A 109,494-nucleotide genomic window follows, 5' to 3' on the forward strand; every position below is an offset into this window, starting at 1 on the left:
CCACCTGACGTAAAATTAATCCAGGGATCATCACCCTGCACATATCTAAACGTATGGTTACGTCAGGACATGTTAAGGTAACGACTATCTACTGCAACTCCGAGCCCTGAAGCCCCGGGTGCAGGCGCCGTCGCCCACATGTCCCTTCATCTAAAACCGACAATGTCAAAGATCCGGCCCCTCTCGAGACCCGCCGAACAGTAAAGCCGGACAACAATTGTTCCCCGCTTTCTTGCGATGGGGGAAGCTAGCTGTCCGTCTCTCGTGGCGACCGCTCCGAAACCGTGTGGTCCGCTGCGGTGAGAGGCCCTCTAAGACCCACCCACGATTCGGTCAACAACCTAATTTCAAAAAAACGACATTTTTCCAAAAACACACGGCTTTCCGCCGTTTCTGGAAAGCCCATTCCTCGATCCGCCCCGCCAGATGCGATTTGGGCCGGAGCGAAAAGGATTCGGCCCGGCCCAAACGATACTGATTCCGCTCGCGTTTCCGGTCAGAGGCCCGGAACCAGATGCCAGGCCTTGGCGATGCTGAAGGCGCTCGTGGCGATCAGGACGAGGGCGACCGCAAAGAGCAGCACCCGCGGCGGCACCCGCTTGGCCAGCAAGGCTCCGAATGGGGCTGCTATAACGCCGCCCACGATCATCCCGATCGTCACCGCACTGAAGGCACTGAAGCCCAGCGCGCCGATGAACGAGATGGAGATCGAGAGCGACAGCAGGAACTCCGCCGTATTGACCGTGCCGATCACCTTGGCCGGGTCTCCGCCCTGCACCAGCAGGTTGGAGGTCACGACCGGCCCCCAGCCACCGCCACCCGCCGCATCGAGGAAGCCGCCCGCCAGCGCCAGCGGCCGGGTCATGCGGGGATCCTCGAAGCGAGGCTTCGACATGCGGATCGCCTTGACCAGCAGGTAGAAGCCGATGCCCGTCAGATAGAGCATGATATAGGGCCGCGCGAGCGAGCCATCGATGTTGGAGAGCACATAAGCGCCTACCACGCCCCCCGCCACGCCGAAGGGGACGAGCCGCTTGAACAGCCCCCAGTCGACGTTGCGATGAACGATATGGCTCGCCCCCGAGGCCCCGGTCGTGAAGATCTCCACGAGATGGGTACTGGCCGAAGCCGCTGCCGGGGCGACGCCCAGGACGCTGACAAGCATCGTCTGGGAGATCACGCCGAAGGCCATGCCCAGGGCGCCGTCGATGACTTGCGCGGCAAATCCGACGGCGATGAAGGGCACCACGTCCCACACGCCTATTCCGAGATCGAACATGAGGTTGTCCTCCCTGTTCCAGGTATTGCGGAGATCAGAAGCCGTACCGGACGGTCAGGCCCCAGGTACGCGGGTCGCCGGGAAGCCCTGCGATCAGGCCGGTGTTGCCGGGACCGACGAAGAGCTGGTCGAAGTAGTTCTGATCGAAAGCGTTGCGGACCCAGCCATAGATGTCAAACCCGTTGTCCGTCCGGAAGCCGAGACGGAAGTTCGACAGGCTGTAGCCGTCGATCCAGGTATAGGCCGAGGGCGAGGGGTTCGACGAGAAGTTCGAGCGATAGCTGCCGTCATAGCCGAAGTAGACCCCGCCCTCCTGGCCGAGCAGGGTCGCCGGCTGATTGACTTCCGCGCCGAAAGAGAACGACCACTTCGAGACGCCGGGCAGGCGCTGACCGGAGATGTTGCAGTTCGCCGCGCTGAGCGCTCCGGGAACCCCGGCGGCTCCGGGAGTCTGCGTGCCGGTGACGGTGGTGCCGCCCGAAAGCTCCGGCGGGCAGGGCGCGTCGACGAAGCGGCGGTAGGTCGCATCGGTATAGGCGCCGTTGACATAGGCGTTGAAGCGTTCGCTGGGCCGGATCGAGAAGTCCGCCTCCACGCCCTGCGACCGCACCGCGCCGGCATTGGCGAGGTAACCGCGCAGCACGCCGAACTGGCCGTTGTTCACATTGGCCTGGTAGTTCTTGATGTCGGTGCGGAAGATCGAGAGGTTGAGCGTGGCCTTGCGGTCCCAGAACTGCGACTTGATGCCCAGCTCGTAATGGTTGACGTCTTCCGGCTTGACCGTGGCGGCGGCCAGGATCGGGTTGTTCTGGGTGTCGGTGGGCACGCCGTTCTGGTTGATGCCGCCCGATTTGAAGGACTTGGCGTAAGTCCCATAGACCAGCACGTCCGGCGCGACCTTGTAGCTCGCGGTGAAATCGTAGCTGAAGTTCCAGTCGCTGAACTCGGGCGAGATTTCCTGCGGCGTGAAGATCGCCAGCTGCGCGGTCTTGATAGCGTTCGTCGGGCCGGTGGTGAGCACCGGGTTGCCGGCACCGTCGAACACGCGGCGCTGGTAGTAGCCTTCCTTCTTGTCGTAGTTCAGGCGCACGCCCGGCTGGACCGTCAGTTCGGGCGTGATGTGCCAGCTCAGCTGGCCGAATAGCGCCGCGCTGGTGTTCTTCAGGTACTGCGTATTATAGGCGACGAGGCCGTTGAGCACCGCAGGATTGTTCGACAGGGCATTCGACGGCGCGATGTTCCAGCGGCTGGAAGCGGTGCCGTGCGCCTCGGTGCCCTGGGTGTCGATCCGCTGGTAAAAGCCGAAAGCGCCGACCACGAAATCGATCTTGTCGCTGCTGTAGTTGTAGCGCAGCTCCTGCGTATACTGGTCCTGCTGCGAGGGGTTCTGCGACAGGGCGACGATCGGCAGGCCGGTGAAGTCACGGTCGTTCGACGGATCCCAGTCCCAGAAGCGCCAGGCGGAAATCGAGGTCAGCGTGCCCTGGCCCAGATCCCACTTCACGCGCAGCGAGGCGCCGCCGATCTTGTTCTTGGCGCGCAAGTCGGTGTCGAGGTCGGTCAGGCGGTCGAAGGCGTTGCGGCTCGGCGGGGCATAGCCCAGCGCGGCGGACAGCGCTTCGAACTGGCGGTTGAGCGCGCGCTGGGTCAGGCCGGTGCGAACATAGACCGAGCCGCAGCAATTGGCATCCTGCGCGCTGAAGTCGCCCGCGAGCGTGACTTCCAGATCGTCCGTCGGTTTCCAGAGCAGCTGGCCGCGCAGGCCCAGGTTGTCCTGCCCCTGGATGTGCTCGCCGGTGACGACGTTGTAGATCGTCCCCTTGCGGCTGGTCGACGAGATTGCGAGGCGCGCGGCCAGCTTGTCGGTCAGCGGACCGGATACGGCGGCCTTGGCCTGCTTGAAGTTGTAGTTGCCGATCGAGACCTCGGCCTTGCCCTCAAAGTCGAAAGTGGGCTGGTTGGTCGTGATGTTGATCGCACCGGCGGTGGTGTTCTTGCCGTAGAGCGTGCCCTGCGGGCCGCGCAGGACCTCGATCTGGGCGACATCCAGGAAGTCGAACGTGGCCGAGGCGACGCGCGAGTTGTAGACGTCGTCGACGTAGATGCCGACGCCCTGCTCGATACCGTCGTTGGTCAGGCCGAACGGCACGCCGAGGCCGCGGATGTTGACCGCAGTGTTGCGCGGATTCGACGAATAGAACTGCAAGGTCGGTGTCAGCTGCTGCAGGCGCCCGACGTTGAACGAGCCGGTGGAATCGATGTGCTCCCCGCCCACCACCGAAATCGCCAGCGGCACATCCTGGCTCGATTCCTGACGGCGGCGCGCGGTCACGAAGATTTCGCCGCCCCGATCGTGGGCACCAGTGCCGACCGAGGTCGGCGGCACTTCATCGTCGCCGCTGGCAGCGGCAGCGGTTCCGGCAGCACTCGCAGCAGCGGTGGGCGCAGCGACGTCCTCCCTGGCCCCATTTTCCCTGGCCAAGGCCGGAGTCCCGGCCAGCATCAGCGTAAACGACAGGCAGGCGAGCGGAAGCGGGGCCGGCAGCGGCCCGCGAAAGGTCTTTCTCATGTGATCCCCCTTGATGGTATGTCGAAGGGCCTCACATCCGGTGGTCCGGTCTGCGCGGCAGAGTGCGGTTCGTCGGTGGCGCGCCTTACGAGGCGAAGCGCCGCCGTTCGGTGATGTCGAGCTGAACCAGCTTCCCATCGTGGACTGTCAGCTGGATGACGCCGTAGCGCATCTGGTCCAGAGCATCGGCGACCACCTGAAGCGGTGCCGCCTTGGGATTGCTTGCGGACTCCTTGGCGAGGTGCAGTCCCGATCGCTGGTTGTCCGATGACGGTTGAGACATTGCGAATCTTCCTCCGAGCGCGCGGCTTTTTCGCCGCCATCCGCACTCGTATTCTCAACTTAAAAAGTTGACAATATCCCTAGCCGAAAGTTTCTCGTTTCCGCGCCAAAGCAAAATCTTTTTACGCCGAAGCGATATCGCGCTGCCCCGTTTGATCCGGGCGGCAAATTCGAGGGATTGCCGGTCGTCCTGCGCAAAAAGACATGAAAATTGTCTATTTTTATGAGAAGCTTGGCAGGCAAGAACGATTGCCAGCGGTTGTCGGACCGCGCTCAATCCTCGCTGTCGGCCTGTGCCGGAACGAGTTCGATCCGATCCGACAGGCGTACTCCATCGAGCAGCTCCGCCGTGCGATCGCGCACTTCGAGCATCAGCGCCCGGGTGCGGCAATTCTCTTCCTCAAGGCAGTTCTTGCACTTTTCGTGCGCGAAACGGCTGGCGCAGGGCACCAGCGCGAGCGATCCGCGCATCAGGCGGATCAGGTCGCCATACGTGATGTCGATCGGGGAGACCGCCAGCCGATAGCCGCCGTCCTTGCCGCGCTGCGAATCGACGATGCCGAAGCGGCTCAGTTCCGACAGGATCGTGGTCAGGAACTTGGCGGGAATGTTCTGTGCTTCCGCGATCTGCGCGAGCTGGATCGGACCTTGCCCATAGTTGTCGGCAAGATGCTGCATGGCGCGGATGGCGTAGCGGGTTTTCTGCGAAAGCACGCCTGCCGTCATGCCGCAGCACGCGCGCCCATGGCAAGGCCGCCGGGCGGGGATTTCGCAGATTGTCAGTCTCTTCGGTTGACAACTTGAAACGGGGCCGGGCGGCGGAAATTGTCCTCCTTTCCTTCGCGGCTTGACGCGGGAGGCCCTTGGCCGCCGCTTTTCGCAGTGCAAAAGCCGGATCGCCTCCCCACATGGCCAGCCTACGCCGCAAGGAACCCGCGAAAATCGCGATTTTTGCATCCGGACAGCGGCCTGCCGGGGTCCTCCGATCAAGTACTTATTCGCAAATGCACAAGACCCATTCCACGCCCCGCGCCAGATTTTCCGTCAAGCGGCCACATGCACGAACGAGCCGCGCAACCGGGAATCGGTCTGACTTTGTTCGGGGAACTACCATGATCAGCAAGTCACGAATCGCCTACGCGCTCGCTTCGAGCGTCTCGCTTCTCGCGTTCGCATCGGGCACGGCGCATGCGGAAGGCGCCGATACCGCCGCTACGGCGACCGCAGCCGCTCCCGCGGAAGGCCTTACCGATATCGTCGTCACTGCCGAGCGCCGCGAAGTCAGCCTCCAGCAGGCGCCGCTCTCGGTCAGCGCGATCACTTCCGAGACGCTGAAGGCCGCGAACATCAACGACATCACCGGCCTCAATGGCACGGTTCCCGGCCTGGTCGTCGCCAAGAGCGGCGGCGGCGAGCGCATCATCACCATTCGCGGCGTCGGTTCGGAAACCCCGGAAAACACCAATACCCAGCCGGGCGTCTCCTATCACATCGACGGCGTCTACATCTTCAACTCGATCGCCGCGAGCGCGGCCTTCATCGACGTGGCGCAAGTGGAAGTGCTGCGCGGCCCACAAGGCACGCTGTTCGGCCAGGGATCGACCGGCGGCACGATCAACGTCGTCTCGATCGAGCCGAGCACCGAGAGCGTCAGCGGCAACGTGAACGCCGGGTATGGCAACTACAACTACATGGAAGGCTCGGGCGCGCTGAACGTGCCGCTTTCCGATACCCTGGCGGTGCGCGGCGCCTTCCAGTTCACCAAGCACGACGGCTATGCCCATGCCACCGAAGTGCCCGGCTTCCGCAAGTACGACCTCGACGATCAGGACGAGACCGGCTGGCGCCTCGGCGCCAAGTGGCAGCCCGCCTCGAACTTCTCGATCGTGCTGAACACCGTGCAGTTCACCAGCGAGACCAACGGCCCGGCCCAGAAGAACATCCTCGATCCGAACCCCGACCCGCGCGAACTGACCCAGGACTATCCCGGCCGCTCGGTGGTGAAGACCCAGCTCTACACCGGCGTCGCCAAGTGGGAGACGCCGTTTGCCACGATCAAGTCGATCACCGGCTACCAGAAGCTCCACTCCGAACAGGCCTGGGACGCGGACGGGCTCGATACCGCGCGGTTCCATGCCCAGACCTACAATCCGATCAGCTTCACCGGCACCGCCTACGACCACGTTCCGCTGTGGGAATCGGATACCAAGAGCTGGAGCCAGGAAATCAACCTGACCTCCAATGGTACCGGCCCGTTCAGCTGGGTGCTCGGCGGCGTCTACCTGCACTCGTCGAACAGCCAGTACGTCAACGAATACCGCAGCGACGACGACAACTTCCTCCAGCAAGCCCTGCCCACCGGCACCGCGTGGAACGATCCGCTGGTCGCCAACCTGACATATGCGGAACTGTCGACGATCAAGCGCGACCTTTACGCCTTCTTCGCGCAGGGCACCTACAGCCTGACCAGCCAGCTCAAGCTGACGGCCGGTGTGCGCTACAACCACGACAAGTCTACCGGGATGTTCGATTCGATGTCGGGCGGGGCATCCGGCCAGACCTCAGGGGCCTACCTCCAGCCCGCGTCGACCGGCAGCCGCAAGGGCGACGCCTGGACCGGCAAGGTCGCGCTCGATTACCAGATCACGCCGAGCAACATGGTCTATGCCAGCTGGACGCGCGGCTTCAAGCCGGGCGGCATCAACTCCGCGGCCTCGACCGGGAACAGCTATGCGATCCTGCCGACCTACAGGCAGGAAACCGTCGATTCCTTCGAAATCGGCTCCAAGAACCGCTTCCTGGGCGATACGCTCCAGCTCAACGGCTCGGCCTTCCTCTACAATTACAGGAACATGCAGTTCCTGGAGGAAGACCCGATCCTCTACGGCGAGGGCATCAGCAATGCCCCCAAGGCGCGGGTCTACGGCCTCGAACTCGAAGGCTCCTACATCCCGACGGACGGCCTGCGCTTCGATGCCTCGATGTCCTATCTCGAAGGCGAATTCACCTCGCACTACCTCGCGCTCGATCCCACCAATGCGGTCAATGCCCAGAATGCGGCGGGCTATCCCGACTACCTGTTCTGGAGCAACTTCTACCCCGCCCTGCTCGCTCGCGACGCCGCGCGCGCGGACATCAAGGGCAACCGCGTGCCCAAGCTGCCGCGCTGGCAGGGTAACATTGCCGCGACCTGGAACGGCAAGGTCGGCCCCGGCGAACTGACCGCCCGCGCCCAGCTGATCTATCGCGGCAAGTACCAGTACCGCCTGTTCAACGAAGGCGACGTGGACCTCACCCCCTCGTATACGCAGGTCAACGCCATGCTGAAGTACGAGCCGGAAGGCACCAATACCAACATCACGCTGCGGGCGATCAACCTGTTCGACAGGAACGGTATCAACTCGCGCTTTTCGGACCCTTACGGCAGCGCCCAGGTGATGGACACCTACATCCCGCCGCGTCAGGTGATCCTTTCGGTGGGATACAAGTTCTAAACAAAGAGCCCTTCGGTCGCGCAAAAGGGATCCAGTCGAGGGGCGCCGGTCACAGGATCGGCTCCCCTTTCCCTTCCCCGAGGATTTTCGAAAGCGGAATCAATCCCGCGAAACCCCAAGCGCGATAGGGACAGGAATGCTCGGACTGTCCGCCTCCCGGTCCGGGCGGCTATCGTCGCGCCGTCGCGGGGCCGGACCGGCCGTGCTCCACCGCGATGGAGGCCGCCATGTCCGCCAGACTGAGCCTGTTCTACGGCCTGCTCGGCAAAGTGCAGCCCTATTTTCGCGGCGCCCGCATGGGGCGCTTCGAAGCCGCGCTTGGCCCGGCCGCAGGCGCGCGGGTGCTCGACCTCGGCGGCACGACCGAGATCTGGCAGCTCGTCCCGACACCGCTGGACATCACCATCGTCAACCTCCCCGGCGTGCCGCGCCATGAGGATATCGCCAGCCATCACCGTTTCACCTTTCTCGACGGCGACGCCACCCGGCTTACCCAGTTCGCCGACAATGCTTTCGACCTGGTATTCTCCAACAGCGTGATCGAGCACGTCGGCGGCCCCGAAAAGGAGCGCCTCTTCGCCGGAGAGGTGCGCCGACTTGCCCCCGCCTACTGGATACAGACCCCCTCGATCTGGTTCCCGCTGGAGGCGCATACCGGCCTGCCCTTCTGGTGGTTCGCCCCCGCCCGCCTGCGCGCCGCGCTGCACCGGCGCTGGGAACGCATGTTGCCCGCCTGGAACGAGATGGTCGCGGGCACGACCGTGCTGGGCCGCAAGCGGCTGCGTTCCTACTTTCCCGATGCCGAGCACGGCATCGAATGGGTCGCGGGCTTCCCCAAGTCCTATTTCGCCTACCGCACCGCCTGACCGGCCTTCTTGTTTCGCGGCAGCGATCAACTATCTAGGCGCGGGTCATCAAGAGTGTGCAGCCGCAGCATGAGAGCCTGCACGGCGTGTCAGTCCGGCGATTCCATCCCGGACGGAACCCGCAGGAGTCGCAATGCCGCGCAGTGTCCTCGTCCTATTCGCCGCCTCGCTGGGCTTCTTTTTCGTGACGGCGACGACGTTCACCTCGCTGGGCTACGTGCTCTATACCATGGTGGCGCAGCTCGGCTGGTCGAAGGCCGCGGCCGGACTCAGCTTTTCGCTGCTTGGCCTTGCCTGCGGCCTCGCCAGTCCGCTGCCGCCGTTGCTGATGAAGTCGATCGGCACGCGGCTGACGATGTTCGCGGGCTGCCTCGTGCTCGCCGCCGGGTTCTTCATCGCCTCCCAGATCGAGCACCTGACCCTGTTCTTCGTGGCGACGACCCTGATGGGCGTGGGCTTCTCGCTGATCGCCCCCTCGCCCGCCGTCTACCTGCTGGCGACGTGGTTCCCGCGCACTTCGGCGCGAATGATCGGCTTCTACTTCATGGCGGGCGCGGCAGGCGGCATTGCCGGGCCGCTTATCGTCGGCGCCATCGTCGGCATGACCGGCGACTGGCGCCTGCACTGGCTGGTCATGGCGGTCAGCGCCGTCGTGCTCGGCCTGATCTGCCTCGTCTGCATCCGCGACGCCGTGAAGGTGGAAAGCGTGGAACAGGTGAAGGGAGCGGGCCATGAACAGGATGCCCCCGCCGAAAAGAGCCTCTGGACCGTGCGCCAGGCGCTGATGACGCCGAGCTTCCTGATCCTCGCCCTCGTCATGACCGTGGTGCAGACCGCCGTGACCTCCGCGCACTCGATCCTCGTCGCCCATATCGCCAATCTCGGCGAAGGCGCGGCGCCCGGCGCCATCGCCATGAGCCTGCTGGCCTTCGCCGGTACTGGCGCCAAGGGCCTGACCGGCACCCTGTGCGAACGCATCGACCCGCGCCGCATCCTCATTGCCGGTCTGGCCTTGCAAGCCATCGCAATGGCCCTGCTCTGGTCGGCCTCGATGGTGCTGGTCGCCACGGCCGCCGCGACGCTGTTCGGCCTCGGCTGGGGCATGGCCTGGCTTTCCGCCCATATCCTGCTGCTGCGCTACTTCGGTGCGGGCATCGCCGGCGACATGACCGCAATGGCGACCACCGCCACGACTTTCGCGGTGCTCGGCCCGATCCTGGCGGGACGGATCGCCGACGTGACCGGCGGCTATTCGCTCGCCATCCTGATCTTCGCGCTGCTGCTGGCCGCCTCCACGATCGTGGCCGTGCTATTCCTGCGCGCACCCGCCGCGCGCCCGGTCAGGGAAGCGGACGTCATCGAAGAGAGCGAACTCGTCCCCGCCGAATGAAGCGCCTTTTCGGCAAAGGGCCATCTGCCAAAAGTCACTGCGCCCTGTGCAAAGCTCTCTCTTTCCGGCCCCGCTAGTCTGAGATCTTGCGGGAGAACGCACGGACGTTCTCCCCGGTCTCACCGATACGGGGATCAGGCAGGAATGACTCTACTCAACGACCAGTTCTTCGACAGCCTGGGCAGTTCCATCCTGGACACGCTCGAAGCCGACACGCTGCCCCCGGCCTGCTACACCGACGAGGACTTCCACCACTTCGAGAAGGCCGCGCTGTTCGAGCACGAATGGCTCTGCGTCGGCCGCGCCGAGTGGCTGGAGAATCCCGGCGACTTCTTCACCGTAACCCGCGCGGACGAGCCGATCATCGTCACCAAGACCCGCGACGGCACGGTCAAGGCGCTCTCGGCGGTCTGCCAGCACCGCGCCATGCTGGTGGCGGAAGGCCACGGCAATGCCCGCGCCTTCGTCTGCCCGTACCATCACTGGACCTACGACCTCGACGGCACCCTCGTCGGCGCCCCGGCGATGAACCGCACCTGCAATTTCGACAAGAAGGCCGCCAGCCTGCCCGAAATCCGCCACGAGATCTGGCACGGCTTCGTCTTCATCAACCTCGATCCAAAGGCCGAGCCGCTGACTCCGCGCCTCGCCGGGCTGGAGGAGGTGGTCGCCAACTACGACTTCGCAAACTTGCGCGGCCCCCGTCCCGAGGAAGCCACCGTGTTTCCGTGGAACTGGAAGGTCATGCTGGAGAACAACAACGACGGCTATCACGCCAGCCGTCTCCACGCCGGGCCGCTGCACGACTTCATCCCGAGCGGTCTCGCCACGTTCCCCGAAGTGCCGGAAGATTCGGCGGGCTACTACCGGCTCAACGGCACGCTTCACAAGAACGCCGCCTTCAACGCCACGCAGAAGTCGGTCTTCCCGGTGTTCCCCAAGCTCACCGAGGAGGAGCAGAACCGGCTCCTGTTCGTGAACCTGCCGCCCAGTCTCTCGCTGGTCGTGCTCAACGATACCGTGCTCTATCTTATCATGGACCCGCGCTCGGCCCAGTCGCACGCCCTGACCATCGGCACGCTGATGGTGCCCGAGGCAATGGACGACCCGCTGTTCGAGCTGAAGATGAAGATGAACGACACGGCGGTCGAGGAGATCGTCAGCCAGGACTTCCATGTCGACGAACTGGTCCAGCAGGGCCTGCGCTCGAAGTTCGCGCCGCGCGGGCGCTATTCCTGGCAGGAGGGTGCGCAACGCCTGCTCAACGTCTGGCTAGTCGAACGCTATCGCCGCGAATGGGACCGCCGCCGCGGGCCTTCCGCGCCCGTCACTCGCCTGCGCGCCTGATTCACGAGAGTTTTACCGTCACCCATTCCCGACGGTCTGCGGCGTCCGGTCTCGTACCGGGCGCCGCCTTTTCTTTGGCGCGCGAGGAATCAACGATTCGTGCGCGGCATGGCGAGCACGTCCCCATGGTCCGGCTAGGCCTTGGCGCAACCAGACTGGAGCCAAGACCTTATGACCAACACCCTCATCTTCGTCGATTTCGCCACCGACGATCCGGCCAGGGCCGGAGAATTCTACGCCGAAGTCTTCGGCTGGGAGAACGACGCGCGCCCCCACGGCATCTACCACCGCATGGTTCCCGGCGGCTTCTTCCAGCACAAGGACGGCAGCGACAGCCAGATCGGCAATCTCCACCTCGGCGTGTTCGATGCGAACAATGCCCGCCCGCACCCGAACCCCGAAGGCGTGGAGCCGCGCACCCTCGCCACCGAGGGCCGCAAGGCCCGCATCTGGGTGCTGATCGGCGACGACGACAACGAGGACCGCATCCTCGCCGCCGCCGAGAAGCTGGGCGGCAAGGTGCTCTGGCGCAATCACTACTGGAAAGAGTTCAACGGCTACAACCACGCCTTCGCGGACCCCTGGGGCAACGAGATCATCCTCTGGGGCAAGGCGGGCGAAAACCCCGAGATTCCGGCCGACTACACCCGCGAATAGGCCCAGCTCCCCGGCGGCGCGACAAGTTCTTGTGCGCGCCGCTGCAAGACCGCCCCGCCCCCTTTTCCATAGCCTGAACCCATCCAACCCGCACCCGGAGCCAGACCCGCAATGAGCCGCCTTCCCATCGTTTTTTTCGGCCATGGCAGCCCGATGGTGGCGCTGGAAAAGAGCCCCGTCACCCGGACCTGGAACCAGATCGCCGAGGGTATCGGCAAGCCGCGCGCGATCCTGTGCATCTCGGCCCACTGGCAGACGCGCGGCACCGCCGTCACCGCGATGGCGCAGCCGCGCACGATCCACGACTTCGGCGCCTTCCCGCAGGCCCTGTTCGACGTGCAATACCCGGCCCCCGGCGATCCCGAACTGGCCGCGCGCGTGCGCGAACTGCTGGAACCGATGCCGGTGACGATGGATGCCAACTGGGGTCTCGACCACGGCACCTGGTCGGTGCTGGTCCACGCCTATCCCGAAGCGGACGTGCCGGTGATCCAGCTCGGCATGGACCTCGGCAAGAGCGCCGCCGAGCACTGGCTGGTCGGCCGCATGCTGCGCCCGCTACGCGACGAGGGCGTGCTCATCATGGGCACCGGCAATATCGTCCACAACCTGCCCGCCATGGACTGGGCCAACCCCGCCGCCGATCCCTATCCCTGGGCCGAGCAGTTCAACGCGGCCATGTGCAAGGCGATCGCCTCCGACGATCCCCAGACCGTGATCGATTACGAGGCGCTGGGCGAGGCCGCCCGGCTCTCGGTGCCGAGTTCCGACCATTTCCTGCCGCTGCTCTACGTTCTGGGCGCCCGCCACGAGGACGAAGCGGCGACGTTCGAGCCCGATTTCATCCAGCACAAGTCGCTCAGCATGACGAGCGTGCGGATCGGCGCCGCGTAAATCCGCGCGCCCTGACCTCTTTCCTTCCCAACAGGAGTTCCGATGGCACTGATCAGCCTTAAGCCCGAACCAGCCAGAGAGGCCGCACTCCAGCCGACCGCCCTGCACCACCTTCGGGCCACGCCGGAAACGGTGCACTGGGGCTATTTCTCGCCCGAGATCAAACCGGCGCTCCATGTGAAGAGCGGCGACCTGATCCAGGCGCAGGCCGTGACCCATCACGCGGGCGACGATCCGGAGCTGATGTTCGACGACGACATCCGCCGCATCTTCACCGAGATCGACCCCGCCACCCGTGCGCCCGGCTGCCACATCATGACCGGCCCGATCTTCGTCGAGGGCGCGGAACCCGGCGACATGCTGGAAGTGCGCTATCTCTCGATGCGCCCGCGCTTCAACTACGGCTCGAACCTCGCGGCCAACTGGGGCCATCTTTACGAGGAATTCGGCGAGACCGAGCGCGTCACGATCTACAAGATCGATCCCAACGCCAACACCGCCAGCGCCCTATACGCCTATGACGTGGACGAGAAATACGTCGTTCCCGGCCGCATCACCCACTGCCCGGAATGCGACCGCTCCACCGCGCTGCCCGGAATCACCATCCCGGCCCGTCCGCACCTCGGCACCGCGGGCGTCGCGCCTGCCGTCAACGAGGCGGTGAGCACGATTCCGCCGGGCCTCCACGGCGGCAATATCGACAACTGGCGCATCGGCGCGGGCGCGACGATGTACTACCCGGTGCAGGTCAAGGGCGGCCTGTTCTCGATCGGCGATCCCCACATCAGCCAGGGCGACGGCGAGATCAGCGGCACCGCGATCGAATCCTCGCTCGACGTGCTGTTCCAGATCGTCCTGCGCAAGGACTTCTCGTTCCCCTCGCCGCTGCTGGAGACGCCGGATTGCTGGATCGTCCACGGCTTCGGCGAGAATCTCGACAAGGCGATGAAGTCCGCCTCGATCGACATGCTCCACCTCCTCACCGAGCATCAGGGCCTGTCCCGCAACGACGGCTATTCGCTGATGAGCGTCGCCGCCGACTTCGGCGTGACCCAGGTGGTGGACGGCACCCAGGGCATCCATTGCCGCATCGAACGCCGCATCTTCCCCGAAAAGGGCAGCGTCCGCGATCCCGCATAAACCCGAACGCACCGGACGCGGGAGCCCTCACCCTGCGTCCGGTGCGTGCCCGAGAAGTCAAGAACCGGAGCCCGACAATGGGTTATGAACTGATCGACGTCCGCCCCCTGACCAAGCGAATCGGCGCGGAAATTTTCGGCATCGACTTGCGCCAGCCGCTGGGCAACCAGGCCTTCGCGGAGATTCACGACGCCCTGATGAAGCACCAGGTCGTGTTCTTCCGCGATCAGGACATCGATCACGAGGCCCACAAGGCGCTGGGCCGCGCCTTCGGGCAGCTTGCGATCCATTCCGGTGTCGCCGGACTTCCCGACCATCCCGAAGTCGTCGCGATTCACGCGGACGAGAACTCGAAGTTCGTCGCGGGCGAGAACTGGCATTCGGACCTTTCCGCCGATGCCGAACCGCCGATGGGCTCGATCCTGCACGTCCACACCCTGCCCGAGGACGGCGGCGATACGCTGTTCGCCAGCATGTATGCGGCCTACGACGCACTGTCTCCGGCGATGAAGGCCTTCCTCGATCCGCTGACCGCCGTTCACGACGCCAATCCCGTCTACAAGGCGATCTTCCCGGATTCGACCAGGACCTACCCCTGCAACTCGCACCCGGTGATCCGCACCCACCCGGTAACGGGGCGCAAGCTGCTCTTCGTGAACTCGTCCTACACCACGAAGATCAACGCGCTTTCCGGCCCCGAGAGCAAGGCCGTGCTCGATTTCCTGTTCGACCATGTGAAGGACGCGAACTTCCACGTCCGCTTCCGCTGGCAGAAGAATTCGGTGGCTTTCTGGGACAACCGCTGCACCCAGCACTTCGCGGTCTGGGACTACTTCCCCGAAGTCCGCTCGGGCTTCCGCGTGACCGTGGCGGGCGACCGGCCGTTCTGACCGGACATAACAAATAACCGGCGGAAACTGGTCCTTGCACCGATTTACCGTATAGTGCCGGGATGAGCGACCAACCTTCCGCCGCCCATCCTTCCCACCCGGGCCAAAACCCGACCCAAAGCCCGGCCAGGCCCGCCACGTTCCCCTGCTTCGCGCTCGCGCCATGGACGATCGTGGTGCCGTTCCTTGCCCTGGCGGCGATAGCGCTCGGCAAGCCCGGTTCGATCCCGATGGCGGTGCTGATCGCGGTGGTGCTGGGCGCGGCGATCATGGCGGCGGTCTATCACGCCGAAGTCATCGCCCACCGGGTCGGCGAACCGTTCGGAACCCTGATCCTGGCCTTCGCGGTGACGGTGATCGAAACCTCGCTGATCGTCTCGATCATGCTGAGCGAGGGCGTCGGCGCACAGGCGCTGGCGCGGGATACGGTGTTCGCGGCAGTGATGATCACCATCAACGGCATCGTCGGCGTCTGCCTGCTGCTGGGCGGCGGGCGGCATCACGAGCAAGGCTACACCCAGTCCGGCGTCAACCACGGGCTGGCGATCCTGGCGACGCTGTCGATCCTCACGCTCGTCCTCCCGAATTTCACCACCAGCCAGACGGGACCGTTCTACAACGACAAGCAGCTGATCTTCGTCGCCGTGGACGCGCTCGTGCTCTACGCGACATTCGTCGTCGCCCAGACCATCCGCCACCGCGACCATTTCCTCTATCCCGAGGAAAACGACGGCAGCCACGAGACGGTCCCGGCGGCCAAGGCCATTGCTGCGGGCGTCATGCTGCTGGTGGCGCTGGTGGCCGTGGTCATGCTCGCCAAGGCGCTTTCGCCCTCGATCGAGGCGGGTGTGGCCGCGATCGGCGCGCCGCCCGCCACGGTCGGCATCATCATCGCCGCGCTGGTGCTGGCGCCGGAAAGCCTCGCGGCCCTCGGCGCTGCCCGCGCCAATCGGGTGCAGACCAGCCTCAACCTCGCGATCGGTTCGGCCCTGGCGACGATCGGCCTGACGATCCCGGCAGTTGCGATCGCCTCGCTGTGGATGGGGCTGGATCTCGAACTCGGCCTTTCGCTCAAGTCGATCGTGCTGCTCGGCCTCACCCTGCTGGTGGCGACCATGACCCTGAGCACCGGACGGACCACGCTCGTTCAGGGCATGGTCCACCTGGTGATCTTCTCGACCTACCTGTTCACGACGCTGGTGCCGTGACGGCGGCTTTCAACATCCAGCTCGTGCAAACAGCCCACGTCATCCTGAACTTGTTTCAGGATCTATCGCTCAGCCAAGACCATCGGCCTGATCGGCGAAATGGATCCTGAGCCGAAGGCCAGCGAAGCTAAACAAGTTCAGGATGACGCTGTGTAATGGGTAAGCGGACTAACGTCCCCGCCCCCTCAATTCCGGTAGAGCGCGTCCAGCCGCTCGCCATAGCGCTCTTTCAGCTTGTGGCGGCGAATCTTGAGACTGGGAGTCATCTCCTCGTTCTCGATCCCGAAAGGCTCGTCGGCGAACGTGTACTGACGGACCTTCTCGATCACCGAGAGATCGGCGTTCACCCGGTCGATCGCGCTGCGAATCTCGGCGCGGAAGGCGGGGAGACCCTGAAGCGCCTTGAAGTCGAACTTCTCGCCGTTGGCCTTGGCCCATTCCAGCGCCCAGTCGGCATCGGGGACGATCAGGCCGACGATGTAGGGGCGGCGGTCGCCGAGCACCATGGCCTGTGCGATCTCCGGCTGGAGCGTCAGCATCGATTCGACCTTTTGCGGAGAGACGTTGTCGCCCTTGTCGTTGACGATCATGTCCTTCTTGCGGTCGGTGATCCTGATCCGTCCACGATCGTCGATATGACCGACGTCGCCGGTATGGAGCCAGCCGTCCTTGAGCACTGCCTCGGTGGCGGCGGCGTTCTGCCAATAGGCCTCCATCACCAGTTCGCCGCGCACGAGAATTTCCCCGTCCTCGGCGATCCGCACCTCGACCCCGCGCAGCGGCGGGCCGACGGTATCGTGCCTGATTCCGGCGGCGGGGCGGTTGCAGCTGATGACCGGCCCGGCCTCGGTCTGGCCGTAGCCTTGCAGGAGCGTCAGCCCCATCGCGTCGAAGAACGCGCCGATCTCGGGATTGAGCGGCGCTCCACCCGAGACCAGTGCCTTGATCCGGCCACCGAACTTGGCGCGCACCTTGGGGCGCAGGGTCCGCTCGATCACCATGTCGAGCGGATAGTCCAGCAGACGGCGGCGCCCGGCCTGTTCGCGCCCGGCGATGCCCAGAGCCAGTTCCATCAGCCGCGCCGGGATCGCGCCCTGCTTCTCGATCTGCTTCATGATGCGCGTGCGCAGCACTTCGAACAGACGCGGGACGACGACCATGATCGTCGGGCGCACTTCCTCGATATTGGAGGCGAGCTTGTCGAGGCCCTCGGAATAGTAGATCTGCCCGCCCATCGCGATCGGCAGGAACTGGCCGCCGGTATGCTCGTAGGCATGGCTGAGCGGCAGGAACGAAAGGAAAATCTCGCCCTCGTCGCAGCCGAAGTCGTCGAAGATGATCTGCGCGCAGCCGGCGACATTGGTCAGGATCATGCCGTGGTGCTGGCGCACCCCGCGCGGGGCGCCGCCGGTGCCGCTGGTATAGATGATGCAGGCGAGATCGCGGCGCGTGAACGTCGCCACCCGCGCGTCCACTTCCGCCCGCGCCGCCTTGGCATCGCCTTCGAGCAGCGCGGCCCAGTCATGCACTTCATAGGCCCCGCCCTGCATCGGCGGCAGCATCTCCATGCCGATGACATGGCGGCAGAGGTCGGTCTGGACGATCGCCGGGAGCAGCGCCTTGCCCAGTTTCGCGGTGGAGACGATCGCCGCCCGCGCGCCCGAATTCTCAAGGATGTGGATGTGGTCGCGCGTCGTATTGGTCGTGTAGGCAGGCACGGTGACGCAGCCCGCCGCCATGATCGCGAGATCGGCGAGGCACCATTCCGGCCGGTTTTCCGACACCACCATGACCCGATCGCCCGGCTGCAGCCCCATGCGCCGCAGCGACGCCGCGATCAGGCCGACCCGACGCGCCGCCTCCGCCCAACTCGTGGAATGCCACTTGCCGTCCCGCTTGGCCCAGAGCATCGGCGAATCGCCGAGCCTGTCTGCCTGCGTGAGAAACAGCGATACCAGGTTGGTGCACTTGTCGAAGTCGCCAAGATCCATGCCGGGCTCGTCCTCTCTTGCCATGCGGAATTGTCCGTTCTGATCAACGTCTAGGCGTGTGCGGAGGTTGCGACAAGCAAAGCCGCATCCCCGCGTGCCACTATAATGCCGGGATTTGACGCTATTCGGACCCTACCGCCTCGGCGATCGAGGCGAAGCCGTCGCGCTTCATCAGGGCTTCCAGGCCCTTGCAGAGCGCCCTGGCCATGCCGGGGCCTTCGTAGACCATGGCGCTATAGACCTGCACCAGGCTGGCGCCTGCACGGATGCGCGCCCAGGCGTCCTCGGCCGTGGCGATGCCGCCGACGCCGATCAGCGGCACCGCCCCGCCGGTCGCCTTGCGGAAGTCGCGCAGGCGCTGCTGGGCGAGATCGCGCAAGGGCGCGCCGGACAGGCCGCCGGTCTCTCCGCGATGGGCCGAGCGCAGGGCCGGACGGGAAATCGTGGTGTTCGACACGATCAGCGCACCGAGGCGCTTCTCGATGGCGATCCGGGCGATGGCGTCGATATCGGCTGGTTCGAGATCCGGCGCGACCTTGAGGAACACCGGCGGGCCATCCGTGCCGCAGACATCGGCGCGGGCTTCCAGCACCGCATCGAGCAGGCCGGTCAGCGCCGATTCGTCCTGAAGCGCGCGCAGGCCCGGCGTGTTCGGGCTGGAGATGTTCACCGCCAGATACGTCGCGAGCGGGGCCATCAGGCGGGCCATCGTCGCATAATCGGCGATGCGGTCGTCCGCGTCCTTGTTGGCGCCGATGTTGATTCCGACGACGCCCGGACGATCCTTGCGCGCCGTCAGCCCCGCCAGCGCGACTTCGGCGCCCTTGTTGTTGAAGCCCATGCGGTTGATCACCGCGCGGTCCTCGACCAGCCGGAACAGACGCGGCTTGGGGTTGCCCGCCTGCGGCAGCGGCGTGATCGAGCCGACCTCGGCGAAACCGAAGCCAAGGCCCAGCAGGGCGTCGGGCACCTCGCCGTCCTTGTCGAACCCGGCGGCCATGCCCACGGGGTTGGGGAAGGCGATTCCCGCCACTTGCGTCGCAAGCGAAGCCGGGAATGCGGGCGCACGGCTGGGTCCGGCCAGTTTCAGCGCCTTGAGCGCGAGGCCATGCGCCGATTCGGCGTCGAGACGGAACAGGGCGGGTCTGATCAGGGAATAGAGCACGGACCCGCGCATAAACACCTCGGGGCTGTTGCTCAAATGCTTCTTATCGGGCGCGGCGCGCGCAAAATCGCTTTTTCGGCGTCACCGCCGAGGCACGCGTGTCGCAATTATACAATAAATCGGCGGAGGGGCGGCATACACGGGACTTGCGACCCGAAGGGCTCGTAGCGGGATGCGCACGAGTTCTTTATTACCTAACGGCGGTTCCCGATCTGATCGGGGGCCGCCTTCTTTTATCGGGAATCGCCTGAACGGCTCCGGAAGCGCTTGTTTTGCGACAGGTCTCTCGGTTTTGTCGCAAGAACCCCTGCGAAACGCCATTGAAACCGGAGGGGTCCTGCACTAGGTGGCACAAATCGGAAAGATTTGATCCACTTTAACCGCAAGAGACGCGAAAGCCGCTGATATGCGCCTGTCCAGCATGGCCGACTACGCTGTTGTCATCATGTCCGCCGCGACTCGGCACTCGGGCACCTGTGCGCATCACCCCCAGGATTCGCGGCTCAGCCGCATCTCGGCAGCGCAGCTTGCGGAAGATACCGGCCTGCCCGCGCCGACGGTGCAGAAACTGGTGAGCAAGCTGACCGCCGCGGGATTGCTGCAATCGACCCGCGGCGTGGGCGGAGGGCTGAAACTGGCCCGTGCGCCCGAGACGATTTCGATTGCGGATATCGTCGAGGCAGTGGAAGGGCCGATCGCGCTCACCGCCTGCCTCGAACAGGGCAAGCACGAATGTACGCTGGAAGGCGGATGCAGCGTGCGCCCGCACTGGCCGCAGGTAAATGCGGCCCTGCGCGGCGCATTGGCGCAAGTGGTCCTGACCCAGCTCGTCGAGGAAGTATGAATGACTGAGGAAACCTCCCCCGAGGGCACCATCGAGGTGCGCGAAGTCCATGGGGACGATCTGCGCCCAACGGAAGCGGGCGAAGTGGAAGTGCGCGATCAGGCCGCGCGCGACGCCGCCGCGCGCGTCGCGGACTACGAGCACGGCTGGGTTGCCGACATCGAGCAGGAATACGGCCCCAAGGGCCTTTCCGAGGACACCATCCGCTTCATCTCGGCCAAGAAGGACGAGCCGGAATGGATGCTCGAATGGCGCCTCAAGGCCTATGCCAAGTGGCTGGAGATGACTCCGCCGGACTGGGCCAAGCTCAACGTGCCGCCGATCGACTACCAGGAAGCCTACTACTGGGCCGCGCCCAAGAAGAAGCCTTCGCTCTCGAGCCTCGACGAGGTCGATCCCGAGATTCTCAAGGTCTACGAGAAGCTGGGCATTCCGCTGGAGGAGCAGAAAGTGCTCGCCGGCGTCGAAGGCGCGCGCAAGGTCGCCGTGGACGCGGTGTTCGACTCGGTCTCGGTCGCCACCACCTTCCGCAAGGAGCTGGAGCAGGCGGGCGTGATCTTCCGCTCGATCTCCGAAGCGATCCGCGAATATCCCGAGCTGGTGAAGAAGTGGCTCGGCAAGGTCGTGCCGGTGCAGGACAACTACTTCGCGGCGCTGAACTGCGCGGTCTTTTCGGACGGCACTTTCGTCTACATACCAGAGGGCGTGCGCTGCCCGATGGAGCTGAGCACCTATTTCCGCATCAACGCGGAAAACACCGGCCAGTTCGAACGCACCCTGATCGTCGCCGACAAGGGCGCCTACGTCTCCTACCTCGAAGGCTGCACCGCGCCGATGCGCGACGAGAACCAGCTCCACGCCGCCGTGGTGGAACTGGTCGCGCTGGAAGATGCCGAGATCAAGTACTCGACCGTGCAGAACTGGTATCCCGGCAATGCCGAGGGCAAGGGCGGCATCTACAACTTCGTGACCAAGCGCGGCCTCTGCCAGGGTGCCCGCTCGAAGATCTCGTGGACGCAGGTGGAAACCGGCTCCGCCATCACCTGGAAGTATCCCAGTTGCGTCCTCAACGGCGAGGATTCGGTGGGCGAGTTCTACTCGGTGGCCGTCACCAACAATTACCAGCAGGCCGATACCGGCACCAAGATGATCCACAACGGCAAGGGCAGCCGCTCGACGATCATCTCCAAGGGCATCTCGGCGGGCAAGTCGAACAACACTTATCGCGGCCTCGTCCGCGTGGCCGCCAATGCCGAGGGCGTGCGCAACTTCACCCAGTGCGATTCGCTACTGCTGGGCAAGGAATGCGGCGCCCACACCGTGCCCTATATCGAAGTGCGCAACCCCAGCGCCCAGATCGAGCACGAGGCGACCACCAGCAAGATCAGCGACGACCAGCTGTTCTATGCGATGCAGCGCGGCCTCGATACCGAGCAGGCCGTGGCGCTGATCGTCAACGGCTTCGCCAAGGAAGTGCTCCAGCAGCTGCCGATGGAGTTTGCCGTCGAAGCGCAGAAGCTGCTGGGCATCAGCCTTGAAGGAAGCGTGGGCTGACGATGGCCCGCTTCCACACACGCAAGACATTCAAAGGAATCCCCGCATGACCGCCGCCCGCAAGACCCTCGGCATCAGCAAGGACGCCGCGCCGAAGGCCGACGCCAAGGCCAGCTTCAACGTGACCGGCGCGCGCCTCGAAACGCTCAAGGAGCGGGCCAAGGAAATGCGCCGCAACCCCAGCGAGGCGCAGAAGGCGCTCTGGGCGGAACTGTCCGGCTCGAAGCTGGGCGGCGTGAAGTTCATCCGCCAGTCGGTGGTCGGCTCGACGATCGTCGATTTCGCCTGCCCCTCGCGCTGGATCGTCGTCCAGCTCAGCCCGGAAGATTCCAACCCGGACGTCAACGAGTTGCAGGACCGCAAACTCATCGAAGTGGGCATCCGCGTGCTGCGCTTCTCCGAAGACGAAGTGCTGGACCGCATCGACGGCGTCGTGCGCGAGATCACCACCGAACTCAACGTGCCTTTCGACAAGCGCTCCGCGCGCCGGAAGGCCGGTGCCACTGCTGCCCCTCGCTTTGATGAGGGCGCCGAAGGATGACCATGCTCAAGATCGATAATCTTCAGGCCAATGTTGCCGACAAGCCCATTCTCAAGGGTCTCTCGCTGACGATCAATCCCGGCGAGATTCACGCGATCATGGGGCCGAACGGCGCGGGCAAGTCGACGCTCGGCTACACACTCGGCGGCCGTCCGGGTTATGAAGTGACCGGCGGTTCAGTCGATTTCCTCGGTCAGGACTTGCTCGACCTCGAACCGCACGAGCGCGCCGCCGCCGGCCTGTTCCTGGGCTTCCAGTACCCGGTCGAGATCCCCGGCGTCTCCTTCGTCCAGTTCCTGCGCGAAGCGGCCAATGCCCAGCGCAAGGGCCGGGGCGAGGAACCGCTTTCGGGCGGCGAATTCCTGAAGCTCGCCCGCGAAAAGGCGGGCCTGCTGCGCATGGACATGGACATGCTGAAGCGCCCGGTGAACGTCGGCTTCTCCGGCGGTGAGAAGAAGCGCGCCGAGATGGTGCAGATGGGCATCCTCGATCCCAAGCTGGCGATCCTCGACGAGACCGATTCCGGCCTCGACATCGACGCACTGCGCATCTGCGGCGAGGGCATCAATGCGATCATGCGCGCGCCCGACAAGGCGGTGCTGCTGATCACCCACTACCAGCGCCTGCTGGACTATGTGAAGCCGGACTTCGTGCATGTTCTGGCCGCTGGCCGCATCGTCAAGACCGGCGGCCCGGACCTCGCGCTGCGGCTTGAGGAAGAGGGTTACGAAGCCGTGGTGCAGGAAACCGCCGCATGAGCGAAGTCGCTGCTCTCCCAACGCGGAAGCACGAAGACTTCCGCTATTCCGACATCGACGCGCTGGCCAGTGTCTGGCCGATCGCGCGCGAGGAAATCGTCGTGGCCGACGGCGCCGACGAATCGCTCCAGATCGTCGAGGACGGCGCTGCCGCAGTGGCCCGCCACCTCGTGATCACGCTGGGCAACGCTGCCAAGTTCGACCTTCGCGTCCTGTCGGCAGGCCCGGTCTATGGCCGTATCGCCGTCGATGTGCGGCTGGCCGAAGGCGCGGACTTCACGCTGGGCGCGGCGCAGCTCGCCACCGGCAGCGAGACGCTGGAAGTGGTCACCGAAGTCACCCACGCCGGGCTGAACGCCACGTCCAGCCAGATCGTGCGCACCGCGCTGGCGGGCCATTCGGTCGGCACCTATCTCGGCCGCATCGCGGTGGAGCGTGGGGCCGACGGCACCGATGCCGAACAGTCGGTCCGCGCCATGCTGCTGGACCGCACGGCCACCGCCAATGCCCGGCCGGAGCTGGAAATCTACGCCGACGACGTCAAGGCGGCGCATGGCTGCGCGGTCGGCGAACTCGACGCCAACGGGTTGTTCTACCTGATGAGCCGTGGTCTCACTCCGCCCGAAGCCAAGCGCCTTATGCTCCAGGCCTTCATCGCCGAAGCCTTCACTGGCGCCCCCGGTGAAGCGGAACTGAGCGAGGCCGCGATCACCCGGCTGGAGGCGATCCTGTGAGCACCGATACGCTCGTCCTCAAGGACCAGTTCCCCGGACTTGCGGGCAACTGGCACTACCTCGATACCGGCGCGACCGCGCAGAAGCCGCAGGCAGTGATCGACGCCACCGTGAATGCACTGGGCCGTGACTATGCGACCGTGCATCGCGGCGTCTATGCCCGCTCGGCCGAGATGACGCTGGCGTTCGAGGCGGCGCGCCGCAAGGTCGCCGCCTTCCTCGGCGGCCATGAGGACGAGATCGTCTTCACCCGCGGCGCGACCGAGGCGATCAACCTCGTCGCCCAGACCTGGGGCGTCGAAAACCTCAAGGCGGGCGACCGCATCATGCTTTCGGTGCTGGAGCATCACTCCAACATCGTGCCGTGGCAGCTGCTGCGCGACCGAACCGGCGTGGAGATCGACGTCTGCCCGCTCACCGAGGACGGCCGGATCGACCTCGAAGCCGCCGAGCGCATCCTCACGCCCGCACACAAGCTGGTGGCCTTTGCACATGTTTCCAACGTGCTCGGCTCGGTGCTTCACGTGGAACATGCCGCGAAGCTGGCTCATGCGGTCGGCGCGAAGCTGCTGATCGACGGCTGCCAGGCGGCGCCGCGCATCGCCCTCGATGTGGCGGCGATGCAATGCGATTTCTACGTCTTTTCCGCACACAAGCTCTACGGCCCCACCGGGATCGGCGCGCTCTGGGCGAAGAAGGCGCTGCTCGATGCCATGCCCCCGTGGCAGGGCGGCGGGTCGATGATCGATCGCGTCACCTTCGAGAAGACCACCTATGCCCCGGCGCCGCAGCGTTTCGAGGCGGGCACGCCGATGATCGTCGAGGCCCTCGGCCTTGCCGCCGCCATCGACTGGCTGACCGCGCAGGGCCTCGACCGGGCCGAGCGCCACGAACGCGATCTGGCCGCGAAACTGCGTGCCGAATTGGGCAAGCGCAACGACGTGACCCTGTTCGGCCCCGCCGACTCGGTCGGCATCGTTTCTTTCGCGATGGACGGGGTGCATCCGCACGACCTCGGCACCATATTGGACGAAGAAGGCGTCGCGATCCGTGCCGGCCACCACTGCGCGCAGCCGCTGATGGACCACCTCGGCGTTCCCGCCACGGCCCGCGCCAGCTTCGGCATCTATAGCGACGACAGCGATATCGAGGCGCTCATGAAGGGTATCGAGCGCACCCGGAGAATTTTTGGATGAACGACGAGAAGCCTAATTTCACGGTCGAAGAAGTCGATTCGGTAACGCCCGCGCCGCGCGCGCGCGTCGAGGACGTGCCTGTTCCCCCTGTCGAACGGAAGCGCGACTATCTCGACGGCTTCCTTGCCGAAAAGCCGCAGGGCATCGACCCCGGCCAACCCGGCGGCGCGATCTACGACGGCGTGATCGACGCGCTGAAGGAAATCTTCGATCCCGAGATTCCGGTCAACATCTACGACCTCGGCCTGATCTACGGCGTCGAAGTTTCGCCCGAGGCCTCGGTCGCGGTGACAATGACGCTGACCACGCCGCATTGCCCGGTCGCGGAATCGATGCCGGGCGAAGTCGAGATGCGCGTGGCCGCCGTGCCGGGCGTGCGCGACGCCGAGGTCAATCTTGTCTGGGATCCGCCGTGGGACATGGCCAAGATGTCCGACGAGGCGAAGCTCGAGCTGGGCATGCTCTGATGGCGACGCTTGCCCCTACCGTGACCGTGCGCCTGGCGGACTATGCCGACGCGGCCGATGCCGCGCGCGTGGTCGCGCTGCTGGACAGCTATGCGCGCGATCCTATGGGTGGGGGCGAGCCGCTGTCCGAAGACGTGCGCGAGCGGCTGGTGCCCGGCCTTGCCGCGCACCCCGGCGCTTTCTCGCTGCTGGCCTTCGCCGGCGACGAAGCGCTGGGTCTGGCGAACTGCATCACCGGATTCTCCACGTTCGCCGCGCGTCCGCTGGTCAACATCCACGACATGGCCGTGCTGCCCGAAGCGCGCGGCAAGGGCGTGGGCCGGGCGCTGATGCTGGCGGTAGAGGCAGAGGCCCGCACACGCGGCGCCTGCAAGATCACTCTCGAAGTGCTGAGCGGCAACGACACGGCCAAGGGCCTCTACGCCGCGCTCGGCTACGGCGATTACGCGCTGGACCCGCAGGCGGGCACCGCGCTGTTCTGGGAAAAGAAGCTATGACCACCGCAACTGAAACGAAGCCCGCACGCCAGCGTCCTGCGGCGGTCATCCTCACCGCCAATGCCGAAGCGCGCATCGCCAAGCTGATGGGCGAAGCGCCCGAAGGCACCATCGGCGTGCGCCTTTCCACGCCGCGCCGGGGCTGCTCGGGGCTGGCCTATTCGGTGGACTACGTCAGCGAGGAAAAGCCCTTCGACGAGAAGATCGAGACTCCCGGCGGCCTGTTCTACATCGACGGCGCCTCAGTGCTCTACCTGATCGGCAGCACCATGGACTGGGTGGAAGACGACTTCACCGCCGGATTCGTCTTCGCCAACCCGAATGCCAAGGGCTCCTGCGGCTGCGGCGAGAGCTTTACCGTCTAAGACACCTACTTGCGCAGCGCCGCGATGCAGGCTGCGCGGTCGACATCCTGCCCGTCCGACACCCGCCGCGCGTCGATATAGGATGCGCGCGGTTCCTTTGAGGATGTCGACGGGTAAAGGTAGATGTCCAGCAGGCAGGCCTTGCCGGTGAACTGCAGCTTGCGCGCATCGCCTTCCCAGACATTGAGGCGCGGCTCCCCGAACATCCGCACGAGCTGGCTCTCGTTCGATCCGATCACGCCATCCGCGCCCGGAATCGCCTGAAAACTGGGATCGCGCGCCGTATGCGTGGGCTGGCGGACATTGGGAATCTGCGTCCCGCGCTTGGGCGGATGCGGCGTACTCGCCACCCCGCCGCCGGACGTGCTGGCGCACCCCGCAAGCAGCAGGGCAAGTCCGGCAACGGCCAGGACCCCCTTGAGACGGACGGGCTGAATCATCGGAATGGCGGCTGCCGCCGGACGGTCTTGAGTCATGATCGCGCCCCGCATCGCCCGACCTTCGCATGCTGTCAACTCTCGCCGCGCTTGCGAAGCGGCGGCCCGCGCGCTACGCGCGGTACAACTTCCAGACAATCCAAGGACTCCTTTTCGCATGGCTGAACCCACCGTGCCGCCCACCTTTGACGTGATTGCCATCGGCAATGCCATCATCGACGTGATCGCCAACTGCAACGAAGCGCTGATCGAGGACCTCGGCCTCTCGCGCGGCGGCATGATGCTGATCGACGCCGACCAGGCCAAGAGCCTCTACGAAGCCATGGGACCGGCCCGCGAGATCTCGGGCGGTTCCGCTGCCAACACCCTCGCGGGTCTGGCCGCGCTGGGCGCCAAGTGCGCCTTCATCGGCCAGGTCGCCGACGACCAGCTGGGCGAAGTCTTCACCCACGACATCCGTGCGGGCGGCATCGCCTTCGACGTGGCAGCCCGCCCCGGCATCCCCACCGCGCGCTGCCTGATCTTCGTGACGCCGGACGGCCAGCGCACGATGAACACCTTCCTCGGCGCCTCCCAGCACCTGCCCGCCGAAGCGCTGGATGAAAGCGCCATCGCCGATGCCGCCGTGCTCTACCTCGAAGGCTACCTCTGGGACCCCGAGGAACCGCGCGCGGCGATGCGCAAGGCCATCGAAGCCGCCCGCGCCGCCGGTCGCAAGATCGCCTTCACCCCTTCCGAATGCTTCGTGATCGACCGTCACCGCGCCGACTTCCTCGACCTGATCGAGACCGGCAAGATCGACGTGCTGTTCTGCAACGAGCACGAGATGGCCGCCCTCGTCGGCCATGACGATTTCGAAAAGGGCGTTGCCCAGCTCGCACCGAAGATTCCGGTGCTGGTCGTCACGCGCGGTGCCGAGGGCGCGGTCGCGATCTCGGGCGGCCAGCGCGCCGAAGTCGGCGCCGAGCCGATCGAGCGTGTCGTCGACACCACCGGCGCGGGCGACCTCTTCGCCGCCGGCTTCCTGTTCGGCCATGTGCGCGGCAAGAGCCTCGAAGAGTGCCTCCAGTACGGCGCGATCTGCGCCTGCGAGATCATCTCGCACTACGGCGCCCGCCCCGAGGCCGACCTCAAGGCGCTGATCTCCGAACGCGTCGGCTGATCCAACCGATCGCCGCAAGACAGAAAGGGCTCCGTTCGCAGGAACGGAGCCCTTTTTGCATTCCTGTCGTGCGGCTCAGTAAGTATCCGGCGGTGGCGGTGCCTGAGCGGGTATCGGCTGCGACAGATTCTGGGGCTGAGCGCCCGGTTGGGCCGACTGGAAGCGCGCCAGACATTCGGCCTTGCGCTGCTCGCGGGCATTCGAATAGCTCTGCGCCGTCTGGCCGGGCAAAGCGCAGTCGCGCTCCGGTCGGACCGGGACCTTGGCGCGGCAGCCGTCCTCGGTGGCGAAGAGGTTGTCGGCGCAGTCGGCCAACGCCGCCACGTCCGCATCGTGCTGCGCGCGGCAGCTCGCGGTCCAGCGCTGCTTGTAGGAAAGCTCCGCGAAGTTCAGGCAGTCCTGATATTCCTGCTGTGCGGCTTCCTGTCGGCGCGACTGCTCGGCCTGCTGGCGCTGCTGCGCCTTGGCCTGAGCATCTTCCTGCTTCTGCCGGGCTTCCTGCACCGCCAGTTCGCGGGCTTCCTGCCGCGATGCCTGACCGGGCAGGAAAATGCCGTAGTAGAAGCCCACCCCGGCACCGGCGAAGACCGCCGCCACCGCCAGCGCAACTTTCAGGATCGAGTCCGCCTTACTGGCCATGTGCTTTCTCGTGGTGGGCTTTCTCACGCGCCACTTCGCGCCAGCCGATGTCGCGGCGGCAGAAGCCGGTGGGGAAATCGAGCGCATCCACGGCGGCATAGGCTTTCGCCTGCGCCTCGCTGACCGAAGCCCCGCGCGCCGTCACGTTGAGCACGCGCCCGCCGCTGGCGACCAGCACGCCGTCGTTCAGCACGGTTCCCGCATGGAAGACCTTGGCGCCCTCCGCTTCGGCTGCCGCGATGCCGCCGATCGCGCTGCCCTTCTCTGGGGTGCCGGGGTAGCCGTTGGCCGCCATGACCACGGTCAGCGCGGTATCGCGGCTGAAACGCGGCGCAGCGATCGCCGCCAGCCGGTTGTCGGCACAGGCATGGAGCAGCTCCACCAGATCCGATTCGAGTCGCAGCATCATCACCTGGCACTCGGGATCGCCGAAGCGGCAGTTGTATTCGATCAGCTTGGGGCCTTCGCTGGTCAGCATTACGCCCAGGAACAGCACGCCGGAATAAGGTGTGCCCTCGTTTTCAAGCTGGCGCACGGTGGGGGCGATGATGCGTTCGAGCACTTCGGCTTCCAGCATGGGCGTCAGCACCGGGGCGGGGCTATAGGCGCCCATGCCGCCGGTATTGGGGCCGGTATCGCCGTCGCCCACCCGCTTGTGGTCCTGCGCCGAGGCGAAGGGGACGATGGTGGAACCGTCGGTCAGCGCGAAGAAGCTGGCTTCCTCGCCTTCCATGAATTCCTCGATCACGGCCTCGGCACCGGCTTCGCCGAAGCGGCCCGAGAATATCTCGCGCACGGCTTCCTCGGCCTCGGCCATGGTCATGGCCACGGTCACGCCCTTGCCTGCCGCAAGGCCGTCCGCCTTGATGACGACCGGCGCGCCGAACTTCGCCAGCGCGGCCATGGCAGCGGCCTCGCTGGAGACGCGGTCGTAACCGGCGGTGGGGATGCCCGCGCGCTCGCAGAGGTCCTTGGTGAAGCCCTTCGAGCCTTCGAGCTGGGCCGCCGCCTGGCTCGGGCCGAACACCGAAAAGCCCTCGGCCCGCAGGGAATCGGAAAGGCCGTCCACCAGCGGCGCTTCCGGGCCGATCACCACGAGGCCGACGACATTGGCCTCGCAGAAGGCGATGACCGCACCGTGGTCGGTGACATCGAGGTCGATGCAGCTTGCCACTTCGGCAACGCCCGGATTACCGGGGGCAGCCCAGAGCGCGTCACAAAGCGGGGATTGCGCCAGCTTCCAGGCCAGCGCATGTTCGCGGCCGCCGGAGCCCAGAAGAAGGATGTTCATTTGCCCTTGCCTTTCGATGACGACGAATTCGATGACGGTCGTTCGGGTGGGCTGGTAGCGAAGCAAGCGGCCGGGGACAACGCTGCGCCGCTCTCGATCAGCGAGATTTCGAATCTTCTGAAGCGCACCGTCGAGGACCGCTTCGGCTTCGTGCGCCTGCGCGGCGAGCTTTCGGGCGTGAAGCGGGCGGCATCCGGCCACCTCTACTGCGCGCTCAAGGACGACAAGGCGGTGATCGACGGCGTCATGTGGCGCGGCGGCGCGCAGCGACTCGCCTTCCGCCCCGAAGACGGCGTGGAAGTGATCGCCACCGGCAAGCTCACCACCTATCCCGGCCGCTCGAAGTACCAGATCGTCATCGAGACGATGGAGATCGCGGGCGAAGGCGCGCTGCTGGCACTGCTCGAAAAGCTGCGCGCGCGCCTCGCCGCAGAGGGCCTCTTCGCCCCCGAGCGCAAGCGCGAGCTGCCGTTCCTGCCGCAAGTGATCGGCGTCGTCACATCGCCCACCGGCGCGGTGATCCGCGACATTCTTCACCGGCTGGACGACCGCTTCCCCAGCCATGTCCTCGTCTGGCCGGTGCTGGTACAGGGCGAAGGCGCTGCCAGCCAGGTGGCCAATGCCGTGCGCGGTTTCTCCGCGATCCAGCCCGGCGGCCCGGTGCCGCGCCCCGATCTGGTGATCGTGGCGCGCGGCGGCGGCTCGATCGAGGACTTGTGGTCGTTCAACGAGGAAATCGTGGTGCGCGCCGTGGCCGAATCGTCGATCCCGGTGATCTCGGCAGTGGGCCACGAGACCGATACCACCCTCTGCGACTATGCCGCCGACCGCCGTGCCCCCACGCCGACCGCCGCCGCCGAAATGGCCGTGCCGGTGCGGCTGGACCTCGCCGCCACGCTCGACGAACTGGCCTATCGCAAGCGCCGCTGCGCACTCCGCCCGGTCACGCTGGGCCGCGAGCGTCTGGAAGCGCGCGTCCAGCGTCTGCCCAAGCCGGAGGCCATCCTTGCCGCCAAGGCCCAGAAGCTCGATGATCTTTCCGAGCGCCTGCGCCGCGGCCTGCGCGACGAAGCCGCCGCCAAGCGCGAGCAGCTTGGCCGCACCGCCTCGCGCCTCTCGCTGCCGCTGCTGCGCCACCGCATGGAGCGCAGCGAGGAACGACTGGCCCGCACCGGCCTGATCCCGCGCCTGCTGACCCGCCGCTGGGCCATGGCGCGCGACGGGCTTGCCCCGGTCTCCCGCGTCCTGCCGCAACTCGATCCCAAGCGCCCGCTGGAACGCGGCTATGTCCTTGCCAAGGGACCGGACGGCCGCCCGCTCACGAGCCGCGAGGCGGCGGCACGGGAAGCGCTGTTGACGCTGGAATTCCGCGACGGCGAACTGACGGTGGCGGTGGGGTCGGAGGCTCCTGCCCCGGTGGCCAAGGCACCCGAACCCGCCCCCGAAGCGAGCGCCGCGAAGCGTCCGGCACGACCGAAGCCGGACGAGACGAGGCAAGGCGATTTGTTTTGACCGCCGCGCTCTGCTAGGATTTCGCCCATGCTTATGTCTTCTGCCGACCGCCCCGCCAAGCTCACTTACGGACCCAACGGATTCCGGGTGTTGAGCGGCGGACATTTCGTGCTCTGCGCCGTCACCGGCGAGAAGATTCCGCTGGAGGAACTCCGCTACTGGAGCGCCGAATTCCAGGAGCCTTACGCCTCGGCCGAAATCGCGACCAAGCGCCTCACCGGGAAGGCATGAACGCCCGCAAGGTTCTGCCGTCGGCGCTGGTTCTGGGCGGCGCCGTCGTCGCCTCGGTTCTGGCTCTCGCCGGGCTGGGCGCGCAATCGACCGCGCCCGTCGCTGCGACTGCCGGAAACCTGACCTATAGCGGCGAACTGACCCAGGGCGGCTGGATGCGCGGCAAGGCGCCTTCCGGCACGAACGCACTGGCGCTGAACGGCCAGCCGGTGGCGATCGCGCCGGACGGTTCGTGGTTCGCCGCCTTCGACCGCGATTCGGGCACAATCGCCACGCTTACCGCGACAGTGAATGGCCGCAGGATCTCCCAGCCCGTGTCGGTCTCGCCGCGCGCATGGCAGATCGAGAACATCAACATTCCGCGCAAGCCGGGCGGCCCGACAGACGCCTTTCTGGCGATCCGCAAACCCGAACTCGACCGCATCAACACGGCCCGCGCCCTGAAGACGGACGCGCAGGGCTGGCGCCAACACTTCATCTGGCCCGCCAAAGGACGCATTTCCGGCCGCTTCGGCTCTCAGCGCGTCTATCGCGGCGAACCGGGGGCCTATCATTCCGGCCTCGACATCGCCACCGGCACCAGCGGCACGCCTTTCGTGGCCCCTGCCGACGGCGTGGTGATCCTCGCTGCCGAGAAACCCTTCACGCTCGAAGGCAACCTGCTGATGCTGGATCACGGCATGGGGCTGAACAGCGCCTTCCTGCACTGCTCCGAGATTCTGGTGAAGCAGGGCGATCATGTCCGGCAAGGGCAGGTCATCGGCAAGATCGGCATGTCCGGCCGCGCCACGGGGCCGCACCTCCACTGGTCGATCAAGTGGAACGAGGCCCGGCTCGACCCGATTCTCTTTACCGGACCGATGAACTGAACGACCAATCGGGGCGATTCCGGGCAGTTACGCAGAAACCGGGTTGCGGCCCTCGCGGGAGTGCTTATCCCGCCCCTGTGCGCCGCGCCATTGCCCTTCTCGTCCTGCTGGCCCTGCTGCCCCTCACCTGGGGGCACGCGCGGCAACAGCCGAAGTTCAAGCGTTTCGAGCTTTCCTTCAGCCCGCTCCCCCTGCCGCCCGCCGCCCGCGCGAAGCCGCGTCTCGGCGCGTTCCGGCTGGAGGAAGTCTGGCAGGCGCATAGCCGCACCCATTCCTTCGGCTCCTACTCCGCGCTCCTGCTCCGCTCTGGCGGAACGATGCTCGCTCTGAGCGATTCGGGCGGCTTCCTGGAGTTCAAGGCGCCCGGCCAGTCGCAGGAGGATAGCCGCATGGGCGACCTGCCGCTGTCGAAGGACGCCGACAAGGCCGCCCGCGACGTCGAATCGGCGACGCAGGACGACAAGGGCATGATCTGGCTAGGGCTGGAAGGGCGTAACGCCATCTACCGGATGAATCCGGACTACCGGATAGAGCGCAAGGCAAGTCCGGTCGTGATGAGCGATTGGGGCGTGAATTCCGGCCCCGAGGCCCTCACCCGCCTGTACGACGGGCGATTCGTGACTTTGCGCGAAGGCTATCTGGGCTGGAGCGACCACTTGCACCAGGCCGCCCTGTTCAGCGGAGACCCCACCGAACATCCCGATGGCCAGGGCTTCACGCTGGATGCGCCGAAAGGCTTCAGCCCGACCGACATGGCGCAATTGCCCGACGGCCGCCTGCTGATCCTGATGCGGCGGCTGATCTGGCCGATGCCCCAGCGCTTCGCGGGCCGCATCGCGATCGGCGACCCGAAAACGATTCGTCCGGGCGGGACCTGGAAGATCACCGAAGTGGCGCGGCTGTCTTCGGACCTGCCTATCGACAATTTCGAGGGAATCGCCATCGCGCCGCGCACCGACGGGCGGGTGACGGTCTGGCTGATCTCGGACGACAACTACTCGCCGCTCCAGCGCACGATCTTGTGGAAGCTGAGCGTCGATCCGGCAGAGCTGCCTTAAGACGGTAGTTTGCTGAAACGAGGCAGCAATTACCTCCGACGTCATCCTGAACTTGTTTCAGGATCCATTGTGCCGAACAGACTGCCGTCGATGTCCAGAGATAGATCCTGAAACAAGTTCAGGCTGACGTCGGTTTTCAACGATCCCTTCGCGAAAACGCGATTACCACAACATTTTCGCAAAACCCGGACATACGAAAAGGCGCGCAAGTCAGCTTGCACGCCCTTCGCGAGACCATGTTTTCACGCTTCCCGCAGGAAGCGTGAAGGATCAGGCAGCTGCGGCCTGGGTCTTCTTCAGCTCGCGCTTCACCTTGACGGCGCGGGCGCTGAGCTTGGCATCCGCAGTCTTCAGCAGCCAGTTGTCGAGGCCACCGTTGTGCTCGACCGAGCGCAGGCCGTGGGTCGAGACGCGGAACTTGAAGCTGCGCTCAAGACCGTCCGACAGCAGCGTGACGTTCTGAAGGTTGGGAAGGAAGACGCGCTTGGTCTTGTTGTTGGCGTGGCTGACGTTGCAGCCGACCTGGCGGCCCTTGCCGGTCAGTTCGCAGATGCGGGACATGTCTCTAACTCTCGCTCGAAAAAATTCTGTGGCCGTAGAAACGGGAAGGCGCGCCCTTAGCGATTCCCGGGGGGAAGGTCAAGTTGCGCACAGCTTTTTGAAGGTCTAGCGCTTGGCCATGACCCGCTGGCCTCTCCCCGAATACATGGAACTCGCGCTCGCGCAAGCCCGCGAAGCCGCCGATTCCGGCGAAGTGCCGATCGGCGCGATCGTCGTGAAGGACGGAAAGGTGATCGCCGCCGGCCGCAACGGCCCGCGCGAGCGCCACGACCCCACGAGCCACGCCGAGATCGAGGCGATTCGCGCCGCCGCACGGATCCTCGGCAACGAGCGGCTGGAAGGATGCGAGCTATGGGTGACGCTGGAACCTTGCGCGATGTGCGCGGGCGCCATCGTCCACGCGCGAATCGCCCGGCTCTACTACGGCGCTTCCGATCCGAAAGGCGGCGCGGTCGAACACGGCGCACGCGTGTTCGAACACGACCAGTGCCTGCACAAGCCCGAGGTCTATTCGGGAATCGGCGAATCGGAAGCCGCTGAGATGCTGCGCGGCTTCTTCCGAGCGAAGCGGTGATCGACGATTAGCTGAAGATGCTCTCGTCGTCCGCTGCCACATCGCCCTTGCGGGCGAACCATGCCTTGGCGTCCGGGCGGAACAGGAACACAACCGCGACGATCTGAAGCCCAGTGATGACCACCACGGCGGCCGTGCCCAACAGCCCGCGCCCGGCCAGCGTCGGCAGAGTGGGAATCGTCATGAGCACGCCCGCGACGGTCAGCACCGTCAGGACCCACTTCGCCACGTTGCTGGCATTGCGGGAGATGAAGAACCACAGGAGCAGGATGAGCGCGAAGCTGAACACCTGGACGCCCACGATGAAGCCCAGCCCCAGACCGGAACTCGCGATCCTCGGATCGGACAACGTATCCTGCATCGAAAGGGCGGAATTTATCACCGCCAGCACCAGAGAGCCGAGATAGAAGCGGTCGAACTGAACGATGGAATTCGGACGCACGGCGATGTCCCCCTATTGTCCTGTCCGCCCGGACAGGGTCGATGGAACATGACGGAGTGCCGCAGAGTTCGCAACTTCTTCTAAAGCGGCGAGAAATCCAGCCCGATATCGGCTGCGGGCGCACTCTGGGTAAGGCGGCCGACGGAAACGTAAGTCACGCCCGAGGCGGCGATGGCGCCGATGGTGGAGAGGTTCACCCCGCCCGAGGCCTCGGTGGGCACTCGGCCTGCCACGATCGCCACGGCCTCGCGCAGCCTGTCCGGTCCCATGTTGTCGAGCAGCAGGTGATGTGCCCCGGCGGCGATGGCCGGTTCGATCTGGTCGAGGTGGTCGACTTCGCAGATGATCTGCGCCACGCCTGCCGCCCTCGCGCGGGCCACCGCCGGGCCGACGCCGCCCGCGACGAGGACATGGTTGTCCTTGATCATCGCCGCGTCCCACAGGCCCATGCGGTGGTTGCGAGCGCCGCCCATGCGGGTCGCATACTTTTCGAGGTGGCGCAGGCCGGGAATGGTCTTGCGGGTGTCCAGCAGCGTCGCGTGGCCATTCATGGCGTCCACGTATTCGCGGGTCATCGTCGCGATGCCGGAGAGGTGCTGGACGGTGTTGAGCGCGCTGCGCTCGCCGGTCAGCATCGCGCGGGCATTGCCGGTGAGGCGCATGAGCTTGGTGCCCGGTTGGGCGCTGGCGCCTTCCTCGACGAGGATTTCGATCTCCATCGCCGGGTTGAGCTTGCGGAAGAAGGCTGCGGCGATGGGAAGTCCGGCAACGGTGATCGCATCGCGCGAATCCATCACGCCGGAGAACCGCGCGTCGGCCTCGATCACGCTTTCGGAGGTCACGTCATGGCCGCCGCCCGGAAGGCCCACGCCGAGGTCTTCGGCCAGTGTTGCATCGACGAAGGCGGCGAGGTCGAAACCGGGGATCGCGAATGTGCTCATGGCCCGCGTCTTTCGCGCGATCTGCGGGCAAAGTCGAGGGCCTGTATGGCAGCTGGGGGCTTCGACAAGCTCAGCCTGAGCGGGGGAGGGGGTACAGCCGAACGGAAAAAATCTAGGTGAGCGGGAAAGGGCGTTACGCCCTGCCCCGCTCACCCTGAGCCTGTCGAAGGGATCAGTGGACGAAGCGGGCGATCACGTCGCGGTAGGAGCGGCTGACCTTCACTTGCGCGCCCGAATCTAGCACCAGGAAGCACTCGCCGTTGGTATGCGGCTTGACCTGGCGGACCTGGTTGAGATTGACGATGGTCGAGCGGTGAACGCGCTGGAACACACGCGGATCGAGGCGGCGTTCGAGGTCCTTCATGGTCTCGCGCAGGATCAGCGAGTTGTCGGCGGTGCGGATGCACATGTAGTCGCCTGCCGCCTCGATATGCTCGATCGAATCGACGTCGATCCGGAAGATCTGGCCGCGATCCTTGATGTTGATGAGCTTCTCGTAGCGATCCGCATTGGGATCGCTTTCCTCGGGGATGTGCTCGATCGCGTCGGGGGCCACTTCGGCCAGCACCGTCTTGAGCTTCTCCGCCTCGTCCGACGAACGCTTCTCGGCCAGGCGCTGGCGCACGCGGGCGAGGGTGTCGTCGAGCTTGGTCTCGTCCACCGGCTTCATCAGGTAGTTAACCGCGTTCGCTTCGAAGGCGCGGACGGCGTGTTCCTGATAGGCGGTGACGAAGACGAACAGCGGCGGCTCGATCTCCATCACGCCCTTGACCACCGAGAAGCCGTCGAAACCGGGCATCTGGATGTCGAGGAAGACGAGATCGGGCTTTTCCGTCTTGATCTTGCGGATGGCCTCGCGGCCGTTCGAGCAGGTATCGATGATCTCGACATCCGGATACTTCTCCAAGCGAAGCTGAAGGCCCTGGATGGCGAGTTTCTCGTCGTCGACGAGGATGGTGCGAATGGTCATCAGTTACGTTCTCCGGCCCGGCTAACGCTTGTGGGCCAAATATGTTTCATCGCGCGGCGAAAACAGGCTGCCGCGGCTGCTCGATCATGTCTTCCGGGGTGGGTTGGCGTTCTGCGGGGAGTTCGATGAGCACGGCGAATCCGCCTTCGATCGGCTCAATCGTCTCGAACCGGTGATGCTCGCCGTAGGCCTGGGAAAGACGGTCGCGGATATTCGTCAGGCCGACGCCAGTGGAGACCGGCTCCCCTCCATCGTAAGTCATGCCCGACAACCTGTTGTCGGTCGTCGGACTTTGCAAGCCCGGCCCGGTGTCCGAGACGGTGATGCGAAGCATCGGCCCGACGAGTTGCGTGACGATCGTGATCTCCGCCCCGGATTCCTGCGGAGTCACGGCATATTTGATTGAATTTTCGACAAGGGGCTGGAGCAACAGCGAAGGCAGCAGGCAGGTCTCGGTTTCCGGGTCGATATTGAAGGTGGTGCGCAGGCGTTCCTCGAATCGCATCAGTTCGATGTCGAGGTAGAGCTTCAGCGTCTCCACCTCGGTCGCCACCGTCACCCGGGCCGAGGGCTTGTTGATGAGAGTATAGCGCAAGAACGACGACAGGCGGCTGAGCATCGCATTGGCCGGCTCGGTCTGCTTGAGCAGCACCAGCGTCGAGATGGAGTTCAGCGTGTTGAACAGGAAGTGCGGGTTGAGCTGGTAGCGCAGCATCGCCAGCTGGGCCTGGGTCGCCTGATTCTCCAGCCGGATCATCTGGTCGTTCTGCTCTTCCACCTGAAGGTAGAAGTTGATCGCGTAATAGAGCGCCGACCAGGCCCCCAGCAGGGTCGCATCGAGGTAGAAGATGCCGAGGAACAGCTGGGTGAAGCTGGAATCGCTGTCCGTGCGGTAGAGCGAGACCACCCAGGCGTCGATGAAGGCATGAAGCCCCACCGCGAAAGGCAGGATCAGCGCCGTCACGCCCCAGGTTATCAGCGCCCGCTTGGTAATCAGCGAACGGTAGACGACCGAGAGCACCAGCGAGATCGAGAAGCCGGTGACGGTGGCGATCAGCACCAGCACCAGCGAGGACAAGGGCTGGGCATTGGCGATCGTCGACATGGTGCGAAGCAACATCGCACCGCTCCAACCGACGAACTGAAGGCGCCAGAAGGCCTTGTCCTTGTTGGCAAAGAACGGAATGGGCTGGATCGGCAGAACGCTCATGAGCGCTTCCTAGCCGAATTATTACCGAAGCGGAAACTCTCGAAAACGGCGCGCCTCCGTTGCCATCAGCTCTTTTTGTCGCCGCCCCTCGCTTCGGCGACCGCCTGCGACAGCTGATCGACGCCGACCGCGCCGGAAATCAGCCGTTCGCCCGCCACCCAGCTCGGCGTACCGCCGAATCCGAGCCTTCCGGCGATTTCCAGATTGCGCGAAAGCTCCTGCTCCACGGCGGGACCGGCGGCGACCTTGCGGGCGCGCTCCATGTCGAGACCGGCCTTCTGCGCGGCGGCCTCGATGCTCTGACCGTCGACCTGGCCCATGGCGAACATCGCGTCGTGGAACTGCGGGAACTTGCCCTGCTCGGCAGCGGCCAGCGCCATCTTGGCGGCGGCGGGGCTTTCCGGGCCGATGATCGGCAATTCGCGCACGACGATGCGCAGGTCCGGGTTGCTCTTCAGCAGCTGCGCCACGTCCGGCAGGCTGCGGCGGCAATAGCCGCAGGCATAGTCGCTGAATTCGACCAGCGTGACCTTGCCGTTCGGATTGCCCAGCACGGCGCCGGGGAACGGCGTCTCCACGTTCTGGCGCACGCCGGAAAGCTGCTGGCTGGCCTGCTTGCGCTGGAGGTTGTCCATTGCCTGAGGCAGGATTTCGGGATGTTCGAGGATGTAGTCGTGCACGACCTTCTCGACCGCCACGCGGCCGCCGAACCAGCCGCCGACACCGACCAGAGCGACGCATCCGGCGATCACTGCGAACTTCGTGCCATTACCCATCGTCGTCGAAAATCCCGTAGTGTGTGAATCCCGCCCTTAGCCGAGCAGGGGACCGGCGGCCATAGCCGCTGGCGCTCAACGCTTCTTGCGTTCCAGCGCGGCGCGCGCCTGCATTTCGATATCCTGCGCCCGCAGCCAGTCGGGCGAATTGCTCGGCAGCCCCGCTTCGGCGGCCTGCGCGCTGCGCAGCGCGGCGTCCATCTGGCCGGTGAGCGACTGCTGCTCTGCGCTGGCGAGCCGCGCGCGGGGCATATCGCCATTGGCGGCGTAGATCGTGCCGAGCTGATACCAGGCGAAAGGATTCTCCCGGTCGCGGGCGACCGCGTTCTTCAGCACCGTCTGCGCCTCGGCGAAATGGGCCGGGTCCTCGGTGGCGATCAGGGCGTGGCCGAACAGCGTGGCGATCAGCGGCTGATAGCCGGTCAGTTCGGTCGCCTTGCGCAGCGGCACCAGCGCTTCCGCGGCCTGCCCCGCCTCCAGCAGGATCTGGCCCTTGAGTTCGAGGAAATAGGGGTCATTGGCATCGACCGCGAGCAAGGCATCGGTCTCGGCCCGCGCCCGGTCGAGCTGCGACTGACGGTGGTAGGCATAGGCGCGGGCATAATGCGCGGGCACCGAGTTGTCGGTCTCGGGATAGACCCGGAACACGTCACGCGGCTCGGCCAGATAGCCGAACAGCTTGGCCTTGATCCGCACGAAGCGCTGCTGGATCTTCGGATCGTCCGGCCGGGTCCAGGCCGGGTCCTTCTCGTAGACGTCCTGAAGCGTCTGGATCCGGTCGCCGGTGAGCGGGTGGGTGGAATAGAACTCGTCCCCGCTCTGCGGACGGTAGCCGTAACGGAATTCGAGGTTCTGGAGCTTCTTGAAGAACTCCACCGAACCGCGACCGCTGATTCCCGCCGTGGAAAGGTACTGGGCACCGGCGGCGTCGGCCGAGGCTTCCTGCGAGCGATTATAGGCCAGATACTTGCCCATAGCGGCCTGTTGCCCGGCCATGATGACGCCCAGCGCCGCCTCTCCCCCGCCCGCAGCGGCGGCAGCGGCCCCCAGCAGCAGCGAGAGGATCGAGATGTTGGTGGCGGGCTGCGCGCCCTGATTCAGCACGGCATGGCCGCCGGTGACGTGACCCAGTTCGTGGGCGATCACGCCCTGCACTTCGGCAGCGGTGTCCGCCTGATTGATGAGGCCGCTGTTGACGTAGACCGCCTGCCCGCCCGCCACGAAGGCGTTGACCGAGGAATCGTTGATAAGGACGATATCGACGTGATTGGGATTGAGTCCCGCCGCCGTGATCAGCGGCTTGGCCATGTCCTTGAGCAGGGCCTCGGTCTCGGCATCGCGCAGGATCGACTGCGCGCTGGCCGGTGCGGCGGACCAGCCGAGCAGCGCCAGGATGCTCAGGAAGAGTGCGACAATTCGCGCGAAAGGCATGCTCTTTCTTGGGGCCTCCGGGCCTGAACCGGCGCTGAAGGCACCCGGTTTGCAGAATGCTCTCAGCTTAACGGCGGAGAACACCCAGGCAAGGGTGCTCGCTCAGCTTCAAGCCAGCAGGCGCCGCGCCGCACGGTCGAGCAGGACTTCGTCGTCCGCCACTTCGCCCAGCAGCACCAGTTCGCCCGCTTCGTTCCGCCGCGCGACCAGCACGGTGAACTCACCCGAGCGGCCAAGCTCGTCCGGCGAGCGGGGCCGAAGTGCCCGCAGGGCCTCTGCGGTTGCGGGCAGGCCGTCCGCCGGGCCGTCCGCCCATTCGGTGAGCGGCGCGGATTCGCGCGGCAGGAGAGGACGGTCGAGAGGGGCGGAATCGTCCAGCGAAGGAAGGCGCGCCGTACCGGACGAAGCCCCCTGTTCCTTCCAGTTGATGACCCCGTAGATGCAGTCGATCGCCACCTGATCGCGCGAGAAGGGCAGCAGGATGCCGCGATAGAGAATCGTCGCGCCGTGCCGGTTCACGAATTCCGCCTCGAACCCGACCGGAGCCTGATTCGCCAGGATTTGCATATAGTGGTCGGTAATGCGCGACAGCAGCGAGCGGCTGGGCACGTCGTCCAGCCGCTGGATCGTTCCCGCCGCGCCGCATTCCTCGGCCAGCGCCGCGCCGAGCCAGACGATCGCCGGGTTTTCTACGCCTTCCGAGAAGTCGAGCAGCACGCCGTGCGGTCCGAAATCGGGCAGGCTGGCCGGATCGAGATCGGCGGCATCGGGGAAGGCCCGATCGCCCAGCAGGCTCGCCCAGAAATTGTAGGCGCGCACCTGCATGCGGCGCTCCGCCCCCGTTGTGGGGTTTGCGCCATCCGCCGGGGACTGCAAGCCCGCGTCGTGCCTGTCGGTAATTTCGCCGCCCGCCCTGTCCATCGCTATCCCCGCTGATCGCCATCCCCGCTAATCGTCGCCCGCTTGTGACGGCGCAGGGTGAAATAATATTTAAGCCCCGCCACTTCCGGTTACAGCAGATAGCGCATCTTGATCGTCATGCGGGTATTCTCGGCGCCAACGTCGAAGGCGGCCTTGTCGAAGCGCGGCGGCCCCATCCGCACCGGCGCATCGCGGGAGAAGCCGAAGCCCTCGCGGGGAATCATCAGCGCGGTGTCGAGCTTGCCGTTGCCGTTCTCGTCGTGAATCAGCGAGATCGCGTAGCGTCCCTCGGGAACTAGCCCGAAATCGAGCCGTATCTCGCCGCTGACCGGAACCGTCAGCTTGCGGGCCTTGGGGTCCTTGTCGCAGTTCGGAAAGGTCCGGGCATCGGTGGTCAGGCACGCGAGGATCTGCCCCTTCTGCGAACGCAGACCGGTGATGGCGGCGGTCACGTCCGACTGCACGCCCGTCGCGCCGAGTGTCAGCGGCGCGGCAAGCAGCAGGGTCAGGGCGCCGAAACGCCCCGGTCGGTGCCGCACAGATGATCCCAGAACCGGAAGTAGAGTCCATAGTTGCATCGATAGAGCTCATGATGGCGGTGATGGTGGCTGGCGGTGATCAGCCAATGCCCCAGACGCGAGTGGACGAGGCGGGTGGGAAACATCTCCCAGCCCATGTGATTGGCGATCCCCATGACCGTCATGATGGTCAGGACCAGCCCCAGCATGCCGACATGGATCGGCACGAGGAACACCAGCGCCGGCACGACGACGGCCCCGGTCACGGCTTCGAGCGGGTGGAAGCTCATCGCCGCCCAGGCCGTGGGCGGGCGGCTGGCGTGGTGGACCGCATGCATCAGGCGGAACACGCGGGGGCGGTGCATCCAGCGGTGGGTCCAGTAGAACCAGGTGTCATGCAGGAAGAGGTAAAGGAACAGCGAGACCGGCATCCACCATAGCGGCCAAGCCGTGGGATTGCTGTAGATCAGAGTCCAGCCATGCGCCTGCCAGCCCCAGGCAACGACGCCCGCCGGAATGCCGTAGATCGCCGAGGAAGCCAGCGACCAGCCGATCTCGCCGCGAATCTGGCGGTCCATGCCGGTGTACAGCCCCGGCCTCGCCCGCGCGGTGATCCACGCGAAGAGTCCCGAGGTGCCGAGATAGCGCAGGCCGACGATCGCCGTCATCGTGACGGCGGAAACGCAGAGCGCCCACAGACCGGGACCGGAAATCGAGGACATCTCGGGGGTTATGCTCCGGTATGGGCCTTGTGGCCAGAGGGTCTCAATCCAGCGCGACCCGGATCGGCGGCAGCACATCCAGCCCCGCCGCGCCGGCCTCGTCGACCAGCCCCTCGGGATCGGGATGAATCAGGATTTCGGTATCGGGAAACTCCACCGCCAGCCGGTGCTCCAGTTCGTCCATCACCCGGTGGGCCTCGCGCACGGTCATCTCGGGATCGACCCAGACGTGGAACTGCACGAAGTCGCGGTTGCCCGAGGTGCGCGTGCGCATGTCGTGGACGCCGGTAATATCAGGATGGCGTGCCAGCACCTGGAGGAAGCGGTCCTTCTTTTCCTCCGGCCACTCGTGATCCATCAACTGGTCGAGCACGTCCTGCGAGGCATTCCAGGCGCCCCAGCCCAGCCAGGCGGCGATGCCGAGGCCGAACAGCGGGTCCGCGCCCTTCAGCCCGCCATATTGATCCAGCACCAGCGCCCCGATCACCGCCACGTTGAGCAGGAGATCGGACTGGTAGTGAACGCTGTCGGTCTGGATGGCGATGCTGCCCGTCTTGCGGATCACATGGCGCTGCCAGGCGACCAGCGCCAGAGTCAGCGCGATCGCCACGCCCGAGACGGCAATGCCGCTCTCCGCGCTCTCCACCCGGCTTTCGGCGAGGAATTCCTCCACCGCGCGGCTGGCGATGGCCAGCGCCGAGATCGAGATCAGCACGATCTGGAACATCGCCGCGATCGCCTCGGCCTTGCCGTGTCCGAAGCGGTGCTTGTCGTCCGCAGGCTGGGCGGCGATCCAGACGCCGAGCAGGGTGGCAATGCTGGCGACGAGATCGAGCGTGGTGTCGGCAAGGCTGCCGAGCATCGCCGTCGATCCGGTGGACCAGGCCGCCCAGCCCTTGAGGCCGAGCAGCAACACCGCCACGCCGATACTGGCGAAAGCGGCGCTACGGGTGAGTTTGGCGTGTTCGTGCAAGTGCGGCCTCAGGGATAGAGCAGCGAGCTGACCCAGCCGCCGGCCGCGTCTTCGTTTCGCACGAAGCGGCGGCGTTCGTGGAGGCGGTAGGGCCGATCCTGCCAGAACTCGATGGCGGCGGGCACCACGCGGTAGCCGGTCCAGTGGGCGGGACGCTCGATCTCGCCCTCGCCGAAGCGGCTCCGGGCATCTTCGTAACGCGACAGGAACGTCTCGCGGCTGTCGAGCGGGGCGGACTGGTCGGAAGCCACCGCGCCCAGCTGCGAATCGCGGGCGCGCGAATGGAAATAGGCGTCGGCTTCCTCGGCCGTCACCGGCGTCAACTCGCCCTCGATGCGAATCTGGCGGCGCAGGCTCTTCCAGTGGAACAGCAGGGCGACGTGGGGATTGGCGGCGATCTCCTGGCCCTTGCGACTGTGGCCATTGGTGTAGAACACGAAGCCTTCCGGCCCAAAGTCCTTGAGCAGGACCATGCGCACCGAGGGCAGCCCGTCCGGCGTCGCGGTGGCGAGCGCCATGGCATTCGAATCGTTGGGTTCGGTCTCGCGCGCCTCGTCGTACCAGGCCTTGAACAGGGCGAAGGGATCGCCGTGGGGGATGACTTCGCGGGCCTGTTCAGCTTCCATCTGCGCTTCCTGACGAACTTTGCATGAGATTCATAGGGTCATGCCCTTATGCTGCGCACCGGAAATTCCGATGACTTGCGGGCACATGGCCGGTGCATAGACGCGCTGTCCGAAGGAGAAAAGCACCGCTTGCCGTAAGGCGCGTCCGCACCTAGCTAGGGAGCCATGGCAGCAGACCCCTATTCCACCCTTGGCGTATCGCGCACGGCCAGCGAGAAGGACATCAAGTCCGCCTATCGCAAGCTGGCGAAGGAACTTCATCCCGATACCAACAAGGACAATCCCAAGGCCGCGGAGCGCTTCTCCGAAGTGACCGGTGCCTACGACCTGCTTTCCGACAAGGACAAGCGGGCGAAGTTCGATCGCGGCGAGATCGATGCCGAAGGCAATCCCATGGGCTTCGGCGGATTCGGCGGCAGCGGCGGCGGCTTCGGCGGTGCCGGGTTCGGCAGCGGCCCCGGCGGCCAGCGCGGCTTCTCGGGCGGGTTCGGCGGCAACGACGGCATCGATCTGGAAGACCTGTTCGGCGGCATCTTCGGTGGCGGCGGCCAGCGCGGCGGCGGCGGCTTCGGCGGCATGGGTGGCGGAATGGGGGGCGGCGGAACCCGCACCCGCGCAGCACCCCGCGGCGGCAACGTGAACTATCGCCTCTCGGTCCCACTGCCCGACGCGGCGGAACTGAAGCCCCAGCGCATCACCCTGTCCGACGGCAAGACCATCGACCTCAAGCTGCCGAACGGGCTGGAGGACGGCACCCAGATGCGTCTCGCCGGCAAGGGCGAGGCTGGCCCCGGCGGCGCGGGTGATGCCATCGTCACCATCCAGATCCAGCCCCACGCCTTCTTCCGTCAGGACGGCGACGACTTGCGCGTGGACCTGCCGATCACTCTCGACGAGGCGCTGGGCGGCGGCAAGGTCAAGGCGCCCACGGCGGCGGGCGCGGTGATGCTCTCGGTTCCCGCCGGGGCCAGCTCGGGCAAGGTCCTGCGCCTCAAGGGGCGCGGCATGACCCGCAAGGACGGCACGCGCGGCGATCTGCTGATCAGCCTCCAGATCGTGCTGCCCGAGGGCGATGCCGACCTCGCCAAGCGGCTGGACGGCTGGAAGGATTCGCGCGACGTGCGCGCCAAGCTGGGAATCTGACGGGAGGGGCGCGAATGGTTTTCCGTTTCGCCCTCCCTGAATTCCTGCGAAATTTGAACATCCTGCCCGCAACGCCTATCTCGGCCCGGTGAAAGCCGCTCCGCCGCCAGAAACACCCGCCGCGATAACGCCCGAGGACCGGCGCCGCGCGGCCTTGCGCTGGCAGGAGATGCAGGACCGCTTCCCCCGGCCCGATCCCTCCAGCCGCGCCTATCTCGTGGTCAAGCGCGTCCTCGCCGGGACCTGGGAAGACGGCTTCATCCACGCCGGCAACTTCGCCTACATGACGATCGTCGCCCTGTTCCCCTTCTTCATCGCGCTCGCGGCGATCTATTCGGCGCTGGGCGAGCAGGGGCAGCTGGAAAGCGCGATCGACGCGGTGCTCAATTCGCTGCCGCCGCGCGTCGAGGAAGCGCTCGCCCCGGTCGCCCGCGATGCCGTGGCGGCGCGGCACGGCTGGCTGCTGTGGATCGGCGGCGTGCTCGGCCTGTGGACCGCGACCAGCCTGATCGAGACCATCCGCGACATCCTCCACCGCGCCTACGGCACGACCAAGAGCCTGAAATTCTGGCGAAACCGGCTGGCATCAAGCGGGCTGATCTTCGGATCGGTGTTGCTGCTGTTGCTTTCACTGTCGTCGCAAGTGCTTATTTCGCTGATCGAGGACGTGCTGCTGACGCTGTTTCCGGCGCTCAAGGCGTTCAATTACCAGATCGGCATATCCCGCGCGGTCACCGCGGCAACCCTGTTCGCCTCGCTCTACGCGCTGTTTTTTCTTTTGACGCCAAGCCGTTATCAGGCAAGACTCTATCCCAAATGGCCCGGACCGCTGTTCGTTGCTACCTGGTGGCTGGGCGCCGCCTGGCTGCTGCCGAAAGTGTTGCGCAATTTCATCGCTTACGATTTGACGTACGGAAGTCTCGCCGGAGTGATGATCGCGCTTTTCTTTTTCTGGCTTGTCGGACTAGGGATGGTCGCGGGCGCGGAACTCAACGCCGCCCTTACCGTCAGTCCCGAGGAGCAGGAGATGCTTGCCGGGGGCTCAGACGGGAAAAGCAGCACCGCTGCACAGAACAACGAAGTACAGGAAGAACAAGAATGACCGGTCTGATGCAGGGTAAACGCGGCCTGATCATGGGCCTTGCCAATGACAAGTCCCTGGCCTGGGGCATCGCGAAGAAGCTGCACGAACAGGGCGCCGAGCTGGCCTTCTCCTATCAGGGCGATGCGCTGGCCAAGCGCGTGAAGCCGCTGGCGGAAAGCCTCGGCAGCGATTTCCTCATCGATTGCGACGTTTCGGACATGGCGGCGCTCGATGCCGCGTTCGAGACGCTGAAGGCGCGCTGGGAGACGATCGACTTCGTCGTCCACGCCATCGGCTTCTCGGACAAGAACGAACTGCGCGGCAAGTATGTCGACACCAGCCTCGACAACTTCCTGATGACGATGAACATTTCGGCCTACAGCCTCGTCGCCGTCACCAAGCGCGCGGAACCGATGATGCGCGAAGGCGGCTCGATCCTGACGCTGACCTATTACGGTGCCGAAAAGGTCGTGCCGCACTACAACGTCATGGGCGTGGCCAAGGCAGCGCTGGAAACCTCGGTGAAGTACCTCGCCAACGATCTCGGCCCGCAGAACATCCGCGTGAACGCGATCTCGGCAGGCCCGGTGAAGACCCTGGCCGCCAGCGGCATCGGCGATTTCCGCTACATCCTCAAGTGGAACGAGCTGAATTCGCCGCTGCGCCGCAACACCACGATCGAGGATGTGGGCGGTTCGGCCCTCTACTTCCTGTCGGATCTGTCCGCGGGCGTGACCGGCGAAGTCCACCATGTCGATTCGGGGTATCACCTCGTCGGCATGAAGCAGGAAGACGCGCCGGATATCGCCCTGAGCTAAGGGCGGCTTTCCGAATACAAAAAGGGGCCGGGAGGAAACTCCCGGCCCCTTTTTCGTGTGCCGTAAAGGCGTCCGCCCTCACCCCATCAAACGCGGCACCGAGACCGAGAGCACGTCGAAGTGCGCATCGGGATGCTCGGTCTGCCCGTCGCGCGGAGCCTGACGGACCTGCACCACGCCGTTCTTGCCGAAGCCGTCCACCACCGGGCGCCCGGCATCGCGGCTCAGCCAGAGGCGCAAAAGGTGCCGCTTGCGCTGCGGCTCCGGCCAGTCCCAGAACGTGGTGCGGGCATGGAGCGCGGCATAGTTCGATAGCCACTGGATGTCGCCGGGGCGGAAATCCATTTCGATGGCCATGCCCTCTTCGTAAGTGATCGTGTCGAAGAGTTCGAGCACCTCGATCTGCTCCGGAGACAGCCGGGGCACGCCCTCGTATTCCTGCGCGGTGAGGATGTAGAGCGAGCCCGCGTACATCGAGAACACCCCGTCCACGAGGCTGACGATCGGCGAGGTATAGGTGTCCGCAGGCGCATTGTGGTCCTGTCGGCGCCAGTCCCAGTGGAACGGCTCCAGCAGCAGCGGCGCCAGATCAGGGCGGCGGCGCAGGATCTCGTTGTAGATTTCCGCACCCGAGACGAGGCAGGACAGGCCGCCCTCCTTGGCCGGACGCAGGCACATGAGCGCGACGATATCCGAACTGTCCGAATGGTAGACCAGCTTGTCGCGCACCTTGGAGGAGAGCGCTGTGGGATCGTCCATGGTCTTGTCGCTGGTGGCGTAGACGTGGTCGATCAGGTCGCCCATCTCGTTCTGGCGGATCGGATCGCCCATGTGCAGGCCGAGAATGTAGTAGATCGCGCTGGACAGCGGGTCCGAATAGAGCTGCGTGCGCAGGCCGCGCACCAGCACGAAACCGCGCCCGTAATCGACATCCTCGCCCCATGACTTCACCGCCTCGGCGCAGGCGATCAGCGGATATTCCTCGGCGGTGACGGTGCGCAAGTCCGGATTCTCGGCCAGGAAGCGGGCGCCGAGCGTTTCCAGTTCGGAGACCTGTTCGTCGGACAGCATGTAGATCCACTCGTCGGTGGCGGCGAGCCGGTCTCCCCGCCAAGCGGCGGCGGTGGTGACGGGCGGGACGGCCTCCAGCGGCGCGGGAGCGGAACTGGCCATGCTTCGTGAGTCCTTCTTCTGGGTCTGTAGCTATGCGCCGGACCCTAGGCCGATTGCCGGAGGCTGACTTGGCGAGCGATGCCCGAAACCTTTTCCCCATGCGCATCCTGAACGGGAACGGAGTTCGATTGCACCGGACAAGAATAGAACATAAAAGGAACATATGTTCGATTCGAGTCGCTTCAAACGGGCTGCAAGCCTCGTGCAGACCTCCCCGGAGGGCTGGCCGGACGCACCTTTGCAGCAGGACGGCGTGCATGAATTCTACGCAGCGCAAGGACAGGACGGCAGCGCCGCACTGGCCCCACCGCTCGCCCTCGCCCTGCTTTGCGGGGTGCAGGCACGCCAGCCGGGGGAGACCCTGCTCTGGCTGAGACTCGCCAAGGGCAAGCAGGCCCGGCAGCGCCCTTATGCCCCCGGTCTGGCCGAACTCGGCATCGATCCCGCCACGATCGTACTGATGCGCCTGCCCGACCTCCAGAGCCTGCTGCGCGCAGGCGTGGACTGCGTGCGCCACGGCGGCGCGGCCACGGTGATCCTGGAAGTGGACGGCCGCGCCCCGGCCTTCGACCTGACCGCGTCGCGCCGCCTCGCGCTGGCGGCGGAGCGGAGCGGCACCATGGTCCTGATCGTGCGCAGCGGCGCCGATCCCGCCCCCAGCGCCGCCCATAGCCGCTGGCAGGTGGCCAGCGCCCCCTCGATACCCCTGCCCGCCGATGCACCGGGAGGGCCGGTCTTCGACGTGACCCTGCTGCGCCAGCGCGGCGGGCGGGAAGGACTCAACCTGCAACTGGAATGGGATCGTGAACAAGGCAGCTTCCGTGCGCCGCTATCTCGCGGTCGTCCTGCCCTTCCTGCCGTCCGAACGGGCGATGCGGGAAGGCGCAGCGCCGCCTGACGCAGCCTTTGCCCTCATCGCGAAGCAACGCGGGGCGCAGCGCATCATGGCACTGTCGCCCGCCGCGCTGAAACGCGGCCTCTCGGCAGGCATGATGCTGGCCGACGCCCGCGCGCAGGAACCCGATCTCGCCGCGCTGGAGCATCGCCCCGAAGCGGACCGCGCCCTGCTGCTGCGGCTGGTGGAGGCCTGCGAGCGCTATACCCCGATGGTCGCCCCGCAAGGCGAAGACGCGCTGGTGCTGGACCTTACCGGCTGCTTCGACAGCCTCGCCATGGATGAGAGCGCCCTTCGCAGCGATCTCGTGGCCCGCCTGTCCCGGCTGGGCTTCCACCCGCTGGCCGCCTGTGCCGCAACCCCGGATGCCGCCCTCGCCCTCGCTCGTTTCGGCAAGCGATCCCTGCATGAACTGCCGGTGGCCGCACTCGACCTGGGAGAGGACGCCCATCTTGCCCTGAAGCGTGCCGGGCTGCGCACCATAGGCCAGCTGGCCGACCGCCCCCGCGCGCCCCTTGCGGCCCGCTTCGGCAAAGTGATGTCGGTCGCCCTCGCCCACCTGCTGGAAGAGCAGGACCGGCGCATCACCCCGCACCGCACCCTCCCCCCGATCTGGGTGGAGCAGCGCTTCGCCGAACCCATGGCCACGGTGAAACCCCTGCTAGGGGTGATCGCGTGGCTGGCCGGACAGGCGCGGGACCTGCTGGTCGCGCGCGGACGCGGCGGGCGGCGCTACGAAGTCTCGCTGTTCCGCACCGACGGCCATGTCGCCCGGCTCGCCATCGACAGCGGTCTGCCGCTGCGCGACCCCGCCGATGTCGTCCGGCTCTTCCGCGAGCGCATCGAATCGCTCGCCGACCCGCTCGATCCAGGCTTCGGCTACGACCTCCTTCGCCTGTCCGTCCCCTTGCACGAGGATATGTCCGAGGGGCAGGAGCGGCTGGACGAGGACAAGTCCGGCAGGCCCGATCTCGCCCCCCTGCTCGACCGCCTGCAAGTGCGCTTCGGCGCCGAATGCCTCCACCGCTTCGCCCCGCGCGACGAGCACCTGCCCGAATATGCCGACCGCCTCGTGCCTGCCGCCTCGGCCCCACAGCCCTGGCCCCAGCCGGAAACGGGGGAACCGCCCCTGCGCCCGCTGTTCCTGTTCGACCCGCCCCAGCCGGTCACCGTCCTTGCCGAAGTGCCCGACGGCCCGCCGCGCCGATTCGGCTGGCAAGGCAGGCAGCATCGCGTCGTGCGACAGGAAGGGCCTGAGCGCATCGCCTATCCTTGGTGGAAGACGGTAGAGGCCAGCGGCCCGACGCGCGACTACTACCGGATCGAGGACGAGGACGGCTGCCGGTTCTGGCTATTCCGCCACGGCCTCTACGGCAGCGAGAAGGCCGATCCGCGCTGGTATCTCCACGGCGTCTTCGCATGAGCGCCGAAGCGCCAGCCTATGTCGAGTTCGCGACGACGACCGCCTATTCGTTCCTGCGCGGGGCGAGCACGCCGGGCGAGATGGCGATCACGGCCATGACTCTCGGCCATCCCGGCATCGGCATTGCCGACCGCAATACCGTGTCCGGCGTCGCCCGCGCCCTCGCCGCGCTGCGCAAGCTCGCGGAAAAGGCGGAAGCCGATGGCGAGACCCTGCCCGATTTCCGCCTCATGGTCGGCGCGCGGCTGGTCTTCGCCGACGATACGCCCGAGATTCTCGCCTACCCGACCAACCGCTACGGCTGGGGCCGACTCACCCGCCTGCTCACCACCGGCAATTTGCGCACCACCAAGGGCAACTGCGTGCTGCACCTCGAAGACCTGCTGGAATTCCTGGAGGACATGCAACTGATCGTCGCCACACCGGCGTCCGACGATCTCCTGCGCCGACTCTCGAAGGCCGCCCACGGCAAAGTCTGGCTAGGCGCGACAATGCTGCGTCAGGGCCGCGATGCCCGCCGCCTCGCGGCCTCACGCGAACAGGCCGCCATGACCGGCGTGCCGCTGATCGCCATCAACGACGCCCGGTACGACAAGCCCGAGAACCGCCCCCTCCACGACGTCATGACCGCGATCCGCGAGAAGACCACGGTGCAGGCCGCCGGTCGCCGCCTCGCCGCCAATGCCGAGCGGCACCTGAAGCCCGCCGCCGAAATGGCCCGCCTCTTCGCCGCCGCCCCCGAAGCCATCGCCGCCACCCGGGATTTCATGGACGGCATCGCCTTCAAGCTCGACGACCTGAGCTATACCTACCCCCACGAGCCGGTGCCCTACGGCTATACCCCGCAAGGCTGGCTCACCGAACTCGTCTGGAGCCGGGCCAGCGACCTCTACCCGCAAGGCATTCCCGACAAGCTGACCGGATTGCTCGCCGGGGAACTGGAGATCATCGGCAAGCAGGACTACGCCGCCTACTTCCTGACCGTCCACGATATCGTCCAGTGGGCGCAAGGGCAGGGCATCCTCTGCCAGGGCCGGGGGTCTGCGGCCAATTCCGCGGTCTGCTTCGTGCTCGGCGTCACCGCCGTCGATCCCGTGAAGCACAGCCTGCTGTTCTCCCGCTTCATCTCCACCGAGCGCAAGGAACCGCCGGACATCGACGTCGACTTCGAGCACGAGCGGCGCGAGGAGGTGATGCAGTACATCTACAAGCGCTACGGCCGCGACCGCGCCGGGATCGCCGCCACGGTCATCCACTACCGCTCGCGCAGCGCCGCCCGCGACACCGGCAAGGCGCTGGGCCTCAGCGAGGACGTGACCGCCCGCCTCGCCAGCACCGTCTGGGGCAGCCATGCCGCGAAATACGACCGCAACCGCTGCCTCGAAGCCGGACTCGATCCCGACAACCCGACGATCGCGCGGGTGAATCGCTTCACCGAGGCGATTCTGGAGTTCCCCCGCCACCTCTCGCAGCACGTCGGCGGCTTCGTGCTGACGCAGGACAGGTTGGACGAGACCGTGCCGGTCCACAACGCAGCCATGGAGAAACGCACCTTCATCGAGTGGGACAAGGACGACATCGACACCCTCCGCCTGATGAAGGTCGATATTCTGGCGCTCGGCATGCTGACCTGCATCGGCAAGGCCTTCGCCATGATCGAGACTCACATCGGCAGGCAGTATCAGCTAAGTTCGGTACCGTGTGACGAGGAGGATCCCGAAGACAACCCTCCGCATGTCAAAGGAGTCTACGAAATGCTCCAGCACGGCGACAGCATCGGCATCTTTCAGGTCGAGAGCCGCGCCCAGATGAACATGTTGCCCCGTTTGAAGCCCAAGGAATTCTACGACCTTGTCATCCAGGTTGCCATCGTCCGGCCCGGGCCGATTCAGGGCGACATGGTGCATCCCTATCTTCGCCGCAGGCAGGGGATCGAGAAGGTGGAATTTCCTGCTCCCGCCCCGCCCCATGACCCCAGGGAACTCCACGAGGTGCTCGGCAAGACCAAGGGCGTCCCGCTGTTTCAGGAGCAGGCGATGAGGCTGGCGATCACCGCCGCAAACTTCTCCGATGCCGAAGCCAACCAGCTCCGCCGCGCCATGGCGACCTTCCGCAATGTCGGCACCATCGACTCCCTGCGCGGCAAGATGGTGGGCGGCATGGTCGCGCGCGGATATGCGAAGGACTTCGCCGAGCGCTGCTTCAAGCAGATCGAGGGCTTCGGCAGCTACGGCTTCCCGGAAAGCCACGCCCTCGCTTTCGCGCGGCTGGTCTGGGTCTCGGCCTATATCAAGCACCACTACCCCGCCGTCTTCGCCGCCGCCCTGCTCAATTCGCAGCCCATGGGCTTCTACGCCCCGGCCCAGATCGTCCGCTGCGCACAGGAGCACGGCGTGGAAGTCCGCCCCGTCGATGCGAATCACAGCGAATGGGACTGCACTCTGGAGCGAAACGCGAAAGGCGAACTCGCGCTGCGCCTCGGCCTGCGCCAGATTCACGGCTTCCGCGAGGACTGGGCCGAGGCGATCAAGGACCATCGCCCCTATACCAACCTCGAAGACCTCGCCCGCCGCGCCGATCTGCCGCAGCGCGCCCTCAACCTGCTGGCTGATGCCGACGCCTTGCGCTCGATCGGCCTAGACCGCCGCGAAGGCCTCTGGGAAGCGCGGCGTACGCCCAGCGGCGAACTCCCCCTCTTCGCCGCCGCCCGCGCCCGCGAACTGGGCGAGGAGCCGCCCGCCGCCCTGCCCGCCATGCCGCTATCGGAACAGGTCGCGGCCGACTACCAGACCACCCGCCTCTCCCTGAAGGCGCACCCGATGGACTTCCTGCGCCCGCTCTTCGCGGCGGAAGGTGTGCTCAGCTGCGCCGAACTGGCAAAGGCGAAACCGGGAAAACGGGTGAAAGTCGCCGGCGTAGTATTGGTCCGCCAGCGACCGGGCGAAGGCAAGGCGATCTTCGTCACGCTGGAAGACGAAGGCGGCATCACCAACGTGGTGATCTGGGAAAGACTGTTCGAGACCTACCGCCGCCCGGTAATGGCCGCGCGGCTGATGGTTGTGGAGGGCCTCGTCCAGCGCAGCCCCGAAGGCGTCGTACACCTGATGGCCCAGCGCATCCACGACCGTACTCCGGAACTCGGCCGCCTCTCCGAAGACCACGAGACCCAACCGCAACTCTCCAGCACGGACGAAGTCGTGCGCCCGCAGCATCCCCGAAACGTGCGGATACTCCCCCGCTCGCGCGACTTCCATTGAGGTAAAATATAAGAAATTCAGTGATTTCTTAAAGGCATGGACCTATCCCTGCGCGCTTCTCTTATCGACGGGGGTTATCGATGTCCGACACCAACTCACAAAACGCGGCGATGGCAGGTCTGCTCTACCAGGCGAACGCAAAGTCCACCGGGGTGACTTATCTGCTGTGGTTCTTCCTCGGCTCGCTGGGCGCCCATCGCTTCTATGCCGGAAAAACCGCAGGCGGCATCGTCCAACTCGTGCTGTTCGTACTTGGCTGGGCGACGATCTGGATTTTCGGTTTCGGCCTGCTGTTCCTGATTCCGCTCGGCATCTGGGTGCTGGTGGATGCTTTCCTGATCCCCGGCTGGCTGCGCCAGTTCAACACCAATCTGGTGCACCGCGTTCTCGCCTGAACGCCGATCCACGGGCGGCGCGCAACCGCCGCCCAAACGGGCTGCCATCGGCCGAAACCGATCTGCTCTGAAAACTTAGGAAAATGGTGCACCCGACAGGATTCGAACCTGTGGCCTCTGCCTTCGGAGGGCAGCGCTCTATCCAGCTGAGCTACGGGTGCAGTGCTGGGGCGACTAGCAGAGCATGAGCGGCGTTGCCAGTGCCAAATCCATCCATCGCATCATAGGCTTGGGAAAACCTTCGCCAGGATATCATCGAGGCGAACGCCTCCACGCTATCGGCGGCTTGAAAGTTCACTCTATGTTCCTATTATGCCGCCATGGCCGAAGCTGATTCCCCCCTCTCATCGCCGCTCGCTTCCTTCGTCGCCGCCGACGTCGCGCGGGGAATCGGGCGGCTGTTTGCCCGCAACGATATCTGGTGCCTGCCGGAAATGCCGCTGCGCTGCGGACGCCGGGCGGACCTCATGGGCATTGATGCCAAGGGCCACGTCATCATCGTCGAGATCAAGGTTTCGCGGGCAGACTTGCTGGGCGACGGCAAGTGGCCGGACTATCTCGACTATTGCGACCGCTTCTACTGGGGCCTGCCGCCCTCGCTGGACCGCGCGCCGCTGGAAACCGAGCCGTTCCTGCCCGAACAGTGCGGCGTGATCGTTGCAGACGGCTACGATGCGGAGATTTTGCGCCCTGCCCCGCTGCGTCAACTCGCCGCCGCGCGCCGCAAGGTCGAGACCGAGCGTCTCGCCCGCGCGTCGCTCCGGCGGCTTGTCACTCTGGGCGATCCGCAGACCCAGCAATGGGGCAGCGAAGGCTGATGGACGATCCGGAGCCGAAACTCCGGATCGCGTGAAACGTCAGGCGACTTCCTTCTCGATCCACTCCGGATAGAACGACGGCTCGCGCTCCGACCATCCCGCGGCGGTCGCGGCCGCTTCGCTGATCGAGTGAAGCAGGGTCTTGCGGCGCTCGGGCCGAATCTGGGGAAGCGCCGCCGCGCCGCAGAAAGCACCCGGCAACCAGGGCCTTACCCAGCCGCCCAGCAGGCGCTCGTAAAGGAAGCGGAAGGCCGGGAACGATTCGATGCGGTCCTGCGCCAGATCGAAAGCCGCCATATGGACGAGCTTGCCCATGAACGCGGTGATGTCGTCGAAGCCAAACTCGTCAGGCCGCATGTCCCGCAGTACCGCAAGGTCTTCGTAGCTCTCGTACTGCTTTCGGATCGAGGTGGCCTCGGCAGCATCGCGTGCCCAGAGGCCGAGCGCATCCTGCCGGCCCAGCCCCACGTCGAGGCTGCGACGGATGTAGCGCTGCTCGCAGGGCGTGAAGCTGGCGAACTCCCGCAGTTCGCTGATGGTGATGGTGGCCTTTCCCGTGTGAGTCATGGTCCTGATCCTCGTGACACGGAAGGACTATCCTCCCTGTCACTAAAACCAATTTCTGCCACATGGGTTGCTACAGCCTTAACTGCGCAAAGGTTTGTCCCCCCTAATTCCGACAAGATTCATGCAGGATTTCAATTCGGGACAGTTTGAAAGATACCGATTCCCGCACTTTTGCGAGGAAATCGGCCCTCCCCCGGCAAGGAGGAGGCCGATCCGGAAAAATCGCGGTCTGCAAAAATTCAGATGAGACCGGCTAGCGGGCTGGACGGATCGGCGTAGCGGCGCTGCGCCATACGTCCGGCGAGGTAGGCGTCGCGACCGGCTTCGACCGCTAGCTTCATCGCGCGGGCCATGCGGATCGGATCGCGCGCTTCGGCAATGGCGGTGTTCATCAGCACGCCGTCGCAGCCCAGTTCCATCGCCACGGCGGCTTCGGAGGCCGTGCCCACGCCCGCGTCGACCAGCACCGGGACCTTGGCCCCTTCCACGATCAGACGGACGGTAACCTTGTTCTGGATGCCGAGGCCCGAACCGATCGGCGCGCCGAGCGGCATGACCGCCACGGCACCGGCTTCCTCAAGCTGCTTTGCGGCGATCGGATCGTCGACGCAGTAGACCATCGGCAGGAAGCCCTCGTTCGCGAGGATTTCCGTGGCCTTCAACGTCTCGCGCATGTCCGGGTAGAGCGTGCGCGCCTCGCCCAGCACTTCCAGCTTCACGAGATCCCAGCCGCCCGCTTCGCGCGCCAGTCGCAGGGTGCGAATGGCGTCGTCGGCGCTGAAGCAACCGGCGGTGTTGGGCAGGTAGGTGATCTTCTTAGGGTCGATGTAGTCGGTCAGCATCGGCGCCTTGGGGTCCGAGACATTGACCCGGCGCACCGCGACGGTGACGATCTCCGCACCCGAAGCTGCGACCGCCGCCGCGTTCTGCTCGAAATCCTTGTACTTGCCGGTGCCCACGATCAGGCGCGAGCGGAAGGTTCGGCCAGCGACAGTCCAAGAATCCGGGGCCCAAGTATCAGCAGCGGTATCGGTCAAGGTTCGCATCCTTTCGGGGAACGGGTATTTCAGGAAGGTCGGCGCGAGCGAACTCAGCCGCCGCCTACGAAGTGGACGATCTCCAGCACATCGCCATCGGACAGCAGCACGTCCCCCAGCGTCGAGCGCGGGGCGATCTTGCCGTTATGCTCGACGGCGACCTTCTTGGGATCGAGACCGATGCCGGCAACGAGATCGGCAATCGACGAGCCGGGTGCAATGCGGCGCGGTTCGCCGTTCACGGTGAGGGAGAGTTTAGCAGCCATGGGCCGCAGATAGCGCGGAGAATCGATTTGGAAAGTGCCCAGGGGTGCAATCCCGGCACTTTCCCTGAAACGGCCTTCAATGCGCGCGGTGCAGGTTCCGGATGTGCGCGAAGGCGACAAGCGCGACACCGACGATCGTCAGCATCGATTCCGCCAGGCCATGACCGACCGCGATAGCCATGGCCATCAGCGCAAGGCCGACTCCGCCGATCACCAGCGGCGCGACGCGGCCATGACGCATGACTCCGAAGCCGAGCGAGATCACGCCCACCACGAGGGCCAGCGCCAGACCGACACGGTGGACTTCCGGCGAAAGCAGAACTTCACCGCCAAGCCCCAGGAATCCCACGAAAAAGACACCGAGAACGCAATGGATCGCACAAAGACCGCTGAGCAGGATACCTGCCCGGTCCAGCCGGTTTCGAATCGCGATGATGGCGGTACGCATGGATGTCCATGTATGTGACGTTGTAACATTCATCAAGCCCCGACTGCGTGACGAAACATTCGATCGACGTGCCCCTTGCGCATTTCGTCGCAAGATCGCAGGGATTTGCGCCATGAGAGTTTCTGACGGTCGTCCCATCCTCGGCACAGCCGACGATATCGCCCCCATGGTTCGCTGGCTGCTGTTCGTGGCCGCACTGGTCGTCCTCATCGTCGCGGTCGGGGGGATTACCCGGCTGACCGAGTCCGGGCTGTCGATCACCCAGTGGAAGCCGTTGACCGGCGCGATCCCGCCGCTGACCGATGCGCAGTGGCAGACCGAATTCGCCCGCTACAAGCAAATTCCCCAGTACATCGACGTCAACGGCCCGGCGGGCATGACCCTGGCGCAGTACAAGTTCATCTACTTCTGGGAATGGGTCCACCGTCTGCTCGCCCGCCTGATCGGCCTGGCCTTCGCACTCCCGCTGGCGTGGTTCTGGTACAAGCGCACGATCCCGCTGGGCTACAAGCCGCGCCTGATCGCGCTGCTGGCGCTGGGCGGGCTTCAGGGCGTGGTCGGCTGGTGGATGGTCTCCTCGGGCCTCACGCCGGAAGCCGCCGACCGGGTGAATCACTTCCGCCTCGCCGCGCACCTGCTGGTGGCGCTGACGACGCTGGGCGGCCTCGTCTGGACCGCACTCGACCTGCGCGAACTGCGGCGCGGGCAGGCTCCGGCCCGCGTGACCCGGTTCAGCGCCGTGGTCATGGCCATGCTGTTCTTCCAGCTCTTCATGGGCGCGATGGTCGCGGGCCTGCGCGCGGGCTATGTCGCGGGCATGGGCTGGTTCAGCATGGACGCCTGGCCGCTGATGCAGGGCACGTTCTTCCCCGAAGGCGTGGAATGGGCAGGCGGCGCGCTTCATGCGCTCGTCAACGATCCCTTCCTCACGCACTTCGTCCATCGCTGGTGGGCCTGGGCCGTGGTCGCGGTGCTGGTGGTCATGGGCCGCCGCCTCAAGGCCCGCCACGCCCGCCTTGCCTCGATCGCGGTGCATTCGGCCTTCGGGACCCAGGTGCTGCTCGGCATCTTCACCGTCTGGTCGGGCGTGGCGCTCTGGCTGGCCGTGGCGCACCAGCTCTGCGGCGCGCTGCTGGTCGCCGCGACGGTCTGGGGGGCGCATTGCCTCGGCCGACGCGATCAGGTCGGTCTGGGCATGTGAGCAGGTTTGAGGTATTATTTTACCTCTATGGAAACCCGCAGCCTGCTTGACTTGCAGGCCCTTTTCGACGATTTGGCCGCCTTCCCGCGGTGCCGGAGATTCGTGAAAGCGAACGATTCGGCCACCGCGACCTGAACATTAGGGATAGACCAGCCATGAAGGCGCTTACGAAGGTCACCCGGTCGATCAAGCCGGCCGAGGTGGAAAAGAAGTGGCATCTGATCGATGCCGAGGGTCTGGTGGTTGGCCGTCTCGCGGTCGTCATCGCCGACCTCCTGCGCGGCAAGCACAAGCCGAGCTTCACCCCGCACGTCGATTGCGGCGACCACGTCGTCGTGATCAACGCCGAGAAGGTGAAGTTCACCGGCAAGAAGCTTGGCGACAAGACCTACTACAAGCACACCGGCTACGCCGGCGGCATCAAGGAAGTGACTGCGGACAAGGTCCTCGGCGGTCGTTTCCCCGAGCGCGTGCTTGAAAAGGCTGTTGAGCGCATGATCCCCCGTGGTCCGCTCGGCCGTGACCAGATGCGCGCCCTGCACCTCTATGCAGGCACCGAGCACCCGCACGGTGGCACCCAGCCCGAAGCACTCGACGTCGCTTCCATGAACCGCAAGAACAAGGTTGGCGCGTAATGTCCGATACCGAAACCGTACAGAGCCTGTCCGACCTTAAGGACCTGGGCGAAGTCGCCGCCGTTGAAACCGCGGAAGAGACCTTCACGCCCGTCGTTTCGAACGCGCCCCTGCGCGAGCAGCAGCTCGACGCCTATGGCCGCGCTTACGCCACCGGCCGCCGCAAGGACGCCGTGGCCCGCGTTTGGGTGAAGCCCGGCACCGGCAAGTTCATCATCAACGGCCGTGACCAGGAAGTGTACTTCGCACGTCCGACCCTGCGCCTCGTCATCAACCAGCCCTTCCAGGTTGCTGGCCGCGACGGCGCCTACGACGTGATCGCCACCGTCAAGGGCGGCGGTCTCTCGGGCCAGGCCGGTGCCGTGAAGCACGGTATCGCCCAGGCGCTCTCGAAGTACGAGCCTGCCCTGCGCGCGTCCGTCAAGGCCGCCGGCTTCCTTACCCGCGACCCGCGCGTCGTCGAGCGTAAGAAGTATGGCCGTGCCAAGGCACGTCGCAGCTTCCAGTTCTCGAAGCGTTAATCCGCTTACCGAGAGCTTCGGCTTACAAAGAGGGTCGCGGGAAACCGCGGCCCTTTTTTGTTGCGCCGTTTCCACGCAGACGAGCCTTTGGAAAGGGCAGAACGGCGACAGGTAGCTTGCCATAACAAGGTATCTGTCCATGCCCTGTATCAATCTTAGCAAGGTATCTTGCGTTACACAGTAGCTGTCTATATACACTCCTCATCCGCAGGAGATGATTCGATGTCCGAAATCGAAGTACAGCTGAAGAAGGGGGTGCTCGGTCTCTGCGTGCTCGCCCTGCTGTCGCGGGGGGACAGTTACGCTTACGAGATCGCCAGCCGCATGGCTGCGGCGGTCGATATGGGCGAAGGGACGATCTACCCGCTCATGCGCCGCATGCAGTCCGACGGCCTCGTCGCGACTTACCTGGAGGAATCGCCCTCCGGCCCGCCGCGCAAATACTACCGCATCACCGAAACCGGCCGCAGCCGCCTTGCCGAACAGGTCGAGGAATGGCGCGGGTTCACCGCCGCCGTCGACGGTCTGCTCGACGGTGCCGCTGCCGCTGCCGCACCTTCAAACGCCGCACCCAAGACAGAGGAGCCGAGCCATGACGCGTAACGAGTTCATCCGTCGCCTGAAGGCCGGCCTGAAGGGCATGCCGCAGGACGTCGTCGCCGAGATCGTCGCCGACTACGAAGAGCACTTCGAAGCAGGTAGCGCCGAAGGCCGCAGCGAACAGGAAGTGGCCGCCGCCCTTGGCGATCCCGGCCGCCTTGCCCGCGAACTGCGCTTCGAGGCAGGCTTCCGCAACTGGGAAAGCGGCCGCTCGCCGTCTTCCGCCTGGAGTGCGATTCTCGCCTTCATGGGGCTGGCCACCATCGACATCCTGATCCTGCTGCCGATCGTGCTGCCGGTTCTGGGCGTGATGTTCGGCCTCTACGTCGCCACCCTGATCGCCTTCCTAGCAGGCGGCTTCATCCTGATCGCCGGGCCGTTCAGCGGCTTTCCGGGCGGGGTGCTGGTCGCCATCCTCGGCGGGCTGGGCACGATGAGCGCCGCCGTGGCGATCGCCGCGCTGCTGACTCTGGTCAGCATCTGGATCATCAACGCCATCATGTGGTTCGGTCGCCTGCACTACCGCGTGCTCGAACCCGCCATGCACTCGCAAGACTGAAAAGCACGAGAGAAAGGAACCAAGTGATGTTCAGGAAGCTGCTCATCGTATTCGCCAGCGGCGTGATCCTGACGATCGTCGCCTTCAGCGCAGCCTGGGTCATCGGCGGAGACAAGTTCCGTCGCGACGTGAACGAAGGCGACATCAACTGGACTATCGGCGGCGACGACGATGCCGCCGACAGCCCGCAGATCACCCGCAACTTCGCGATCCAGCCCGGCGCCCGCCTGGCCATGGACATCCCGGTGCAGCTCGTCTTCACCAAGGGCGACAAGGCCGAGATGGTCGTCAGCGGCCCGCAGAAGCTGGTCGATCGCCTGACCTGGGAAGACGGCCGCCTGGCCGTCAAGGGTAGCTGGCACAGCCGCAAGGGCCTGAAGGTCCGGATCACCGCGCCCGAGATCGAAGGCCTGGACTTCGACGCTCCCGGCGACGTCACGCTGACCGGTCTCGACCAGGACAGCCTGACGGTGAACGGCAACGGCGCGCTCAGCCTGGCCGCCACCGGCAAGGTCCGCAAGCTGGCGGTCACCACCGACGGAGCCGGAAGCCTCGATTTCGGCAAGGTCGAGGTTCAGGACGCCACCGTCGAAGTAAACGGCGCCGGAGACCTGACGCTGGGCGCGAGCGGCAACGTCAGCGTGCAGATCAACGGCATCGGCAATGTCACGCTGGTCCGCAAGCCGGCGAACCTCAAGACCGAGATCAACGGCATCGGCAACGTCAGCCACGACTACAAGTAAGCCGAAGGAAACCGAGGCACCGCCGCGATCCTTTCGCAGGCGGTCAATATGACAAGGGCCGCACCGTTTCGACGGTGCGGCCCTTTTTTCGTCTTTCCGAAAGGACTTCGGTCAATGCACCGGCGGATCGACCGGCGGCACCGCGCCAACCGGCGCCACCGGCTCGTCCGGTTCGCGCGGGGGCAGGGCGTTCTCGGGGACCTGATCGATCTGCATGGCCGCAGTCGGCACATGTTCGAGATTGCGGGCGACCACCCGGATCTCGTCGCCGTCGATGGTGATCTCGTTGAAGCTGGGCGGCGTCGAGCGGATCCGCTTCGACAGCGTACCCGCGCCGATCATCCGCAGCGGCCCGGCCGACGTCTGGGCGGTAAGATCGAAAGCGTCGTGAATGTGCCCCGACAGCACGGCCATGACCTTGCGGCCGGCCAGCACTTCCATCGTGCGCGTGCCGTTGATCGTCAGCAGCTTGCCGTCCTTGGCGCGCCGCTCGATCAGCGGATGGTGCGCCGCGACCAGCACGCGGGTCCCGGCGGGCAGGGCATCGATGGCGGCGAGCGTCTCGGCCAGCGCCTTTTCCGTCACCCAGCCGTTCGACCAGGGAAAGCGCTGCCATTGCGCGCGGGTCGTGGTCTTGAGCGGCACAATGGCGACGCCCGGCAAGTGGAGTTCGGCCTCGACCAGATTCTCGATCGCGTGGAAGCGCTTGTACGGCGCGAAGAACCGTTCGTAGAGGTTGAAATAGGGAATGTCGTGGTTGCCGACTTCGACCGTCACGGGGATGTCCAGCCCCTTGATCCAGCGCGCCGCCGCATCGAATTCGGGATGGCGCGCGCGCATGGTCAGGTCGCCGGTGATCGCCACGGCATGGGGATTCTCCCGCTCGATGCAGGATTTCGCCCAGTCCAGCGCGCGCTGGTCTTCCAGCCCGAAATGGATGTCGCTCAAGTGAAACAGGCGGATCGGCCCGCCCGCAGGGAAGGAATTTTCAGGAACCATCACGCGTCGTTACCAGATCGACTTCGCAAGTCGCGAGGTAAAACACCTCTTCGGCCGCTCCGTCGAACGGTTCGCCGTCGATCAGCAGACCCATCGGTTCGCCGGACGGGCAGACCAGCCTGATCTGGCGATGATTTCCCAGCGAATCGTGCGGCCCGTCGCGAAAATCGCGGTTGAGCAGGGCGATCCCCTGTCCCGCATAGTCGGCCAGCGATTCCGCGTAATAGCCGTTGGCTTCCAGCCCGTCCTCGCCCGGAGTCACGGTGATCGCCGCATACCCCTCGTCGCGGCCGCAGTCGGCTTCGGCGCAGACGACCTTGGGGCCGTTAGCCGACCAGGAAATCGCCTGGGCCGCCGTATTGACGAATTCGACCACGTTCAGCGCCCGCATCGCCTCGCGCACTTCGTTCCAGACCGTGCCGGGGCCGGCAAGAATGCCGGTCAGGCCGACGCCGTGGCGACTGGAGATAACCGTCGGCCGGATCGTTTCCAGCGGTCCCGCGCCGAGCCGGGCGATGATGTCCGCGGCCGGGACATCGCCGTGCAGCCGCTTGGGCAGCATGTTCATCGTGCCGCCCGGCAATACCAGCACCGATCCGCTCCAGCCCGCCGCCTCGGCTACGACCGAGTGCGTGGTGCCGTCGCCGCCGAACGTCACCAGCATGTCCACTTGCGCGGCATCGAGAACGGCGGGGGTAGGGGCCTCCTCGTCCGGAAACCGCAGAGTCCGCGCGACCGGAAAACCGGCCTCGGCCAGCGCCTGCTCGACGGCGGCGACGGAAGCGTCGTCGTTGCTGCCGCTGGCTGCATTGCACACGAGCCAGACTTGCGGGCTCGGAACGGGGGATGTTTCCGTTTGCGTCATCCCGCCAGAAACCGGCCCCGCCCGATCCGGTTCCCGATCACAGCCTTCCGCTCGCGATCAACCAGGCGGAAAGGCCGTTGAGCGCGGAGTAGAGAACGTAGACCCAGGCCCAGCCCGCCGATCCTCCGGCGACCGCGACCATCGCTCCCAGCAGCATCGCGAATTCCACGACCAGACTGAAGCGACCGCCCAGCGGCTTGAAGAACCAGGGGATCTGCGAAAGCATCCGATGGCCGCTCTCCAACACCGCCTTGTGCGCGGCGAAGTTGAAGATCCCAAGGAAGAAGACGATCGCAAGTCCCATAAGTCCGGACAAATGGTACTGCGAAACCGGAACCTGCGCCAGCTTTCGTATTGGCTACGAATTGTCCCGTTCTGATTCGTGACATTTTCTTTTCAGGTCATGAAACGCCGGGACGTCGTTCGTCGACGCGGAACGTCGTTCATCGCCCCGCGCCGGTTTTCGTCGAACTTGGACGGGTCATGGTCGAGCCTCGCGTGAAGGTGCCGCGATTCGGGGGCAAACAGAATTCACCGAGCCGGACGCGACATACTATCGACCAACGGCTCACCCTGAAGAGGAAGAGACGATGTTCAAGACCAACATGTTCGCCGCTGTCGCCGCTGCCGGATTTGCTTTCGGCGCCATTGCCGCCGCAACCACCCCCGCCCCCGCTTTCGCCAAGGAAATCCAGGTGCACTATTCGGACCTGAACCTCGCGACGCCGGAAGGTCAGAAGAAGCTGGACCGCCGCATCCAGACCGCCGCCCGCGAAGTCTGCGCGTATGACCGCACCACCACCGGTTCGCGTCTCCGCAGCACCGAATCCGCCGAATGCTACGCCAAGGCGCGCGAAAACGTGCGCAGCCAGGTGGCCGGTGCCGTCGACAAGGCAAGCGGCGAACGTCTGGCGATCAGCCAGTAAGGCCGCGCCGGGAACGCTCTTAACGAGGTCCCATAAAAATAACCCGGATACGAGACTGGCGGGCCTTAACGGCCCGCCATTTTCTTTACCGTCGGCAGATAGGTCCGGCCGATCCGCAGGGCATCGCCGCTGGCGGTCTCGACCGACCAGACGCCCAATCCCTCGTGCCGCAACCCCGTCACATGATCGCGGCGCAGGATGCAGCTGCGATGGATGCGGATGAAGCGCTCGGGATCGAGGCGCTCTTCCAGGCTGGTGATGGTCTGGAGCAGCAGGTAGCTCTGCCCGCGCACGTGCAGGCGCACATAGTCGCGCTCGGCATCGATGCGCTCGACATCGGCAGCGGGCACGCGCACCAGTTCGGAGCGGTGCGGCACCCAGAATTCTTCCAGCCACTCGCTGGTCGGCGCCGTGCGCTGGTCGCCGCGCCGGGACATGACCCGGCCCACGGCGCGCTCCAGCCGGTCCGGCGCGACGGGCTTGAGCACATAGTCGATAGCGTCGAGATCGAAGGCCTCCACCGCGAATTCGTCATGCGCGGTCACGAAGATCACCGCCGGGGCATCGGGCTTGCCCGAGAGGCGCCGGGCGACGGTGAGGCCGTCGGTTTCCGGCATCGTCAGGTCGAGCAGGACGAGGTCGGGGGTGAGGGCATCGATCAGACGCAGCGCGGCCTGGCCGTCGCTGGCGGTGCCGATCACGGAAACGCCGTCGATCCGCGAGCAGATCACCTGCATGCGCTCGACCGCCAGCGGCTCGTCGTCGACGATCAGCGCGCGCAGCGGCGCGGCCCCGCTCAATTCAGGGGTTATTTCAGGCAAGTCCGGACTCCAGGGGCATTCTCAGGACCGTGGCGAAGCCGCCTTCGGGGCGCTTGCCGAATTCGATGGTGGCCGCCGCGCCATAGCGGGCCCGCAGCCGGTCCCGCACATTGCTGAGGCCGATCCCGAAACCACCGGAGTTCGCCGGACAGCCCGGTCCATCGTCGGTCACGCTCACTTCCAGCATGTCGCCGTCACGACGCGCATGCAAGGCGATCGTCACCGGCTTCTGGGTAGCCGCGACGGCATACTTCACCGAGTTCTCGACGAGCGGTTGCAGGATCATGCCGGGCACCATTGCACCAAGAACGGAATCGTCAACATCAATCGTCGTCAGCAAGCGATTTGGAAAGCGCACGGCTTCTATCGCGAAATAGAGTTTCTGGAGTTCGATCTCATCGACCAGCGCAAGATCGTTGGTGGGATCTCCGGAAAGTGTTCGGCGATAGAAGGTCGAGAGGTTCTGGATCATCTTCTCCGCATCGTCCTGCCTGCCGATCATGACCAGCGCGGAAAGCGAATTGAGCGTGTTGAACAGGAAGTGCGGATTGACCTGGTAGCGCAGCGAGCGCAGCTCCGCCGCCGCCGCCGCCCGGCGATATTCACCCTCGCGCCATTCCGCCGCACGGGCTTCCTCGGCCTTCACCAGCGCGAAATAGAGCGCCGCCCAGGCGAGGACCAGAAAGTAGCGGCCGAAGGCGGTATCGGCCATGTTCGCCCAGTCGCCGTAACTCTTGCCGAACAGCTTCTCGGTGCTGATCGTGATCGCCGAACTAGTCTCTTCGGTCGAAGTCGTGGTGGTGGTCGACGATTCGGTCGCCCCGTCGGAAGGCGCCGCCTCGGTGGAATCCGCACGCCGTGTCACCGATGGCGGCAGGTCCACGAGGATATTGCCGGATTCGTCGCGGCTGATCCGCACTTTCCCGGCTTTTACCGCTGCCGCCTCTTCCTCGCTGCCATAGGCCTTGGTCGTTTCCATGTCGGCAAAGATCGCGCCGTTGATGAGCGTCAGCGCCACCGACAACGGCAAGGCGCCGACCAGCACGACCACGAAACGCGCGCTGGCCGACCGCCGATCCAGCAACTGCAGCAGCGGCCAGACCGCCGCCATCAGCAGCATCGAGAGAATGCAGATCGTCAGCCGCCGGGACACGATCGCCCAGCTCATGTCGTAGTCCAGCACGACACCGCGCAGCGTGGCGACGATGAAATAGCAGGTCCAGAGTGCAGCCAGGGAAATCAGGACGAGCCGCGCGGGCACGCGCGGCCGATGGGCACCAATCGTCGTCGGGGTCGTCATCCTCAGGGGATAGCGCGAAAAAACCCCGCAGCGCCAGTTCCCTGATCGGGCCGGAACCGACATTCGTCGAACCGGCCCGCAGGAGAGCGCCGATCCGGCGGAAATGCCCGCCGGATCGGCTCTTTCTTACGCCGGAAGCAGATGCTCCCTGGCGATCTTTTCCTTCCACACCAGCGGGGCGAGCTGGTGGACGTTCTTGCCTTCGGAATCGACGGCCACGGTCACCGGCATGTCCTTTACGGTGAATTCGTAGATCGCCTCCATGCCGAGGTCCGCAAAGCCGACGACCTTGGCTTCCTTGATCGCGCGGGCGACGAGGTAGGCCGCGCCGCCAACGGCCATCAGGTAGGCCGACTTGTGCTTCGCAATGGACTCGGTGGCGGCAGGACCGCGCTCCGACTTGCCGATGCTGGCGAGCAGGCCGAGGTCGAGCATGGTGTCCGAGAACTTGTCCATGCGCGTCGCGGTGGTCGGACCGGCGGGGCCGACGACTTCCTCGCGCACCGGATCGACCGGGCCGACGTAGTAGATCACGCGGCCCTTGAAATCGACCGGCAGTTCCTCGCCCTTGGCGAGCATGTCGGAAATGCGCTTGTGCGCGGCATCGCGGCCGGTGAGCATCTTGCCGTTCAGCAGCAGGCGGTCGCCCTGCTTCCAGCTCTGGACGATCTTGGGGGTGAGGGTGTCGAGGTCGACGCGGATGGCGCCGGCATCGGGGGCCCACTCCACCTTCGGCCACTCGTCGAGGTTCGGCGTTTCCAGGAAGCTCGGGCCGGAACCGTCGAGCGTGAAGTGCGCGTGGCGGGTGGCGGCACAGTTCGGGATCATCGCGACCGGCTTGCCGGCGGCGTGGCACGGCCAGTCCATGATCTTGACGTCGAGGATGGTGGCCAGGCCGCCAAGGCCCTGCGCGCCGATGCCGAGGGCATTGACCTTGTCGAAGATCTCGATGCGCAGCGCCTCGATATCGTTCTGGGGGCCGCGCTGCTTGAGCTGGGCCATGTCGATCGGCTCCATCAGGCTCTGCTTGGCGAGCTTGACGCAGTGCTCGGCGGTGCCGCCGATGCCGATGCCGAGCATGCCCGGCGGGCACCAGCCCGCCCCCATCTGCGGCAGCATCTCGATCACCCAGTCGACGATGGAATCGCTGGGATTCATCATCTTGAACTTCGACTTGTTCTCCGAGCCGCCGCCCTTGGCCGCGACGTCCACCGAAACCTTCGAGCCAGGGACCATGCTGACCGAAAGTACCGAAGGCGTGTTGTCCTTGGTGTTGCGACGGGTGAAGGCGGGGTCCGCCAGCACCGAGGCGCGCAGCTTGTTCTCGGCATTGTTGTAGGCGCGGCGCACGCCCTCATCGACCACTTCCTGCAGCGACTTCTCGGATTCGAGGCGGCAGTTCTGGCCCCATTCGATGAAGACGTTAACGATGCCGGTGTCCTGGCAGATCGGGCGATGCCCTTCCGCGCACATGCGGCTGTTGGTCAGGATCTGGGCGATGGCATCCTTGGCGGCGGGGCCTTGCTCCGCCTCGTAAGCATCGCCGAGAGCACGGATATAGTCCATCGGGTGGAAGTAGCTGATATACTGGAGGGCGTCGGCGACACTCTCGATGAGGTCGTCTTCGCGGATCGTGACCATCTGCGTCATGGAATTGTGCTCCCGTTTTTTTCGGATCGCCTAGTTTGTGGCGCTCCTTAGACGCGCTTTGGCATTTCCGCAAAAGCGCATTTTCCGCGGCGATTCTTGTGTTCCGCGCGGCAGCGGTTGCAAGTTCCGGAACGCTATCGTCAAAGCGTAACGATTGATCGACCAAGGACTTTCAAACCGCTTGGCCTCAAACGCCGCTTCGCCTAGAAGGCCGGGCATAAAGTCCGTATTTTGCGGGGGTACAGGCGTCTCGCCGTCCTTTCCCGCGCCAGCATGAGGAATAGGCCGCAATGACCCTGACCGAGGATCGGTCCGCCACCGAAGCCCGTACCGCGATGATCGTCAGCCAGCTGCGCACCAGCGGCGTCAACGAGCATTGGGTGCTCAATGCCATGGCAGCCGTCGCCCGCGAGGATTTCGTTCCCGCCGCGATGCGCGATGCCGCCTATATCGACCGTGCGATCCCGCTCGAAAACGGCCGCTTCCTGGCCGCACCGCTGTTCCACGGCAAGCTGCTGGCCGAAGCCGCCCCGACCCGGGACGACAAGGTCCTGCTCGTGGGCGAGGCAAACGGCTACCTCGCCGCGCTGCTGCGCCCGCTCGCCGGTTCGCTGACGGTGGTCGATCCCGCCGAACTGGCAGGTCTGGCCGGTGAGGGCGGCTATTCGCTCGTCGTGATCGACGGCGCCGTCGAGGAACTGCCCGCCGCCGTTTCGGCCCAGCTGGCCGATGGCGGCCGCGTGATAACCGGTGTCGTCGTGCGCGGCGTCACCCGTCTGGCTTCGGGCCTGAAGGCCGCGGGCACGGTTTCGCTGCTACCGCTGATCGAAATGGGAATTCCGGCTCTGCCCGAATTCGCCGCTCCCAAAAACTGGAGCTTCTGAGCATGGCCCGGTTCGCATTGCGTGCCGGGCTGCTCGCGGGGGGATGTCTGACACTGGCACTGGCCGGCGCTTCGGCGCGGGCCGATACCCTGCGCGATGCGCTCATAGCCGCCTACCAGACCAACCCCACCCTTGAATCGGCGCGCGCCCAGCAGCGCGCGACCGACGAGGGCGTACCGATCGCACGGGCAGCGGGCCTGCCCAGCGTCAGCACGACGGAAACCTTCGTCAGGAACGTGAAGCAGAGCGAGAACTCGCTGACTGCACCGTCGAAGATATTCACCGCGGATGGGCAGCTGGGCGTGCCGATCTATTCGGGCGGCGCGGTGAAGAACCGCGTCAAGGCCGCGAAGATCCGCGTCGAGGCCGGACAGGCAGACTTGCGCGCAACGGAAGCCTCGATCTTCTCGCAAGTCGTCGCCGCCTACATGGACGTGATCCGTACCGAGGCGATCGTCGGCCTCAACCGCAAGAACGTCAGCGTGCTGGAGACCAACCTCCAGGCCACCAGCGACCGTTTCCAGATCGGCGATCTCACCCGCACCGACGTCGCCCAGTCGCAATCGCGTCTGGCCGTCGCCCAGAGCGACTTGCGCACTGCCGAAGCGAACCTCGCCTCCGCGCGGGAGACCTATATCCGCTTCGTCGGTCGGGCACCCGAAACGCTGGACGCCCCGCCGCCGCTGCCGAACCTGCCCGCCACGGCCGACGAAGCCGCCGCGATCGCGCTCGATTCCAACCCCGACCTGATCGGCGCACGAGAGCGCACCAAGGCGGCGGACAAGGACATCGACGTGGCCGGGGCAGGGCGCCTGCCCACCCTGCGCCTCTTCGGACAGGGCACCTACAACAACTACTTCAACACGCTGGCGCGCGGTGCCGTGAACGCGAACATTTCGCAGAGCGATTCATCCGCGCAGGCGGGTGCTCAGCTGTCGATCCCGATCTTCCAGGGCGGCCTTCCCGCCGCCCAGCGCCGCCAGGCCCAGGCTACCGCCTCGGCCACGCTGGAGCAGGAAATCGCCACCGAACGCGATGTGATCGCCCAGGTGCGGTCGGCCTATACCTCGTGGAATGCCTCGAACGACCTGATCCGCTCCTCGCAAGTGGCGGTGGATGCCGCCGCGCTCAGCCTTGAAGGCGTCCGGGCCGAGAACTCGGTGGGCAACCGCACGATTCTCGACATTCTCAATGCCGAGCAGGAATTGCTCAACGCCCAGGTCACGCTGGTTACGGCACGGCGCAATGCCTATGTCGCGGGCTTCACCCTGCTGGCGGCGATGGGCAAGGCCGAGGCGCGCGATCTCAATCTGGACGGCGGCACCCTTTACGATCCGCAGCTCAATTACGACCGCGTGAAGGGCAAGTTCATGGATTGGGGCAACGATCCCGCGCCCGTGGCCAAGTCCACCCGCACCGTTGACACGCCGGTGCAGGACGGGAACATTCCGCAGCAGTGATCGACTGCTCCGATTCGGAGCGGGTTTTTCGTTATGTCCGGCCCGGTATAGCATCGGTGCCGGACAGCGAGCAGGGGCAAAGTGGCATGCGTCAGAGCGGTGAACCTTCGGTCGAGGAGATTCTCCAGTCGATCAAGCAGGTGATCGCACGCGACAACCGCGTCGACTCCCGCAGCCCACGCCGTTCGGCCGACGCGATCTTCGACGAGGACGACGATGTGCTCGACCTCGCGGAAACGACCCAGCTCGCGCCCGAGGATACGGCCAGCGAAGAACCCGCGCTGCTGCAAGACGTGACCCGCAACTCGATGCGGGAATCGCTGGCTGCGCTGGCGATGCTGTCCGAACCCGGCGTGCCGCCGCAGATCGTCCGCTCGGGCGAGACCTCCCTCGAAGGCCTGACCCGCGAACTCCTGCGCCCGGCACTGGCCGAATGGCTGGACAAGAACCTGCCGCCGATGGTCGAACGTCTCGTCGCTGCCGAAATCGCGCGGATCGTCGGCAAGAAGGGCTGAAAGCCATTGGGGCTGGTGCCGCAAATTTCGCCTTCAGCGAATTTTCAAACGAAACTGGACCTCGGCGCTGCGGGTTCCTAACTCAGGCGCATGGCAAGACCCGACCCTGCACTGCTCGATCCCGCGCGCTATCCGTTTTCCTGTGCGATCGAACCGCGCTTCAGCGACCTCGATCTCAATCGCCACATCAACAATGTCGCCATGGCGGGCATGCTTGAGGATGGGCGCGTGCGGTTCTACCGCGCCGCTGCCGGGGAAAAGGAGTTCCAGGGGCTGGCGACGATGGTGGCGAGCATCTCGATCGAATACCTCGGCGAAACCCGTTATCCCGAAACCCTGACCCTCCACGGTGCCATCGAGCAGCTCGGCCGGACCAGCCAGCAGGTGGTGCAGATCGTGACTCAGGGCGGCAAGCCCGTGGTCTTTGCCCGCACCGTCATCGTCATGGTCGGACCCGAAGGTCCCGCGCCCTTGCCCGAAGACTATCGCGCCCGCGCCGCCGAATGGTCGCTGCGCGCATGACCGCTTCCCACCACGAGATCGAGAAGGCCGAGGAAGCCCTCGCCAAGGCGGGCGGAGATGCGATCCAGCGCCATATCTTCATCTGCGCGGAGCCGCAGAAGGGCGAATGCTGCTCGCCGGAAAAGGGCGCCGCCGCGTGGAAATACCTGAAGAAGCGCCTCAAGCAGCTCGGCCTCGACGGAAACGGCGGGGTCGCCCGCACCAAGGCCGATTGTCTGCGAATCTGCTTCGCGGGTCCGGTCGCGGTCGTCTGGCCGGACGGAGTCTGGTATCACTCCTGCACCGACGAGGTGCTGGAACGGATCATCCAGGAGCACCTGATCGGCGGCGAGCCGGTCGAGGAATTCCGGCTGCGTCCTGCGGGAAATTGAAGACTCAGAACTCGTGATCGTCGTCGAGCGGATCGACAACCGACTCGTCGTGCCCGGTGCCGCTGGAGAGGAACACCAGCCCCATCAAAGCCGAAGCCAGCAGCATCGTGAAGCCGATACCCAACGCCGCGGCAATGTAGAAGTGCACCGAGACCATCCCGTTCGACCGATAGAGCAGGATCACCGAAGCGATCACCAGCGCCACCGTCACCGTCATCATGTAGCGCATGATCCGGCGATAGCGCGCCCAGGCATGGGCAGCCTTTTCGGGATCTTCCAGGGGCGAACGGGGTATCATCGCGCCCATTTGCGCCTTCGCGCGGGCGCCCGCAAGGGACTCGTGCAGTAGCCCCGCAGCTATGATAGTCTCCCTTGAACAAGCTCCGGAAGAGAGCGAGCGAGGAGCGGGTCGGAGACCCGATAAGGGAGATTGCAAAGATGACGATCGAACGGATCATCGCCGGCCGGGAGGCCGTGATCACCTGCCAGGCAGACTGCACCGTCAGCGAAGCCGCATCGCTTCTGGCCGAACGCCGGATCGGCGCGCTGCCGATCTTCGAGGGCGACAACCTCGTCGGGATATTCTCGGAACGCGACCTGATCTACCGCCTGCGCGAATTCGGCCCCAGCGTGCTGGGGATGCAGGTCAGCGAAGTCATGACCGCACCGCCCCTGACCGTGGACCCTTCGGCCACGGCGCTCGCCGCGCTGGCGCTGATGACGCGGCGCCGCGTCCGTCACCTGCCGGTCATCGTGGACGGCCGCATGGTCGCCTTCGTCTCGATCGGCGACATCGTGAAATATCGGCTGGAAAAGGTGGAATCGGAAGCCGCAGCGATGCGCGACTATATCCAGATGGCGTAATCGCACTGCCATCGCCCGATCCCCTGCCGCCCACCTTGCCGCAGGGGACGGGGAGGCCTACATCGCGGGCATGGACCAGCAAACCGTCACACTCAGCCCCTCGGCTGCCTCGCGCGTGGCCGCGATTGCCGAAAAGCAAGGAAAGCCGGCGATTCTTCGCCTCTCGGTCGAAGGCGGCGGCTGTTCGGGCTTCCAGTACAAGTTCGGCCTCGCCGAAGCCCCGGAAGCCGACGACACCGTGACGGAGACCGACGGCGTGCGTCTGGTGGTGGACTCGGTCAGCCTCGACCTCGTGAGCGGCTGCGTGGTGGACTACGTGGAATCGCTCGGCGGCGCCGCCTTCCGGGTCGAGAACCCGCAGGCTGCAGCCGGATGCGGATGCGGATCGAGCTTCTCCATATGAAGAAGATCGCCACGTTCAATATCAACGGCATCAAGGCCCGCCTGCCCCGTCTGCTCGAATGGCTGGAGGAGACCCGCCCCGCGGTCGCCTGCCTTCAGGAGATCAAGACCCAGGACGAAGGCTTCCCGATCGCCGAGTTCGAGAAGATCGGCTACAAGGGCATCTGGCACGGCCAGAAAGGCTTCAACGGCGTGGCCATCCTTGCGGACGGCGAGATGCCGGTCGAAGTCCAGCGCGGCCTTGAAGGCGAGCCGGAAGACGAACATTCGCGCTATCTGGAAGCGGACGTCTTCGGCATGCGCGTGGTCTGCATCTACCTGCCCAACGGCAACCCGCTGCCCGGTCCCAAGTTCGACTACAAGTTGCGCTGGATGGAACGCCTGCGCCGCCGCATGGACGCGATCAGGGCCGAGGAAGTCCCAGCGATCGTTACCGGCGACTTCAACGTGATTCCCACGGACCGGGACGTCTGGTCCCCGCCCGCCATGGCCGCCGATGCGCTGATGCAGCCGGAATCGCGCGATGCCTACTTCCGCCTGTTGGGCGATGGCTGGACCGACGCGATCGCCACCCACAACCCGCGCGGCGGCGTCTGGACGTTCTGGGACTATCAGGCCGGTGCCTGGCAGCGCGACCACGGCTTCCGCATCGACCACGCATTGCTCTCGCCGGAACTCGCCGACCGCCTCGTTTCCTGCGGCGTCGACAAGTCCTATCGCGGGCGCGAGAAGTCCAGCGACCATACGCCGGTCTGGGTGCAGTTGCGGGATTGATCCGCACCGATACGAAAAAGGGGAGCGAAACAGTGTGTTTCGCTCCCCTTTTTCGTATCTGCCGCCGAGACCGCAATCTCAGCGATAGAAGATATGGTTGTCCACCTGGGCAAGGCGGGTCAGGCGCCAGTTAGGTGCCACGCGCGCGGCGTGGAAGAAGAGGGCGCCTTTCACCGAGCTCTTCCAGCTCTTCTCGACGGCGATTTTGGCGATCGCCACGGCCTCGCGCCAGCCGCTCGACTGTTCGCGGACCTTCGGCATCTTCTTGCCCTGGATGAACGAGAACTGCGAAGGCTGGTAGACCACGCCGCAATAGCTCGCCGGGAAGCGGCCGGATTCGGCGCGATTGATGATCACACGGCCGACGGCCAGCTGACCTTCTAGCGTCTCACCGCGCGATTCGAAGTAGATCGCACTGGCAAGGCAGCGCATTTCGCTGCTGAGGCGGCCGGGAACGGCCTGCTGCGCAACGAGCTGCGCAAGCGTGTCGGCGTCGACCTGGCTGTCCTGGGTACCCTCATCGTCGGTGGTGCCGGTGTCGGCACCCGTGTCAGCCGCTGCGTCCGTCGCATCTGCCCCGTCTTCCGAGGGGAGGGACTGGACGACCGGCTGCGATACGAAGATCGGGTCGAGGGTCGATTTGGCCTGGACCAGAACCGGTGCCAAAGCCGCGGCGCCCGAACCCTGTGCGCCGAATAGGGTGGTCAAAACCGTAGCGGCCAGCGCCACCGCGCTAGCCCACTGAAACTTGGTTCGCATCAAATCTTGATCAAAGGCGGTGAACCAGTCCGACGCAGGCGGGAACGGAAAGCCCTTTTGAGGCGTTCACCTTCCAAACGATCCTGCCGACGATTCCCCGTCTGCGTGCTAGCCGGGTTGGCCGAAGTGCTACCCGAGCCGCTTCCGCGTCTGTGCAGTGGCCATTAACTTGCATCGTCTGCAAGTCAACCTTCTTGTTAACCAACCCCGATGAAGCGTTCGGGCTTCGCGATGTCCAGTTCGACGATCCACAAGTCCGGGTCCTGCTGCCCGCGTCTCTCGAGATAGTCGAAAAAGGCGAGTCGCTCTGCCGGATCTCCGCCGGTTTCCTGGCGTTTCGTGCAAGTCCAGGCGCGGGTGCCGTCAAGCTGCGGCATGCGCTCATAGAGGCGCGGATTGTCTCCATTCTCGATCAGAACGAGCATGATCGTCCCGGCGTCGCGTTCACCTTTGCTGAGAACCGCGCCGAAACCGCCTTCCGCCTGTACCGCGCGGAGGAGTCCGGAAACTTCGAGATGGGCGGGAAGGCGAGCGTCCAAGATCAGGAACCGGCGTAGCCCGGCAGGCCGGAGAGGGCGATGCGCGAGCGCATGAAGGTTCCGGTGCCGCGCCCGACTTCCTCGCCATCCTCATCCACCAGCCGCGCTTCCGCCACCAGCACGCGGCGACGGCCGCTGACCCAGCGTCCTTCCGCCACGATCGTGCCGCCCTTGATCGGCTTGCTCAGCAGCAGGTTGAACGAGGTGGTAAGCAGGAACCGGTCGGTGACGAGGGTGTTCGCGGCGTAGAAGGCCGCGTCGTCCAGCATCTTGAAATAGATCGTACCATGCGCGGCGCCGGCGGCATGGAAACAGTCCGGCTCGACGTCGAAAGTGATGCGCGACAGGCCCTCGCCGGGAATCTCCAGACGGGAGCGGAACATCTGGTTGATCGGGGCCGAGGCATAGAGACCTTCCAGCGCCCGCCAGTGCAGTCCGGCGCCGGACACGTCCGGAGCGCCGGATTCCGATGATTCAGGCGGCATCGCGATCGATGACATTGCTGAGCAGGCTGTAGAGCGCTTCCGGGCCGGGCGCCTCGATCAGCGCCCCGTGCATTCGCTCGTCGCGCATCATGCGCGAGATCGCCGCCAGCGCGTGAAGGTGCGTGGCGCCCGCGTTCTCGGGCGAGAGCAGGCCGAACACGAGATCGATCGGCACGCCGTCGGCGGAATCGAAATCGACCGGGGTATCCAGCCGCATGACCACCGCCACCGGCCGTCCCAGGCTCGCCATGCGGGCGTGGGGAATCGCGATGCGGCGACCGAAACCGGTGCTGCCCATTTCTTCGCGTTCGACGATGCGCGACAGAACCTGCTCGCGATCGAGGTGGTAAACCTCGGCGAAAAGGTCGGCGAGTCGGCCGAGAATCACATGCTTGCTGTCTGCGCTGGTAGTCACGACGGCGTCAGGCAACAGGGTAAAAAGACTGCTCATCTGCGTTTCTGGTTCTGGCCCAAACGGAATGCCCGGGGTTTAAACGTCCATAACCCCCGGAAAACCGGGGGTTATGTTTTCTTCTTCTAGAAGAAGTTCAGGCACCCGATCGGCGCCCAGGTCTTGCGTCAGTGCGGTTCGACCCAGCCAATCGAACCGTCGCCGCGGCGGTAAACCATATTATGACGTCCCGTTCCAGCGTTTTTGAACAGCAGCGCCGTGGTGTTGCGCAGGTCCAGCATCATCACCGCATCCGAAACCGTGGCCTCGGGAACGTCCACGCGGGTTTCCGCGATCACCACCGGCGCATCGACTTCGAACTCTTCCTCGTGCTCGGTTTCCGGCTCTTCGAAGATCGTATAGGCGGCTTCCTCCACGGCGACGGCATGGGCGGTCTGTTCGTGGCGATCCTTGATCCGGCGCTTGTAGCGGCGAAGCTGCTTGTCGATCTTCTCGGCGGCCTGGTCGCAGGCGATATGCGCGTCCTGTGCCATGCCGGTGCCCTTGAGCACGAGGTTCTGCATCACGTGCACCACGATATCGCAGCGGAACGCCGCTGCCGGGGCGCGGCCGAAGGTGACCTGGGACGACAGCGCACGGCTGAAGTACTTGTCTACGATCGCCTTCAACCGCTCGTTGGCGTGGGTCTGGAGGGCTTCACCGGTGTCGACCTGATGGCCGGAAACGCGGATGTCCATGGGCGATTACTCCTCTGCTGTGATTCAGGCGCCCCAGAGCGGGGCATCGACCGACTTGAGAAACTCCGCATGAATGAGGAGTTCCTCCTCGGTTGCCGCGTGGGGACGCGGCTGACGGAAAGGACGATCCTTGCGAATGAGGATCTTCGATTCCGCGGTGATCTCGGCGGTTTCGGCGAGAAGTTCGAGACCGATCTGGCGACCGCCCCGAAGCTCCACGTAGACCTGCGCGAGCAGCTCGGCGTCTAGCAAGGCGCCGTGCTTGGTACGATGACTTCGATCAATTCCGTAGCGCGAGCAGAGCGCATCGAGCGTCAGCTTGGCGCCGGGGTGGCGCACTTTGGCCAGCTCCATCGTATCGACCATGCGGCCGAGATCGACGTGCGGATGGCCGCAGCGCTCCAGCTCGAAATTGATGAAGTTGAAGTCGAACTTGGCATTGTGAGCGATCATCGGCGCGTCGCCGATGAAGTCCAGGAAGTCCTGCGCGCTCTGGGCGAACAGCGGCTTGTCGGCCAGGAAGGCGTCGGACAGGCCATGCACCGCTTCCGCTTCGGCGGGCATCGTGCGCTCGGGATTGAAATAGGCGTGGTAGGCTTCGCCGGTCAGCACCCGGTTGACCATTTCGATGCAGCCGATCTCCACCATCCGGTCCCCGTTCCTGGGGTCGAAACCTGTGGTTTCGGTATCGAAGATGATCTCTCTCATCCCTCTCCATATCTGCCTGCCAGACCCACTTCGCAAGGGCCTGACCGCGATTATTCTGACTCGGCCAACGCAGCCACGATACGATTCACCTGCGCGCGGGTTTCCGCCAGCGACGTACCGGTATCGATGACGAAATCGGCCCGCGCGCGCTTTTCCGCGTCGGGCACCTGCAAGCCCAGAATCTGCTCGAATTTCTCGGGCGTCATGCCCGGCCGGGCCAGCACGCGGGCGCGCTGCGCCTCGGCGGAAGCGGAAACCACCGCCACTCCGTCCAGTCCCCGGTCGCCGGTCTTCTCGTAGAGCAGGGGGATGTCGAAGACGACCAGCGCGGCGCCAATATGCTCGGCGAGGAACCGGGTCCGCGACTCGGCCACGGCGGGATGTACGATTCCCTCCAGTCGCGCCAGCGCCGCCCGGTCTCCGAAAACCGCCTCGCCCAATTTCGCGCGGATGACTCCCTCAGGCCCGGTGGTGCCGGGGAAGGCCGCCTCGATTTCGGCAACCAGCGCGCCGCCCGGTCCCTGAAGTTCGTGAACCACCGCATCGGCATCGAAGACCGGCACGCCCAGTTCCCGAAACATCCCGGCCACCGTCGATTTGCCCATGCCGATCGAGCCGGTGAGACCGAGGATGCGAGTCATGCCAGCAGGCGCTCGCGCAGTTCCGCGTCGAAATCGCGCGGCGGCTTCACGCCGAAGAAGTGCGCGAAAGCGACATCGGCCTGGCCGATCAGCATCGACAGCCCGTCCACCGTCTCGAATCCGGCGCGGCGCGCCTCCTGGAGGAACGGCGTGTCGAGCGGGCTGGTGACGATATCGTAGACCACGCTGCGCGGCGGCGCATGGGTGAAGTCGAAGGCGAGGGGCGGCTGCCCGGTCATGCCGAGCGGACTCGCATTGACGATCACGTCGAGGCACTGCTCGCGGTCGTCGAAGGCGAAGTCGGTCGGCTCGGCGAAATGGGCGAGGTCGATGGCGTGATGGTCGTCCTGCGTGGTCACGTCATCCAGCATCGCCTGCGCCTTGGCGGGATTGCGCCCGGCCAGGACGACGACGAAGCCCCGCTCCGCCAGCGCCGCGACGATCGCCCGCGAAGCCCCGCCGGTGCCGAGCACGCGGGCCATGCGGAACAAGTGAGTCTGTTCGAGCAACGGCTGCAGGGGTTCGAGAAAGCCCGGCGCATCGGTGTTGTAGCCGGTCAGCGTGCCGTCCGCCGCGCGCACCACGGTGTTGACGGCGCCGATCTTCGCGGCGAGCGGATCGAGGCGATCGAGCAGAGGGACGATGGCCTGCTTGTGCGGCATCGTGACGTTGCAGCCGCGCCAGTCCGGATCGGCGCGGCGCTCGGCCAGATAGTCGGCGAGTCCCTCGACCGGCACCCGGTGGCGGTCGTAGCGGCCGGGGAGGCCCAGCTTCTCCAGCCAGAATCCATGAATCACCGGGGACTTGGACTGTTCGATCGGATCGCCGATCACTTCGGCATAAGGCAGACTCATGACGCGATCGCTCCCAGACGGCGCAGTGCCGCCTGCACTTTGAGCAGCGGCATGCCGAGAATGGTGAAATAGTCGCCCTCGATCTTCTCGAAAAGCTGCACGCCGCGCGCCTCGATGCGAAACACGCCGACGCAGCCTGCCACTTCCGGCCATTCCGCATTCAGATATTCGGCGATGAAGGCGTCCGAAAGCGCGGTGACATGGAGCGCCGCCACGGCATCCTCGGCCCAGAGCACTTCGCCGTCCCGCACGAGGGCGGCGGCGCTGTGGAGGTGCATCACCTTCCCGGAGAAGAAGCGCAGATGCTCGGCGGCAGCCTCGCGGCTCGCGGGCTTGTCGAAGCGGCGGCCACCGCATTCGACGAGGGAATCGCTGCCCAGCACGAGTTCGCCGGATTCCTCGGCGGAAACCGCCAGCGCCTTGGCCCGCGCCAGCTCCAGCGCGATTTCGGCGGGCGGCCTGCCGGAGAGTCCCGCCTCGATGGCGCGTTCATCGACATGGGCAGGGCGGGCGCGAAACGGAATCGCGGCGGCTTCAAGCATGGCGCGCCGCGAGGCGCTTTGCGAGGCGAGGACGATCATGGTGCTTTTTTCCGGAAGAGTCAGATCGGCTTCGGACCGACCGGACCCTGAGTCCCCTCGGCCTTGCGCTCATTGTAGAGATTGATGATCGCCGCTGCGGTTTCCTCGATGGAGCGGCGCGTCACGTCGATCACCGGCCAGGAATTGTCCGCGAACATGCGGCGGGCGTACTTCAGCTCATCCTCGACCCGGTCGCTCTTCACATAGTCGGTGTCGGGCGACTGACTCAGCGACAGCAGGCGGTTGCGGCGGATCTGGATCAGGCGCTCCGGCGCCGTGGTCAGGCCGACGACCAGCGGGCGTTTCAGCCCGAACAGCAGGGTCGGCGGCGGACTCTCGACCACGATCGGGATATTCGCGACCTTGTAACCGCGATTGGCGAGATAGATCGAGGTCGGCGTCTTGCTGGTGCGCGAGACTCCCGCCAGCACGATATCCGCTTCCTCCCAGTCCTCCCAGGCGATCCCGTCATCGTGGGCGATGGTGAACTGAATCGCATCGACGCGGGCGAAATAGGCATCGTCCAGGCGATGCTGGCGGCCGGGACGGCCCTTGGCTTCCTGGCCGAGCAAGGCCTCCAGCGCATCGGTGACACCGTCGAGCACCGCGATCGCCGGCAGGCCGAGCTGCTGGCAGCGCTCTTCCAGACGGCCACGGGTTTCCTCGTTCACGAGGGTGAAGAAGACGAGTCCGGGATTGGCGGCGATCTCGCCCATGATCCGGTCAAGGTGCTGCTGGGAGCGGACCATCGGCCAGAAATGCCGCAAAACGTCGGAGTCATCGAACTGGGCGAGGGCCGCCTTGGCGATCATTTCCAGCGTTTCGCCGGTGGAATCCGAGAGCAGGTGAAGGTGAAAACGCGCCATTCGAGGCTTTTCCGAGAGTCTTTCGCGTGAAGAACCCCCGAGACAACCCGGCGGCCTGTGGATATGTGGCGGCATAAACCACGGGATAGTGCTGGTGACAACTCGCTTCCCGGTTTTGCTCCACATTGAACCGATTTCATCGCGAGAGTCGTAAACATGATTCAAATCCGCCCCACACCCTGTGGGTAACAGGGATAAAGAGTCTTTGACTCAGACTCCTCGGAGAGTCGCTGCGCGAATTTGAACCTGTTCGTCGTGGATTGAATCGGGCAAGATTCAAAAGTCCCCGATATCCACAGGACCAACAGACTCCATCATCCTTCTAAGAATCTTTTATTTTTTGATCGGACCTGAATCTCGATGCCTGGCCTCCTTCTCGAAAACCTGCTCGGAACGAACACGAGCAAGCGTCCAGTCTGGCTGATGCGCCAGGCCGGAAGATACCTTCCCGAATATCGTGCCCTGCGCGCCGAAAAGGGCGGATTCCTGGCCCTCGTCTACGACACCGACGCAGCGGCGGAGATCACCTTGCAGCCGATCCGCCGTTTCGGATTCGACGGCGCGATCCTGTTTTCCGACATTCTGATCGTGCCTTATGCGATGGGTCAGAATCTCGAATTCCTCGCCGGTGAAGGCCCGAAACTGACTCCGCGTCTGGTCGATTCCACTCTGCAGAATCTCAGCGCAGTTCCTGAACGGCTGACTCCGATCTACCAGACCGTCCGCAAGGTTCGCGCCGGACTCGATTCCGACAAGACGATGCTGGGTTTCGCAGGGAGTCCCTGGACGGTTGCTACGTACATGTGTGCCGGCGAGGGCAGCCGCGATCAGCATGAGACTCGGGCAATGGCCTATCGCGACCCTTCGGCTTTCGCGGAAATCATCCAGGCTATCGTGGGGGTGACTGTCGAATATCTCAGTGGCCAGATTCAGGCCGGAGCTGAGGCTGTACAGTTGTTCGATTCATGGGCCGGGTCGCTCTCACCTGCCCAGTTCGAACGATGGGTCATCGCGCCGAATGCAGCCATCGTAACGGCGGTGAAAGCGCGCCACCCCGAGACTCCGATCATCGGCTTCCCCAAGGGATCCGGCGAGAAACTTCCCGCTTACGCCCGCGAAACCGGAGTGGACGCGGTCGGAATCGATGAAACGATCGATCCCATCTGGGCCGCGCGCGAATTGCCTGAGGGACTCCCGGTGCAGGGGAATCTCGATCCGCTGCTGCTGCTGGCAGGCGGCGAGGAACTGGAGAGTCAGGCCATCCGCGTGCTCGATGCCTTTGCCGATCGTCCGCATGTCTTCAATCTCGGCCATGGAATCGGTCAGTTCACTCCGATCGAGAACGTGGAGCGGCTGCTCGGCATCGTGCGAAACTGGTCGCGCTGATCCTTTCCAAAACGGAGTGGGGGACCATCGACAGGGTGGCGGCGACGGGCAGGCAGTTCATGCAAGCCCACCTGCCAAACACCACCACCTTGCTGATTCAGCGCCGGAATCGTCTTGCCCCGCGTCGGCCAAGGGTGCAGGAGGGCCGCCGCTGAACCATTAGCCTAACCATCGAGACTCGTGGGACCCATGCAGGAAGCGCTTTCCATGCTCTATCTCTGGCTCAAGGCCGGACATGTCATCTTCGTGATCTTCTGGATGGCCGGGCTGTTCATGCTCCCGCGCTATTTCGTCTATCACCAGGAAGCGGAAGCCGGTTCGGCAGAGGAAGCGCGCTGGATCGATCGCGAGGCGAAGCTCCGCAAGATCATCCTGACGCCTTCGCTGATCCTCACCTGGGTGCTCGGCATCGCCACTGCGACCGCGATGGGCGCGTGGAGCGAAGGCTGGCTGCACACTAAGCTGCTCTTCGTGCTGGGACTTTCGGGCTACCATGGCTGGCTGATCGGCTACGGCAAGAAACTGGCGCGCGGCGAGCGTCCGCTGACCGGCAAGAAGCTGCGCCTGCTGAACGAGATACCGGGCCTCGCCGCCGTGGTGATCGTGATTCTGGTGGTCGTGAAGCCCTTCTGAGTCCGTTCAGCCCAGCCAGGCGGCGCTTGGCGGATTGACTCGTTGACCGAAAGTCGCGGAACGCTTATCTGGACCTTGTTCCGGCACAGGGCGGCGAGCCCATTCTCCTGCCCGGATCCGCTTTCCCCAAGCCCTTAGATCCCGCCGGTCGACACTCCATTTCCATCCGGAATCCAGACAGATGCATCTCAAAGAACTCAAGAAGAAAACGTCGGCCGAACTGGTCGAAATGGCAGAGGAACTGGGCGTAGAAGGCGCATCGACGCTCCGCCGACAGGATCTGATGTTCGCCATTCTCAAGGAAGTAGCCGAAGACGGCGAGGAAATCATCGGGCAGGGCACCATCGAAGTGCTCACCGACGGTTTCGGCTTCCTGCGCAGCCCGGAGGCAAACTACCTAGCCGGTCCCGACGATATCTACGTCTCGCCCAACCAGGTCCGCAAATGGGGCCTGCGCACCGGCGACACCGTCGAAGGCGAAATCCGCGCCCCGCGCGACGGCGAACGCTACTTCGCCATCACCAAGCTCATCAGCGTCAACTTCGACGATCCCGACGTGGTGCGCCACCGCGTCAACTTCGACAACCTGACGCCGCTCTATCCCGACCAGCGCCTGAAGCTCGATTGCCTCGACCCCACGGTCAAGGACAAGTCGGCCCGCGTGATCGATCTCATCTCGCCGCAGGGCAAGGGCCAGCGCGCCCTGATCGTGGCGCCGCCGCGCACCGGTAAGACCGTGCTGCTGCAGAACATGGCCAAGGCCATCACCGATAACCATCCGGAAGTCTTCCTCCTCGTGCTGCTCGTCGACGAGCGCCCGGAAGAAGTCACCGACATGCAGCGCTCGGTGAAGGGCGAGGTCATCTCCTCCACCTTCGACGAACCCGCCCAGCGCCACGTCCAGGTCGCCGAAATGGTGATCGAGAAGGCCAAGCGCCTCGTCGAGCACAAGCGCGACGTCGTGATCCTGCTGGACTCGATCACCCGTCTCGGCCGCGCCTACAACACCGTCGTTCCTTCGTCGGGCAAGGTGCTGACCGGCGGTGTCGACGCCAACGCCCTGCAGCGCCCCAAGCGCTTCTTCGGCGCCGCGCGCAACATCGAGGAGGGCGGCTCGCTCTCGATCATCGCCACGGCCCTGATCGATACCGGCAGCCGCATGGACGAAGTCATCTTCGAAGAGTTCAAGGGCACCGGTAACTCGGAAATCGTCCTCGACCGCAAGGTGGCCGACAAGCGCATCTTCCCGGCGCTGGACGTCGGCAAGTCCGGCACCCGCAAGGAAGAGCTGCTGGTTCCCAAGGACCAGCTCACCAAGATGTGGGTCCTGCGCCGTATCCTCATGCAGATGGGCACCGTCGATGCGATGGAGTTCCTGCTCGACAAGATGAAGGACTCGAAGACCAACGAGGACTTCTTCTCGACCATGAATCAGTAAGGGGAGATCGGGGGCTTGAGCATTCTTCAGACTCTAGTGGCCACCTCCTCACTGGGGGGCCCCGCCGAGATCTGGCAGCACATCGTCACCGATTTTTCGAACCTTGGGACGCCGGCAGCAATGTCGGCGTTCTTGCAGGTGCTGATGATCGACGTGGTGCTGGCAGGCGACAACGCCATCGTCGTCGGTGCTCTCGCTGCCGGACTGCCCGCAGACCAGCGGAAGAAGGTCATCGCCATCGGCGTGATCGCGGCGCTGGTCCTTCGCATCGGCTTTGCGCTGATGGTGACATGGCTGCTCGGTATCGTCGGCCTGATCTTCGCAGGCGGACTCCTGCTGCTGTGGGTCGCGTGGAAGATGTACCGCGAGATTCGCGGCGGCGAACACTCCCCCGGCTCGCCCGAGATCGAGGGTGACGAACATTCCGGCGTGAAACCCGCCAAGAGCTTCGCCGGTGCGGCGATCTCGGTGGCGGTGGCGGATATCTCGATGTCGATCGACAACGTGCTCGGCGTGGCCGGCGCGGCGCGGGAGCATCCGGGGATCCTGATCGTCGGGCTGGTCTTCGCCGTAGCCCTCATGGGCGTGGCGGCGAACTTCATCGCCCGGTACATCGAGCGCTATCGCTGGATTGCCTGGGTCGGCCTCGCGGTGATCCTCTACGTGGCGGTGAAGATGATCTACGAGGGGTGGATCGATCCGCACTTGGGGATCGTCACACTGATCTGATGGAAGAGGGCTCGGGTTTCCGGGCCCTTTTTCTTTTCAGGAACAGGAAGTCCTGGGGGATGATCCCCCAGACCCTCGGAATGTCTACCTTGCGCCCAGCCTATCCGTAGTGCGCTCCTTGCGGCGCAGCCATGGGTGCACAACAGATAGGCGGCGCGCGACGCCGACAGTAACGGGGTGCAGGGGTATTAACCCCTGCTCTTCCCCTTATCTCTTCAGGGAACCAAAACCGTAGACCCGGTGGTAGCCCGAGCTTCCAGTGCCCGATGCGCCTCGGCGGCCTGCTCCAGCCCGAAGGTCTGCCCGATGCGCGGTTTAAGAATCCCCGAGGCGATCCGGTCGAACAGCTTCTTCGCACTGATCGCAAGCTGGTCCGGCGTCGCGACGTAGTCCGCGAGAGTCGGGCGGGTGAGATAGATCGACCCCGCCTTCATCAGATCGAGCGGCGGCAGCGGAGGCACGGGGCCGGAGGCATTGCCGTAAGTCACCATCAATCCGCGCCTGCGCAGCGAGGCGAGCGAGGCGGACCATGAGGCTGCGCCGACACCGTCGTAGACGACGTGGCACATCTCGCCGCCTGTGATTTCTCGGACGGCTTCGGGAAGGTCGTTGAAGTCGCAGTGGAGCGAATGCTCGCCGGGGACCTGTGCGGCCTTCTCCGCGCTGCCGGAGTGGGCAATGACGGTCACGCCCTTATCGAGCAGCCAGGGCACCAGCAGCGAGCCCACGCCGCCCGCTGCCGAGTGCACGAGCGCGACGTGGCCCTTCTCGGCAGGGAAGGTGTCTTCGGCGAGGTAGCAGGCGGTCAGGCCCTTGAGCATGACGGCAGCTGCGATTTCCGGTGCGATGGAATCGGGAATCCGCATGGCCTTGGCGGCGGCGATCAGGCGATATGTCGCGTAAGCACCTCCGGCATGAGTGGTTCCGACGCGCTCGCCGATGGCAAATCCGCTCACACCGTCGCCCAGTGCGACGATCCGGCCCACGCTTTCGGAACCGAGGCTGATCGGCAGGGGATCGGCGTAGAGCCCCTTGCGATAGTAGGTATCGATGAAGTTGAGTCCGACCGCTTCGGTCTCGATCAGCACTTCGCCGGGACCGGGGGAGGGGACTGCGAAGTCCTCACGCTCGATCACTTCGGGGCCGCCGTGGGTCCGGGCGATCATTCGGTATCCGGTGGTCATTGTCTGAAAGTCCTTGAATCTGCGGTCGTGCGAACAGGCCCGGCCGCGCCGGGAAGGTGCGGTCCGGGCTGTTCTGGATCAGCCGATATGTTCGGCGAAGAAATCTGCGGTGCGCCGGTCGGCCAGTTCGGCGCCGGCTTCGTCGCGGCGGGCGCCGATCTCGGCGGCAAAGCCGTGGTCGAGGCCTTCGTAGTCCCAGAGGGTGACGCGGGGATGGTCGTCGAGGCCTTCGTGAATCGCCTTTTGCGCGGCGGCGTCGACGAAGTGGTCGGCGGTGGGAATGTGCAGCATCAGCGGGCGGGCGATCGCATGCTTTTCGTTCAGCATCTGGTCGATCATCACGCCGTAGTAGCCGACCGAGGCGTCGATATCGGTGCGCGCGGCAACCATGTAGGCGATCTTGCCGCCCATGCAGAAGCCGACGAGGCCGACTTTTGCCACGCCCTGTTCGCGGCGAATCCAGTGAATCACGGCTTCGAGATCGCGCATGCCGAGGTCGAAGTCATGGGCCATCATGTGGTCCAGGGCCTGCTGCATTTCCGCTTCGACATAGGGGCTGAGTTCAATGCCGGGCTTCTGGCGCCAGAAGCTGTCCGGTGCGACGGCGAGGTAGCCCTTGGCGGCCCAGCTGTTCGCCTTGCGCCGAATACCGGGATCGACGCCGAAGATTTCCTGCTGGACGATGATCGCGCCGCGCGGAGTGCCTTCGGGGCGGGCGACATAGGCGGGGATCAGGCCGTCGCCGTCGAGCGTCGGGATTTCGGTATTGGTCATGAAGGTCTCCTGCGGGATCGACCTGGAGCCTTCCGGCCCAATAAGGCGTTGATGAAGGGTCAGGCGTTGATCAAGGGTAGGCACGGGCGATGGACTTTGCCACCGCCATGTGCCACCCAAGATGCAGAAATTTCAAACCGGGAGGCCGCCATGAAGGTCAATGTCGAGGTCGAATGCTCGCCTGAAGAAGCACGACGGTTTCTCGGTCTGCCCGATGTCACCAAGGCCAATGACGTCTATGTCGATGCGCTGGCCAAGGCGATGCAGGGCGTGGGCAATTTCGACCAGCTTCAGGAACTGAGCAAGCAGGTCGCGCCGATGGGCCAGTTCGGCCTAAAGCTGTTCCAGCAGTTCCTCGAAAGCGGCGCCGCGATGGCGATGAGTGGAGGCATGAGTCCCAAGAAGGACTCTTGAGACCCCTGCTATAGGGGTTCACGCGAAGGCGGCTCTGGAGTAGCGGCCGGACATGTCTGACACGATTTTCGCGCTTTCCAGCGGTTCTCCTCCTGCGGCCATCGGCGTCGTCCGCGTCAGCGGGCCTGCTGCCGGTGCCGCGCTCACGGCGCTTTCGGGAATGCTGCCGCAGCCGCGCCGGGCGAGCTATCGTGCCTTGCGGGATGCGGACGGCGCAGTGCTCGATCAGGCGCTGGTGCTGTGGTTTCCGGGACCCAATACTGCCACCGGGGAAGATCTCGCCGAATTGCACCTGCACGGGGGCAGGGCGGTCGTTGTGGCGGTGGAGAAGGCACTGCTCGGTATCGCGGGTTTGCGCCGGGCGGAGCCGGGCGAGTTCACCCGCCGGTCCTTCGCCAATGGACGGATCGACCTTGCCGAGGCGGAAGGCCTTGCCGACCTCCTTTCGGCCGAAACGGAACTCCAGCGCCGCAGTGCGCTAGCCATGGCGGGCGGTGCCTTTTCGCGGCAGGTCGAGCAATGGCGAGACCGGGTGCTTGTTGCATCGGCAGCGGTGGAGGCCGTGCTCGATTTTGGCGACGAGGATGACGTGTCCGACCTGCCGCCGGATTTCGTGTCGCGGCTGACCGACCTTCGCGGTGAGCTTCAGACATGGCTGTCGCGACCGCGCGCCGAGGCGCTGCGCGAGGGCTTCCGCGTGGTCCTCGCCGGGCCGCCGAATGCGGGCAAGAGTACCTTGTTCAATGCCCTTGTCGAGGACGAGGCGGCGATCACTTCTCCGCTCGCGGGGACGACTCGCGATGTTCTTACTCGGGCAGTGTCGATCGGCGGCGTGCCGTTCCTGTTCGGGGATACCGCAGGCCTGCGCGATGAGACGGGCGACGAGATCGAGGCCATTGGCATTTCGCGCGCTCTGGCCGAACTGGGCAAAGCCGATCTCGTGCTCTGGCTTGGGCCGGAAGGCGAGGGGCCGGACGGTGCTTGGGAAGTGGCGCCGCAGGCGGACGTGTTTCACGTGGAACACAAGGCCTCGCCTCGGCACCGGATTTCCGCCGTCACCGGATTGGGTCTCGATGCCTTGCGAAAGGACCTGATCGAGACGGCTGCTGCCTCCATGCCCAAGCCGGGCGAGGCGGCGCTTAACCGCAGGCAATATGCGCTGGTGGCGGAAGCCGAACGCGCGCTCGGTAGCGCCGCGCAGGAGCGGGACCCTCTGCTGGTTGCAGAAGCGCTGCGTCTGGCGCGCGTCGCTTTCGATGCGCTGATCGGGCGGGCGACGACGGAAGACATGCTCGACGCCCTGTTCGGCCGGTTTTGCATCGGCAAATAGCACTGTTCCACGTGAAACATTTCACGCGACTTTGACGTGACTCGCCGCTTCGGGTAAGCGCGTCGTCCATGCATTCCTTTGATGTGATCGTGATCGGCGGCGGCCATGCCGGCTGCGAGGCGGCGGCGGTTGCCGCCCGCATGGGCGCGCGCGTCGCGCTGGTCAGCTTCGATCTCGACGCCGTTGGCGCGATGAGCTGCAATCCGGCCATCGGCGGCCTCGGCAAGGGCCACCTTGTGCGCGAGGTGGACGCCTTCGACGGACTCATTGCCCGCGCGGCGGATGCGGCGGCGATTCACTATCGCATGCTCAACCGCTCAAAGGGCAGCGCGGTGCAGGGGCCGCGCGTCCAGGCGGACCGCAAGCTGTTCAAGGCGGCGATTCATCGCCTGCTCCAGCAGCAGGGCGACCTGACTCTGGTCGGCGGCGAAGCGGCGGCTCTGGTGATCGAGCAGGGCAGGGTGGTCGGCATCGATCTAGCCGACGGCACCCGCCTCGATGCCCGCGCCGTCGTCCTGTGCACCGGCACCTTCCTTGGCGGGACTCTGTTCCGGGGCGAGGAGCGCCTGACCGGCGGCCGCATCGGCGAGGCTTCGGCCCAGCGGCTCGCAAGTCAGATGCGCGAGGCAGCCTTGCCGATGGCGCGACTCAAAACGGGCACACCGCCGCGACTCGACGGTCGCACCATCGATTGGGGGCGGCTCGACGAGCAGCCCTCCGATGGCGAGGATTGGACGATGTCGGCGATGGCGGAGGGGTATCACGGTCACCGCCGCGTAGTGCCGCAGGTGTTCTGCGCGATCACCCGCACCAATCCGCGCACGCATGATGTCATCCGCGAAAACCTCCATCGCTCGCCGCTGTTCACCGGCGCGATCGGGGCATCCGGTCCGCGTTATTGTCCCTCGATCGAGGACAAGATTCACCGCTTCGCCGATCGCGACGGGCACCAGATATTCCTGGAGCCGGAAGGCCTCGACAACCCGCTGGTCTATCCGAACGGGGTGAGCACTTCTCTACCCGCCGATGTGCAGCTGGCGATGCTGCGCACGATGGAAGGCTTGGAGCGGGTGGAGATGGTCGTGCCCGGCTATGCCGTCGAGTACGATCATATCGACCCCCGCGCGCTGCGCACGAGTCTGGAACTGCGCGACATGCCCGGCCTCTATTGTGCGGGCCAGATCAACGGTACGACCGGCTACGAGGAAGCGGCCGCGCAGGGACTCGTCGCAGGCATGCATGCGGCGGCCGAAGTGCTCGGCCGCGCGGCACCGGCGCTCGACCGGGCCAACAGCTACATGGCGGTGATGATCGACGATCTCACCCTGCACGGCGTTAGCGAGCCCTATCGCATGCTGACCGCACGCGCGGAGTACCGCCTGCGCCTGCGCGCGAACAACGCCTCGACCCGGCTGACCCCGCTCGCCATCGAGATCGGAGCGGCAGGGGCTGAGCGACGTGCCTGGTTCGAACGGCGGCTTGCCGCGCGGGCCGAAATCGATTCCGCCTTCGACACCTCGCCTTCGGGCCATGAACTGGCGCAGGCCGGTCTGCCGGTTCGTGCCGATGTCGGGCGCCTGCCTGTTCGCGAGTGGCTGCGCTTCGGGGGAGTCGACATCGCCGGGCTATCGCCCTGGATCGATGCGGCCTTGCTGGACGATGCCGCGCTGGTCGAGGAGATGGTCGAGGACGCGGCCTATGCGCCCTATCTGGAGCGGCAGGAGCGCGAACTGCGCGACTTGCGCGCCAGTGAGGCGCTGCCGCTGCCGGATGATTTTCCTTATGCCGAGATTCCCGGCCTCTCGCGCGAGATGGTCGAGCGGCTGAGCAAGGCCCGCCCCGCGAACCTCGCGGCGGCGGGACGGATTCCCGGAATTACCCCGGCAGCGCTGGCGGCGCTGCTGGTCCATGCCCGCAGGGAGGCGGCGTGATCACCACCGAAGACCAAGCGCGCGAATGGCTGCGTGCACTGCCCGAATGCGATGAAGCCGCCTGGGTCCGGCTTGAGACGCTGATCGCCATGCTGGTCGAGGAGAACCGGCAGCAGAATCTGGTCTCGGCGGCCAGCCTCGATCAGGTCTGGCTGCGGCATATCGTCGATAGCGCCCAGCTTCTGCCCTATGTTCCACGTGAAACATCGACGCCCTGGCTCGACCTCGGAACGGGGGCGGGCTTCCCCGGTCTCGTCATCGCGGCGCTGCGGCCCGAGTGTGAAGTGGTCATGGTGGAGTCGCGGACTCGGCGGATCGAGTGGCTCGATCGCGCCCGTATCGCCATGGGTCTCGACAATGCCCGCGTTGCCGGTCAGCGTCTCGAACTGGTCGAGAGCTTCCCGGTCAGTGTGATTTCCGCGCGCGCTTTTGCGCCGCTTGAAAAACTTCTAACAATTTCTTCGCGTTTTTCCACAAGCGACACGGTCTGGCTGTTGCCCAAAGGGCGTTCGGCAAAGCAAGAACTGGAAGACCTTCGCAAGTGGCGGCACATGTTCCACGTGGAACAGTCCCTGACGGACCCGCAGGCAGGCATCATTGTCGGCAAGCTGGCCGACAGGAAGGGTATGACCAAGTGATCCGTATCGCTATCGCCAACCAGAAGGGCGGAGTAGGGAAGACCACGAGCGCGATCAACATCGCGACGGCCCTTGCCGCCACGGGCTGGAACACCCTGCTGATCGATATCGACCCCCAGGGCAATGCCTCGACGGGGATCGGGGTATCGGCATCCGAGCGCGACCGCACGTCCTACGATGTGCTCGTCGATCGGGCGCGCATCGCCGATTGCGTGATGCCGACCCGCATTCCCAATCTCGACCTGCTGGCGGCGACCGTCGATCTGTCCGGCGCGGAAGTGGAACTGGTCAATGCCGACGACCGCGCCAATCGCCTGCGCACTGCTCTACGCGGCGATCTCGGCTACGATGTCTGCCTGATCGACTGCCCGCCCTCGCTGGGCCTGCTAACGCTGAATGCGCTTGCTGCTGCGGATACCCTTCTGGTGCCGCTGCAATGCGAGTTCTTCGCGTTGGAAGGGCTGAGCCAGCTGCTCCAGACTGTGGAGCGGGTGCAGCAGCGCTTCAATCCCGACCTTGGCATCATCGGCATCGCGCTCACCATGTTCGATCGCCGCAACCGCCTGACCGATCAGGTCTCCGAAGACGTGCGCTCGGTCCTGGGCCAGCTCGTCTTCGAAACCACCATTCCGCGCAATGTGCGCCTGTCCGAAGCGCCCAGCCACGGCGTGCCCGCGCTGATCTACGATCATGCCTGCGCCGGTAGCCGCGCCTACATGGCCCTGGCGCGCGAACTTATCACCCGACTGCCCGAGAAGAGGAAAGCGGCATGAACGACGAATCGATCGTCCGCATCAGCGTACCCCCCGCCCTGAACGTGACCGGCGCTGCCGCTGCGGTGTCCAAACAGAAGTCGAAGGGCCTCGGTCGCGGGCTGGGTGCCTTGTTGGGCGAGACTCGCCGCGAGGAACCGCTCGGCGCGCCGGGAAGTTCCGAGGGCCGTGGTCCCGCTACGCGGGCAGGGGGACTTGCCGTTCTCGCCATTGCCGACATCACGCCGCATCCGGATCAGCCGCGCCGCATCTTCGATGAGGAAGCTCTGGAGGAACTGGCCGCCTCGATAGCGCATCGCGGCGTGATACAGCCGATCATCGTGCGACCGATGGACGGTGGCCGCTATCAGCTGGTCGCCGGTGAACGCCGCTGGCGGGCCGCGCAGAAGGCGCAGCTTCACGAGATTCCGGCGCTTGTGCGTGAACTCACCGAGCGTGAGGTCATGGCGCTGGCGCTGATCGAGAACCTCCAGCGCGAGGATCTCAATCCCATCGAAGAAGCACGGGCCTACAACCGTCTTTCTGAATTCGAGGGTATGACTCAGGCCGAGATCGCCCGCATGGTCGACAAGAGCCGCAGCCATGTCGCGAACTTCCAGCGCCTGCTCGCTCTGCCGGACGAGGTGATCTCGATGGTCGAGAAGGGCAGCCTGTCGATGGGCCATGCGCGCGCGCTGATCGGCTGCGACGGTGCCGAGGAGATCGCCGAAGCCGCGATCGCCAAGCAGATGTCGGTGCGCGAAATCGAGAAGCTGGTGCGCAAGAAGGCACGCGGCGATGTCGCTCCGCGTCGTGCCCGTACCGCGCGCAGCACCCATGAGGACGCCGATATCGTTGCCGTGCAGAGCCACCTGGAGGAATTCCTCGGGCTGCCGGTGAAGATCAATGCCGATGCAGATCCGAAGTCGGGCACGGTAACGATCCGTTATGCCACACTCGATCAGCTCGATCTGATCTGCCAGCGCCTGACCGGCGGGGCGATCTGAATCGTTTCGAATTTCAGGAATTCATGCGGCGCTCGAATCTCGGTTCGGGCGCCGTTTTTCGTGGATGCTACTGTGTACCCTGGGATTCTGGCGCCGGATGGCGGCGCGGGATCGAGCGGCGGGCAGGGCGGACGCCTGAATCCTCGGCATAGGCAATAGGCTCGCCCGCGCTGTCGATGGCCTGGACGACCGGAATCGAAACCATGCGCTGCGACTGGACCGGATAGACATAGGCATAACCGGGTGCGGCGTAGCCATGGATCGGCACGACGACCTGACCTTGCCGGTAGCGCGCTAGGTAGTCGTCGAGATAAGTCTCGCACTCGCCATGGTTGCCCTGGCCCTCGCGGACGGTTCCCGACTTCGGCCTGCTGGCGGCTACCTTCTGGTGGCAATCCGCAAGCCAGGCGTCTCGTTGTGCCGGATCGAATTCGTAGCGGATCGGCGTACTGGCGACAGGCGCTGTGGTATCGCCCTGCAAGTAGTCGGCACCGGCCTCCTTCTCCGCAGCCGAAACCACCGAAGCGCTGGCAAGAAAGGCCAGAGCGAGACTCGCGGTGCAGAGGGTCGAACGCATTCGCAGGGCCTTTTCACGGGTTCATGGGCATTAGCCGCGTCTGTTAACAAGACGTTTAGCATCATAACCCGCGAAAGGCCAAGCATCCGGGACCGATCTACGGTCCCGGAGAGAGACGGTCAGATCGATGCCGCGACGATGGCGGCAAGAGCCTCGATTCCGGCGGCATCCTCGGCATCGAAACGGTCGGCGACCGGGCTGTCGAGATCGATCACTGCTACGACCTTCCCGTCACGCAGCACCGGCACCACCAGTTCGGAGCGGCTGTCGGCATCGCAGGCGATGTGGCCGGGGAAGGCGTGGACGTCCGGCACGACCTGAGTCTCGCCGCTGGCCGCTGCCGTGCCGCAGACTCCGCGCCCCAAAGGAATGCGGATGCAGGCGGGCTTGCCGACGAACGGGCCGAGCACCAGCTCGTCCGCGACGTTGCGGTAGAATCCCGCCCAGTTGAGGTTCGGCAGGAACTTCCAGATCAGCGCGGCGACGTTGGCCATATTGGCCACGCCGTCGGGTTCTCCCTCGACGAGCGCCTTGGCGGCTGCGGCGAGGTCTGCGTAGAGTTCGGGCTTGGGCTGGTCGCCCTTGGGAGCAAAGTCGTACATAGCGGCTGCGATACTCCAACTCCTTGTTGCCGCATAGGCGGTAGCGTCTTATCTCAGGCGCATGCGCTCCATTCTCATCAAATCCGGCCTGGCTCTCGGTGCCGTCGTTCTCATCGGTGCCGGTACGATCGCCTGGTCCCAGTATTCCAACACCTCCGACCTGCCGTTCGACGATACGGTGGGCAAGGACCCCAAGCTGGTCGAGCCGGACCCGCAATGGATTCCCAGCGTCAAGCTGGTCGAGACCGTGGGCTGGGCTGCCAATGAGGCACCCAAGGCCGGGGAAGGGCTGGCCGTCGCTCGCTTCGCGGAAGGCCTCGATCATCCCCGCACGATGTTGACTCTGCCCAACGGCGACGTGCTGGTGGCGGAAACCAATGCGCCCGCCGGGAACAAGCCCAAGGGCCTGACCGGCATGGTGATGGGCTGGATGATGGGCAAGGTCGGCGCGGGCGAACCCTCGCCCGACAAGATCGTCCTGCTGCGCGATGCCGATGGCGACGGCAAGGCGGAGCAGCGCTTCGATTTCCGCACCGCCGACATGCATTCGCCCTCGGGCATGGCCTACCGCGACGGCAAGCTCTACATCGCCAACCACGACAAGGTTCTCGAATTCGCCTTCCAACCTGGTGGCACCAAGCTGGACGGCAAGCCGCTGCGCACGATGATGGACCTGCCGCCCGCCGGTAACCACTGGATGCGCAACCTGCTGCTGAGCCAGGACGGCAAGCAGCTCTATGTCGCGGTGGGTTCGGCCACCAACATCGCCGACGACGGCATGGAAGCCGAGACCGGCCGCGCCGCGATCTGGGAAATCGACGTCGACACCGCGCGCCGCCGCCAGTTCGCCGCGGGCATGCGCAATCCCAACGGCCTTGGCTGGAATCCCTCGACCGGCGAAATGTGGTCGACGGTGCAGGAGCGCGACATGCTCGGCCCCGATCTCGTGCCCGACTATCTTACCAACGTGCCGGTCGGCGCGCAGTATGGCTGGCCCTGGATCTACTGGAAGACGACGTTCGACGAACGCGTCCAGTGGCCGATGCAGACCTACATGCTCGAATATACCCGCAAGCCCGAATATGCGATGGGTGCCCACGCCGGCACGCTCGGCATGGTCTTCGCGAACGGCGGCAACCGCATGGGCGCGAAGTTCGCCAACGGCGCCTTCGTCGCCCGCCACGGCTCCTGGAACCGCCGTCCCGCCGTGGGTTATGACGTGGTCTTCGTGCCCTTCGACGCCAACGGCAATCCGCAGAACGGCAAGCCGATTCCGGTGCTCTCTGGCTTCCTGAAGGACGGGTCGCATACCCATGGCCGCCCGACCTGGCTGGCCTGGGACAAGAGCGGCAGCCTGCTGGTCAGCGACGACACCGCAGGGGTGGTCTGGCGCGTGCAGGCACCGGGCGCAGCGCCTTCCGCCGCGATCAAGCCGGTGGAAACGGAGCATATGAAACCGCTGAAGGAGATCAAGGACCCGACGATTCCCGGCGCTACCGGCAATCTGGAGGCCGGGTTTACCAAGGGGCCGGACAAGTTGCTGCCCACCGGGCACTGAGCGGGAAGGGGACCTTCGGGTCCCCTTTTTTGTAGAACAAGGGGATGATTCTGGGGCCGTCGCCCCAGACCCCTCTACTGTCGATGTTGCGCGCGCAGCGGCGTGGTGGGCTCCCTGCGGCGCAGCCATTATGTCTCCCGACGCCGCCATGGGCGCTGGGCGGCGTTGATCCGCGTGACCTAGACGGTAATGGGGCGCAGGGGGGCCATGCCTCCCTGCGTTATCTTTTCTTAGACTATCTTCCCGGCACGTCCCGCAACTTCGGTGACGTATTGCCACGCCACGCGCCCCGAGCGCGCCCCGCGACGGCGCGACCATTCCAGTGCGTCGTGCTCGTCGAAGGTTAGGCCGAACTGCTGCGTGTAGCCTTCGATGATTGCGAGGTAGGAGGGCTGGTCGCAGTTGTGGAAGCCGATCGAGAGGCCGAAGCGATCGGCCAGCGCGAGTCGGTCGTCCACCACATCGCGGGGGTTAATGGGGTCATCCTGTTCCGACATCGAGCGGGAAACGATGGCGCGGCGGTTGGCGGTGACGGCGAGGCGGACGTTGTTCGGGCGGGCCTCGACGCCGCCTTCCAGCCAGGAGCGCAGCAAGCGCGGTCCGGCACCGTCGTGTTCCTCGAAACCGAGGTCGTCGATGAAGACCAGGAACTGGCGGTCCACTTTACCGAGCAGGGCGAAGAGAGCGGTCACACCGTGGAGGGCTTCCTGCGCCACCTGCACGAGGGCGATGCGGCCGGGGTGAGCGGTCTGGGCGGCGCGGATCGAGGCGCGCATTACGGCGGACTTGCCCATGCCGCGCGAACCCCAAAGCAGCATGTCGTGCGCGGCATATCCGGCGGCGAGACGCTCGACATTGGCGACGACGCGCTCCTTCTGGGACTCGATGCCGCGCAGCAGGTCGAGCGGTGGGGCGAGCAGTTCGGGCACGCCGCGCGCCTCGCTGCCGGTCCAGACGTAGGCGGGGTGGGCCAGCCAATCGACTTGCGGCGCGGGCGCGGGGGCAAGGCGTTCGAGGGCTTCGGCAATGCGGTTGAGGACTTCGGTCTGGTCGGTCATGCTCTGGGTTCTTCGCTTGTCGGTTCTTGGGTGGCCATGGCTTCGCGCACCAGATGCGCGATAAAGCGCCGCGCGGCCATCTTTTTTCGTCTGTGGCTGGGCATTGTTCCACGTGGAACGTCCGGGAGGCCGGGGAGGCTGTCTCCGTAAATCCGTGCGCGGTTTTTCTTGGCTTTCGGGTCCTTGGGCTATAGCGGCGGAGTATGGAGCGCAACCTTGGACCCGAACTGCTGGCACCCGATCAGGACGGCGTGGCGCGCGCCGCTGCACTGCTGGACGAGGGCAGGCTTGTCGCGGTGCCGACGGAGACCGTCTACGGCCTCATGGCGCGTGCCGACCGCGATGAATCGGTCGCGGCGATCTACCGCGCCAAGGGGCGGCCCAGCTTCAATCCGTTGATCGTCCATGTCGCCGATCTGGCCGCCGCGCAGGAACTGGCGGTGCTGGACGCGCGCGCATTGAGTCTGGCGGAGGCGTTCTGGCCCGGTGCCCTGACCATGGTGCTGCCCTTGCGCGAAGGCGCGGCGGTGGCTCCGGCGGTGACGGCAGGGCTGCCTACCGTGGCACTGCGCTGCCCGGCTCATCCGCTGATGCGGGCCGTGATTGCAGCGTCGGGGCTGGCCCTGGCGGGGCCTTCCGCCAACCGCAGCGGCGGGGTGAGTCCGACGCGGGCGGAGCACGTCGTCGCCTCGCTGGGCGCGAACGTCGATGCTGTCGTGGATGGCGGTGCTTGCGAGGCCGGTCTCGAGTCCACCATCGTTGCCTTGCGTGGGGACGGGCGCTGGCAGGTCCTGCGACCGGGGCCGATTCCGCACGAGGCGATCCGCGAAGTGCTCGGAAGGGATAACGACGCGGTGACGTCGCAGGCTATCGAGGCACCGGGGCAGCTCGCCAGCCACTATGCGCCGGGCAAGCCGGTCAGGCTGAACGCGGCGAGCGCGGAGATGGACGAATTCCACATCGGCTTCGGCGAGATTGCCGGGGATGCGAATCTTTCCACTTCGGGCGATCTCGTCGAGGCGGCTTCGCGGCTCTATGCGCTGCTGCACGAAAGCGCGGCGGCGAGTCAGCCGCGCATTGCGGTTGCACCGATTCCGGTTGAGGGCGTAGGTGCGGCGATCAATGACAGGTTGAACCGGGCAGCGGCCTGAGTTCGGACCCGCCTCAGCGCCGCTGCGGCGCCGCTCCGGGCATCAGGTACTGCATCTGGGCGTAGTCGTCGCGGGCCTTGTTGCAGGCCTCGCGGTCGCCCCGGTCGCACTGGCGCAAGTGCTTCTGGTATTGGCGCTGCATCTTGCCCAGCTTCTCTTCTTGCTTGCGCATCTGGCGGCCGCGCTTCTCGTCGGCTTCGGACTGGCTGGTTGTCACGGCATCCACGGCCGATCCGGCGACGCGCACCGGGGCGGTCACGATCTTGCCGGCGGTGCTGAGGCAACCGGAGAGCAGCAAGGCTGCTGCGGGGACGAGGAAGGGCAGGGTGCGCTGGATCATCGTGCGCGAGCCTCTCACGAAGCGACTGTCACCACAATGAATATCCCGCAAAACGAAAGGGGCCGCTTCCGGTGTGGAAGCGGCCCCCTTGCGTGCGAGATGACGCTGCGTCTGATCAGACTGCTTCAGCGCTCTCGTAGTACTTCGGCGCGTACTCGTTGAGGATCGAGAGGATCTTCTTCAGAGCCGCAGGTTCGTCGGTCTTTTCCATGGCCGCGAGTTCGCGGGCCAGACGCGAGGAAGCCGCTTCAAAGATCTGGCGCTCGGAGTAGCTCTGCTCCGGCTGATCGTCGGCGCGGAACAGGTCGCGAGTCACTTCGGCGATCGACACGAGGTCGCCCGAGTTGATCTTCGCTTCGTATTCCTGGGCGCGGCGCGACCACATCGTGCGCTTCACCTTCGGCTTGCCCTTGAGCGTATCGAGCGCTTCGCGAAGGGTCTTGTCCGACGACAGCTTGCGCATGCCGATCGATTCGACCTTGTTCACGGGAACGCGCAGAGTCATGCGCTCTTTTTCGAAGCGCAGCACGTAAAGGTCGAGCTGCATCCCGGCAATTTCCTGCTTCTGGAGCTCGATCACACGGCCTACGCCGTGCTTGGGATAAACGACGTAATCTCCAACATCGAAGGCATCGGCCCTGGTTGCCATGTATCGTCCTTTCACCTGCAGGATTCGCTGCCATACCTACGGTGAGAGACAACCGGGTGGATGCGACTTGAAAACGCAAAAGCGCTTTCGCCGCCCGGTCAGATACCTCTCCCAGCCGTTTGCTTTCGAACCCTGCCTCGCAATGCAAATGCTGCCAGACGGGCAGAAGGCCCGGGCAGTTGCTGGATTATATAGCATCGATGTGACAAAATTACCAGAGGCGAGCAGACGGTTTACCGTCGCTCGCCTAAAGGTCTTTCGGGGCAGGGCGAAAAGGCCCGCCAAGTCCCTCATTCACTGGGGAAACCAGGTTCCCCAGGTGAGGTTGCAGTGCAGCAATCAGTCGCCTTCGCCGGGCTCGGGCGAGAAATATTTTTCGAGCTTGCCTTCTTCGCCGCGCATCGCGTCGGCGTCTTCCGGCGCATCCTTCTTGGTCGTGAGGTTGGGCCATTCCGCCGAATACTTGGCGTTTAGCTCCAGCCACTGTTCCAGGCCGCTCTCGGTATCGGGCAGGATCGCCTCGGCCGGGCATTCCGGTTCGCAGACGCCGCAATCGATGCATTCGCTGGGATTGATGACGAGCATGTTCTCGCCTTCGTAGAAGCAGTCCACCGGACAGACTTCGACGCAATCCATGTACTTGCACCGGATGCAATTGTCGGTGACGACATAGGTCATGGCTGCGTATTCCTCTTAGAAGGCCTCGTTTCGGTTGGCCGCTGCTATGGGAACATCTGCCCCCGCGTCAAGCACTCTATAACAGGCTTGGGCTTCGGGAGCCGGTCCGCGGCGCTCAGGAAGGGATAGGATTTCTATCACCCGAACGCCTCCAGCTGTCGGCACGGTCAGAATGTCGCCGACGGCCACCTTCTGATGGGCGCGTTCCACCCGGCGGCCGTTGAGGCGCATATGGCCTTCCTCGGCCATTGTCTGGGCGAGGGTCCGCGTTTTGACGAGGCGCAGGAACCAGAGAAGCTTGTCGATCCTCATGCCTGTCCTGCTCCTCCCGTCTATCTGCCGAGCAATTCGCCGAGTGCCGCGAAAGCGCCGTCACTATTCTTCGGCGCGGGGCGTGCCACTTCGGCTTCGCGTTCGCGCTGCGGCGGGCGCCAGCGCCAGCGCACCGGGGCCGGGGCGCCATGGGCGCCGTCCGGGAGCAGGCGCGGCATCATCGCCTGGAAGCCGCCGAAGCGCAGCAGGCGGGCATAGCTGGCGGTGGTCAGGCCCATTGATACGGCGCGGGCCGGATCGAGCGAGAACGAACGCGAGGGACCCTTATGGCCGCTGGCAGCGGAGCGCGCCTCATGCGCCTCGCGCAGGAGCTTCTCGGCCATGTCGAGACGGAGGAGTTGCTTGCCGAGGTTGCGATAGCCGGGAGCCTTGTGGCGCTTCGTAGCATCCATCGTCGGCGGCATGGCGGAATCCGGCTCACCGCCGGGAATCTCCTTGCCAGCAATCTTCGCTAGCTGGCGCCAGAGCGCGATCGGATCGGGCCGCAGCATCGCAGGCAGGAACAGGTCGAGCGCGCCCACGCGCACGCCCAGCTTCGCCAGCATCGTGCGGCGGGCCTTGTCGATCCGGTCCACGCCGGAACCGTCTCGGGCGATCATGCCGCCGCGCTCGACAAGGGTGATGAGCAGGGCGCGGAGATCCGGCCCGGCATCCTCGGCCCGGCTTGCCTCGTCCAGTTTTGCCAGTGGGGCGAGTGGTTCCAGCGCCGTGACCAGCCAGGCTTCGAGCGCGGCGACCAGTGCCTTGCGGGCAGGTGCGGGAATCGCATCGAGCACGCGGTCGGGCACCAGCACCGGGGCCAGCAGCGAGCGGCCGGGGGACAGCGCGGCGATCTTGCCGCCGTCCCAGCTGAGCTTGCCGTTCTCCAGCGCGAGCGGCGCCGCGCCCTCGTGTACCGCAGCGGTCAGCGCTTCGGCGCGCGACTGGAGCAGGCCGGGCAGATGGCGCTCGGCCGCGGCCAGCAGCAGCTTGCGGTCAGAGTGCCGGGCGGCGGGATCGACCTGGAAGGCGAAGCCGTGCAGCGAACCGATGTGCTCGCCCTCCACCAGCACTTCCGCGTCTTCGAGGCGGACCGAGAGCAGTCCGGCATCGGGGCCGAGTTTTTTCATGAGCACGGCGGTCCTGCGGTTGATGAATCGTTCGGTGAGTTTGCCATGAAGGGCGTCGGAAAGGCGAGCCTCCACGGCGCGGGCGCGGGCGGCCATTTCCTCGCGGGCCAGCACCCAGTCGGGGCGCTGGGCGATATAGGCCCAGGAGCGGATTGCGGCGATGCGGCCCTGCAGGGTGTCGATGTCGCCGCCGGTCAGGTCGAGCCGGGCGATCTGCTGCGCCATGTAGTCGGCGCCGAGTTCGCCGTGGCGAAGGTCCTGCCAGAGGCGGGCGACGAAGCGCGAATGAGTCTCCACGCCCTGTTGGCGGAAGTCGGGCAGGCGGCAGACTTCCCAGAAGCGGCGCACCATGGCATGGCCGCGCAGGCTGTCCATCACCGTGCCGTCGTCGGCCAGACGCTTGAGCACCGCGAGGTCGATCGCCTCGGGGCCGAGCACGAGGCCTTCGCGGTCTGGCGGGGTTTCGAGGTCGGAGATCAGCGTGGCTACGCTGTCGAAGCGCGGTTCCGGATCGCGCCAGAACAGTCTGGTCAGCGGCGGGAAGCGGTGTTCCTCGATCGCGTAGACTTCGTCCGGCTCGAATTCGGAATCGTGCCCGCCCGAGCCGGTGAGGGTGCCGAAAGTGCCGTCCTTCTGGTGCCGTCCGGCGCGTCCGGCGATCTGGGCCATCTCGGACGTGGTGAGTCGGCGGTGGCGCTGGCCGTCGAACTTCGAGAGTCCGGCGAAGGCGACATGCTCGACATCGAGGTTGAGCCCCATGCCGATGGCGTCGGTGGCGACGAGGTAATCCACCTCGCCCGACTGGTAGAGCGCGACCTGGGCATTGCGCGTCTGCGGGCTGAGCGCGCCCATGACCACGGCGGCGCCGCCCCGGAAGCGGCGCAGCATTTCGGCGATCGCGTAGACCTGCTCGGCCGAGAAGGCGACGATCGCGCTGCGTGGCGGTATGCGCGAGAGCTTCTTCGCCCCGGCATGGGTCAGGGTGGAGAAGCGCGGCCGCGTGACCACTTCGACATCGGGAACGAGGGCTTTCACCATCGGCTCCAAAGTCGCCGAGCCGAGAATCATCGTCTCCTCGCGCCCGCGCGCATGCAGCAGGCGGTCGGTGAAGACATGGCCGCGCTCACGGTCGGCGCCGAGCTGGGCTTCGTCGATGGCAACGAAGGCGAGGCTGCGCTCCGTCACCGGCATCGCTTCCACGGTGCAGAGCAGGTAGCGCGCGTCCTTCGGCTCGATGCGCTCCTCGCCGGTGATCAGGGCGACGCTCTTCTCGCCCTTGATCTTGCAGACGCGGTCGTAGACCTCGCGCGCGAGCAGGCGGAGCGGGAAGCCGATGGCCCCGCTGGAATGGGCGCAAAGACGCTCTATGGCGAGGTGAGTCTTGCCGGTATTCGTGGGACCGAGCACCGCCTTCACCCCGCGGGGGGCGTCCTTTCGCGACGAGGCATGCCGGTCGTGAACCATTGCCGGTGAATGTGGCACCGCCTCCAGCCCCCCGCAAGTCTCGGCTCGTCGAAAGCAGGGTGAAAATCCCCGGAATTAGCGGGAGGTTAACCTTGAAGGGGCAGAAGCGGCCTCTCGAAGTCGGGCTTTTCCGCGGGATCGGATTGGCCGGACGAACGATATCAACGCTCCCGAAAAGGTGGACAGGGGCAGGTGTTCAAGGCGCTGGATCAGGGTGGGGAAGGGACCGCGCATGTCGCGGCGCTTTCGCACGACCAGGTGCTGAAGGATGGCGGTTCGCTTGCCGGGAAGCCTTCGAGACGGGCGCGCTGGAAGCAGGGTATCGAGCGCTGGTGTCACGAGGTGGAGATCGCGCCGGACCTCGCCTGCGATATCGGCAGCCGCCGGTGGTTTCGTGGCCTCGCGACGATGCTGGGGCTGGGCGCTGCCGCTTTCGCGATGGGGCCGGATTTCTCGGCGGTCGAGGCCGCGACGCCGCTCGCAAGCCGCAGCCGCGACGAATTTCGCAGCCAGACCATTTCGCCGCTTGCGCTCGGGGCCGACAGTGGCCGTCACATGGGCGCGAGTCCGCTGGTGCGTCCGCTCGCCAATGTGCCGGATCGGCCTTCGATTCAGCTCGTCTCGACCCTGGGGCAGGGCGACAGTTTCGGGCGCATGCTGGAGCGCGTCGGCGTGGGCGGGGCGGATCTGGCGCAGATCACCCAGTTGGTGAGTCAGGCGGTGCCGGTGGACGAGCTCGCCTCGGGCACGCGCTTCGATATCACCATGGGACGCCGCTCGGCGCCGGGAGCACCGCGCGCGCTCGATTCGATGGATTTCCGCGCGCGTTTCGATCTCGATCTTTCGGTGGAGCGCAGCCCCGGCGGCGGACTTGCGCTGGTGCGCCATCCGATCCGGGTTGACGAGACGCCGCTGCGCATTCGCGGCACGGTCGGCTCCAGCCTCTACCGCTCGGCGCGCAATGCCGGGGCGCCGGTCGGGGCAATCCAGTCCTATCTGCGTGCGATCGACAAGTATCTCAGCCTGGAAAGCGACATCGCCGCGCAGGACCAGTTCGATATCGTCGTGGCCTACAAGCGTTCCGCCAAGGGCGAGCGCGAGGTGGGCGATCTGCTCTATGCCGGGCTCGATCACGGGGGCAAACCGCGCGTTCAGCTGCTGCGCTGGGGCAAGCAGGGCGAGATGATCGCGTCCTCGGCGCTGACCCAGGCGCAGGGCGCGCCGGGCGGGATGCCGGTGGCGGGGCACATGACCTCTCCCTACGGCAAGCGCCGCCATCCGATCCTCGGTTTCGTGCGGATGCATGCGGGCATCGACTATGGCGCGCGCTATGGTTCGCCGATCTACGCGGTGGCGGACGGCGTGGTGAACTTCGCCGGGCGGCATGGCGGGCACGGCAACTATGTGCGCCTCAGCCACGGCGGCGGTCTCGATACCGGTTATGGCCATATGAGCCGCATCGCCGTTTCACGTGGAACACGGGTCAGGGCGGGGCAGGTGATCGGCTATGTCGGCTCGACCGGACTCTCCACCGGGCCGCACCTCCACTTCGAGGCCTATCGTGGCGGGCAGACGATCAACCCGGCGGGGCTGCGCTTCATTGCGCGTCCGCAAATCGACGGCAAGGAGAAGGACGCCTTCCGGGCCAGGCTGAACGCGATGCTCGGGGTGCAGCCGGGCGAGGCACTTGGTACGATCGCGGCGCCTGCTGAGGCTCCGGTGTCAGCCGGGCGCGAGATCGACCGACTGGCGCAGGGGGCTGCGGAGTAGGCGAGGGCCTTCGCCAAATCTCAACAATGCTGCGCCTTTCCGATTCAAAGCTCCGCTCATCCTGAGCTTGTCGAAGTCCGCTCATCCTGAGCTTGTCGAAGGATGGGAGACGTGGTGCCTCGCTGCCGGGGCTTCGACAGGCTCAGCCTGAGCGGGACGCGGAGGTTTTCCCTTGGACAGTCCGTCACATTGAACCCGCCGGACTTTTCCGGCAATCACAGCGGCCATGACCGGAGCATATCCCCACACCCGCCTGCGCCGCGCGCGCGCCACGGCCTGGAGCCGCGCCATGCACCGCGAGACGGTGCTGACCCCCGCCGACCTCATCTGGCCGGTCTTCGTGACCGAAGGCGAGGGCGTAGAGCAGCCGATCGCCTCGCTGCCGGGCGTCTCGCGCTGGTCGGTGGACCTGCTGGTGGAGCGCGCAAGGGAAGCCGCCGATCTCGGCATTCCCTGCCTTGCCCTGTTCCCCGACACCCAGCCCGAGCGCCGCAGCGACGACGGCGCCGAAGCGCTCAATCCCGACAACCTGATGTGCCGCGCGCTGCGTGCCATTCGCGCGGAACTGGGCGACCGGATCGGCCTGCTGACCGACGTTGCGCTCGATCCCTACACCAATCATGGCCAGGACGGCTTGCTGGGCGAGGACGGCTACGTTCTCAATGACGAGACGATCGAAGTGCTGGTCGGCCAGTCGCTGAATCAGGCGCGCGCCGGGGCCGACATCATCGCTCCGTCGGACATGATGGACGGCCGCATCGGCGCGATCCGCGATGCGCTGGAGGACGAGGGCTTCGTCAACGTCCAGATCATGAGCTATGCCGCCAAGTACGCTTCGGCCTTCTACGGCCCGTTCCGCGACGCGGTGAACACGCGCGGGCTGCTGAAGGGGGACAAGAAGACCTACCAGATGGACCCGGCCAATACGGAGGAAGCCCTGCGCGAGGTCGAACTCGATCTGGGCGAGGGTGCCGACAGCGTGATGGTCAAGCCGGGCCTGCCTTATCTCGACATCGTCCGCCGGGTGAAGGAGGCATTCGAGGTTCCCGTCTTCGCCTATCAGGTCTCCGGCGAATACGCGATGATCGAGGCGGCGGTGGCCGCCGGGGCTGCGGACCGCGACGCGATGGTGCTGGAGACTCTGCTGGCCTTCAAGCGCGCGGGCTGCTCGGGTGTGCTGACCTATCACGCCGTCCACGCCGCGCGCTTGCTCCGGAACGGGTGACATGACGGACTTCCGCTTGGAGACCGAGCGGCTGGTGCTGCGTAACTGGCGGCCGGGCGACATCGTGCGCTTCGCGGAAGTCACCAATACGCCGGAAGTCATGCGCTGGCTGGGCGGGGTGATGGACGCGGAGCGACTGGCGGCTTCGGAAGCACGTATGCTGGGCTTTCATGAAAGCTACGGCCACACGTTCTGGATCGTCGAGCGCAAGGTCGACGGCGGCGCTCTTTCCGGCGAAATGCTAGGCTTCTGCGGTCTCAAGACAATCGACGCGCCGGGGGCTTCGTTTCTCGGCGCGGTCGAGATCGGCTGGCGCCTGCGCAGCGATTCGCATGGGAAGGGCTATGCGAAGGAAGCGGCCACGGCTTCGCTCGATGCCGGTTTCGACCGGTTCCGTGCGGACGAGATCTTCGCGATCACGGTGATCGAAAACGCGCCGAGCTGGGGCCTGATGCGTCGTCTCGGTATGCGGCGGCGCGAGGAACTCGACTACGATGATTTGCGTTTCGAGCCGCCGCTGCGGCACACCATCGTCCATTCGATCACGCGCGAGGAATGGGCCGCGCAGCCGCGTTGATCGATGCGGCCGGGAGAAGGATAAATGAGTCAGAACCGACCCGACATCACCGTGGCCGCCATCCACGGCAAGGCGCCGCGGATTCATTCCAGCGCCTTCATCGCGCCGGGCTGCCGCATCATCGGCGATGTCGAGATCGGGCCGGACGTCAGCATCTGGTACAACTGCGTCATCCGGGCCGACGTGAACCGCGTGGTCATCGGCGCGCGGACCAATGTGCAGGACGGCTCCGTGATTCACTGCGACAGCCCCAAACCCACGCGGCCCGAAGGCTATCCGACCCTGATCGGCGAAGGCGTGCTGATCGGGCACATGGCCATGGTGCACGGCTGCACGTTGGAGGACCGCGCCTTTGTCGGTCTCGGGGCGATCGTCATGGACGGCAGCCACATCGAGTCCGACGGTATGCTGGCGGCGGGCGCGCAACTGACCGGTAAGCGTATCGGGGCGCGTCAGCTCTGGATGGGGCGCCCGGCGAAATACCTGCGCGATCTCGACGATGCCGCAATCGCGGCCAACCAGGCAGGCGTGCAAGGCTATGTCGTGAATGGCCGACTTCATGCCGAAGCGCTGGGCCTGACCGGCTGATGGCCAAAGCGAAAGTCGCGCTTCCGCCTGCCGAAGCGGTACACGCGTTGATCGATGCCGAACGGCGTCTTGCGGTGCGCGTGACGCCCGGTGCCAAAGTGGAAGCGCTGGAGATCGTTGACGGCCGCCTTCTGGTGAAGGTCCGGGCCAAGCCGGAGGACGGCAAGGCCAACGACGCGGTCCGCAACCTGCTCGCGGCGGCCCTCGATGTGGCGCCTTCGCGCGTCGAATTGCTGCGCGGTGCCACTTCGCGAGAGAAACAGTTCCACGTGGAACGTCCTCTCCCGTAATCAGCGGGCCATGCCTCGGGCCATGCGGGTCAGCACATCGGTCATGGCCTGTGCGACATGGGCCGGTTCGGGCGCGACATCTGCGATGGCGCGGGTCATAGCTTCGGCCCACTGCGCGGCGGTCGTGCGGTCGATGGGAAAATCCTTGTGCAGGCTCATCATGCACTTGCCGGGGTTGGCCTCGAACCAGTCGCGCGGGCCTCCGGCCCAACCTGCCAGAAAGCGCGGCAGCGAGCGGCGCATGGGTTCGAGATCTGCGGCATGCATCGCGCGCAGCTGCGCATAGGCGGGGTCCTGCTCCATCAGATCGTAGAAGCGATCGGCGATTGCCGCAAACACGGGCGCGCCGCCGAGCTGGTCGTGCGGCGTGGCGGGGGTTTCGGTCTGTGTGGTCACGGTAGAGTCTCTCAGGCACGGGAAGGGAAGCCTTCTTCTCCTAGCCGCTTTGTTCCACGTGGAACTTGATCGCGGTCAATCCCGGACCATGGCCTTGAGCGTTTCGATCCGATCGGCCTCGTGCGCGGGCTTGTCCATGCGGATGCGGTGGATGCGCGGAAAGCGCATGGCCAGCCCCGACTTATGCCGCTTGCTCAGGTGGACCGAATCGAAGGCGACTTCCAGTACCAGCGACTTGTCCGTCTCGCGCACCGGGCCGAAGCGGTTGACCGTGTGATTGCGGACGTAACGGTCCAGCCACTTCAGTTCCTCGTCGGTGAAGCCGAAATAGGCCTTGCCGACGGGTAGCAGTTCGGCGCCGGAATCGGGATCGCCGGCCCAGCAGCCGAACGTGTAGTCCGAATAGAACGACGACCTTTTGCCGCTGCCGCGCTGGGCATACATCAGCACGCAGTCGATCAGCAGCGGATCGCGCTTCCACTTGTACCAGAGTCCGGTCTTGCGCCCGGCGACATAGGGGCTGTCGCGGCGCTTTAGCATGACGCCTTCGATGGCATTGTCGCGCGCGCCTTCGCGGATCGAGGTCAGTTGGGCGAAGTCGGCGGCGGGAATCACGGCGCTCAGATCGAAGTGTTCGGGATCGAGGCGGGCGATGAGCGCTTCCAGCCTGGCCCGGCGCTCGTGCCAGGGGAGGGGGCGCAAGTCCTCGCCCTCGACGATCAGCGCATCGTAGAGCCGGACGAAGGCAGGGTATTCGGCCAGCATCTTCTTCGACACCAGCTTGCGGCCGAGCCTTTGCTGAAGCGCATTGAAACTGGCTGCACCGCCTTCCTCGCCGCCCTGATGGACGCCTCGGACCAAGAGTTCGCCGTCGAGCACCGCATCCACCTGAAGCGCGGCGGCGATCTCCGGGAACGTACCGGAAATGTCGTCGCCCGAGCGGGAATAGACCCGCGTGTTCCCGGCGACGTGGACCACCTGCACGCGGATGCCGTCCCACTTCCACTCGGCGGCATAGTCGGCAAGGTCGAGTTGCGCGTCCTCCAGCGGATGGGCGAGCATGAACGGCCGGAACAGTGGCAGGTCCTTGGAACTCGGCGCCGCCGCGCCGTGGGCCGCCCAGTCGAACAGCGCGAGGTAGGGCGGTTGCTGGCCGTGCCAGTGCTCCTCCACATCCTCCACTGACACGTCGAAGGCCTGTGCGAAGGCGGTCTTGGCGAGGCGCGCGGAAATGCCGATCCGCATGGCGCCCGTCGCCAGCTTTAGCAGGGCATAGCGCCCCTCGGCATCGAGGCGGTCGAGCAGGTGGGGCAACTCGGTCATGACATTGGCGCGAGTCATGCGGGCGAGGGCGTCCACCGCTTCGCTGACGGTGGGCGGGGCTTCCGTGAGCATCTCGGGATCGGGCCAGAGCAGGCTGGCGGTCTCCGCCGAATCGCCCACATAGTCGCGGCTCAGGGTCCAGAGGATCGGGTCGATCCGCTCACCCATCAGGTTGCGGATCGTCGAGCTCTTCACGGCGGGGAAGTCGAGGCCATCGGTCAGCGCGGCCAAGGCCCATCCGCGATCCGGGTCGGGAGTCTCGCGCAAGTAGTCGGCCAGGAGCCTGAGCTTGGCATTGCGGCTGCGGGTGTAGACCAGCGCGTCGAGAAGGGCGGCGAAGCGTTCCATTAAAGTAAAAGGAAAGTCCTGGGGGATGATCCCCCAGACCCTCGGAATGTCGGCCTTGCGCTCGCCGATCCGTGATGCGCGCCTTTCGGGGGAGGGGGGCTAGTCATCTTCGTCCTCGTATCCCACCAGCGCCAGCGCCCGTGCCTTGCGTTGGTTTAGCTGGCACCAGCGCAGCATAGCTTCCTCGCGGCCATGGGTGATCCAGGTCTCGGCCGAATTTACGTCGATCACCGTCTGGGTCAGTTCGTCCCAATCGGCGTGGTCTGAGATCACCAGCGGCAGTTCGACCATGCGTTGCCGGGCGCGCTGGCGGACTTGCATCCAGCCCGAGGCCATGGCCGTGACCGGATCGGGCAGGCGGCGGCTCCAGCGGTCGTTAAGGGCAGAGGGCGGGGCGATCACCACGCTTCCGGCGAGGTCCGCCTTCGGGGAGTCGCTTACGAGGCGCAGTTCGCCGAGATCGACGCCCAGTTCTTCGTAGAGTTGGCACATGCGCTCCATCGCGCCGTGGAGATAGATCGCGTCGTGATGGCCCGCGCGGCGCAGTTCCGCGATCAGGCGCTGGGCCTTGCCGAGCGCATAGGCGCCGACCAGCACGCAGCGCTCGGGATTGGCGGCGAGGGCGGCGAGCAGCTTGGCGATCTCGTGCTCGACCGGCGGGTGGCGGAACACCGGGAGTCCGAATGTCGCCTCGGTGATGAGGACGTCGCAGGGCGTTACCTCGAAAGGCGG

At 65.4% G+C, this 109,494-nt stretch carries 120 protein-coding genes and 1 tRNA gene (1 of these 121 cut by a window edge); 64 read left to right on the plus strand and 57 right to left on the minus strand.

Features of this window, described 5'->3' with window-relative positions; genetic code table 11:
- Positions 1–496 precede the first annotated feature (496 nt).
- From AC4D6D_RS01680 to AC4D6D_RS01695, 4 genes are all read right to left on the minus strand, one after another.
- Positions 497–1,279: a sulfite exporter TauE/SafE family protein gene (locus AC4D6D_RS01680; RefSeq protein ID WP_491326250.1), complete on the minus strand. Its 783-nt coding sequence runs from the start codon at positions 1,277–1,279 to the stop codon at positions 497–499.
- 34 nt (positions 1,280–1,313) lie between these two features.
- Positions 1,314–3,782: a TonB-dependent receptor gene (locus AC4D6D_RS01685; RefSeq protein WP_491327178.1), complete on the minus strand. Its 2,469-nt coding sequence runs from the start codon at positions 3,780–3,782 to the stop codon at positions 1,314–1,316.
- A 151-nt stretch (positions 3,783–3,933) separates the two neighbouring features.
- Complete coding sequence (locus tag AC4D6D_RS01690) at positions 3,934–4,131, minus strand: YezD family protein (RefSeq protein ID WP_491326251.1); 198 nt, start codon at positions 4,129–4,131, stop codon at positions 3,934–3,936.
- Positions 4,132–4,403: 272 nt separating this feature from the next.
- On the minus strand, positions 4,404–4,844 hold the full coding sequence (locus AC4D6D_RS01695) for an RrF2 family transcriptional regulator (RefSeq protein ID WP_465145889.1): 441 nt from the start codon (positions 4,842–4,844) through the stop codon (positions 4,404–4,406).
- 398 nt (positions 4,845–5,242) lie between these two features.
- Here AC4D6D_RS01695 and AC4D6D_RS01700 point away from each other — a divergent pair, with 398 nt between their 5' ends.
- The 9 genes from AC4D6D_RS01700 to AC4D6D_RS01740 all read left to right on the plus strand — a co-directional run bounded on the left by AC4D6D_RS01700 (position 5,243) and on the right by AC4D6D_RS01740 (position 16,016).
- Positions 5,243–7,624, plus strand: a complete 2,382-nt coding sequence (locus AC4D6D_RS01700) for a TonB-dependent receptor (protein WP_491326252.1) — start codon at positions 5,243–5,245, stop codon at positions 7,622–7,624.
- Positions 7,625–7,851: 227 nt separating this feature from the next.
- Positions 7,852–8,490: a class I SAM-dependent methyltransferase gene (locus tag AC4D6D_RS01705; RefSeq protein ID WP_491326253.1), complete on the plus strand. Its 639-nt coding sequence runs from the start codon at positions 7,852–7,854 to the stop codon at positions 8,488–8,490.
- Positions 8,491–8,623: 133 nt separating this feature from the next.
- Positions 8,624–9,880 (plus strand): MFS transporter, encoded by a 1,257-nt coding sequence (locus AC4D6D_RS01710; protein ID WP_491326254.1) that lies wholly within the window; start codon positions 8,624–8,626, stop codon positions 9,878–9,880.
- 144 nt (positions 9,881–10,024) lie between these two features.
- Complete coding sequence (locus AC4D6D_RS01715) at positions 10,025–11,227, plus strand: aromatic ring-hydroxylating oxygenase subunit alpha (RefSeq protein WP_491326255.1); 1,203 nt, start codon at positions 10,025–10,027, stop codon at positions 11,225–11,227.
- Positions 11,228–11,398: 171 nt separating this feature from the next.
- Positions 11,399–11,884: a VOC family protein gene (locus AC4D6D_RS01720; protein WP_491326256.1), complete on the plus strand. Its 486-nt coding sequence runs from the start codon at positions 11,399–11,401 to the stop codon at positions 11,882–11,884.
- Between the two features lie 111 nt (positions 11,885–11,995).
- Entirely contained in the window at positions 11,996–12,778 is a 783-nt protein-coding gene (gene ygiD, locus AC4D6D_RS01725; protein ID WP_491326257.1) for a 4,5-DOPA-extradiol-dioxygenase, read from the plus strand.
- 42 nt (positions 12,779–12,820) lie between these two features.
- On the plus strand, positions 12,821–13,918 hold the full coding sequence (locus AC4D6D_RS01730; protein ID WP_491326258.1) for an acetamidase/formamidase family protein: 1,098 nt from the start codon (positions 12,821–12,823) through the stop codon (positions 13,916–13,918).
- 77 nt (positions 13,919–13,995) lie between these two features.
- On the plus strand, positions 13,996–14,808 hold the full coding sequence (locus AC4D6D_RS01735; protein WP_491326259.1) for a TauD/TfdA dioxygenase family protein: 813 nt from the start codon (positions 13,996–13,998) through the stop codon (positions 14,806–14,808).
- Positions 14,809–14,870: 62 nt separating this feature from the next.
- A complete protein-coding gene (locus AC4D6D_RS01740) occupies positions 14,871–16,016 on the plus strand; it encodes a calcium:cation antiporter (protein ID WP_491326260.1) in 1,146 nt (381 codons plus the stop codon).
- 185 nt (positions 16,017–16,201) lie between these two features.
- Here AC4D6D_RS01740 and AC4D6D_RS01745 read toward each other — a convergent pair whose 3' ends face one another.
- Positions 16,202–18,007, minus strand: coding sequence for an AMP-dependent synthetase/ligase (locus tag AC4D6D_RS01745; protein WP_491327179.1), 1,806 nt, complete (start codon positions 18,005–18,007; stop codon positions 16,202–16,204).
- Positions 18,008–18,128: 121 nt separating this feature from the next.
- On the minus strand, positions 18,129–19,184 hold the full coding sequence (locus tag AC4D6D_RS01750) for a quinone-dependent dihydroorotate dehydrogenase (protein WP_491327180.1): 1,056 nt from the start codon (positions 19,182–19,184) through the stop codon (positions 18,129–18,131).
- Positions 19,185–19,578: 394 nt separating this feature from the next.
- On the opposite strand from AC4D6D_RS01750, the gene AC4D6D_RS01755 reads away from it, so the two are divergent.
- The 9 genes from AC4D6D_RS01755 to AC4D6D_RS01795 are packed head-to-tail and all read left to right on the plus strand — an operon-like array spanning position 19,579 to position 26,128.
- Positions 19,579–20,016: an SUF system Fe-S cluster assembly regulator gene (locus tag AC4D6D_RS01755; RefSeq protein ID WP_147215974.1), complete on the plus strand. Its 438-nt coding sequence runs from the start codon at positions 19,579–19,581 to the stop codon at positions 20,014–20,016.
- Entirely contained in the window at positions 20,017–21,570 is a 1,554-nt protein-coding gene (gene sufB, locus AC4D6D_RS01760) for a Fe-S cluster assembly protein SufB (protein WP_491326261.1), read from the plus strand.
- A gap of 46 nt (positions 21,571–21,616) precedes the next feature.
- Positions 21,617–22,111, plus strand: coding sequence for an endonuclease domain-containing protein (locus AC4D6D_RS01765; RefSeq protein ID WP_491326262.1), 495 nt, complete (start codon positions 21,617–21,619; stop codon positions 22,109–22,111).
- A 2-nt stretch (positions 22,112–22,113) separates the two neighbouring features.
- Complete coding sequence (gene sufC / locus AC4D6D_RS01770; RefSeq protein WP_147216795.1) at positions 22,114–22,869, plus strand: Fe-S cluster assembly ATPase SufC; 756 nt, start codon at positions 22,114–22,116, stop codon at positions 22,867–22,869.
- Positions 22,866–23,603, plus strand: a complete 738-nt coding sequence (locus tag AC4D6D_RS01775) for a SufD family Fe-S cluster assembly protein (RefSeq protein ID WP_491326263.1) — start codon at positions 22,866–22,868, stop codon at positions 23,601–23,603. Before sufC ends, AC4D6D_RS01775 begins: the two co-directional genes overlap by 4 nt.
- A complete protein-coding gene (locus AC4D6D_RS01780) occupies positions 23,600–24,799 on the plus strand; it encodes an aminotransferase class V-fold PLP-dependent enzyme (RefSeq protein WP_491326264.1) in 1,200 nt (399 codons plus the stop codon). Before AC4D6D_RS01775 ends, AC4D6D_RS01780 begins: the two co-directional genes overlap by 4 nt.
- On the plus strand, positions 24,796–25,266 hold the full coding sequence (locus tag AC4D6D_RS01785) for an SUF system Fe-S cluster assembly protein (protein ID WP_491326265.1): 471 nt from the start codon (positions 24,796–24,798) through the stop codon (positions 25,264–25,266). Before AC4D6D_RS01780 ends, AC4D6D_RS01785 begins: the two co-directional genes overlap by 4 nt.
- Positions 25,266–25,763 carry a GNAT family N-acetyltransferase gene (locus AC4D6D_RS01790; RefSeq protein WP_491326266.1) on the plus strand — a complete coding sequence of 166 codons (498 nt, stop codon included), beginning with the start codon at positions 25,266–25,268 and terminating at the stop codon, positions 25,761–25,763. Before AC4D6D_RS01785 ends, AC4D6D_RS01790 begins: the two co-directional genes overlap by 1 nt.
- Complete coding sequence (locus tag AC4D6D_RS01795; RefSeq protein WP_132387665.1) at positions 25,760–26,128, plus strand: HesB/IscA family protein; 369 nt, start codon at positions 25,760–25,762, stop codon at positions 26,126–26,128. The genes AC4D6D_RS01790 and AC4D6D_RS01795 overlap by 4 nt, the downstream gene beginning before the upstream one ends.
- 5 nt (positions 26,129–26,133) lie before the next feature.
- Here AC4D6D_RS01795 and AC4D6D_RS01800 read toward each other — a convergent pair whose 3' ends face one another.
- Positions 26,134–26,604 (minus strand): hypothetical protein, encoded by a 471-nt coding sequence (locus AC4D6D_RS01800; protein ID WP_491326267.1) that lies wholly within the window; start codon positions 26,602–26,604, stop codon positions 26,134–26,136.
- Between the two features lie 118 nt (positions 26,605–26,722).
- On the opposite strand from AC4D6D_RS01800, the gene AC4D6D_RS01805 reads away from it, so the two are divergent.
- Positions 26,723–27,727 (plus strand): adenosine kinase, encoded by a 1,005-nt coding sequence (locus AC4D6D_RS01805; RefSeq protein ID WP_491326268.1) that lies wholly within the window; start codon positions 26,723–26,725, stop codon positions 27,725–27,727.
- A 75-nt stretch (positions 27,728–27,802) separates the two neighbouring features.
- On the opposite strand, the gene AC4D6D_RS01810 is transcribed toward AC4D6D_RS01805, so the two are convergent.
- Together AC4D6D_RS01810 and purD are read right to left on the minus strand one after the other, a co-directional pair.
- The gene (locus tag AC4D6D_RS01810) at positions 27,803–28,366 is read right to left on the minus strand and encodes a hypothetical protein (protein WP_491326269.1); all 564 of its coding nucleotides are present in this window, start codon (positions 28,364–28,366) and stop codon (positions 27,803–27,805) included.
- The gene (purD, locus tag AC4D6D_RS01815; RefSeq protein ID WP_491326270.1) at positions 28,356–29,657 is read right to left on the minus strand and encodes a phosphoribosylamine--glycine ligase; all 1,302 of its coding nucleotides are present in this window, start codon (positions 29,655–29,657) and stop codon (positions 28,356–28,358) included. Before purD ends, AC4D6D_RS01810 begins: the two co-directional genes overlap by 11 nt.
- Between purD and xseA the strand changes: the two genes are divergently transcribed.
- The 4 genes from xseA to AC4D6D_RS01835 all read left to right on the plus strand — a co-directional run bounded on the left by xseA (position 29,619) and on the right by AC4D6D_RS01835 (position 33,327).
- Positions 29,619–31,169: an exodeoxyribonuclease VII large subunit gene (xseA, locus tag AC4D6D_RS01820; RefSeq protein ID WP_491326271.1), complete on the plus strand. Its 1,551-nt coding sequence runs from the start codon at positions 29,619–29,621 to the stop codon at positions 31,167–31,169. The genes purD and xseA overlap by 39 nt on opposite strands.
- Before the next feature lie 27 nt (positions 31,170–31,196).
- Complete coding sequence (locus AC4D6D_RS01825; RefSeq protein ID WP_147215998.1) at positions 31,197–31,400, plus strand: DUF2093 domain-containing protein; 204 nt, start codon at positions 31,197–31,199, stop codon at positions 31,398–31,400.
- Positions 31,397–32,269, plus strand: a complete 873-nt coding sequence (locus AC4D6D_RS01830) for a M23 family metallopeptidase (RefSeq protein ID WP_491326272.1) — start codon at positions 31,397–31,399, stop codon at positions 32,267–32,269. Before AC4D6D_RS01825 ends, AC4D6D_RS01830 begins: the two co-directional genes overlap by 4 nt.
- 77 nt (positions 32,270–32,346) lie before the next feature.
- Complete coding sequence (locus AC4D6D_RS01835; protein WP_491326273.1) at positions 32,347–33,327, plus strand: esterase-like activity of phytase family protein; 981 nt, start codon at positions 32,347–32,349, stop codon at positions 33,325–33,327.
- Positions 33,328–33,597: 270 nt separating this feature from the next.
- On the opposite strand, the gene rpmB is transcribed toward AC4D6D_RS01835, so the two are convergent.
- The gene (gene rpmB / locus AC4D6D_RS01840; RefSeq protein ID WP_147216005.1) at positions 33,598–33,888 is read right to left on the minus strand and encodes a 50S ribosomal protein L28; all 291 of its coding nucleotides are present in this window, start codon (positions 33,886–33,888) and stop codon (positions 33,598–33,600) included.
- Positions 33,889–34,006: 118 nt separating this feature from the next.
- Between rpmB and AC4D6D_RS01845 the strand changes: the two genes are divergently transcribed.
- On the plus strand, positions 34,007–34,462 hold the full coding sequence (locus AC4D6D_RS01845; protein ID WP_491326274.1) for a nucleoside deaminase: 456 nt from the start codon (positions 34,007–34,009) through the stop codon (positions 34,460–34,462).
- 7 nt (positions 34,463–34,469) lie between these two features.
- Here the strand turns inward: AC4D6D_RS01845 and AC4D6D_RS01850 are convergent, their stop codons facing one another.
- The 11 genes from AC4D6D_RS01850 to pdxH all read right to left on the minus strand — a co-directional run bounded on the left by AC4D6D_RS01850 (position 34,470) and on the right by pdxH (position 43,992).
- On the minus strand, positions 34,470–34,904 hold the full coding sequence (locus AC4D6D_RS01850) for a hypothetical protein (protein WP_491326275.1): 435 nt from the start codon (positions 34,902–34,904) through the stop codon (positions 34,470–34,472).
- Between the two features lie 80 nt (positions 34,905–34,984).
- Entirely contained in the window at positions 34,985–35,845 is an 861-nt protein-coding gene (gene nadC / locus AC4D6D_RS01855; protein ID WP_491326276.1) for a carboxylating nicotinate-nucleotide diphosphorylase, read from the minus strand.
- 172 nt (positions 35,846–36,017) lie between these two features.
- Positions 36,018–36,815, minus strand: coding sequence for a LytR/AlgR family response regulator transcription factor (locus AC4D6D_RS01860; RefSeq protein WP_132269936.1), 798 nt, complete (start codon positions 36,813–36,815; stop codon positions 36,018–36,020).
- Positions 36,816–36,861: 46 nt separating this feature from the next.
- Positions 36,862–38,025: a histidine kinase gene (locus tag AC4D6D_RS01865; protein ID WP_147216014.1), complete on the minus strand. Its 1,164-nt coding sequence runs from the start codon at positions 38,023–38,025 to the stop codon at positions 36,862–36,864.
- A 65-nt stretch (positions 38,026–38,090) separates the two neighbouring features.
- Positions 38,091–38,801 carry a DsbA family protein gene (locus AC4D6D_RS01870; protein WP_491326277.1) on the minus strand — a complete coding sequence of 237 codons (711 nt, stop codon included), beginning with the start codon at positions 38,799–38,801 and terminating at the stop codon, positions 38,091–38,093.
- A gap of 75 nt (positions 38,802–38,876) precedes the next feature.
- A complete protein-coding gene (locus AC4D6D_RS01875) occupies positions 38,877–40,232 on the minus strand; it encodes a M48 family metalloprotease (protein WP_491326278.1) in 1,356 nt (451 codons plus the stop codon).
- A 108-nt stretch (positions 40,233–40,340) separates the two neighbouring features.
- Positions 40,341–41,057: a PAS domain-containing protein gene (locus tag AC4D6D_RS01880; protein WP_491326279.1), complete on the minus strand. Its 717-nt coding sequence runs from the start codon at positions 41,055–41,057 to the stop codon at positions 40,341–40,343.
- 185 nt (positions 41,058–41,242) lie between these two features.
- Positions 41,243–41,692: a DUF2141 domain-containing protein gene (locus AC4D6D_RS01885; protein WP_491326280.1), complete on the minus strand. Its 450-nt coding sequence runs from the start codon at positions 41,690–41,692 to the stop codon at positions 41,243–41,245.
- Entirely contained in the window at positions 41,659–42,393 is a 735-nt protein-coding gene (locus AC4D6D_RS01890; protein ID WP_491326281.1) for a sterol desaturase family protein, read from the minus strand. Before AC4D6D_RS01890 ends, AC4D6D_RS01885 begins: the two co-directional genes overlap by 34 nt.
- A 43-nt stretch (positions 42,394–42,436) precedes the next feature.
- A complete protein-coding gene (locus tag AC4D6D_RS01895) occupies positions 42,437–43,366 on the minus strand; it encodes a cation diffusion facilitator family transporter (RefSeq protein ID WP_491326282.1) in 930 nt (309 codons plus the stop codon).
- Between the two features lie 8 nt (positions 43,367–43,374).
- Positions 43,375–43,992: a pyridoxamine 5'-phosphate oxidase gene (gene pdxH, locus AC4D6D_RS01900; protein ID WP_491326283.1), complete on the minus strand. Its 618-nt coding sequence runs from the start codon at positions 43,990–43,992 to the stop codon at positions 43,375–43,377.
- Between the two features lie 165 nt (positions 43,993–44,157).
- On the opposite strand from pdxH, the gene AC4D6D_RS01905 reads away from it, so the two are divergent.
- The 3 genes from AC4D6D_RS01905 (at position 44,158) to fabI (ending at position 47,037) form a co-directional block, all read left to right on the plus strand.
- Positions 44,158–45,135: a DnaJ C-terminal domain-containing protein gene (locus tag AC4D6D_RS01905; protein ID WP_491326284.1), complete on the plus strand. Its 978-nt coding sequence runs from the start codon at positions 44,158–44,160 to the stop codon at positions 45,133–45,135.
- A 217-nt stretch (positions 45,136–45,352) separates the two neighbouring features.
- Positions 45,353–46,237, plus strand: a complete 885-nt coding sequence (locus AC4D6D_RS01910; RefSeq protein ID WP_491326285.1) for a YihY/virulence factor BrkB family protein — start codon at positions 45,353–45,355, stop codon at positions 46,235–46,237.
- Positions 46,234–47,037, plus strand: a complete 804-nt coding sequence (gene fabI, locus AC4D6D_RS01915) for an enoyl-ACP reductase FabI (protein ID WP_086490790.1) — start codon at positions 46,234–46,236, stop codon at positions 47,035–47,037. Before AC4D6D_RS01910 ends, fabI begins: the two co-directional genes overlap by 4 nt.
- Before the next feature lie 78 nt (positions 47,038–47,115).
- On the opposite strand, the gene AC4D6D_RS01920 is transcribed toward fabI, so the two are convergent.
- The gene (locus tag AC4D6D_RS01920) at positions 47,116–48,210 is read right to left on the minus strand and encodes a TauD/TfdA family dioxygenase (protein ID WP_491326286.1); all 1,095 of its coding nucleotides are present in this window, start codon (positions 48,208–48,210) and stop codon (positions 47,116–47,118) included.
- 163 nt (positions 48,211–48,373) lie between these two features.
- Between AC4D6D_RS01920 and AC4D6D_RS01925 the strand changes: the two genes are divergently transcribed.
- The 4 genes from AC4D6D_RS01925 (at position 48,374) to AC4D6D_RS01940 (ending at position 54,180) form a co-directional block, all read left to right on the plus strand.
- Positions 48,374–49,108, plus strand: a complete 735-nt coding sequence (locus AC4D6D_RS01925; RefSeq protein ID WP_491326287.1) for an ImuA family protein — start codon at positions 48,374–48,376, stop codon at positions 49,106–49,108.
- The gene (locus AC4D6D_RS01930; protein WP_491326288.1) at positions 49,014–50,528 is read left to right on the plus strand and encodes a Y-family DNA polymerase; all 1,515 of its coding nucleotides are present in this window, start codon (positions 49,014–49,016) and stop codon (positions 50,526–50,528) included. The genes AC4D6D_RS01925 and AC4D6D_RS01930 overlap by 95 nt, the downstream gene beginning before the upstream one ends.
- On the plus strand, positions 50,525–53,785 hold the full coding sequence (locus tag AC4D6D_RS01935) for an error-prone DNA polymerase (protein WP_491326289.1): 3,261 nt from the start codon (positions 50,525–50,527) through the stop codon (positions 53,783–53,785). The genes AC4D6D_RS01930 and AC4D6D_RS01935 overlap by 4 nt, the downstream gene beginning before the upstream one ends.
- An 80-nt stretch (positions 53,786–53,865) precedes the next feature.
- Positions 53,866–54,180: a TM2 domain-containing protein gene (locus tag AC4D6D_RS01940; RefSeq protein ID WP_147216041.1), complete on the plus strand. Its 315-nt coding sequence runs from the start codon at positions 53,866–53,868 to the stop codon at positions 54,178–54,180.
- A gap of 84 nt (positions 54,181–54,264) precedes the next feature.
- Here the strand turns inward: AC4D6D_RS01940 and AC4D6D_RS01945 are convergent.
- Positions 54,265–54,341 (minus strand) — tRNA-Arg (locus AC4D6D_RS01945).
- Between the two features lie 159 nt (positions 54,342–54,500).
- Between AC4D6D_RS01945 and AC4D6D_RS01950 the strand changes: the two genes are divergently transcribed.
- Positions 54,501–54,998, plus strand: a complete 498-nt coding sequence (locus tag AC4D6D_RS01950) for an MmcB family DNA repair protein (protein ID WP_491326290.1) — start codon at positions 54,501–54,503, stop codon at positions 54,996–54,998.
- A 39-nt stretch (positions 54,999–55,037) separates the two neighbouring features.
- Here AC4D6D_RS01950 and AC4D6D_RS01955 read toward each other — a convergent pair whose 3' ends face one another.
- From AC4D6D_RS01955 to AC4D6D_RS01970, 4 genes are all read right to left on the minus strand, one after another.
- The gene (locus AC4D6D_RS01955) at positions 55,038–55,565 is read right to left on the minus strand and encodes a hypothetical protein (RefSeq protein ID WP_491326291.1); all 528 of its coding nucleotides are present in this window, start codon (positions 55,563–55,565) and stop codon (positions 55,038–55,040) included.
- 239 nt (positions 55,566–55,804) lie between these two features.
- The gene (locus AC4D6D_RS01960) at positions 55,805–56,611 is read right to left on the minus strand and encodes a thiazole synthase (protein WP_491326292.1); all 807 of its coding nucleotides are present in this window, start codon (positions 56,609–56,611) and stop codon (positions 55,805–55,807) included.
- Positions 56,612–56,655: 44 nt separating this feature from the next.
- Complete coding sequence (gene thiS, locus AC4D6D_RS01965) at positions 56,656–56,868, minus strand: sulfur carrier protein ThiS (RefSeq protein WP_491326293.1); 213 nt, start codon at positions 56,866–56,868, stop codon at positions 56,656–56,658.
- Between the two features lie 76 nt (positions 56,869–56,944).
- Complete coding sequence (locus AC4D6D_RS01970) at positions 56,945–57,316, minus strand: MerC domain-containing protein (RefSeq protein ID WP_147216052.1); 372 nt, start codon at positions 57,314–57,316, stop codon at positions 56,945–56,947.
- A 112-nt stretch (positions 57,317–57,428) separates the two neighbouring features.
- Here AC4D6D_RS01970 and AC4D6D_RS01975 point away from each other — a divergent pair, with 112 nt between their 5' ends.
- From AC4D6D_RS01975 to AC4D6D_RS02000, 6 genes are all read left to right on the plus strand, one after another.
- Complete coding sequence (locus AC4D6D_RS01975) at positions 57,429–58,517, plus strand: COX15/CtaA family protein (protein ID WP_491326294.1); 1,089 nt, start codon at positions 57,429–57,431, stop codon at positions 58,515–58,517.
- A gap of 155 nt (positions 58,518–58,672) precedes the next feature.
- The gene (rplM, locus tag AC4D6D_RS01980) at positions 58,673–59,152 is read left to right on the plus strand and encodes a 50S ribosomal protein L13 (protein ID WP_021234910.1); all 480 of its coding nucleotides are present in this window, start codon (positions 58,673–58,675) and stop codon (positions 59,150–59,152) included.
- Entirely contained in the window at positions 59,152–59,673 is a 522-nt protein-coding gene (gene rpsI / locus AC4D6D_RS01985; protein ID WP_491326295.1) for a 30S ribosomal protein S9, read from the plus strand. Before rplM ends, rpsI begins: the two co-directional genes overlap by 1 nt.
- Before the next feature lie 222 nt (positions 59,674–59,895).
- A complete protein-coding gene (locus tag AC4D6D_RS01990; protein WP_491326296.1) occupies positions 59,896–60,276 on the plus strand; it encodes a PadR family transcriptional regulator in 381 nt (126 codons plus the stop codon).
- Positions 60,266–60,832, plus strand: a complete 567-nt coding sequence (locus AC4D6D_RS01995; RefSeq protein WP_491326297.1) for a DUF1700 domain-containing protein — start codon at positions 60,266–60,268, stop codon at positions 60,830–60,832. The genes AC4D6D_RS01990 and AC4D6D_RS01995 overlap by 11 nt, the downstream gene beginning before the upstream one ends.
- A 26-nt stretch (positions 60,833–60,858) precedes the next feature.
- Positions 60,859–61,575, plus strand: a complete 717-nt coding sequence (locus AC4D6D_RS02000) for a GIN domain-containing protein (protein ID WP_147216063.1) — start codon at positions 60,859–60,861, stop codon at positions 61,573–61,575.
- A gap of 111 nt (positions 61,576–61,686) precedes the next feature.
- Here the strand turns inward: AC4D6D_RS02000 and AC4D6D_RS02005 are convergent, their stop codons facing one another.
- The 3 genes from AC4D6D_RS02005 to AC4D6D_RS02015 form a co-directional block, all read right to left on the minus strand.
- A complete protein-coding gene (locus tag AC4D6D_RS02005; protein ID WP_491327181.1) occupies positions 61,687–62,574 on the minus strand; it encodes a metallophosphoesterase family protein in 888 nt (295 codons plus the stop codon).
- Positions 62,564–63,391, minus strand: coding sequence for a diacylglycerol kinase family protein (locus AC4D6D_RS02010; RefSeq protein WP_491326298.1), 828 nt, complete (start codon positions 63,389–63,391; stop codon positions 62,564–62,566). The genes AC4D6D_RS02005 and AC4D6D_RS02010 overlap by 11 nt, the downstream gene beginning before the upstream one ends.
- An 85-nt stretch (positions 63,392–63,476) precedes the next feature.
- On the minus strand, positions 63,477–63,743 hold the full coding sequence (locus AC4D6D_RS02015) for a hypothetical protein (RefSeq protein ID WP_491326299.1): 267 nt from the start codon (positions 63,741–63,743) through the stop codon (positions 63,477–63,479).
- A 286-nt stretch (positions 63,744–64,029) separates the two neighbouring features.
- Between AC4D6D_RS02015 and AC4D6D_RS02020 the strand changes: the two genes are divergently transcribed.
- Positions 64,030–64,365, plus strand: coding sequence for a UrcA family protein (locus AC4D6D_RS02020; RefSeq protein WP_491326300.1), 336 nt, complete (start codon positions 64,030–64,032; stop codon positions 64,363–64,365).
- 65 nt (positions 64,366–64,430) lie between these two features.
- Here AC4D6D_RS02020 and AC4D6D_RS02025 read toward each other — a convergent pair whose 3' ends face one another.
- The 3 genes from AC4D6D_RS02025 to AC4D6D_RS02035 all read right to left on the minus strand — a co-directional run bounded on the left by AC4D6D_RS02025 (position 64,431) and on the right by AC4D6D_RS02035 (position 68,136).
- On the minus strand, positions 64,431–65,102 hold the full coding sequence (locus tag AC4D6D_RS02025; protein WP_491327182.1) for a LytR/AlgR family response regulator transcription factor: 672 nt from the start codon (positions 65,100–65,102) through the stop codon (positions 64,431–64,433).
- Positions 65,103–65,178: 76 nt separating this feature from the next.
- Positions 65,179–66,486, minus strand: coding sequence for a sensor histidine kinase (locus AC4D6D_RS02030; protein WP_491326301.1), 1,308 nt, complete (start codon positions 66,484–66,486; stop codon positions 65,179–65,181).
- Between the two features lie 126 nt (positions 66,487–66,612).
- The gene (locus AC4D6D_RS02035) at positions 66,613–68,136 is read right to left on the minus strand and encodes a fumarate hydratase (RefSeq protein WP_491326302.1); all 1,524 of its coding nucleotides are present in this window, start codon (positions 68,134–68,136) and stop codon (positions 66,613–66,615) included.
- A 290-nt stretch (positions 68,137–68,426) separates the two neighbouring features.
- On the opposite strand from AC4D6D_RS02035, the gene AC4D6D_RS02040 reads away from it, so the two are divergent.
- From AC4D6D_RS02040 to AC4D6D_RS02060, 5 genes are all read left to right on the plus strand, one after another.
- Positions 68,427–69,020: a protein-L-isoaspartate O-methyltransferase family protein gene (locus AC4D6D_RS02040; RefSeq protein ID WP_491326303.1), complete on the plus strand. Its 594-nt coding sequence runs from the start codon at positions 68,427–68,429 to the stop codon at positions 69,018–69,020.
- Between the two features lie 2 nt (positions 69,021–69,022).
- Complete coding sequence (locus AC4D6D_RS02045) at positions 69,023–70,480, plus strand: TolC family outer membrane protein (RefSeq protein ID WP_491326304.1); 1,458 nt, start codon at positions 69,023–69,025, stop codon at positions 70,478–70,480.
- A gap of 86 nt (positions 70,481–70,566) precedes the next feature.
- A complete protein-coding gene (locus tag AC4D6D_RS02050; RefSeq protein WP_147216079.1) occupies positions 70,567–70,995 on the plus strand; it encodes a DUF2497 domain-containing protein in 429 nt (142 codons plus the stop codon).
- Positions 70,996–71,085: 90 nt separating this feature from the next.
- On the plus strand, positions 71,086–71,517 hold the full coding sequence (locus AC4D6D_RS02055; RefSeq protein ID WP_491326305.1) for an acyl-CoA thioesterase: 432 nt from the start codon (positions 71,086–71,088) through the stop codon (positions 71,515–71,517).
- Complete coding sequence (locus AC4D6D_RS02060) at positions 71,514–71,888, plus strand: (2Fe-2S) ferredoxin domain-containing protein (RefSeq protein ID WP_491326306.1); 375 nt, start codon at positions 71,514–71,516, stop codon at positions 71,886–71,888. The genes AC4D6D_RS02055 and AC4D6D_RS02060 overlap by 4 nt, the downstream gene beginning before the upstream one ends.
- Positions 71,889–71,892: 4 nt before the next feature.
- On the opposite strand, the gene AC4D6D_RS02065 is transcribed toward AC4D6D_RS02060, so the two are convergent.
- Positions 71,893–72,186 (minus strand): hypothetical protein, encoded by a 294-nt coding sequence (locus tag AC4D6D_RS02065; protein WP_147216085.1) that lies wholly within the window; start codon positions 72,184–72,186, stop codon positions 71,893–71,895.
- 140 nt (positions 72,187–72,326) lie between these two features.
- Between AC4D6D_RS02065 and AC4D6D_RS02070 the strand changes: the two genes are divergently transcribed.
- From AC4D6D_RS02070 to xth, 3 genes are all read left to right on the plus strand, one after another.
- Positions 72,327–72,752 (plus strand): CBS domain-containing protein, encoded by a 426-nt coding sequence (locus AC4D6D_RS02070; protein WP_491326307.1) that lies wholly within the window; start codon positions 72,327–72,329, stop codon positions 72,750–72,752.
- 70 nt (positions 72,753–72,822) lie between these two features.
- Entirely contained in the window at positions 72,823–73,155 is a 333-nt protein-coding gene (gene erpA / locus AC4D6D_RS02075) for an iron-sulfur cluster insertion protein ErpA (RefSeq protein ID WP_147216089.1), read from the plus strand.
- A complete protein-coding gene (gene xth / locus AC4D6D_RS02080) occupies positions 73,131–73,928 on the plus strand; it encodes an exodeoxyribonuclease III (RefSeq protein ID WP_491326308.1) in 798 nt (265 codons plus the stop codon). The genes erpA and xth overlap by 25 nt, the downstream gene beginning before the upstream one ends.
- Before the next feature lie 78 nt (positions 73,929–74,006).
- On the opposite strand, the gene AC4D6D_RS02085 is transcribed toward xth, so the two are convergent.
- From AC4D6D_RS02085 to AC4D6D_RS02130, 10 genes are all read right to left on the minus strand, one after another.
- On the minus strand, positions 74,007–74,687 hold the full coding sequence (locus tag AC4D6D_RS02085; protein WP_491326309.1) for a cell wall hydrolase: 681 nt from the start codon (positions 74,685–74,687) through the stop codon (positions 74,007–74,009).
- Positions 74,688–74,884: 197 nt separating this feature from the next.
- Complete coding sequence (locus AC4D6D_RS02090) at positions 74,885–75,226, minus strand: DUF1491 family protein (protein WP_491326310.1); 342 nt, start codon at positions 75,224–75,226, stop codon at positions 74,885–74,887.
- A 2-nt stretch (positions 75,227–75,228) separates the two neighbouring features.
- A complete protein-coding gene (locus tag AC4D6D_RS02095) occupies positions 75,229–75,711 on the minus strand; it encodes a PaaI family thioesterase (RefSeq protein WP_491326311.1) in 483 nt (160 codons plus the stop codon).
- A complete protein-coding gene (locus AC4D6D_RS02100; protein WP_491326312.1) occupies positions 75,701–76,162 on the minus strand; it encodes a PTS sugar transporter subunit IIA in 462 nt (153 codons plus the stop codon). Before AC4D6D_RS02100 ends, AC4D6D_RS02095 begins: the two co-directional genes overlap by 11 nt.
- A gap of 128 nt (positions 76,163–76,290) precedes the next feature.
- On the minus strand, positions 76,291–76,860 hold the full coding sequence (hpf, locus tag AC4D6D_RS02105; RefSeq protein WP_147216101.1) for a ribosome hibernation-promoting factor, HPF/YfiA family: 570 nt from the start codon (positions 76,858–76,860) through the stop codon (positions 76,291–76,293).
- Between the two features lie 24 nt (positions 76,861–76,884).
- Positions 76,885–77,568: a DNA polymerase III subunit epsilon gene (dnaQ, locus tag AC4D6D_RS02110; protein ID WP_147216103.1), complete on the minus strand. Its 684-nt coding sequence runs from the start codon at positions 77,566–77,568 to the stop codon at positions 76,885–76,887.
- A 50-nt stretch (positions 77,569–77,618) separates the two neighbouring features.
- A complete protein-coding gene (coaE, locus tag AC4D6D_RS02115; RefSeq protein ID WP_491326313.1) occupies positions 77,619–78,209 on the minus strand; it encodes a dephospho-CoA kinase in 591 nt (196 codons plus the stop codon).
- A complete protein-coding gene (locus AC4D6D_RS02120) occupies positions 78,206–79,063 on the minus strand; it encodes a shikimate dehydrogenase family protein (protein ID WP_491326314.1) in 858 nt (285 codons plus the stop codon). Before AC4D6D_RS02120 ends, coaE begins: the two co-directional genes overlap by 4 nt.
- Positions 79,060–79,644 carry a Maf family protein gene (locus AC4D6D_RS02125; protein ID WP_491326315.1) on the minus strand — a complete coding sequence of 195 codons (585 nt, stop codon included), beginning with the start codon at positions 79,642–79,644 and terminating at the stop codon, positions 79,060–79,062. The genes AC4D6D_RS02120 and AC4D6D_RS02125 overlap by 4 nt, the downstream gene beginning before the upstream one ends.
- Before the next feature lie 20 nt (positions 79,645–79,664).
- Positions 79,665–80,510 carry a pyruvate, water dikinase regulatory protein gene (locus AC4D6D_RS02130; RefSeq protein WP_147216111.1) on the minus strand — a complete coding sequence of 282 codons (846 nt, stop codon included), beginning with the start codon at positions 80,508–80,510 and terminating at the stop codon, positions 79,665–79,667.
- Between the two features lie 360 nt (positions 80,511–80,870).
- Between AC4D6D_RS02130 and hemE the strand changes: the two genes are divergently transcribed.
- The 4 genes from hemE to AC4D6D_RS02150 all read left to right on the plus strand — a co-directional run bounded on the left by hemE (position 80,871) and on the right by AC4D6D_RS02150 (position 84,696).
- Positions 80,871–81,896, plus strand: coding sequence for a uroporphyrinogen decarboxylase (gene hemE / locus AC4D6D_RS02135; RefSeq protein WP_491326316.1), 1,026 nt, complete (start codon positions 80,871–80,873; stop codon positions 81,894–81,896).
- A gap of 207 nt (positions 81,897–82,103) precedes the next feature.
- Positions 82,104–82,529, plus strand: a complete 426-nt coding sequence (locus AC4D6D_RS02140) for a CopD family protein (RefSeq protein ID WP_491326317.1) — start codon at positions 82,104–82,106, stop codon at positions 82,527–82,529.
- A gap of 181 nt (positions 82,530–82,710) precedes the next feature.
- Positions 82,711–83,967 (plus strand): transcription termination factor Rho, encoded by a 1,257-nt coding sequence (rho, locus tag AC4D6D_RS02145; protein ID WP_147216117.1) that lies wholly within the window; start codon positions 82,711–82,713, stop codon positions 83,965–83,967.
- 15 nt (positions 83,968–83,982) lie between these two features.
- Positions 83,983–84,696, plus strand: coding sequence for a TerC family protein (locus AC4D6D_RS02150; RefSeq protein WP_491326318.1), 714 nt, complete (start codon positions 83,983–83,985; stop codon positions 84,694–84,696).
- Positions 84,697–84,911: 215 nt separating this feature from the next.
- Here the strand turns inward: AC4D6D_RS02150 and AC4D6D_RS02155 are convergent, their stop codons facing one another.
- Together AC4D6D_RS02155 and AC4D6D_RS02160 are read right to left on the minus strand one after the other, a co-directional pair.
- On the minus strand, positions 84,912–85,880 hold the full coding sequence (locus tag AC4D6D_RS02155) for a quinone oxidoreductase family protein (RefSeq protein WP_491326319.1): 969 nt from the start codon (positions 85,878–85,880) through the stop codon (positions 84,912–84,914).
- Between the two features lie 78 nt (positions 85,881–85,958).
- On the minus strand, positions 85,959–86,654 hold the full coding sequence (locus tag AC4D6D_RS02160) for a dienelactone hydrolase family protein (protein ID WP_491326320.1): 696 nt from the start codon (positions 86,652–86,654) through the stop codon (positions 85,959–85,961).
- Between the two features lie 150 nt (positions 86,655–86,804).
- On the opposite strand from AC4D6D_RS02160, the gene AC4D6D_RS02165 reads away from it, so the two are divergent.
- The 6 genes from AC4D6D_RS02165 (at position 86,805) to AC4D6D_RS02190 (ending at position 92,726) form a co-directional block, all read left to right on the plus strand.
- Positions 86,805–87,068 carry a DUF6489 family protein gene (locus AC4D6D_RS02165; RefSeq protein WP_147216121.1) on the plus strand — a complete coding sequence of 88 codons (264 nt, stop codon included), beginning with the start codon at positions 86,805–86,807 and terminating at the stop codon, positions 87,066–87,068.
- A gap of 52 nt (positions 87,069–87,120) precedes the next feature.
- Positions 87,121–88,398 carry a tRNA uridine-5-carboxymethylaminomethyl(34) synthesis GTPase MnmE gene (gene mnmE / locus AC4D6D_RS02170; RefSeq protein ID WP_491326321.1) on the plus strand — a complete coding sequence of 426 codons (1,278 nt, stop codon included), beginning with the start codon at positions 87,121–87,123 and terminating at the stop codon, positions 88,396–88,398.
- 68 nt (positions 88,399–88,466) lie between these two features.
- Positions 88,467–90,329, plus strand: a complete 1,863-nt coding sequence (gene mnmG / locus AC4D6D_RS02175) for a tRNA uridine-5-carboxymethylaminomethyl(34) synthesis enzyme MnmG (protein WP_491326322.1) — start codon at positions 88,467–88,469, stop codon at positions 90,327–90,329.
- Entirely contained in the window at positions 90,326–90,967 is a 642-nt protein-coding gene (gene rsmG / locus AC4D6D_RS02180) for a 16S rRNA (guanine(527)-N(7))-methyltransferase RsmG (protein WP_147216126.1), read from the plus strand. Before mnmG ends, rsmG begins: the two co-directional genes overlap by 4 nt.
- Positions 90,964–91,740, plus strand: coding sequence for a ParA family protein (locus AC4D6D_RS02185; RefSeq protein WP_147216128.1), 777 nt, complete (start codon positions 90,964–90,966; stop codon positions 91,738–91,740). Before rsmG ends, AC4D6D_RS02185 begins: the two co-directional genes overlap by 4 nt.
- Positions 91,737–92,726, plus strand: a complete 990-nt coding sequence (locus AC4D6D_RS02190) for a ParB/RepB/Spo0J family partition protein (RefSeq protein WP_147216129.1) — start codon at positions 91,737–91,739, stop codon at positions 92,724–92,726. Before AC4D6D_RS02185 ends, AC4D6D_RS02190 begins: the two co-directional genes overlap by 4 nt.
- Before the next feature lie 67 nt (positions 92,727–92,793).
- Here the strand turns inward: AC4D6D_RS02190 and AC4D6D_RS02195 are convergent, their stop codons facing one another.
- A complete protein-coding gene (locus AC4D6D_RS02195; RefSeq protein WP_491326323.1) occupies positions 92,794–93,303 on the minus strand; it encodes a hypothetical protein in 510 nt (169 codons plus the stop codon).
- 119 nt (positions 93,304–93,422) lie between these two features.
- Entirely contained in the window at positions 93,423–93,905 is a 483-nt protein-coding gene (locus AC4D6D_RS02200) for a GAF domain-containing protein (protein WP_491326324.1), read from the minus strand.
- A gap of 61 nt (positions 93,906–93,966) precedes the next feature.
- Here AC4D6D_RS02200 and AC4D6D_RS02205 point away from each other — a divergent pair, with 61 nt between their 5' ends.
- Positions 93,967–95,463, plus strand: a complete 1,497-nt coding sequence (locus AC4D6D_RS02205; RefSeq protein ID WP_491326325.1) for a PQQ-dependent sugar dehydrogenase — start codon at positions 93,967–93,969, stop codon at positions 95,461–95,463.
- Positions 95,464–95,693: 230 nt separating this feature from the next.
- Here the strand turns inward: AC4D6D_RS02205 and AC4D6D_RS02210 are convergent, their stop codons facing one another.
- The gene (locus AC4D6D_RS02210) at positions 95,694–96,521 is read right to left on the minus strand and encodes a DUF815 domain-containing protein (RefSeq protein WP_491326326.1); all 828 of its coding nucleotides are present in this window, start codon (positions 96,519–96,521) and stop codon (positions 95,694–95,696) included.
- A 203-nt stretch (positions 96,522–96,724) separates the two neighbouring features.
- On the opposite strand from AC4D6D_RS02210, the gene AC4D6D_RS02215 reads away from it, so the two are divergent.
- A complete protein-coding gene (locus tag AC4D6D_RS02215; RefSeq protein WP_491326327.1) occupies positions 96,725–97,672 on the plus strand; it encodes an L-threonylcarbamoyladenylate synthase in 948 nt (315 codons plus the stop codon).
- A gap of 13 nt (positions 97,673–97,685) precedes the next feature.
- Here the strand turns inward: AC4D6D_RS02215 and AC4D6D_RS02220 are convergent, their stop codons facing one another.
- From AC4D6D_RS02220 to AC4D6D_RS02240, 5 genes are all read right to left on the minus strand, one after another.
- A complete protein-coding gene (locus tag AC4D6D_RS02220; protein WP_491326328.1) occupies positions 97,686–98,012 on the minus strand; it encodes a DUF6726 family protein in 327 nt (108 codons plus the stop codon).
- A gap of 115 nt (positions 98,013–98,127) precedes the next feature.
- Positions 98,128–98,661, minus strand: coding sequence for a CarD family transcriptional regulator (locus AC4D6D_RS02225; protein WP_021234861.1), 534 nt, complete (start codon positions 98,659–98,661; stop codon positions 98,128–98,130).
- 339 nt (positions 98,662–99,000) lie between these two features.
- Positions 99,001–99,339: a ferredoxin FdxA gene (gene fdxA, locus AC4D6D_RS02230; RefSeq protein WP_021234860.1), complete on the minus strand. Its 339-nt coding sequence runs from the start codon at positions 99,337–99,339 to the stop codon at positions 99,001–99,003.
- Positions 99,340–99,354: 15 nt separating this feature from the next.
- Positions 99,355–99,651, minus strand: a complete 297-nt coding sequence (locus tag AC4D6D_RS02235) for an RNA-binding S4 domain-containing protein (RefSeq protein WP_147216145.1) — start codon at positions 99,649–99,651, stop codon at positions 99,355–99,357.
- A 20-nt stretch (positions 99,652–99,671) separates the two neighbouring features.
- Complete coding sequence (locus tag AC4D6D_RS02240) at positions 99,672–102,245, minus strand: helicase-related protein (RefSeq protein WP_491326329.1); 2,574 nt, start codon at positions 102,243–102,245, stop codon at positions 99,672–99,674.
- Positions 102,246–102,437: 192 nt separating this feature from the next.
- Between AC4D6D_RS02240 and AC4D6D_RS02245 the strand changes: the two genes are divergently transcribed.
- The 5 genes from AC4D6D_RS02245 to AC4D6D_RS02265 all read left to right on the plus strand — a co-directional run bounded on the left by AC4D6D_RS02245 (position 102,438) and on the right by AC4D6D_RS02265 (position 106,695).
- Entirely contained in the window at positions 102,438–104,015 is a 1,578-nt protein-coding gene (locus AC4D6D_RS02245; protein ID WP_491326330.1) for a peptidoglycan DD-metalloendopeptidase family protein, read from the plus strand.
- Positions 104,016–104,241: 226 nt separating this feature from the next.
- Complete coding sequence (gene hemB, locus AC4D6D_RS02250; protein ID WP_491326331.1) at positions 104,242–105,240, plus strand: porphobilinogen synthase; 999 nt, start codon at positions 104,242–104,244, stop codon at positions 105,238–105,240.
- A 1-nt stretch (position 105,241) separates the two neighbouring features.
- Positions 105,242–105,817, plus strand: coding sequence for a GNAT family N-acetyltransferase (locus AC4D6D_RS02255; protein ID WP_491326332.1), 576 nt, complete (start codon positions 105,242–105,244; stop codon positions 105,815–105,817).
- A 24-nt stretch (positions 105,818–105,841) separates the two neighbouring features.
- A complete protein-coding gene (locus AC4D6D_RS02260; RefSeq protein ID WP_491326333.1) occupies positions 105,842–106,405 on the plus strand; it encodes a gamma carbonic anhydrase family protein in 564 nt (187 codons plus the stop codon).
- Positions 106,405–106,695 carry a DUF167 domain-containing protein gene (locus AC4D6D_RS02265; protein ID WP_491326334.1) on the plus strand — a complete coding sequence of 97 codons (291 nt, stop codon included), beginning with the start codon at positions 106,405–106,407 and terminating at the stop codon, positions 106,693–106,695. Before AC4D6D_RS02260 ends, AC4D6D_RS02265 begins: the two co-directional genes overlap by 1 nt.
- Here the strand turns inward: AC4D6D_RS02265 and AC4D6D_RS02270 are convergent, their stop codons facing one another.
- The 3 genes from AC4D6D_RS02270 to AC4D6D_RS02280 form a co-directional block, all read right to left on the minus strand.
- Complete coding sequence (locus AC4D6D_RS02270; RefSeq protein ID WP_491326335.1) at positions 106,696–107,091, minus strand: group II truncated hemoglobin; 396 nt, start codon at positions 107,089–107,091, stop codon at positions 106,696–106,698.
- 75 nt (positions 107,092–107,166) lie between these two features.
- The gene (locus AC4D6D_RS02275) at positions 107,167–108,762 is read right to left on the minus strand and encodes a cisplatin damage response ATP-dependent DNA ligase (protein ID WP_491326336.1); all 1,596 of its coding nucleotides are present in this window, start codon (positions 108,760–108,762) and stop codon (positions 107,167–107,169) included.
- 99 nt (positions 108,763–108,861) lie between these two features.
- Positions 108,862–109,494, minus strand: partial view of a ligase-associated DNA damage response exonuclease gene (locus AC4D6D_RS02280; RefSeq protein WP_491326337.1) — the 3' portion only. The gene runs 372 nt beyond the window's last position; the window shows 633 of its 1,005 coding nt (coding positions 373–1,005); its start codon lies off the right edge, out of view; it ends in the stop codon at positions 108,862–108,864.

It is taken from the genome of Novosphingobium sp. BF6 (assembly GCF_058273105.1).

Coding starts and splice junctions, on each gene's coding strand:
- mnmG (WP_491326322.1), top strand. CDS start 88,467: ATGCATTCCTTTGATGTGATCGTGATCGGCGGCGGCCATGCCGGCTGC.
- AC4D6D_RS02260 (WP_491326333.1), top strand. CDS start 105,842: ATGAGTCAGAACCGACCCGACATCACCGTGGCCGCCATCCACGGCAAG.
- AC4D6D_RS01775 (WP_491326263.1), top strand. CDS start 22,866: ATGAGCGAAGTCGCTGCTCTCCCAACGCGGAAGCACGAAGACTTCCGC.
- AC4D6D_RS01710 (WP_491326254.1), top strand. CDS start 8,624: ATGCCGCGCAGTGTCCTCGTCCTATTCGCCGCCTCGCTGGGCTTCTTT.
- AC4D6D_RS01950 (WP_491326290.1), top strand. CDS start 54,501: ATGGCCGAAGCTGATTCCCCCCTCTCATCGCCGCTCGCTTCCTTCGTC.
- AC4D6D_RS02200 (WP_491326324.1), bottom strand. CDS start 93,905: ATGTACGACTTTGCTCCCAAGGGCGACCAGCCCAAGCCCGAACTCTAC.
- AC4D6D_RS01680 (WP_491326250.1), bottom strand. CDS start 1,279: ATGTTCGATCTCGGAATAGGCGTGTGGGACGTGGTGCCCTTCATCGCC.
- AC4D6D_RS02215 (WP_491326327.1), top strand. CDS start 96,725: ATGGAGCGCAACCTTGGACCCGAACTGCTGGCACCCGATCAGGACGGC.
- coaE (WP_491326313.1), bottom strand. CDS start 78,209: ATGACTCGCATCCTCGGTCTCACCGGCTCGATCGGCATGGGCAAATCG.
- AC4D6D_RS01940 (WP_147216041.1), top strand. CDS start 53,866: ATGTCCGACACCAACTCACAAAACGCGGCGATGGCAGGTCTGCTCTAC.
- AC4D6D_RS02070 (WP_491326307.1), top strand. CDS start 72,327: ATGACGATCGAACGGATCATCGCCGGCCGGGAGGCCGTGATCACCTGC.
- AC4D6D_RS02195 (WP_491326323.1), bottom strand. CDS start 93,303: ATGCGTTCGACCCTCTGCACCGCGAGTCTCGCTCTGGCCTTTCTTGCC.
- AC4D6D_RS01740 (WP_491326260.1), top strand. CDS start 14,871: ATGAGCGACCAACCTTCCGCCGCCCATCCTTCCCACCCGGGCCAAAAC.
- AC4D6D_RS01790 (WP_491326266.1), top strand. CDS start 25,266: ATGGCGACGCTTGCCCCTACCGTGACCGTGCGCCTGGCGGACTATGCC.
- AC4D6D_RS02060 (WP_491326306.1), top strand. CDS start 71,514: ATGACCGCTTCCCACCACGAGATCGAGAAGGCCGAGGAAGCCCTCGCC.
- AC4D6D_RS01970 (WP_147216052.1), bottom strand. CDS start 57,316: ATGCGTACCGCCATCATCGCGATTCGAAACCGGCTGGACCGGGCAGGT.
- AC4D6D_RS01955 (WP_491326291.1), bottom strand. CDS start 55,565: ATGACTCACACGGGAAAGGCCACCATCACCATCAGCGAACTGCGGGAG.
- AC4D6D_RS02020 (WP_491326300.1), top strand. CDS start 64,030: ATGTTCAAGACCAACATGTTCGCCGCTGTCGCCGCTGCCGGATTTGCT.
- pdxH (WP_491326283.1), bottom strand. CDS start 43,992: ATGGAAGCTGAACAGGCCCGCGAAGTCATCCCCCACGGCGATCCCTTC.
- AC4D6D_RS01785 (WP_491326265.1), top strand. CDS start 24,796: ATGAACGACGAGAAGCCTAATTTCACGGTCGAAGAAGTCGATTCGGTA.
- AC4D6D_RS01720 (WP_491326256.1), top strand. CDS start 11,399: ATGACCAACACCCTCATCTTCGTCGATTTCGCCACCGACGATCCGGCC.
- AC4D6D_RS02225 (WP_021234861.1), bottom strand. CDS start 98,661: ATGGCAACCAGGGCCGATGCCTTCGATGTTGGAGATTACGTCGTTTAT.
- sufC (WP_147216795.1), top strand. CDS start 22,114: ATGCTCAAGATCGATAATCTTCAGGCCAATGTTGCCGACAAGCCCATT.
- erpA (WP_147216089.1), top strand. CDS start 72,823: ATGGACCAGCAAACCGTCACACTCAGCCCCTCGGCTGCCTCGCGCGTG.
- AC4D6D_RS02045 (WP_491326304.1), top strand. CDS start 69,023: ATGGCCCGGTTCGCATTGCGTGCCGGGCTGCTCGCGGGGGGATGTCTG.
- AC4D6D_RS01990 (WP_491326296.1), top strand. CDS start 59,896: ATGTCCGAAATCGAAGTACAGCTGAAGAAGGGGGTGCTCGGTCTCTGC.
- AC4D6D_RS02085 (WP_491326309.1), bottom strand. CDS start 74,687: ATGCGAACCAAGTTTCAGTGGGCTAGCGCGGTGGCGCTGGCCGCTACG.
- AC4D6D_RS02065 (WP_147216085.1), bottom strand. CDS start 72,186: ATGATACCCCGTTCGCCCCTGGAAGATCCCGAAAAGGCTGCCCATGCC.
- AC4D6D_RS01795 (WP_132387665.1), top strand. CDS start 25,760: ATGACCACCGCAACTGAAACGAAGCCCGCACGCCAGCGTCCTGCGGCG.
- AC4D6D_RS01685 (WP_491327178.1), bottom strand. CDS start 3,782: ATGCTGGCCGGGACTCCGGCCTTGGCCAGGGAAAATGGGGCCAGGGAG.
- AC4D6D_RS01905 (WP_491326284.1), top strand. CDS start 44,158: ATGGCAGCAGACCCCTATTCCACCCTTGGCGTATCGCGCACGGCCAGC.
- AC4D6D_RS01925 (WP_491326287.1), top strand. CDS start 48,374: ATGTTCGATTCGAGTCGCTTCAAACGGGCTGCAAGCCTCGTGCAGACC.
- hpf (WP_147216101.1), bottom strand. CDS start 76,860: ATGGACATCCGCGTTTCCGGCCATCAGGTCGACACCGGTGAAGCCCTC.
- rplM (WP_021234910.1), top strand. CDS start 58,673: ATGAAGGCGCTTACGAAGGTCACCCGGTCGATCAAGCCGGCCGAGGTG.
- AC4D6D_RS02050 (WP_147216079.1), top strand. CDS start 70,567: ATGCGTCAGAGCGGTGAACCTTCGGTCGAGGAGATTCTCCAGTCGATC.
- AC4D6D_RS01805 (WP_491326268.1), top strand. CDS start 26,723: ATGGCTGAACCCACCGTGCCGCCCACCTTTGACGTGATTGCCATCGGC.
- AC4D6D_RS01920 (WP_491326286.1), bottom strand. CDS start 48,210: ATGGCCAGTTCCGCTCCCGCGCCGCTGGAGGCCGTCCCGCCCGTCACC.
- AC4D6D_RS02155 (WP_491326319.1), bottom strand. CDS start 85,880: ATGACCACCGGATACCGAATGATCGCCCGGACCCACGGCGGCCCCGAA.
- AC4D6D_RS01715 (WP_491326255.1), top strand. CDS start 10,025: ATGACTCTACTCAACGACCAGTTCTTCGACAGCCTGGGCAGTTCCATC.
- AC4D6D_RS01745 (WP_491327179.1), bottom strand. CDS start 18,007: ATGGATCTTGGCGACTTCGACAAGTGCACCAACCTGGTATCGCTGTTT.
- AC4D6D_RS02140 (WP_491326317.1), top strand. CDS start 82,104: ATGCTCTATCTCTGGCTCAAGGCCGGACATGTCATCTTCGTGATCTTC.
- AC4D6D_RS01880 (WP_491326279.1), bottom strand. CDS start 41,057: ATGCAGGTGCGCGCCTACAATTTCTGGGCGAGCCTGCTGGGCGATCGG.
- AC4D6D_RS01935 (WP_491326289.1), top strand. CDS start 50,525: ATGAGCGCCGAAGCGCCAGCCTATGTCGAGTTCGCGACGACGACCGCC.
- AC4D6D_RS02275 (WP_491326336.1), bottom strand. CDS start 108,762: ATGGAACGCTTCGCCGCCCTTCTCGACGCGCTGGTCTACACCCGCAGC.
- AC4D6D_RS01755 (WP_147215974.1), top strand. CDS start 19,579: ATGCGCCTGTCCAGCATGGCCGACTACGCTGTTGTCATCATGTCCGCC.
- AC4D6D_RS02160 (WP_491326320.1), bottom strand. CDS start 86,654: ATGACCAATACCGAAATCCCGACGCTCGACGGCGACGGCCTGATCCCC.
- AC4D6D_RS02095 (WP_491326311.1), bottom strand. CDS start 75,711: ATGCCGCCTGAATCATCGGAATCCGGCGCTCCGGACGTGTCCGGCGCC.
- hemE (WP_491326316.1), top strand. CDS start 80,871: ATGCCTGGCCTCCTTCTCGAAAACCTGCTCGGAACGAACACGAGCAAG.
- rho (WP_147216117.1), top strand. CDS start 82,711: ATGCATCTCAAAGAACTCAAGAAGAAAACGTCGGCCGAACTGGTCGAA.
- AC4D6D_RS01865 (WP_147216014.1), bottom strand. CDS start 38,025: ATGAGCGTTCTGCCGATCCAGCCCATTCCGTTCTTTGCCAACAAGGAC.
- AC4D6D_RS02040 (WP_491326303.1), top strand. CDS start 68,427: ATGACCCTGACCGAGGATCGGTCCGCCACCGAAGCCCGTACCGCGATG.
- AC4D6D_RS01705 (WP_491326253.1), top strand. CDS start 7,852: ATGTCCGCCAGACTGAGCCTGTTCTACGGCCTGCTCGGCAAAGTGCAG.
- fabI (WP_086490790.1), top strand. CDS start 46,234: ATGACCGGTCTGATGCAGGGTAAACGCGGCCTGATCATGGGCCTTGCC.
- ygiD (WP_491326257.1), top strand. CDS start 11,996: ATGAGCCGCCTTCCCATCGTTTTTTTCGGCCATGGCAGCCCGATGGTG.
- AC4D6D_RS01730 (WP_491326258.1), top strand. CDS start 12,821: ATGGCACTGATCAGCCTTAAGCCCGAACCAGCCAGAGAGGCCGCACTC.
- AC4D6D_RS01860 (WP_132269936.1), bottom strand. CDS start 36,815: ATGACCATTCGCACCATCCTCGTCGACGACGAGAAACTCGCCATCCAG.
- fdxA (WP_021234860.1), bottom strand. CDS start 99,339: ATGACCTATGTCGTCACCGACAATTGCATCCGGTGCAAGTACATGGAT.
- rpsI (WP_491326295.1), top strand. CDS start 59,152: ATGTCCGATACCGAAACCGTACAGAGCCTGTCCGACCTTAAGGACCTG.
- AC4D6D_RS02205 (WP_491326325.1), top strand. CDS start 93,967: ATGCGCTCCATTCTCATCAAATCCGGCCTGGCTCTCGGTGCCGTCGTT.
- AC4D6D_RS02055 (WP_491326305.1), top strand. CDS start 71,086: ATGGCAAGACCCGACCCTGCACTGCTCGATCCCGCGCGCTATCCGTTT.
- AC4D6D_RS02255 (WP_491326332.1), top strand. CDS start 105,242: ATGACGGACTTCCGCTTGGAGACCGAGCGGCTGGTGCTGCGTAACTGG.
- AC4D6D_RS02120 (WP_491326314.1), bottom strand. CDS start 79,063: ATGAGTCTGCCTTATGCCGAAGTGATCGGCGATCCGATCGAACAGTCC.
- thiS (WP_491326293.1), bottom strand. CDS start 56,868: ATGGCTGCTAAACTCTCCCTCACCGTGAACGGCGAACCGCGCCGCATT.
- purD (WP_491326270.1), bottom strand. CDS start 29,657: ATGAACATCCTTCTTCTGGGCTCCGGCGGCCGCGAACATGCGCTGGCC.
- AC4D6D_RS01690 (WP_491326251.1), bottom strand. CDS start 4,131: ATGTCTCAACCGTCATCGGACAACCAGCGATCGGGACTGCACCTCGCC.
- AC4D6D_RS01810 (WP_491326269.1), bottom strand. CDS start 28,366: ATGGCCAGTAAGGCGGACTCGATCCTGAAAGTTGCGCTGGCGGTGGCG.
- AC4D6D_RS02240 (WP_491326329.1), bottom strand. CDS start 102,245: ATGGTTCACGACCGGCATGCCTCGTCGCGAAAGGACGCCCCCCGCGGG.
- xth (WP_491326308.1), top strand. CDS start 73,131: ATGCGGATCGAGCTTCTCCATATGAAGAAGATCGCCACGTTCAATATC.
- AC4D6D_RS02030 (WP_491326301.1), bottom strand. CDS start 66,486: ATGACGACCCCGACGACGATTGGTGCCCATCGGCCGCGCGTGCCCGCG.
- AC4D6D_RS01735 (WP_491326259.1), top strand. CDS start 13,996: ATGGGTTATGAACTGATCGACGTCCGCCCCCTGACCAAGCGAATCGGC.
- sufB (WP_491326261.1), top strand. CDS start 20,017: ATGACTGAGGAAACCTCCCCCGAGGGCACCATCGAGGTGCGCGAAGTC.
- AC4D6D_RS02220 (WP_491326328.1), bottom strand. CDS start 98,012: ATGATCCAGCGCACCCTGCCCTTCCTCGTCCCCGCAGCAGCCTTGCTG.
- AC4D6D_RS02100 (WP_491326312.1), bottom strand. CDS start 76,162: ATGAGCAGTCTTTTTACCCTGTTGCCTGACGCCGTCGTGACTACCAGC.
- AC4D6D_RS01800 (WP_491326267.1), bottom strand. CDS start 26,604: ATGACTCAAGACCGTCCGGCGGCAGCCGCCATTCCGATGATTCAGCCC.
- AC4D6D_RS02000 (WP_147216063.1), top strand. CDS start 60,859: ATGTTCAGGAAGCTGCTCATCGTATTCGCCAGCGGCGTGATCCTGACG.
- dnaQ (WP_147216103.1), bottom strand. CDS start 77,568: ATGAGAGAGATCATCTTCGATACCGAAACCACAGGTTTCGACCCCAGG.
- AC4D6D_RS01995 (WP_491326297.1), top strand. CDS start 60,266: ATGACGCGTAACGAGTTCATCCGTCGCCTGAAGGCCGGCCTGAAGGGC.
- AC4D6D_RS01870 (WP_491326277.1), bottom strand. CDS start 38,801: ATGGGTAATGGCACGAAGTTCGCAGTGATCGCCGGATGCGTCGCTCTG.
- AC4D6D_RS01765 (WP_491326262.1), top strand. CDS start 21,617: ATGACCGCCGCCCGCAAGACCCTCGGCATCAGCAAGGACGCCGCGCCG.
- AC4D6D_RS01845 (WP_491326274.1), top strand. CDS start 34,007: ATGACCCGCTGGCCTCTCCCCGAATACATGGAACTCGCGCTCGCGCAA.
- rpmB (WP_147216005.1), bottom strand. CDS start 33,888: ATGTCCCGCATCTGCGAACTGACCGGCAAGGGCCGCCAGGTCGGCTGC.
- AC4D6D_RS01875 (WP_491326278.1), bottom strand. CDS start 40,232: ATGCCTTTCGCGCGAATTGTCGCACTCTTCCTGAGCATCCTGGCGCTG.
- nadC (WP_491326276.1), bottom strand. CDS start 35,845: ATGAGCACATTCGCGATCCCCGGTTTCGACCTCGCCGCCTTCGTCGAT.
- hemB (WP_491326331.1), top strand. CDS start 104,242: ATGACCGGAGCATATCCCCACACCCGCCTGCGCCGCGCGCGCGCCACG.
- AC4D6D_RS02190 (WP_147216129.1), top strand. CDS start 91,737: ATGAACGACGAATCGATCGTCCGCATCAGCGTACCCCCCGCCCTGAAC.
- AC4D6D_RS02025 (WP_491327182.1), bottom strand. CDS start 65,102: ATGCAGGTGATCTGCTCGCGGATCGACGGCGTTTCCGTGATCGGCACC.
- AC4D6D_RS02125 (WP_491326315.1), bottom strand. CDS start 79,644: ATGATCGTCCTCGCCTCGCAAAGCGCCTCGCGGCGCGCCATGCTTGAA.
- AC4D6D_RS01960 (WP_491326292.1), bottom strand. CDS start 56,611: ATGCGAACCTTGACCGATACCGCTGCTGATACTTGGGCCCCGGATTCT.
- AC4D6D_RS02015 (WP_491326299.1), bottom strand. CDS start 63,743: ATGGGACTTGCGATCGTCTTCTTCCTTGGGATCTTCAACTTCGCCGCG.
- AC4D6D_RS01830 (WP_491326272.1), top strand. CDS start 31,397: ATGAACGCCCGCAAGGTTCTGCCGTCGGCGCTGGTTCTGGGCGGCGCC.
- AC4D6D_RS02005 (WP_491327181.1), bottom strand. CDS start 62,574: ATGGTTCCTGAAAATTCCTTCCCTGCGGGCGGGCCGATCCGCCTGTTT.
- AC4D6D_RS02130 (WP_147216111.1), bottom strand. CDS start 80,510: ATGGCGCGTTTTCACCTTCACCTGCTCTCGGATTCCACCGGCGAAACG.
- AC4D6D_RS01750 (WP_491327180.1), bottom strand. CDS start 19,184: ATGCGCGGGTCCGTGCTCTATTCCCTGATCAGACCCGCCCTGTTCCGT.
- mnmE (WP_491326321.1), top strand. CDS start 87,121: ATGTCTGACACGATTTTCGCGCTTTCCAGCGGTTCTCCTCCTGCGGCC.
- AC4D6D_RS01825 (WP_147215998.1), top strand. CDS start 31,197: ATGCTTATGTCTTCTGCCGACCGCCCCGCCAAGCTCACTTACGGACCC.
- AC4D6D_RS02265 (WP_491326334.1), top strand. CDS start 106,405: ATGGCCAAAGCGAAAGTCGCGCTTCCGCCTGCCGAAGCGGTACACGCG.
- AC4D6D_RS01700 (WP_491326252.1), top strand. CDS start 5,243: ATGATCAGCAAGTCACGAATCGCCTACGCGCTCGCTTCGAGCGTCTCG.
- AC4D6D_RS01975 (WP_491326294.1), top strand. CDS start 57,429: ATGAGAGTTTCTGACGGTCGTCCCATCCTCGGCACAGCCGACGATATC.
- AC4D6D_RS02035 (WP_491326302.1), bottom strand. CDS start 68,136: ATGACGCAGATGGTCACGATCCGCGAAGACGACCTCATCGAGAGTGTC.
- AC4D6D_RS02165 (WP_147216121.1), top strand. CDS start 86,805: ATGAAGGTCAATGTCGAGGTCGAATGCTCGCCTGAAGAAGCACGACGG.
- AC4D6D_RS02210 (WP_491326326.1), bottom strand. CDS start 96,521: ATGACCGACCAGACCGAAGTCCTCAACCGCATTGCCGAAGCCCTCGAA.
- xseA (WP_491326271.1), top strand. CDS start 29,619: ATGTTCGCGGCCGCCGGAGCCCAGAAGAAGGATGTTCATTTGCCCTTG.
- AC4D6D_RS01890 (WP_491326281.1), bottom strand. CDS start 42,393: ATGTCCTCGATTTCCGGTCCCGGTCTGTGGGCGCTCTGCGTTTCCGCC.
- AC4D6D_RS02235 (WP_147216145.1), bottom strand. CDS start 99,651: ATGAGGATCGACAAGCTTCTCTGGTTCCTGCGCCTCGTCAAAACGCGG.